The organism is Morganella psychrotolerans (assembly GCF_001676055.1).
Taxonomy (GTDB): domain Bacteria; phylum Pseudomonadota; class Gammaproteobacteria; order Enterobacterales; family Enterobacteriaceae; genus Morganella; species Morganella psychrotolerans_B.
In genome coordinates this window covers 1-115,343 of sequence record NZ_LZEX01000043.1, presented here as the reverse complement: position 1 = coordinate 115,343, position 115,343 = coordinate 1, and the positions used below count along the sequence as shown (strand labels likewise).

Below are 115,343 nucleotides of genomic sequence, written 5' to 3'. Positions count from 1 at the left end.
AAAAGCGTAATACGTCCCGTCCTGCCCGTAATGATACCCCTGCCGGTAACAGTATGATGGGCGACGCCCTGTCTGCTGCATTTGGCAAACGTAAGTAATTATCCGCAACAACCGCACGCGGCAGCTCAGGCTGCCCGTGCCGGTGCCGCTTTAGCCATAAATTGCGTTAACCGGACGTAAAAAATGTTACTAACGTAAATCCATACGTAAAATATCTGCTCTCAATTCTTTCATACGCTGAAAATCTTGACGTACATCAAACTTTACTGGTCACTTTTCGGGCTAAATAGATAAAATATTGTTGGTTATGATTCGCATTTGCAGTATCAATTAAATTTGTAAGGGATATTTTCCTGACTCATAGTTCATGCGATAATTATTCTCAATATCATTTCAGTTTGTATGGTTAACGGGAGCCCTTATGACACTTTTGCCACAACACAGTTATAAAATCCTGGGCTTTTCCAACCAAATCAGCCCGGCCTACCGTCAAAAATTATTGTCACTGGGCATGCTGCCCGGTTCTGTTTTCCGGGTGATACGCAGCGCACCGCTGGGTGATCCGATCCAAATCGAAACCCGGCACGTCAACCTGATGCTCAGGAAAAAAGATCTGGCTCTGCTCACGCTTGATAATGTACCGGCATAATCAGCCGCACGATTATCACTGACGCAGTCTTTTCCCTCCGCCCCCGGAGGGTCTGTTTTTTATTGATTGGCATACGACACTATGAAAGCACTCACCCTGGGACTTATCGGTAATCCCAATTCAGGGAAGACCACGCTGTTTAATCAGCTGACCGGTTCAAAACAGCGCGTCGGCAACTGGGCCGGCGTGACGGTAGAACGGAAAATTGGTTACTTCACCACGCCGGAACATAAAATTGAGTTGGTGGATTTACCCGGAACTTACTCGCTGACCACGATTTCTGAACAGACTTCTCTGGACGAACAGATTGCCTGCCACTTTATCCTCAGTGGTGAAGCGGACATGCTGATTAATGTTGTCGATGCCTCAAATCTTGAGCGAAATCTTTACCTTACGCTTCAGTTATTAGAGCTGGGCGTGCCGTGCATCGTCGCACTCAATATGCTGGATATTGCCGAAAAATCAAATATCAAAATTGATATCAATGCACTGTCTGAGCGCCTCGGCTGCCCGGTTATTCCGCTGGTCTCCACCCGCGCCACCGGCGTCAGTGAACTGAAAGCGGCTATCGATAAACACAATATGAAGCCGCATGTGGCGCTGGTCAGTTACCCGGCGGCACTGCTGGACAGTGTCAAAACACTGGCAGAATCTATCTCCACCCATGATTTCAGCGCCACCCAGCGCCGCTGGCTCGCATTACAGAGCCTGGAGGGGGATATCTACAGCCAGGCGCGTGCCGGTTTTACCCCGGAGCATGTTCAGTCTGTCCGTGATGCCATGCAAGCGCAGCAACAGGAAGAGCCGGAGCTGGTGATCGCCGATGCCCGTTATCAGACTATTGCCGGTATTTGTGAGCAGACAATTGATAATTCACACTCTGAACCAAACCAACTCACCGCGTCGATGGATAAAATTGTCCTCAACCGCTGGCTGGGCGTGCCGGTTTTCCTGTTTGTGATGTATCTGATGTTTGTGCTCGCTATCAATATCGGCGGGGCATTGCAGCCGCTGTTTGAAGGCGCCTCCGAAGCAATATTTATCCACGGAACACAATGGCTGGGGATCACCCTCGGCTTCCCTGACTGGCTGACTATTTTCCTCGCCCAGGGTGTCGGCGGCGGTATCAATACTGTTCTGCCGCTCGTACCGCAAATCGGGATGATGTATCTGTTCCTCTCTTTCCTGGAAGATTCCGGCTATATGGCGCGCGCCGCCTTTGTGATGGACAGACTGATGCAGGCGCTCGGGTTACCGGGCAAATCCTTTGTACCGCTGATCGTCGGCTTCGGCTGTAATGTACCGTCCATTATGGGTGCAAGAACCCTGGATGCGCCGCGTGAACGCCTGATCACGGTTCTGATGGCACCGTTTATGTCCTGCGGGGCACGGCTGGCTATCTTTGCGGTCTTTGCCGCTGCCTTCTTCGGCAAAAACGGCGCAAGCATTGTATTCTCTCTATATATCCTCGGCATTGTGGTTGCTATTCTTACCGGGCTGTTACTCAAGCACACCATCATGCGCGGCGAAGCCTCTCCGTTTGTGATGGAGCTGCCGGTCTATCATGTTCCGCACATGAAAACCCTGTTTATGCAAACCTGGCAGCGCCTGAAAGGCTTTGTCGTGCGTGCGGGCAAAGTGATTATTGTCGCCAGTATGTTTATCGGCGCACTCAACAGCTTCAGTTTCTCCGGTAAACCGGCGGACAGTATCAATGACTCTGCGCTGGCATCTGTCAGTAAAGTGATCACCCCGCTGCTCAGTCCTATCGGCGTGCATGATGATAACTGGCAGGCGACTGTCGGACTTATCACCGGCGCGATGGCAAAAGAAGTGGTTGTCGGGACACTGAATACACTGTATACCGCTGAAAGTATTGTCAATGATCCGTTTAATGCTGATGAATTTGACCTGTGGGGTGAACTGGGTGATGCGGTTGGTGAAACGGTGGATTCCCTGAAAGAAACCTTCACATTAGCGGCATTATCTAACCCGATTGAAGCCAGTAAAGGTCCCGGTGATATGGATGGCGGTACCATGGGAACCATGGCGGCGAAATTCGGTTCCGGTATCTCAGCTTACAGCTATCTGATTTTTGTTCTGCTGTATGTGCCTTGTGTCTCTGTTATGGGGGCGATTGCCCGTGAAACCAGCCGTGCCTGGATGACCTTCTCCATCCTGTGGGGACTGAATGTCGCCTATTCTCTCGCTGCCCTGTTCTACCAGACAGCAACCTTCAGTGCGCATCCGGGCAGCAGCGCCCTGATTATCGGTATTGTGCTGGTATTCAACCTGATATTGTTCGCCGTACTGCGCCGGACACGCAGCCGCGTGAATCTTAACTTCCGCCGGGATATGCGCGGCCAGTGTGGTGGCTGCTCCGGCGGTGAATGTCACTAACTGAGAGAGTGCAAAAATGATAAGCCTGATCGCCGTGCGTGATGCTATCGCCCTCAATGGCCGGGCTGACGCCCGGCTTCTCAGCCACCAGCTGAATGCACCGGAAGCTCTGGTGAAAGCCATCATGGAAAAGCTGGCGGCAATGGGAAAAATTGAAGCCGTGAATGTCAGTGACTGCCTGAGCAGCAGTTGTAAGCAGTGCCCTGAAAGTCAGGGCTGCGATACCAGGGTGTATCAGATTCATTCCTGAATTCAGCAAGTTCCCGTCAGATACCGCCTTCCGGCGGTATTTTTTTATGTATTTTCTTCCGCAAACCCCAGCAACACATCACAAAATTCATCCGGATGAGAAATAAACGGCGCATGTCCGCTGTTACGCATAATCTCCGATGGGGATAACGGCAGTTGTTCATCCAGCAGTTGTGCCACTTTTCGCGGCACCAACCCGTCCAGATACCCGTAGATACGCAGGAACGGCATTGTCAGTGATGTGAGCTGCGGACGCAGGTCGGCTGTCCGCAGAATCTCCAGACCGGCATTCAGTACCGTCACATCCGGCAATGGCTGTGCCAGTACCACGGATTTCAGTATCCGCGCATCCCGGCGGGCACTCGCGGTACCCAGGGTCTGCAACGCAAGAAAACGTTCGACTGTGCGCTGAAAATCAGTCGCCAGCTGATGCTGAAACCCGCTCAGAACCGTGGGTTTGATCCCGGGCCAGCCCTCTTCTTCCCGCGCACCAAAACAGGGCGAGGAACTGATAGTCACCAGATGACTCACCGCCTGCGGCTGTGTCAGTGCAATCTGTGTTGCCACCAGTCCGCCCAGCGACCAGCCTGCCAGCACTGAATTCTCCGGCATCTGTGCATACACAACATCTGCCATCTCACTCAATGACATCTCACCAAATTCCTGACTGCGCCCGTAGCCCGGTAAATCAACCTTATGAATACAAAAATGCGGCGCGAGTCGCGTTTCAATGCTGTTCCATACCTCGCCGTTCAGTCCCCAGCCGTGCAGCAGCACAAGATTGCGTTTGCCCTGCCCGCTTTGCTGCCAAAAAAGAGTCGCCATCGCTATTGTTTCCTTATTTATCCGGAGGGAAGACGGATGGTTATTATTGAGAATTACTGCCTGCTATGCAAACAACCTCTTGCTATCGCCGCACACGGGATCTGCGGATTCTGTGAACGGGGGCTGCCGGTGATGCCACGCGTTTGTCTGCGCTGCGGGCATCAACTGATTACACCGGAGCCGGAGTGCGGGCGCTGTCTGCATTCCCCTCCCCCCTGGCAGCGCCTGCTGGCCGTGACCGGATATCAGCCGCCGCTGACGACACTCATCCACCGGCTGAAATACGCCGGGCAACCTTTTATCGCCCGTGCACTGGCCCGTTTGCTGCTGTGCCGGTTTTTACAGGGCTATCGTGACGGACATTATCTGAAGCCGGATTTACTGCTCAGTTCTCCGTTGCACCGGCACAAACAGTGGCTGCGCGGCTTTAATCAGAGCGACCTTATCACCCGTCCGCTGGCAAAATGGCTGCGCCGCCCTTATGACAGTTCCGGCGTTATCCGGACTCGTGCTACACTGAGTCAACGGACGCTGTCCCGTGCTCATCGCCTGACAAACCTGAAATCAGCGTTTGTCTTAACCCGTGAAATACGCGGGCTGAATATCGCTGTAACAGATGATGTCATCACCACGGGAGCGACCATGACAGCGCTGTCTGAATTGCTCATTCGTGCGGGTGCTGCGACAGTCCAGGTCTGGTGTCTCTGTCGCACCTTGTAGTGAACACATGAATGGGCGTATTATAACCAACCAGAACAGTCAACTATTTTCGGGCAATGTTATGATTACTATTACTGACACTGCGCAGGCACATTTTTCCAAACTGCTTGCCAACCAGGAACCCGGTACACAAATCCGTGTTTTTGTTATTAATCCCGGTACACCAAATGCAGAATGTGGTGTGTCTTATTGTCCGCCGGATGCCGTTGAAGCCACGGATACCGCGCTGCCGTTTGAGCAACTGACCGCCTATGTCGATGAACTGAGTGCCCCGTTCCTTGAAGAAGCCGTTATTGACTTCATCACTGACCAGCTCGGCTCTCAGCTCACCCTGAAAGCGCCGAATGCAAAAATGCGCAAAGTGGATGACGATGCTCCGCTTATCGAGCGCGTCGAGTATGTCCTGCAATCTCAGATTAACCCGCAGCTGGCAGGTCACGGCGGCCGTGTTTCCCTGATGGAAATCACGGATGACGGGTTTGCTATCCTCCAGTTCGGCGGCGGATGTAACGGCTGCTCAATGGTCGATGTAACCCTGAAAGAAGGGATCGAAAAAGAGTTATTAAATATGTTCCCCGATGAGCTGAAAGGCGTTAAAGACCTGACTGAACATCAGCCCGGCGAACATTCTTATTACTGATCCGATCAAACTTACAATATTTATACTCTAAATAATTCGGGATGCATGTAGGCGACAAGCGAAGATTGCCGGGGAGCATACATTAGTATGTGACCCGACTAGCTGAGCGTAGTTAACGACCAGGCATCCTGAAGTATGACGAGTATTCGGTGGCCATTATCGCGTGGCCTGTTATATATTGCCCGGTCTGTTTCCGGGCAGTACTCCGGTGGTGCTCTGTCACCACTGATATTCACCTGCATACGAAAAATAATTATGGAACAAATCCGGTTGATCTCTCCTGATGCCGCCTACGGGCTGTGGCAGCAGCGTATTATGTTAGTTGATATCCGTGATCCGCAAAGCTTTCGCGCCGGTCACGCTGATGGTGCTTTTCATCTGACAAATGACTCCGTAAATACCTTTATGGATCAGACAGATTTTGAACAGCCGATTCTGGTGATGTGTTACCATGGACACAGCAGTCAGGGCGCAGCTCAGTATCTGCTTAATGTCGGCTATGAAACGGTGTACAGCATCAACGGCGGCTTTGAAAGCTGGTCGCGTCTCTACCCGGACACAGTCAGGTCTCTCGCGTAAAAACGAACAGTTAAACGGACAGTTATATGGTTTATTTGATCACCATTGCCAACCCGAGGATAGCTCAGTCATTCATTGATTACATGGCATCCCGTGATATTCATCTCGTCATGCGTGCAACCCGTGAAGGGAGTGGTGTCGAATTATGGCTGGACGACGAAAGCAAACTGACCGAAACACAGGCAGAATTAGAGAGCTTCATGCGTGACCCGATGAACAAACGCTATCTCGCTGCCAGTTGGGCGTCCGGCGAAACAGATTCCCCGTTTCGCTATCCCGCCTCTTACTCCGCCAAAAACCTGATAACCCCCGCAGGTCCGCTGACTATCACTATTACCGTGCTGTGTGCGCTTGTTTATCTGTGGATGCAGATAAGCGGTACTGACGCGGTAATGGATTATCTGGCATGGCCGGATGCAGGTCAGCAGGGTGAACTCTGGCGTTGGGTAAGCCCGGTATTTCTGCATTTTTCCCTGACACATATTTTAATGAATCTTGCCCTGTGGTGGTATCTTGCGGGTCAGGTGGAAAAGCAGATGGGCAGCGGGCGGCTGTTTGTCATTACCATCGTTTCCGCACTCTTCAGCTGTTGGGCACAATCCTTGTTCAGCGGCTCCTCATTCGGCGGGCTGTCCGGCGTGGTTTTTGCGCTGATAGCCTATGCCTGGTATACCGGCGTGCGCAATCCGTCAGCCGGGATTTACCTGCCCGGCGCTATGATGGCTTTCTCCGTATTATGGTTGGTTATCGGTTATTTTGATTTATTTGGTACAATGCCGATTGCCAATATGGCACACGCCGCGGGGCTGGCTATCGGTCTGTTGATGGCTGTGTGGGATAACCGCCGTCCGGCGGCCTGAATAATAATGTAATAATGATCTGCTGCTTTATTCACGCCGCACCTGTGCGGCGATATTGATTTGACCGGGGGATTTTGTGAAACAAACACAGCGCCACGATGCTATCGTCGAATTAGTCAATAAACAGGGCTATGTCAGCACAGAAGAGCTGGTAGAGTTCTTTAATGTCAGCCCGCAAACTATCCGGCGTGATCTCAATGAACTGGCAGAGCTGAATAAAATTCACCGCCACCACGGTGGTGCGGCTCAGCCATCCAGTTCAGTCAATGCCGCCTATCATGAACGCAAAAGCATGTGGTCAGATGAAAAGCGCCGCATTGCCCGCCGCGTTGCCTCACAGATCCCTGATGGCGCAACACTGTTTATTGATATCGGTACTACGCCGGAAGCCGTGGCTCATGAATTACTGAACCATAAAAATCTGCGCATCGTCACCAATAACCTGAATGTCGCCACTCTTCTGATGGCAAAAGAGGATTTCCGGCTGATCCTCGCCGGTGGAGAAGTCCGCTCACGGGATGGTGGTATTGTCGGCGAAGCCACACTCGATTTTATCTCTCAGTTCCGTCTGGATTTCGGCATACTCGGGATAAGCGGCATTGATACTGACGGCTCGCTGCTGGAGTTTGATTATCACGAAGTGCGCACAAAACGCGCAATTATCGAAAATTCCCGCTGTGTAATGCTTGTCACTGATCACTCCAAATTTGGCCGCAATGCCATGGTAAACCTCGGCAATATGGGGCTTATCGACTGTCTGTTTACGGATAAACGCCCGCCTGACAGCATTATCAAAATTCTTGCTGAGCAAAACGTCCAGCTCGATATCTGCGACTAAACCTGTCTTTCTTCCGCGTCACAGCACCTGTGACGCGGTCGCGATATCTTTAGCTTCTGCTGCTCTCTCCTTCCCGTTATTTTCCGCTGTTTCCCGTTGCCGCTCTAACACTTAATATCATTACATTTAGCATGGATATGCTAATGAATTGTTACCCTTGTCACGGGAAACGTTTTTTTATGTACAAAATGTTGGATTATCGATCGCATTGAATTATCATGAGCGATAACGAACATAAAAGAATGTATGCGCGCATCACGGGAGTCAGGATGGAAACCAAAGATTTGATCGTCATCGGGGGCGGAATAAACGGAGCAGGTATTGCCGCTGATGCCGCAGGGCGCGGGCTTTCCGTTCTGATGCTGGAAGCACGGGATCTGGCCTGTGCCACCTCGTCTGCCAGCTCAAAACTGATCCACGGCGGGCTGCGCTATCTCGAACATTATGAGTTTCGTTTAGTGAGCGAAGCACTGGCTGAGCGCGAAGTATTGTTAAAAATGGCACCGCACATTGCATTCCCGATGCGCTTTCGTCTGCCGCATCAGCCACATCTGCGCCCGGCCTGGATGATCCGCGCAGGATTATTCCTTTACGACCACCTGGGTAAACGCACGACGCTTCCCGCCAGCCGCGGTTTGACGTTCAACAGCGCATCCCCGCTGAAACCGGAATTCAAAAAAGGCTTCGAATACTCGGATTGCTGGGTCGATGATGCCCGCCTTGTGGTGCTTAACGCACAGGAAATTGTGCGCAAAGGCGGCGAAGTCCGCACCCGGACAAAAGTTACCCGTGCATGGCGCGAAAACGGGCTCTGGCAGGTCGAAGCTGAAAATACACTGACCGGTGAAAAATTGCACTGGCAGGCAAAAGGATTAGTTAATGCCGCCGGTCCGTGGGTAAAAGCGCTCTTTGATGACGGGCTGCACCTTAAGTCACCTTACGGCATCCGTCTCATTAAAGGCAGTCATATTGTTGTGCCGCGCGCTCATGACGAGCCGCAGGCGTATATTCTGCAAAATGAAGATCACCGTATCGTGTTTGTTATCCCGTGGATGGATGAGTTTTCGATTATTGGTACGACTGATGTGGAATACCATGGCGATCCTGCTGATGTAAAAATTGATGATTCTGAAATTAATTATCTGCTGGGTGTTTATAACGATCACTTTAAAAGAACCCTGACCCGTGATGACGTGCGCTGGAGCTATTCAGGTGTGCGCCCGCTGTGTGACGATGAGTCCGATTCTCCGCAGGCCATTACCCGGGATTACACGCTGGATCTGCATGATGAAAACGGGCTGGCACCTCTGCTGTCGGTATTTGGCGGAAAACTCACCACATACCGCAAACTGGGTGAACATGCACTGGATAAACTTGCGGCCTATTATCCCCGGGCCGGAAAAGCATGGACAAAGCAGGCGGTTCTGACCGGCGGTGAACTCAATGGTCATTCACGGGATGAATATGCACGGGTACTGAGTGAAAATTATCCCTGGTTACCGAACGGGCTGGCGCTGCGCTTTGCCCGCACATACGGCAGTCAGACGGCAAAAATTCTGGACGGTGCACAGTCACTGAGCGACCTCGGGCAGGCATTTGGTCACAATCTGTATGAAGCCGAGTTACGCTATCTGGTGAAAAATGAGTGGGTTATCAGTGCAGAAGACGCGCTGTGGCGCAGAACCAAACTGGGAATGTGGCTCAGTCATGATGAGCAGCAGCAGGTTGCACAGTGGCTGGAAAGCAATCAGCTTTAAAAGCAATCCGCACTGATCAGAATAATACAGACCGGGGAAATCTACCGGTCTGCTTATTGATTACCGCCGGGATTCCAGCGCCATTTTCACCGCCAGACCGGCCAGCACAGTTCCCATCAGCCAGCGTTGTACCACCTGCCATAGCGGGCGTCCGGTCATAAATCCGGCAACCGTTCCCGCCGTAAAAATGATCAGTGCATTGCCTGCAATACTGATGAACATCTGCATGCTGCCGAAGATCAGAGATTGTGTCAGCACGCTGCCGTGTCCCGGTACAATAAACTGCGGCAGCAGAGAAAGATACATCACCGCCACTTTCGGGTTTGCCAGACTGGTCAGAAATCCCATAGTAAATAGTTTTTTGGGTTTATCTGCCGGCAGATCCCGCACAGAAAATGCAGAGCGTCCGCCCGGTTTCACTGCCTGCCAGGCAAGATACAAAAGGTATAATGCCCCGGCAATACGCAATGCGTCATAAGCATAAGGAACCGCAAAAAATAGCGCGGTGATCCCGAATGCGGCACTGAGCATATAAAATACAAACGCCAACCCGACACCGGCAAGCGAAACATATCCGGCCTTCTTTCCCTGACAGAGTGAACGGGAGATCAGATAAATCATATTGGGGCCGGGCGTTAATACCATTCCCAGAGCAACCAACGCAAATGCGAGCAATGATGTAAGATCAGGCATAACACACTCCCTGACAGATAATGTATAACAGATTATAAGATAAAACCGCCCTTTTTAAGAATATATTACCGCCAACAACATGCGGTCATTGATTATAGTCAGAACAGAAAAAAAAGCAGCAATAACATAATTCAGTATGTATTAATAACGTGGATTACTGCACAAAACCGCAGGCATAAAAAAAAGCGCTGAATAGCGCTTTTGTAAGAATTGACAGATATCAGTGAACCTGTGCCGGACTGAGAAGCTGGTAAATAGTATCCGGTGTGTATTTATCGCCGGAAAAATAGATATTCCAGTCAGTCAGCATTGAAGTATCCAGTTGATATACGCCGCCCTCTTCCATTTCTTTCACATAGAATGGCTGGTTAATCAGTTTGCCGGTAAAGGTATCATTTTCCAGACGCTCCGGAACAAACCACATGTGTTCCAGGTCATCAGTATCCCCGTATGGAATACCGCATTTGACCATAAACGCCCGTGGCGTTTCCTCTTCTTCCACTTCTTTACGATTTTTTTTTACTGAAAAATCCCGCCAGCAGACCTTTTTTCTCTTTGACTTCCGGCTGACCGTATTCTGTAAACATCTGAGCAAAATAGTGCCAGCGTAACCGGGCTTTGGTCGCCATCTCATATGTTTCAGTATTCGGCCGGTAAAACATAATTGCCGCATCATCATCAAACCCTTTGAAAAAGGTTTGCAATACCGGGGTACTCTCATTGGTACGGAATAACATGCAGGAAGGATGATCATGCTGATCGTCCCGATCGCTGCGATCCCCCAGAAATTGATTTTCAGGCATATTATCGTGAGAGTAATCAATATCTTCCAGTGATTTCAATTGCTCAATCGGGGTTTCTTTATTCACCTGACGAATACCTTCCTGATAAGGAAGCGCCACAATATACTCTAATTGTTTCTCTGTCTGACCACACAGCATCGGCTCATTAAACAGAACTTTACCTTCATTCAGGCTCTGTCCGACAAAACTGCGCAGTAAATCAGGAATACCGTAGTACGAATTAATCGTATGCGGTAACAGCAGTTCCACCTCCGGGATCCCACAACGCAGCAATCCGTGAGTATGGAACCAATACATGGTCGGCGGAGTATTCTCAGTGTCATAAATCGCATGAATGGTGTACAGCGATTCAATATTCAGCTGCACATCATTTTCAAGCTGAAAATTGAGCCACTCACGGGTAAATCCGCGACCGGCCGCGGAAATATCGATCCCCAGCAGTAAGTCCGGAACTAATATCTGCACCATTTTAAGCTGATGGCGATAGCTGAGCAGCACATCATTCTTTAAAAGACATTCAACATAGATATCCTGCTCCGTCTGGTTTACTGCTGCGAGTAATTCCGGCGACAATGTATCTGTTGAATAATAAGGATTAATTTCCAGTTCCGGCGCTCTTGGTGCCAGCGAAATCAGGAATAATAATTCGTCATCTCCATAGTGGCACGTATAGTAAAAACTGTGTTCATCGGCATCCCCGTATTCAATATCACCCTGTGTGAAAAAGGTTTGTGATGCTAACCGCTCTTCTAACTCAGCCAGGTTCAGCCGCGAAGGAGAGAATGTCACAATCTCCGACGTCATTTTCTTTCCTTTACCTTCAGCGACCTCAAGGTAATATTGTTTTATATCCATCGGTAATGCCTTTATCCGCTCTGGTTATACTACTGTACTGTAACAATCTCGGACTAAACGCTAAGCTTTCCCCCCCGGGGAAGGTGAGATCTTCGAGCGTCAATTATATTCATTGTTACAACAATAACCTCTGATTTCGTCCCGGAGGAACCGGTGAGGTAGCTTAAAAAAAATGAATATGCTAAAAATAAACTAATTTGTTCATGCATATAAGTATCACATTTGGTAAGCAGAATTCACTCAGAATAATCCACCTGTCACGACATGAATTTACATTTTTACATAGCCGGTACCGGCAATTGATGAAACAACCCCGGCCCGATTTTCTGTCTGAACCGTAACAAGGTACAATAATGTGAGTAAAAACAATAAATTAGTTATTACAGTTTTGTTACCACCCCACTATCATACCGTGGATTTCCTTGCTTTTCATTTACGGGATACGCACAACGTCGCTGAACAGGTTACTGAGAACCGGGTGATGAAAGGGATCTGCCTGCACGGGCATCCTGCCCTGCTGACACTGGAAACTGACGCCGGACAGGTGCGGGTGACATTGCATACCGATGGCCCGACGCTGCCCGGCGACGAAGCAGCACTGCACCATCTCGCCCGGCATATGCTGGGATTATTACAGCCGGTACAGGAATTTGAGTCCCTGTATCAGGAACATCCGCAGGTCGGGCAGTTAATCCGCCATCAACAGGGGCTGCGTATCTATCAGTCCGCCACACCATTTGAAGCGATTAACTGGGCGATTATCGGGCAGCAAATCAGTGTTCATGCCGCTATATCTATCCGCCGCCGCCTGATTCAGCACATCAATCTGCGCCACTCCGGCGGGTTGTGGTGCTACCCGGATGCCACGCATATTCTGAAAACAGATTTTGACGGGCTGCGCAGTTGTGGTTTTTCTGTCGGCAAAGCCAATGCATTGCTGACATTGAGTGAACAGCTGGAAAGCGGTGAACTGGTGCTGCCCGATGTGGTCACACCGGACAATGCAGATGCGGTTTCTGCGTCACTGACTGCCATTAAAGGCATAGGCACCTGGACGGTCAGCTATGCATTACTGCGCGGATTTAATTACCTTAACGGCTCACTTCACGGTGATGTGGCAGTGCGGCGCAATTTACAGCGCCTGCTCGAACGGGAAGAAAAACTGACCGCAGAGGAAACGCAGGTATGGCTGGCAGAGTTTGCCCCGCACCGGGCATTAATGGCGGCACATCTTTGGCGGCTGGAATCTGCCGCCGGATATTAAGTGGTATAAAGTGCCGCAGATACACTGCGGCAACTTCAGATAGTATCAGCGCAACCAGTTGGTTTTTGCCAAATCAACAATCTCATCACCCCGCCCGTTAATAATCGCGCGCAGCATATAAAGACTGAATCCTTTAGCTTGTTCAAATTTAATGTCCGGCGGCATCGCCAGTTCCTGTTTGGCTGTGACCACATCCACCAGAACCGGGCCGTCATGCGCAAATGCTGTTTTCAGGGCATCATCCAGTGACTCACTGTCTTCAACCCGTATCCCTTTGATACCCATGGCATTTGCCATCGCCGCAAAATCCGGATTATGCAGATCAGTGCCATCGGTTAAATAACCGCCGGCTTTCATCTCCATCGCGACAAAACCCAGGACACTGTTGTTAAAGATGATAATTTTCACCGGTAGTTTCATTTGTGCCAGCGAAATAAAATCCCCCATCAGCATACTGAATCCGCCGTCACCGCACATGGCTACCACCTGGCGTTTGCGATCAATTGCCTGTGCGCCGATAGCCTGCGCCATCGCATTTGCCATCGATCCGTGATTAAAGGAGCCGATAAGCCGCCGCTTCCCGTTCATGGTGAGATAACGTGCCGCCCAGACAGTCGGCGTGCCGACATCACAGGTGAAAACAGTATCCTCATTTGCCAGCTCACTGATTTTTTTCGCCAGATACTGCGGGTGGATAAGCTCCCGTTTACTTGCTGTTGCCAGCGCATCCAGGTCACTGCGGGCCGTCTGATAGTGCTTCAGGGCATTATCAAGGTGCGTCCGGTCTTCTTTGGCGTGTAACCGGGGCTGAATCGCATTAAGAGTGGCTTTGATATCCCCGATGACCGCCATATCCACAGCACAGTGCGCACCGAGACTGCCCGGGTTGATATCCACCTGAATAATTTTTGCTTTTGCCGGATAAAAGGCACGATACGGAAAATGCGTGCCGAGCAGCACCAGGGTATCTGCGTTTTCCATAGCATAGTAGCCGGACGAAAACCCGATAAGCCCGGTCATTCCCACACTGTACGGGTTATCGTATTCCAGATACTCTTTACCGCGCAGCGCATGCACCACCGGGGCTTTCAGTGTTTCTGCCAGTTTAAGCACTTCATCATGTGCACCGGCACATCCTGCCCCGCACATCAGTGTGATGTTTTTCGCACCATTAAGTGCATCCGCCAGCTTCATCAGTTCATCCCGCTGCGGCATCACCAATGGCAGAGACGGTTCATACCAGACATTGCGGGCAGATTCCGGTGCGGGTTTTAACGCCACATCTCCCGGAATAACCACAACCGCCACACCCCGCTCAAGAATAGCTTTGCGCATGGCAATTCCCAGCACCTGCTGAATCTGTTCCGGGTTTGACACCAGTTCACAGTAAACACTGCATTCGCGGAATAATTCCTGCGGATGCGTTTCCTGAAAATAATGACTGCCAATCTCACCGGAAGGAATATGCGCAGCGATCGCCAATACCGGTACGCGGTTACGCTGACAATCAAATAACCCATTAATTAAATGGAGATTTCCGGGGCCACAGGAGCCTGCACATACTGCCAGTCTGCCGGTCAGATGCGCTTCTGCACCTGCGGCAAATGCAGCAACCTCTTCATGCCGTGTTCCCATCCATTCAATCGTACCCAATTTGCGTAAACTGTCACTCAACCCGTTCAGCGAGTCTCCGGTGACACCCCAGATACGGTTGATTCCTGCATCCGCTAACATTTTTGCGATATAACCCGCGACTGTCTGCTTCATCGTAAACCTTCCCTCTTACTGGTTATCAAATCTGATTAGGAAAATGGTGTGACACGGAGCAATCCAAACCTTGCCCGATATCGTTATCCCGTAACCTGAGTGTAGTCCACACCAGACGCAGATAAAACAACCGGCAATAAGGTAAATCAGCAGAATCAATCTATGGTGTATTCTGAAGCAGGGCGGGATAATCTAAAAAAGACTTGCTGATATATAAATAAGCCTGTTTAAATTAAGGTAAATAATATTAATATTACTTTTACCACCACGATATTTATATTTACATTACTTTTCACCGCGAAATAAGATGATAATTTAAATATCTTTAATATACTGATAAATCTGTATTTTTTTATTTATTTTGAATGGCTTTATTTTTTATTTTGCAGTCATCATCATTATTATTCATACCCCATGCAATACTGATATGATATAAACCCGATCTCCGTCACGCTCACTTTTTTATATCTGACGTTAAAATCCCTCCTGCAAATAAATAACGACTATTCACTGATGACAGAATCCCGCCGGTTCTGTCAGAAGGTGTCAGCGTAAAAATAAAATGTACTCATGTTGCGCCAGCGTTGTGGTGTGACCGGTCATTTCCGGTCATGCCCGCGCTTATACTCAACGTCATTCAAGATGCAGGCAGGCGGCAAGCTCCGACCGCCGGGGAGCATACATTAGTATGTGACCCAGCGGGCTGTGCGTAGCCAACAAACCTGCAGTTTGAATGAATAAGAGTATACACCAGGGCTTCTTTCACCAGCACATAAACCGGTTTCAGTAAACGGGGTATAATGTAATGACTAATAAATATAATATCAGTGAGAAACTTTTTGCTCTTGAGGAGTTCAGCAAGAAAACCCGCCAGGACTTACATAAGATCCCTGAGCTGTCCGGTGAAGAGTATAAAACCTCAGAATATTGTCGCAAACTGATGGAAAGCTTCGGTTATACCATTCGTCCGTTTGAAGGGTATACCGGGTTTACCGCAGAGTTAATGATCGACCCCGCAAAACGTCTGATTGCTTACCGCACTGATATTGATGGTCTGGAAATGCCGGACATGACCTGTAACGAGCACAGCTCGGTGCATGAAGGCTGCGCACACAACTGTGGCCACGATACCCACATGACCATCGCGCTGACTGCGGCAAAATACCTGAGTGAGCACCGCGACGAACTCCGTTGTAACATCCGCTTCATCTTCCAGATGGCAGAAGAGGATATGCGTATTCCGGGTGCGGATAAAATGGTCGAAATGGGCTGTATGGACGGTGTTGATGAAGTCTACGGGCTGCACAATGACGGGGCAATTGAGACCGGGCTTATCCGCTTTAATGCAGGTGTTATGTCTTCCTACGGCTCGGCGTGGACGCTGGATGTTTACGGGATTTCCGCACACGGCTCCACCCCGCACAAAGGCCTGGATGCTATCCGCGAAGCCACCCGTATAATCGATTATATGGATTACATTGTCGCCAAAAAAACCGATCCTTTCAGTCCGGCGGTTTTTGGTTGCGGAATGTTCAATGGCGGTACTATTCCTAATGCGCTGGCGGATTACGTTCAGGCACGCGGAACCATCCGTTCAATGGATGAAGAAACCAATAATATCTTAAAAGCCAGTTTTAAAGAGATTGTTGCCCGCAGCGAAGCCGGTGGTTTTAAAACCACACTGGATGCCTGCGGCTACCCTGCGGTTATTAACCATCCACAGGCTGCTGCTGCAATTTATAAAGCCGCTGCCGCGTTCTTACCGGCAGAAAATATTGACGCAAACGGCAAACCAATGACCGGAAGCGAAGACTTCAGTTATATGGTAAATGCCACCAAAGATAAATTCGGCGCCATGTATTTCTTAGGCAGCGGAAACAAAGCCAAAGGTATTGATAACTATCTGCACGCCAACCCTTATTTTGTAGACGATGATTGTCTGCTGATCGGCGCACAAATTTTTATTAACATCGCCACACATTAATAATAAAAACACACAGCAATATCAGGCCCGGTAACAGATGTTACCGGGCTTTTTTTTATCATAAATATTGCGTTTATATTCTGAATAATTCGGGATGCAGGGAACTAGCCTGCAGTTTGAATGAATAAGGGTATACTCTAAATAATTCGGGATGCCTGTAGGCGGCAAGCGAAGACAGACGGGGAGCATACATCAGTATGTGACCCGGTTAGCTGAGCACAGCCAACACACCTGCAGTTTGAATCAGTAAGAGTAGTATACCCGACGTCATTCAAGATGCAGGCAGGCGGCAAGGGAAGATAAACGGGGAGCATACATCAGTATGTGACCCGGTTAGCTGAGCGCAGCCAACACACCTGCAGTTTGAATGAATAAGGGTATATCAGAGTTCGGGTAATGCGCGGTACAGCACATCCCTCTCACCTTGCTCAGCAGGCAACCACTGTTCCGGCTGATGAATATAATTCAGGTCAAGATGCGGGGCATAACAGGAAATAAAGTCATACATATAATCTTTCAGATGTGTATGGCGACTGATGCAAATATGGGTATAACTCGGTTTCACCAAATTTCCGATATTAATACAACGCAATGTTTCACTGTCTTCCTGTGAATCAAACGCGACAGAGGAAATAACCCCCACACCTGCCCCCCGTTTTACATAAAATTTAATAATCTCTGTATCGACTGCCGTTAATACCACATTGGGTGTTAAATGATTCTGATAAAAGACCTGATCCAGCTTGGAACGCCCGGTAAATCCGAATACATAGGTTATCAGCGGATAATTCGCCAGCTCTTCAATCGTCAGTTGCTCATGCTGCGCCAACGGGTGATCATGCGGCACAATAGCACTGCGTGACCACTGATAACACGGCAGGGTCAGTAAATCGTCATACAGGTGCAGTGACTCTGTTGCGATAGCGAAATCCACATCCCCGTTCTTAACCATTTCAGCGAGTTGTGCCGGCGCGCCTGATGAAAATGCAGGGAAATATTCGGATAACGGGCATTAAAGCGCTCAATGACTTTCGGTAATTTATAGCGGATCTGAGTATGGGTCGTGGCAATACGGAGATTCTGTTTAATTGTGCTGTCTTCGTTAGATACCAGGCTTTTAATTTTATCAAACTGCGCAAGGATGTCGCAGGCAACGCGATGAACTTCTTCGCCAATCGGACTAAGTGATAATAAGTTATTATTTTTCCGGTTAAATAAAGAAACGTTCAGTTCATCTTCAAGAATTTTAAGCTGTTTACTCACCGTTGGCTGCGATGTATACAGTTTTTCGGCAGCATTCGTGATATTAAAATCACTTCGGACCACCTCAACAAAACTTTTGAGCTGATTAATATTCATTGCTTAATTATCCAGTTATAAAACGGATTAAAAATATTAAAATTATTAATAAATAGGACTATAGGAGTAATACGACTGCTGTGTACCCTGAATGATAGCACAAGGCGGATGATGAAGAAATAAACACACAAAACGCAATAGAGGCAATGATAAATGTATTGATCCGTTTAAATAAAAACAGAGAAAAAACAGATTTTCTACAAAAAACGGTATCCGTTATTAGCACGCTAATAACGGATTTTTGAGATAATATTGAGCGTTACTCAGTTATCACGAAATCACATCAGTTCGGATTCAACAGGCAAAATAACAGTTTCCGCTTTCCAGGATTCCCGTTCATTTGCTCCGTCGCGCCTGCTTCGTCCTTCAATATCAGTAAAGAACCAACCAACCGGCACTTCAAAGATATCTGCAATACGGACTAAACAATCAACATCCACACGGTTTACACCACGTTCATAACGTGACATTTGCTGTTGACTGATTTCAATCATTTCAGCCAGTCTTGCAGCAGTAATACCGTGATCTTTTCGTAACACCTGAATTTTTTGCCCAACAGCACGGGCTATTGAGTTTTTTGCTTTGGTCATGTCGCTATCCCTCACATATAGCTGCGGTCATTATCAGGGATGACCCTGATAACTAACAAAATATGCGTTAATTAAAGAAAGTGGACCAATTGATATTCACAAAGTTTTGCTCTTTGTTGTTTTTTTAACTACTACATGAAGGTACTTATGCATACCAGTACCATACACATGTTGAAACACATATTACATATTCGTTTACCAAATTGAAACCTACGCACCCAAGCCTTAACGAATTGTAAAAAAAGAATTATTCTGTGAGAGAAAGAGTGATAACCCTATGTATTATCGTATATTTACCATTCAATTCACAAGTAGACTAGGTATAAACCACTAAGGCAAAAAGGGTTAATTATCGACATATAATGCTAAATATTTTTCTTTTAATGCTTATTAACACTTAATTAAATAGAAAAAAACCGATATATCTTGAAACAACTTACACTTTCTAAAATACACATTGACACTTATAACTGTAAATTACTATTACACAGGATATAAATCCAAAGATTATCTTATTATTACATAAAGAAATTATTCAAACCCGTCATCGTGAGTTAATTAAAAATGCCGTAATTATCAGAAAAGGTCATAGAGAAAATTCAGAAAATTGAGAAATAAAATGAAACATCTTCATAACATACCATCATGTAATATATCCACTGTTAACACTGTTTTTCTCCCTTTCTTTTTTTGGTTATTAAATTAAATATGGAATTAGTGGCAGTTTTAACGGCGTTATCGCCAAAATAACTGATAAAAACTTTTATATTTATGTTTTGGTGCATTATTCTGTCCGACGTTAAAATTACCGTTTTTCAGAAAAATTTAAAACGAGAAATCTGTAAATACCTATAAAAATACACCACATAAATGAGATAAATCAGCATAAAAAACCGGTAATTTTACAAATTTTGTTATTTATGCTAGATTAGATGACCTCGATTCAAAATACAGGTACTTTTTTTGGTTATTACAACGTCATACTTTCCTATTCTTCCTGTCCTGCCATCAGCTCACCACACAATACGGCGTTAGCTGGGTCATACCTGATCAACCGATATATTTAACAAGATAAGCAAATGCGAAAAAATCTACGCATTTATGCTTACCGCTTTAGCGTTAGATATCTCCTGTTACCGATTAATCCACTATTATAAATAAAATCGTTGTGGGTTTTGGTGAATAACCATCACGTTAATCCACCCGGAACGGAGTAAAAGGATACAACGATGAGACGCAAGAAAACAAAACAAAAGCCCCTAAATATCAATGACATTACCATTATTGATGACGGTAAATTAAAGAAAGCAATTACGGCCGCATCACTCGGCAATGCAATGGAATGGTTTGACTTCGGGGTCTATGGCTTCTTAGCCTATGTACTGGGTCAGGTTTTTTTCCCGGCAGTATCACCCGGCGTTCAGATGATCGCCGCACTCGCTACCTTCTCAGTGCCTTTCCTGATCCGCCCTCTGGGGGGACTGTTTTTCGGTATTATGGGCGATAAGTTTGGTCGCCAGAAAGTCCTTTCCATCACCATAATCATTATGGCTGTCAGTACCTTCTGTATCGGTTTGATCCCGTCTTATGCCACTATCGGTATCTGGGCGCCGGTCTTATTGTTACTGGCAAAACTGGCGCAGGGATTCTCCGTCGGAGGTGAATATTCCGGTGCCGCTATCTTTGTTGCGGAATACTCCCCGGATCGTAAACGCGGGTTTATGGGAAGCTGGCTGGATTTCGGCTCTATCGCAGGTTTCGTCTGTGGTGCGGGTGTTGTGGTTCTGCTTTCGAGTATTCTCGGAGAAGAGAGCTTCCATGAGTGGGGCTGGCGTATTCCGTTCTTCCTGGCACTGCCGCTGGGTGTGATTGGTCTCTATCTGCGTCATGCTCTGGAAGAAACTCCGGCGTTTCAGCAACATGTTGCTGATATGGAAAACGCAAATCCGGGTACCGGTGAAAATAAACCACGGGTTACTTTACGCGAGATTGCCTCAAAATACGGCAGAAGCCTGCTGGTGTGTGTCGGGTTGGTGATTGCCACCAACGTCACCTACTATATGTTGCTGACATATATGCCTAGCTATCTGTCTCATAACCTGAATTACAGCGCAGACCACGGTGTGCTGATTATTATCGCGATTATGATTGGTATGTTGTTTGTGCAACCCTTAATCGGAATGATGAGTGACCGTATCGGACGTAAACCCTTTGTTCTTGCAGGCAGTATCGGATTATTTTTTCTGTCGGTACCGGCCTTTATGTTGATTAACAGTGACATTATCGGACTGATTTTCTTAGGATTATTAATCCTCGCTATCTTACTGAACTGTTTCACCGGCGTGATGGCCTCCATTTTACCGGCTATCTTCCCGACCAAAATCCGCTACAGCGCCCTGGCGATTTCATTCAATATCTCTGTTCTTATCGCGGGAGCCACACCAACCGCAGCAGCATGGCTGGTTGAGGCCACACAAAATCTTTATATGCCTGCGTATTATCTGATGGTGATTGCCGTCATCGGTCTGGCCACGGGTATCATAATGAAAGAAACAGCAAATAAGCCGTTACGCGGAGCAACACCTGCCGCATCTGACCGGGCAGAAGCCAAAGAGATCCTGCTTGAGCATTACGATAATATTGAGCACAAAATTGAAGAGATTGATGACGAAATTGAGACACTGCAAAAACGCAGACAATCATTGATTGATCAACATCCTAAATTAGATTAGTTTTTCATTGCGGCCCGCCTCTTATGACGCGGGCTTTTTTATAATGTGAACAGGGGAAAGGCTATGACGGACTCAGTACCGGCTGTTGTCTGGCTGCGTCAGGATCTGCGACTGACAGACAATACGGCGCTGCACACCGCCTGTCAGGCGCACCGCAATGTGACACTGGTGTTTACCGCCACACCGCAGCAATGGGAGCAACATGCGATGTCCGCATCGCAGCAGGCGCTGATTATTTGTCAGTTGCGTGCGCTCAATATTGCCGCAGCCGAATTGGGTATCTCCCTGCATGTTCAATTATGCAGTACCTATGCAGATGCCGCAGACTGGCTGGCACAATGGTGCCGGAAACACAAAACACCTGCCGTCTATGCCAATAATCAGTACGGACTGAATGAACAGCGCCGTGACCGGCGATTTGCCGCCATTCTCCCGGATACCTGCCGTTTTTATACCTTTGATGACAGTGTACTGCTGCCTCCGGGCGGCGTGAGTACCCAACAGGGCGGGATCTATAAAGTCTTCACGCCTTTTCGCCGCGCATTTCTGAATATACTGATGCAAACGGCTGTCCGCGTTCTGCCCGCGCCAAAAGCACAAGGTGCGCCGGTGACACCGGCAGATACCGGATTGGCCGCACAAGAGCATCCGCTTTTTCCGTCCGGGGAAGATGCGGCACTGCAACGGCTGGCTGATTTCTGTCAGCGGGATGCAGCTGACTACCGTGAGCAACGGGACTTTCCGGCACTCCGCGGCACCAGTCTGATCTCTGCGTATCTGGCAACCGGCATTATCTCTGTACGCCAGTGTCTGAGCACGCTTCGCCTGAATTTCCCGATGGTGGCAGATGAACCGGAGAGTGGCGCTTATACCTGGCTCTGCGAACTTATCTGGCGTGAGTTTTATATTCACCAGTTGGCTCTGAATCCGGACCTGAGCCGCCACCGCCCTATGCAGCGTTGGACTGAATCTATTATCTGGTCACCGGACAGTGACGCACTCACTGCCTGGCAGCAGGGGAAAACCGGGTTCCCGATTGTGGATGCGGCAATGCACCAGCTTAATGAAACCGGCTGGATGCATAACCGCCTGCGGATGATCACCGCAAGCTTTCTGGTAAAAGATTTATTAATCGACTGGCGGCGCGGAGAACATTATTTTATGTCGCGCTTAGTCGATGGTGAATTTGCCGCCAATAACGGCGGCTGGCAGTGGGCGGCATCAACAGGGCATGATTCTGTGCCGTATTTCCGGATTTTTAACCCGGTAACTCAGGGAAAGCGCTTTGATCCTGACGGCAGTTTTATCCGCCACTGGTTACCGGAACTCGCCGCAGTCCCGGCAAAATATATTCATACGCCGCATGAATGGGCTGACAAAAACCAGTATGCACTTAACTACCCACATCCGATGGTTGATCACAGTATGGCGCGGATCAGAGCTATTGAAGCCTATGAAACAGCCCGCCACACTGCCATAAAAGATGACGGGCAGTAATCGCCTATTTATGTTCCTGCCGCCGGACAGAGCGGTAGGTAAGTAAATGTTCCAGATCGTAAAACCGGGCTTTGTTCAGTACTGTGGTATGAGACATTCCGATTTCCCGTGACACTTTGCGGGCAGAGCCGTAACGACGCAAATAATCTTCCAGCAGACTTTTTTCCTGCCGGGCAATAGATTCTTTCAGGCTATATTCCTCCTGCGGTAAGTCCTGCGCAGACGGACTCTCAGCCCGGTTTACCGGCTGCTGACGATGCACCGGTGCTGCCATCACTTCTTCATGAGGCAGCCATAAGTCTTTGACTGTAATTTCGGCCCCGGATGCCAGATGAATAGCGCGCAGGATAACATTCTGTAATTCACGGACATTACCCGGCCATGAGTAGGCCATTAACTGATGATAAGCATCCTGAGACAAACTGAGCCGCTTATTCAGTTCCTCGGTGTACTTACTGATAAAACGCTGTAATAACAAAGGAATATCTGTTTTACGCTCTTTTAGTGGCGGGATGTTTATCGGGATCACGTTAATCCGGTAGTAGAGATCTTCACGGAACGATTTATTCTCGATCATCTCTTCCAGGTTCCGGTTCGTCGCCACGATAATCCGCACATCCACAGGCACCTCTTTGTGCCCGCCGACCCGGCGGATCACGCCCTCCTGCAATACACGCAGTAATTTACTTTGCAGAATAAGAGAGAGCTCACCGAACTCATCCAGAAAAACAGTCCCGTGATTGGCGGATTCAAATAACCCCATTTTTCCGCCTTTACTTGCTCCGCTGAAGGCACCGCCTTCATAGCCGAACAGCTCACTTTCAATCAGGTTTTCCGGCAATGCCGCACAGTTTATCGGCGCAAACGGGTGACCATTACGGTCGCTGGCATTATGGATCGCACGGGCAAACAGCTCTTTACCAGTTCCTGTTTCACCCCGGATTAGCACCGTGTACGGGCTTATTGATATTTTTTTAGCAAAATCAATCAAATTGATCATGATTTCACTTTCACAAATGATATCGTCAAAACTGAATGGCAGACTTTTATTTACCGATGATGCCATCTGCTGAACAGAACGCAGGCTTTTAAAGGTAATCACCGCGCCCATCACCTGAGACTCTTCACTGAGAATAGGCCGGCCCGAACAAATATAGTAAAGCTCACCTTTTGCTGTGCCGGTGACCATCTGATAATGATCAAAACTGTTACCGCCAAGAAGTTTGGTGATAACCTCCTGGTTTTTATTACTGAGAATTTTACTGATATTTATCCCGACAATATTTTCCCGTGATACTGAGAAAAATTCTTCCGCCACTTTATTAAAGTAGCTGATATTGCCCTGATTATTGATCCCGATGATACCGTCAGTGGTGGATTCAAGTATCGCCTGAAGCTCTTTTTCTTTGCGTTCGTAGGGTTGCAGTTTAGAGCGGGTGATGCTGATAACATCGGGATTAAGAAGGAGTTTACTCAGCAGAAGTTTGACGTCGCGCTCACATTCAGCATTGAATTTGACATAAATTTTGCACGGAAATACTTCCATGGAATTAATGCTGATTTCAGACACGGAAAACTCATTGATGACCTCTTCCACCATGGCGACGCGGTCAATGGTATTAATCAACCATCTATATGCAGACATGTGTTTAGCCACTCCCGGTTAATGATGTGTAGTGCATACACTTTTGCTCACTCACCAGAGTTAACCCGAAAGATACATACCTGGTGTAGTAAACAAAGTATCAAAATAAAAACAAAATAAAGCGGAATAAAAAAACCGTACGATAAGCGTACTTATCATACAGGATATATACCCAACGTCATTCGAGATGCAGGCAGGCGACAAGGGAAGATAGACTGGGAGCATACACAAGTATGTGACCTGGTTATCTGAGTGCGGCCAACGAACCTGCAGTTTGAATGAATAAGGGTATAATTATTATTTTAGGTTCTATTACATTACTTACTATAAACAAGATTGACGAACCTGTATCAGGCAGATATCTCAATTCTATGAAAAAATCACATGCAATACCTGAGCTGGCTCACAAAGTAGTGACGCGATAAATAATTGGAAACATAGCAATTAAAACAACTGCGCACACTAAGTGTTGATCACTATCAACTGCCGGACATATCGGTTCAGGAAAAAATTTAAAAAGAGATCTGGATCACTCTTCGTTTTTGGGGCTATAATGTGACGCACATCTGGTTTTACCCCTCGATGTGATTAACTCCTCTGTCAGGTCTATCAGAAAGTGGCAACCTACTGTCAACTTTCTTTCCACTTTGTCATCATTTCTTACAGTTTACTTTCCACTTTGTCTTTAGCTGACTTCATCTAAGTTATGCGTTAAAGTTATTTATTCATTTTAATTCAATGTGTTATAAAAATTCTTCCGGAGTTGGCACGCATGTTGCTTTTATTACTGCAACAACACATGTTGGCAAAATAAAAATTTTTATCCTGGAGGATATATGCACGATTATTCGAATAAAGGTTATGAAACTAAGATTGTTCACGCTGGTCAGCAACCTGATCCACTGACAGGTGCTTTATCAACCCCAATCTATCAGACCTCTACATTCGTTTTTGACAGCGCAGAGCAAGGGGCAGCACGTTTCGCATTAGAAGAAGAAGGTTATATCTACTCACGTTTAGGTAACCCGACTAACGCAGCATTAGAAGAAAAAATGCGTGTTCTGGAAAACGGCGAAGCCGCTCTGGTAACTTCTTCAGGTATCGCTGCCATCTCCACCACTATTCTGACCATGTGCGGCCAGGGCGACCACATTGTTGCTTCTGACACACTGTACGGTTGTACTTATGCACTGCTGTCTCACACACTGCCTAAGTTCGGTATCGAAGTCACTTTCGTTCGTGCTGATAATCCTGAAAATATCAAAGCAGCAATGAAACCAAACACCAAAATGGTGTATGTCGAAACTCCTGCTAACCCGACTCTGGCAATGATCGACCTCGAAGCGGCTGCAAATGTTGCTCACGATGGCGGCGCTATGCTGGTTGTGGATAACACCTTTATGTCTCCGTACTGCCAGCGTCCGCTGGAATTAGGTGCAGACATCGTGGTTCACAGTGTCACTAAATACATCAATGGTCACGGCGACGTTATCGGTGGTGTGATTGTCGGTCCTGCTGACTTCCTGGTTCCTGCACGTCTGGTTGGTGTTAAAGACATCACCGGTGGCGTAATGAGCCCGTTCAACGCATGGTTAACTCTGCGCGGTCTGAAAACTCTGCATGTGCGCATGGAGCGTCACTGCTCTAACGCAATGAAAGTTGCTGAATATTTAGAAACTAACCCGAATATCACAGCGGTATTCTATCCGGGTCTGCCATCTCACCCGCAGCACGAATTAGCGAAAAAACAGATGAGCGGCTTCGGCGGTATGATCAGCTTCGAAATTAAAGGTGGTATTGAAGCCGGTCGTAAAGTAATGAACTCCGTTGAATTATGTCTGCTGGCAGTAAGCCTCGGCGATACTGAAACTCTGATCCAACACCCTGCGTCAATGACTCACTCACCGATTCCGGCTGAAGAGCGTCTGAAAGCAGGTATCACTGACGGTCTGATTCGTATCTCCGTCGGTCTGGAAACAGCTGAAGACATCATTGCCGACCTGGAACAAGCAATCGCGAAAGCTGTTGCTTAATACCGGAACGAAAAATTAAGTCATCAGTAATGTACTCATCACGTCGTCGTTTAATAACGCAGCGGGATGAGTACACGGAGCACGCGGGAAAATTCATTGGAGCCACTCTGAATTCATCTGCGTGCTCTTTAAGTATCTGAAAAATACTTTTAGCAGTAACAAAAAAATAAAACTGTGCTGATTTTTTTTAAAAACCATAATCATAATAAATTATAATGAAAACTAAGGGGGCTTAGTATGGCGGATATGACCTCAACCGAGAATCCCGCGAAAGCGCTGGGCAAAATACCGTTTACAATGTATGACGCCGGGTGGGTAGTACTTTGTATTGGTATGGCGATTGGTGCAGGTACGGTTGTAATGCCAATCCAGATTGGCTTAAAAGGTATTTGGGTATTTATTTTAGCGTTCATGATCGCGTATCCGGCAACGTATATGTTGCAGAAGTTATATATGAATACGCTGTCTGAAAGTGAAGAGTGTGAAGACTACACAAACATTATTACACAGTATCTCGGCAGTAACTGGGGTGTCGCACTGGGGATTATTTACTTCCTGATGCTTATCCACGGCATATTTATTTATTCCCTTTCCGTTATTTTCGACAGTGCCTCTTACCTCCATACTTTCGGCGTTACAGAAGGTGTTCTCTCTGACTCACTGATATATCGCGTCCTTGTCTTCTCCGCGCTGATTTTCGTTGCGTCTAAAGGCGAGAAACTGCTGTTCAAAATCTCCGGGCCAATGGTTATTGTTAAAGTTGGTATTATTATTTCCCTGGGTCTGGTGATGATCCCGCACTGGGATTTCAATAATATTACTGCATTCCCGGCATTAGGTGATTTTACCCGCGACGTACTGTTAACTGTTCCGTTTGCTTTCTTCTCTGCGGTTTTCGTTCAGATTCTGAACCCGATGAATATCGCGTACCGTAAGCTGGAATCTGACAAACGTGTGGCGACCTACCGTGCTATCCGCGCTCACCGCGTGGCATACATCACACTGGTCACTATTATCCTGTTCTTCTCATTCTCTTTTACATTCTCTATCAGTCATGAGCAGGCTGTATCAGCGTTTGAACAGAACATCTCTGCACTGGCAATTGCCGCTCAGGTTATTCCGGGCGCAGTAGTCAGCGTGATGACAACAGTACTGAATATCTTTGCGGTTCTGACAGCATTCTTCGGTATCTACCTGGGCTTCCAGGAATCAGTCAAAGGTCTTGCTGTTAACCTGCTCTCCCGTTTCATGGACAAAGAGAAAATTAACTACACCGTGTTAAACATCTTTATTTCTGTCTTTATCGTTGCATTACTGACAGCATGGGTGTCTACCGGTTTCTCCGTAGTTGTATTCTTCCAGATCGGTAGTCCGTTATATGCCATCGTGTCCTGCTTAATCCCTGTTTACCTGGTATTCCGTGTTGCGAAACTGAAAAAATTCAAAGACTGGAAAGCCTGGTGTGTTATGGGATTCGGTATCCTGCTGCTCATTGCACCATTCTTTAAATACCTTGAGTAACCGGACTGAATAAAAACAGACCGATGTAAGTACCACACAAAGCCGGTATCTGATACCGGTTTTGTGACGTTAAAAAGCTCAGCACTGTTATATGAATAAAGAACCTCTGTCCTTGTGACCTTGTTCCGTTCAGAAGGCAGACAGACGGGGCGCACAGATAAACTATGTAACCCGGTGCGCCTGCGGTCTGAAGGAATAAGAGTATAAAAGCCTGTTGCGGGAGATTATGTCTCCCGCTTTTTACCTGAGAAAAGGATCCTGATGGTTACCATTGTACTCATCTGTTTTCACGTATTACTGCCTATAGAAAACCCGGTCAGATAATCAGCAAATCAGTCATGCTATTCTGTTTGTTATATAAAAATTAAAATAGGTAATAATTAAAAATCACGGGGTGAAATTATACTATCCGCGATAAGGCTCATACGAATCTCCTGTATGTCCCCTTCCCCGTCATCATAGGCAGACTGCTCAGATCCGGTATAGGATTCATTCATTTCGTCAAAGAAACGCCCGGGAGTGATTTTAAACGCCAGACTGACACGTAATAGCGTATCGACATCAATACGATTTACACCCCGCTCATAACGGGACAGTTGCTGCTGACTAATCCCTATTCTGTGCGCCAGTTGTTTTGTTGTTAAGCCCGCGTTGCTCCGGTATTGCCTGATAACTTGTCCGATAGCTTCGGATACAGCATATTTTTTTATCATTGATCAATAACCCTATACAGACCATCACTAAAATTCCTTATTTAGTTTACGGATCATAGAATAAACACTTAAAACTATAAGTAGTTTATCGTAGATAGGGGCATTTTTGAAAAACCAAAGGATATGCTGTTTGTGAGTAAAAGACAGGGTCATAATGACTGAATGTAACGGTATATTTCACCTTAGAAATCATGATGTAAGAATATAATAGTTAAAAATATAAATCGATTAAAAGTGCAATGGATTAGTATATTAGGTGTTATATACCAAATAATCAGAAAATAAACATGCATTCCCTTAAATACCGTCTAAATACCGAGTTTTTACAGGATGTAAGCAATTGTGTTTAGCCCACCCACCCCGTTTTCAGAATAATAACACTGCGTGTAACCACATTAAGACGAGTAAACAAAAGGTAATAAATTAAATTAATGTAAATATTTTACACGAAAAATTAACTTATCTGCATTTTTGTTAATAAGCACAAAAAACAAGCAAACCACCCGGCCTCGGCCGGGTGGGGTAATAACAAAAACAGACTGCCCGATACTGCTATTGCAGGCGCTCAATAATCATCGAAATTCCCTGGCCGCCACCGATACACAGCGTCGCCAGCCCAAGGGTCTTATTCTGTGCCTGTAATGCATGCAGCAACGTGACCAGAACCCGTGCACCACTTGCTCCGATTGGATGACCTAATGCAATGGCACCACCGTTAATATTCACCTTCTCCGGATCAAAACCAAGCTCACGCCCGACAGCAAGGAACTGCGCAGCAAAGGCCTCATTCGCTTCAATTAAATCAATATCACTGAGAGATAAACCTGTTTTTTCCAGTACTTTCCGCGTTGCAGGCACAGGGCCGAGTCCCATCAGTGCCGGTGCAACACCACCGGATGCATAGCCACGAACCCGGGCAAGCGGAACCAGCCCGAGAGATTTAGCCCGTGTTTCTGTCATCAGCATCAGTGCCGCTGCGCCATCATTGATACCGGATGCATTACCGGCTGTCACTGTTCCTTCGTTATCAAATGCCGGACGTAACTTCATCAGCCCTTCCGCCGTTGAGCCGGCTTTCGGGAACTCATCAGTATCGACAATCACATCACCTTTACGACCTTTAATTGTGACCGGCACAATTTCTGCTTTGAATGCTCCGCGTGTAATAGCGCTTTCCGCTTTCAATTGTGATGCCAGCGCAATCGCATCCTGATCTTCACGGCTGAGATTATATGCTTTTGCTATATTTTCTGCGGTAACCCCCATGTGGTAGCCATGGATAGAACACATCAAACCATCTTTCAGCAATGAATCCTGAACCACACCGTCGCCAAGACGTAAACCTTTACGTGCGCGGCTGTCCAGAAGGTAAGGAGCCTGACTCATATTTTCCGTACCACCGGCAATAATGATATCAGCATCCCCGTTACTGATAGCCTGAACACCCAGAGCAACACTTTTAAGTCCGGAGCCACATAATTTATTAACAGTGTAAGAACAAACCTCATCCGGAATACCACTGTTTATTTGTATTTGCCGTGCGGGATTCTGCCCTGTGCCTGCCTGCAGCACATTGCCCATAATGACTTCATCAACAAGACCCGGCTCAAGTTCTGTTTTTCTCAGTAATGCACTCACAACGGTGGTGCCGAGTTCAACAGCACTGACATCCGCCAGGGCGCCATTAAAACTTCCGATAGCGGTACGTAATGCACCAACAATAACAATATTATTCATTTTCTTTCTTTATCCTTTTGTTATTAAAGAAAAACAAGACCAATGATAAAAATCGGACAAGAGAAGAGCAGTGCGGTAATGCAATACCCCATAATGTCCCGGACACCCAGGCCGGCAATGGCCAGTGCCGGCAGCGCCCAGAATGGCTGAACCATGTTCATCCACTGCTCACCGTAGGCGATGGCCATAACGGATTTACCAAGGTCGGCACCCAGAGCCTGGGCCGCAGGCATAACAAACGGCCCCTGAATAACCCAGTGTCCGCCACCGGACGGCACAGCAAAGTTAATCAGTGCGGAACTGAAGAAGGTCATCAGCGGGAAGGAGTCTTTATCTGCAACATTGATAAAGAACTCAGTGATAAGGCCGCCTAATCCGGAACCTTCCATCATGAGCTGAATACCGGCATAGAACGGAAACTGCACCAGGATCCCGGCGGTACTTTTCGTTGCGGAACTGACTGCGCGCATATAGGCCATCGGCGTTTTATGCAGCAGCAGACCGGTCAGGAGGAACAGCATGTTGACGGTGTTAATGGTGATATTGAAACCATTCTTGATGAAATACATCGCGAGGAAACTAAATCCGAGCAGACAGATAATCCATGTGATAATCCGGCTTTCCTCCATACGCTCTGATACGGGAGCGTCCGGAGGCAGCTTTTTCTGGAAATCCGGCTCTTCTTCCAGCAGTGCCGGGTCGACCATCACCACATCCCCCTTACCCGGCATCATCAGACGGGTAACAAAAGGCAGGATGGCGATCAGCGACAGAGTAATGAAAATATTGTAGCGGGTGAAAATAGTGTCACTGACAGGGATAAGCCCGGCGATATGCTCAACCGGATTACCCGGTGTTGCCGCCAGTAACGGCATGGAGCCGGAAAAACCGCCGCCCCATGTCATAAACCCGATATAGGCGCAGGCAATCAGCAGCGGATAGTCGGAGCCACGAACACGGCGGGCCACTTCACGCGCAAACATTGCACCGACAACTAATCCGAAGCCCCAGTTAATCACACTGGCGATCGCACCGAAGAAGGTGACTAACATCACCCCCTGGACAGGAGTTTTTGCCAGTGACGCGGTCATCCGTAAAATACGTTTAACCGGCGGAGAGCTTGCCAGGGCATGACCGGTAACAATGATCAATGCCATCTGCATACCAAATGCCAGCAGATTCCAGAATCCGTTCCCCCACATATTCACCAGATCCATCGGTGTACTTGGTGTCAGTGAAAGTGCGATGATAAATGTCAGCATCGTGAGCAGCATTGCAAAGATCAACGGATCCGGCAGATAACGGCTCACCACACGGGTCATCACACGGGAGATGCTTCGGATCATACAACCCCCTCAGCAACACCTGACGGCATCTCACAGAGATCGGGTGAAACAATAAACTGCGCGCCTGTTTTCTCACGGATAGTGTCAATATCCACACCGGGCGCAAACTCACACAGCACCATCTGTTTATTTTCAAAACGGAATAACGCCAGTTCAGTCACCAGTACATCAACCGCATTAACAGCAGTCAGCGGCATCGTACAATCAGCCAAAATCTTGGCTGTACCATCTTTTGCACAGTGCTCCATCGCAATAATAACTTTGCGTGCACCGGTCACGAGATCCATCGCGCCACCCATGCCCGGTACCATCTTGCCCGGCACAACCCAGTTCGCGAGATTCGCATGCTGATCCACCTGCAGGCCGCCCAGGACACTCGCATCCACATGACCGCCACGGATAAGCGCAAAGGAGAACGCACTGTCAAACATCGCCGCACCCGGCAAAATACCGCAGGGCTGTCCGCCCGCATTGACCAGGTTTTTGTGTGGCGTTGTCACCGGACCCAGCCCCAGAAAACCATTTTCCGATTGCAGCGTAATATGCACACCTTCCGGTAAATAGTTCGCGACCTGCGTCGGCAGACCAATCCCGAGATTAACAACATCACCGTCATTCAGTTCCAGCGCCACGCGGCGGGCAATCAGTTCTTTTGCATTCATCATTGTTTTCCTTATTCCACAATCAGCCAGTCAATAATCGCCCCTGGTGTGGCGACACAATCCGGGTCAATATCACCGACAGCGACCATTTCATCCGGCTCTGCGATAGTGATATCCGCAGCCAGTGCCATCAGTGGATTAAAATTGCGGGAGCTGAGTTCATAGGTGAGGTTGCCGAGGGAATCGGCTTTGTGAGCCTGGATTAGTGCCAGATCGGCACGCAGCGGGAGCTCCAGAAGATAATCACGACCATCGAGGGTTATTTTTTGTTTACCCTCTTCAACAATGGTGCCGACCCCGGTAGGTGTTAAAAATCCCCCCAGCCCGGCACCACCACAGCGGATTTGCTCCGCCAGTGTGCCCTGAGGAACAAGCTGAACCTCCATTTCACCGGCGATCATGCGGCGTCCGGTTTCCGGGTTGGTTCCGATATGAGATGCAATGACTTTTTTCACCCGTCCGTTCACCACCAGCGGACCTAAGCCGGTATCAACAAACGCGGTATCATTCGCAATAATCGTTAAATCTTTTACGCCGGATTCTAATAATTCGGTAATTAAGCGCGGGGGTGTTCCTATACCCATAAAACCACCGACCATAATAGTCATTCCGTCATGAAAAAACTCGCCGGCTTTCTTTGTTGTTATTTGTTTATTTTTCATTTTCCTTCCCTTTGAAATAAAATATTCTCAGAAAGGTAATAGCAAGTGGCATGCCAATAATAATGTCGTTTTTTTGTTACAACGACCAAGACTCAACATACTGATATTCAATCATAATTGAATTAAAAAATAAATAAATTAACAAGGTGAATTAATAGATATATAAAATATAAGTGCAATAAAATGCACAGTGTGCAAAATTATTCATAGCAAAAAACAAAAAAAAACACGGGATATATTATTTATATCTCCGTGCTTTTTACAATTACATTATATATTATTCGATGCTGTATTCTTGTAATTTATACATTAATGCCCGTCGACTGATACCTAATGCAGATGCAGTGTGTGTCTTATTATTTTGATATTCTGCCAGTGCAGAAATAATCAGCTCTTTTTCATAGGCTTTAATGTTTTCTTTTAAATTCAATCCCTGCTCCTGCATGACCGGCAGCAACGGTATCTCCTGATCCCTCACCTGTGACAACAATTGCTCCGGCAGATCTTCCGGGAAAATCACAAAGCCCGTGCTCATAATAACTGCCCGCTCAATTACATTGGAAATTTCCCGCACATTCCCGGGCCACGAATATCCCGTCAGCAGAGCCAGTGTTTCCGGCGCCAGTTCGATAATATCCCGGTTATTCTCCTGACTGAATTTCTGTAAGAAATGGGAAGCCAATAAGCTGATATCCTCCGGGCGCTCACGCAGAGGAGGTAAGTTCAGATGGATAACATTCAGACGGTAGAAAAGATCCCGCCGGAAATGCCCTTCCCGCACGCGTTCATCCATATCCCGGTTTGTCGCGGCGACAATGCGGAGATCCACCCGGATAGTGTTACTGCCACCGACCCGCTCAAATTCTTTTTCCTGCACAACCCGCAGTAATTTTACCTGCAAATCCGATGGCATCTCACCAACTTCATCAAGCAATAATGTACCGCCACTTGCCCGTTCAAACAGCCCCTGCCGCTGAACCTGAGCACCGGTAAATGCACCTTTTTCATGACCGAACAATTCACTTTCCAGCAATGAACCGGGCAATGCCCCGCAGTTTACTTTAATAAAAGGTCCGTTTGCCCGTTCACTGTTGTAATGAATCGCCCGCGCCACCACTTCTTTGCCTGTCCCGCTTTCCCCTGTAATTAATACACTGGCCTGGCTGCGGGACACTTTGGCGATATCACGGCAGATTTCCATCATTTTCGGGTTGCGGGTCAGCATTCTTCCCCATTGATAACTGGTACTCAGCTCACGGTGCAACAGGTTAATTTCCTGTTTCATCTCCTGTAATTGCAGCGCGCGGGAGATAAGTAGTTTAAGCTCAGTTAAATCAAAGGGTTTTATCACATAATCAAATGCGCCGAGGCGCAGCGCCTCGACGGCGGTTTCCACCGCGGCATAAGCCGTCATCAGGATAACGGGTATGGCTGAGTTAATATCCCGCATTTGCTGGAGAGCCTCAATGCCATCGAGTTTCGGCATACGGATGTCCATCAGCACCACATCAGGCTGTTCTTGTTTAAAACACGCCACAGCAGCTTCGCCGTCTGCGGCGGTCAGGATGTCGTGCCCGTCAATCCGGAAAGCCGTCTGTAGCATCTGACTCAGGTTTTTTTCATCATCAACAATCAGAATACGGTAAGATTTAGTTGTTATCATTGTACTTACTCTGCGTTACCGGCAACATTATTGTGAACGTTGTGCCATGATGTTCCTGACTTTTCAGAAAGATATCCCCGCCATGGCCTGTAATAATCCGCTGACTGATAGCCAGTCCCAGCCCCGTTCCGGATGCTTTTGTGGTAAAAAACGGATCAAATATTTTTTTCTGTAATTCCGGTCTGATGCCGCATCCGTTATCACGGATAACCACCATGACCCGGTTATCTTCACTGTAATGCGTCGAAATAAACATCTCACCCCGCGCGGGAATAGACTGGACAGCATTAATAATAATATTGAGTAATACCTGTCTGAGCAGCTCACTGTTTGCTTCAATCAGCGGCAGCGTTTCATCGGGTTCATAATGGAAAGAGACCCTCGCTTCGACACCTTTGGTCTTTACCAGAACCAGCGCTTCCTCAATCAACCGGTTTATACTGACCGGACGGAATATTTCTGTCTGCGGACGGGAGAAATCCAGCAACTGGCGGATAATACGGTCGATTGAATCCACTTCTTTCAGAACAATGTCGATATAACTCAGCTTATCCGGATTATTTTCCAATTCTTTGAGGATCTGCACGAACCCGCTGATCGCCGTGAGAGGATTACGGACCTCATGCGCTACACCTGCCATCATCTCTCCCAGCGTGGCGAGTTTTTCTGCCTGCTGCATCCGCCGCTGTACTTCTTTTTGCGCAGTGAGATCTTTAAATATCACCAGCGCGCCGATAAGCTCCCCGGCCGCATTACGGATCTGGCTGGTACTGACGTTAATCTGAATCATGCGATCTTTTGCCGGGTAATCAATTTCCAGGCTGACATGCTCAATTCCCTGGTTGAGGGTATCCAGCACCGGGCTGGAAAAATCGCGCCCGGAAAAGATATCGCCATAATATTTGCCGTACATATCCCGCTGCAGATAGCCGGTAATACCCTCTGCCGCCGGGTTTATCATCGTCACACAACCATTAATATCCACGGCAATCACCCCGTCAGCTGCACTCTCAATGATTAATTCATTCAGCGTTTTCATTTCCCGCAGCGCCTGCGCTAATGTATTCACACTGTCACTGATTTCACCCATTTCACCTTTCATCATAGGCAGATGAGTATTGAGATTACGGGAAAGATCACTCAGTCCGTTTTTAATCGCGTTAATATCCCGGCTGAAATGACGGGAAAACCAGACAATAATCAGCAGACTGAAAACAATTCCGAGTGAAATCACCGAAAGGATTTTGACATCCATCGCCAGTGCCTGGCGGTCAATATCATCAGTCAGCTCATTCGCCCACACATAGCCGATAACCTTTCCGTCGCGCTTTATCGGGATCATAGCGTTCATGATATTGCCGCGGACCTGGCTTCCCCAGCCAATTTCCGGCTCTCCTGTTGCCAGCACCCTTTTTCCCGGGTGTTCGTCAGTGATCGTGGTGCCGATTTTGTTGCCGTAAAGTGCGCGCGGGGAGTAAGTCACAATACCGTCCAGCTCACGGTGGTAATACCCGGCACCGACGCCCGGGAATGTCGCGGTAATCACTTCGGCTTCCGGATACAATTTTTCACTGATTAATGCCAGCCGCTTATCCCGGGGAAGCAACACGCCCAGTTCATACTCTTTATCCAGTGACTGCTCCAGCAACCGTGCCACAGAGTAAAGTTTGTTGCGTTTTTCCTGTAACAGCGCAGCGCGCCCCTCAGTTTCAACAAAATAGCCGATAATTAATGTCGGGACAGTCACCAATATAATGGCCATCAGGATTAATTTGTCCCGCAGGCTGAACGGACAGTATTTATGCAACACGGCAGTCCCATTTAGAAAGAATATCGACGATTTATCATAATCAAGTGGTTAAAAAATATCTTTGCGAGCGGTCATACTTCCGTAATATCAATAAAAACAATAAGATATTAGAAATATCAATATATTGAACACATTATGATAATCCGCTGATAAGACTGAAAATGAAGTGACTAAATCGAAAAAAACGGTCGGCGGGGGAGAGGGAAAAAAGAAAGAACAGTGGCAGGAGACACACTCCCGCCACCGGATAACACAGGGCGATTACTTCACAAACTCACTGGCTTCGCGGGCAAGTCTGCCGATTTCCGCCCAGTTTTTTGCTTTGATCAGTGAAGCCGGCACCATCCAGGAGCCACCGCATGCGACAATCTGTGGGATAGCCAGATAGTCGCGGATGTTATTCAGTCCGATACCACCGGTAGGCATTACCTGTAACTGGTGATACGGCGCCAGCATGGCTTTGATCATCGGAATGCCGCCTGACGGCTCCGCCGGGAAGAACTTCACAAAATCAATGCCGAGCTCCAGCGCCTGCTCAACCGCGCTCGGGTTATTAATGCCCGGGACAATCGGGATATCCATCTGCTGACACGCCTGCACAGTATTAGGGTTCAGTCCCGGAGAGACAACAAACTGCGCTCCGGCAGCTTTTGCCTGACGCACCTGCTCGCGGTTGATTACTGTACCCGCACCCACCAGCATATCCGGACGTGCTTCGCGCAGCAGTTTAATCGCTTCTGCCGCACACTCGGTACGGAAGGTAATTTCTGCCACCGGCAGACCATTATCTGCCAGTGCCTGACCTAACGGGATAATATCTTCGGCGTTATCCACCGCAATAACCGGTACAATTTTCAGCTGACGGAAACGGGCTATCATTGCCTGTAATTCGGACATCATATTCTCCTGCTTTTCCCGTTAAAGAGAGTGAGTAAATAAAGTATCAGTGACCGGGCGGGTCGCCGCCTGCGGGATAATCGCGCCTTTGTGCTGAATGACCACGCCGGCAAGCCGGTGTCCCATACGCGCGGCCGTTTCAATATCCGCCCCGGTAAGCCAGCCCGCCAGAAAACCGGCATTGAATGCATCACCGGCAGAAGTGGTATCCACCACCTGCTCAACCGGTGTGGTGGCAATATTCACCACCGGCGCATCAGTGCGCAGATCACGGTAATCACAGCCCTGCGCCCCGGCTTTTATAATCGCCTGTTTTACACCGGCTGCCGCGAGCCGCTCAAATGTGGCATTACGGGAGCGGTCTCCCCACAGACGTGCTTCGTCATCATCTGTTACCAGCGCCATATCGGTCAGGGCATACATTGCCTGATAACAGGCACGGGTTTCGTTTTCATCCGCCCACAGTGCCGGGCGGTAATTACTGTCAAACAGGATTGTTTTACCCTGCTGTGACAGTGTTTTTAAATCATCCAGCAGCCGCAGCCGGTCTTCCGGCGGTAAAATCGCCAGGCTGATGCCGCTGAGATACACCGCATCCATTTGTGCCAGTTGTGCAAGCAGCGCGGGATACTGCGGGTGGCGGACAAGATAGCGCGCCGCTGAATCATTGCGCCAGTACAGGAATGTCCGCTCGCCCTGTTCATCGAGCTGGATAAGATACAGTCCCGGCTGATGGTTTGAGTCGATAAGCACGAGTTGTGTATTGATCCCTTCCGCCTGCCAGCGGCTGATCATGCCTTTACTGAGCGGATCGGTGCCCATCGCTGAGACAAAATTGACCTCAACTTTATCACCGGCGGCGCGTGCCAGATATAACGCACTGTTAAGCGCATCACCACCGTAACGCTGAACCATCTCCCCGAACGGCACGCCGTTCAGTTCGATCATGCATTCACCAATCAGGCCTATCCGTTTGACTGTCATTATTCACCTTTCGCAGCTGAAAAATAACCCTGTGCATTATTAAAGCAGATATCACGCACCATCTGTCCCAGCATATCTTCATCAGCCGGAATTTCGCCGTTAACCGCCAGATTACCCAGCATATTACACAGAATGCGGCGGAAGTATTCATGACGAGTATAGGACAGGAAACTGCGCGAATCTGTCAGCATACCGACAAACTGACTTAACAGCCCGAGTTGTGATAATTGCTCTAACTGACGCTGCATACCGTCTTTCTGGTCATTAAACCACCAGCCGGAGCCGAACTGAATTTTCCCGGCGATACCACCGCCCTGGAAGTTGCCGATCATGGTCGCCAGCACTTCATTGTCACGCGGATTCAGGCAATAAAGAATAGTGCGCGGCAGTTCATCAGTTTTATCCATCTCATCAAGCAGACGCGAGAGCGGATAGGCCACCGGCGCATCACCAATAGAATCAAAACCACAATCTGCACCAAGCAGATTAAACATGCGCGTATTATTATTACGCAGCGCACCAATATGTAACTGCATGACCCAGTTGCGTTTTGCATACTGTTTACCGAGCCAGACCAGCACCGCTGTTGCAAACTGCGCTGTTGCCGTTTCATCCGGGATCTCCCCGCTGAGACGTTTTTGCAAAATATTGTCGAGCACAGATTCATCAGGTACCGGCGCATAGCGCAGAATTTCGATACCGTGATCGGATGCCACGCAGCCGTGCTGCTCAAAGTGATCGAGGCGGCGCTCAAGTGCGGTCAGTAAATCGCTGAACCGGGAGATATCCACATCGGCGCTCTGCCCCAGTTTCACCATATAATCCGTAAAGCCGTCCAGCTCGATTTTAAATGCACGATCCGGGCGCCAGCTCGGGCGCACTTCAATAGTAAAACTCTTATCCTGTGCAATCTGATGGTGATAAGTCAGTGAGTCCGCAGGGTCATCGGTTGTGCCCACCATCTTCACATTCATTTGCTGCATAATGCCGCGCGCGGAAAATTCAGGCTGCGCCAGTTTTTCATTGGCTTCATCCCAGATACTCTGTGCCGTTTGCGGACCAAACAGTTTGCCGGTGATCCCGAACGGGCGGCGTAATTCCAGATGTGTCCAGTGATACAGCGGATTACCCAATGTCATCGGCACGGTTTTTGCCCATGCCTGATATTTTTCATAATCACTGCTGTCGCGTCCGGTGATCAGCCGCTCAGGGATCCCTGCGGAACGCATACCACGCCATTTGTAGTGATCGCCTTCCAGCCAGATCTGTCCTAGGTTATCAAACCGGCGGTTTTCCGCGATTTCGCGCGGATTCAGATGACAGTGATAGTCATAGATTGGCATGTCTGCCGCATAGCCATGATACAAACGGCGGGCAATCTCACTGTGTAATAAAAAATCGTCGCAAAGAAATGGTTTCATCATGATCTCCGGGATTACAGTGCGGCAACCGCCTGACGGGCACCGACATCCAGTAACTGCTGATAGGCACGTTTTACGGCATCAACAAACGCCTGCTGCTTCGCTAATGTCTCACCAAAAACAGACTCAATTGCCAGCAGTTCATCCACGACCGCAACAGAAAGTCCGTGTTTTGCATAAATCGCCGCAAAGGTTTCTGCCAGCGGGTCGCGCACATCAATCGGATTGCCCTGCTCATCAGTGCCGCTGATATAACGCATCCAGCCCGCCACACCCAGCGCCAGACGGCGGTAATCACTGCCGTTTGCAATATGCCACGCGACCGGATCCAGCAGGCGCTGTGGTAATTTCTGGCTGCCGTCCATCGCAATCTGCCATGTCTGGTGTTTCAGGGACGGATTGGTAAACCGGTCGATGAGATTATCCGCATACGCAACTAAATCAGTTTCTTCCGGCATAATCAGTGTCGGCGCTTGTTCATCAAGCATCAGCGCCCGCGCAGCTTTGCGGTAATCCGGGTTGGTCATGGTATCGGAAATGTGCGCATATCCGCCTAAGTAACCGAGGTACGCAAGGAATGAGTGGCTGCCGTTAAGCATACGCAGCTTCATTAATTCAAACGGCACCACATCCTGTACAAACTGCGCACCCGCGCAATCCCATTCAGGGCGGCCGTTAACAAAATTATCTTCAATTACCCACTGACGGAACGGCTCACAGGCGATAGCACAGTTATCTTCTGTGCCCAGCAGTTGTGCGATTTCAGCCAGTGTTTCCGGTGTGGCAGCCGGAACAATACGGTCAACCATAGTGCACGGGAAAGTAACATCGGTTTCAATCCGCGCAGCCAGCGCCGCATCCTGCAACCGCGCCAGTCCGAGCACCGCTTCACGGGCAACATGACCATTTTCACGGACATTATCACAGGAGAGCACCGTAAACGGCGGCAGCCCGCGTGCAAAACGGCGCTTAAGTGCCGCAGTGATATAGCCGATTGCTGATTTCGGGGTGTCCGGTGTGGCTAAATCCTGTTTAATCAGTGCATTATCAGGATCGAGTTTGCCGGTTGCGGGGTCAGTGCAATAGCCTTTTTCTGTCACCGTCAGTGAAACAATGCTGACATCCGGTGACGCCATTTTCTCAATGACAGCATCAATACCATCAATCAACGGGTGCATGGCCTCTTTCATTGACCCGATGATTTTCAGTTCGGTTTTTTCCGCACCTTTTTCTGCCACGGTGTACAACATGGACTGTGACTGTAAGCCTTCAATCAATGCAGCATCCGCAGCAGACATCAGATTGACTTCGCAATATCCCCAGTCGCTGTCTGTTTTTTCTAATACGTGATGCGTGTACAGCGCCTGGTGTGCGCGGTGAAATGCGCCGCAGCCGAGATGAACAATACGGGTGGTAAGGCGGTCAGTCGTCCAGGCCGGACGCTTGGCGGTGATAACGGCGGTGACAAGATTTTTTTCCATTACAGGCTCCCGGAGAGCAGGCCGCAGAGAGTGTCTCACGACCTGCCGGAACAAAAGACAGGGTAAAATTATTTTGTATAAAATGCGCGGTGAATGCCCATCTCCAGACCACGGATTTCCGCCAGCCCTTTCAGGCGACCGATTGCCGAATATCCCGGATTGGTTTTCTTTTTCAGGTCATCCAGCATCTGGTGACCATGATCCGGACGCATCGGAATAAGTGCTTCCCCGCCATTTTCGCGGCGACGGTTCTCTTCGGCAGCAACGGCGCTTATCACACTATACATATCCACATCACCATACAGATGCGCGGCTTCGTGGAACGTGTTCGGGTTCTCTTCACGCAGTGTGGAACGCAGGTGAAGGAAGTAAATCCGCGGACCAAACGTCTCTATCATATTAACCAGGTCATTGTCAGCGCGTACGCCGTAAGAGCCGGTACACATGGTATAACCATTAGCGTCACTGTTAACGGTATCTGCCATCCACTGCATATCTTCAATCGTGGAAACAATGCGTGGCAATCCCAGGATAGGACGCGGAGGATCATCCGGATGCACCGCCATTTTCAGACCGGACGCTTCGGCAACCGGGATGATTTTTTTCAGGAAATACGCAAAGTGTTCACGTAATTTTGCTTTATCGATACCAGTATAACGCCCCAGGTGTTGGCGAAATTGTTCAAGTGTATAGCCCTCTTCCGCACCCGGAAGACCGGCAATAATATTATTGATTAGTTTTTGTTTTTCATCGTCCCGCATGGTTTCAAAGCGGATTTTCGCCTGAGCCCGTTCTGCGGCAGTATAGTCTTGCTCTGCCCCTTCGCGCTGTAAGAGGTAAATTTCAAATACCGCGAATTCAATCTGATCAAAGCGCAGGGCTTTGGAGCCGTCCGGCAGTTCATATTCAAGATCTGTCCGTGTCCAGTCGAGAACAGGCATAAAGTTATAACAGACGGTATAAATACCACAGGCCGCGAGGTTGCGCAGAGACTGCTGATAGTTTGCGATCCATTTTTCATAGTCGCCGGTTTGTGTTTTGATATCTTCATGGATAGGCACGCTTTCCACAACCGTCCATTCCAGATGGTTCGCTTCAATCAGCGCTTTGCGTGTCTTAATCTCTTCAACAGTCCAGATGTCACCATTCGGAATATGGTGCAGCGCGGTCACAATACCGGTAGCACCCGCCTGACGGATATCAGATAAAGTAACCGGATCAGCCGGTCCGTACCAACGCCAAGTTTGTTTCATACTAAACCTCGTTTATGCTCCGCAGATATCATCATATTTCGTTATAATATTGATTGGTTGACCAATTATTTCCCCGGTGTGGCGAATATTGCTGTCAAATCCTGCCGTATCCTCTGTATCTTCCTATCCGTACAAAGAAACGTCAAGTCTGAAATCAAAATTGGTCAACCAATACCGCATTTAAAAACAACAATAACTATTTGTTTTAAAATAAATATTAAGGACAAGCTAAAAATGACAAATACCGTTTTATTGTTTTGGTCACCCGGTGACGGGTGCATTATTATCCGGCGCACATCCCTGAGACAGAAATGAGCACCGGAGAACAACTTATGATGGTGAATAGTTTAAAACTAACTCAGGTAACCACAGGCTGAGCTGAGGGAAGTAGGTTACAACTGCCAGCGCTGCGATTAATGCCACGTACATAGGGATCAATGGCTTCAGCACCTTATCAATACTGACGCCACCCACAGAGCACCCGACAAACAATGCACTACCAACCGGCGGTGTACAGATACCAATAGCCAGGTTGAATGTCATGATTATCCCGAAGTGAACCGGGTCAATGCCCAGATCCATTGCAACAGGCAGGAAAATCGGGGTGAAAATCAGAACCGCTGGTGTCATATCCATAAAGATCCCGACAATCAGCAGGATGATGTTAATCACCAGCAGAATAGTCAGTGCATTATCTGAAATCGCCATTAACCCGTCAGCAATCAGATACGGCAGGTCAGCGTTTGCCATTGCCCAGGACATGCCCATAGATGCACCAATCAATAACAAAACAATTGATGTGGTAACGGCAGATTCCAGGATAATTTGCGGCAAACGGCTGAAACTGACTTCACGGTAAATAATCACCGCCAGTACAAAACTGTAGATAACGGCTATCGCAGAGGCTTCTGTGGCGGTAAAAATACCGGCGATAATCCCGCCCATAATAACCACAATCAGCATCAGGGAAGGAACCGCTTTCCAGACTGTAACTAAAAACTCATTCCAGGTCGGGCGCGGTGCAACCGGATATCCCCGTTTCTTCGCAATGATCCCGGAGACAATCATCAGTGACAGCCCCATCAGGATGCCGGGGATATATCCCGCCAGAAACAGCGCGGCAATAGAAGTTCCGCCTGATACCAGGGAATACACAATCAGTGTATTACTCGGCGGGATAAGCAACCCTGACGGGCAGGATGCAATATTTACCGCAGCGGACAGCTCCGGGTCATAGCCCTCTTTCTTCTGCATCGGTGACATAGTGCCACCGACGGCGGCGGCAGAAGCAACCGCTGAGCCTGAAATTGCACCGAATAACATGTTTGCCATGATATTCACATGCAGCAGCGACCCCGGTAAACGCCCGCCAATCACCTTCGCGACATTAATTAACCGCGCGGCAATACCGCCCTGGTTCATAATGTTACCCGCAAGGATAAAGAACGGAATTGCCAGCAGAGAAAAGTTATCCACCCCTGCAGCCATGCGCTGCGCTACAACGGTAATAGCCGCGTCCAGCGGCAGAGTCATCGCTATCGCGACTAAAGATGACAAACCGATAGCAAAAGAAACCGGTACACTGAGTACCAACAGAAATGCAAAGGTGCCGAAGAGCGCGGCAATAACATACCAATCCATAATTAACCTCTCATCGCACCATTATTGGCTATCAGTCAGTTCAGCAGATGCTGAGCCAGGCTGAAAGAGTGAAAAGATATCAACCAGTGCATACATGATCATCAGTAACCCGCTGACAGGTAAGCAAAGATAGATATAACCCATCTGCCAGCCCAGAGCCGGCGTGATTTGCCCGCTTGCCAGCGTGGATAACACCAGCGTGCCCCCGCCATACACCAGTACGACACCGGCGAATGTAATAATCGCCAACTGAATAACGACACTAATAAATTGTTTTCTTGCTCCCGTCAGTTTCATGACGAGAAGATCGATAGCGAGATGCCTGTGCTGTCCGGTTGTGTATGCCGCACCAATCATCGCGACCCACATAAAAAGATAACGGGCAAGCTCATCTGTCACTGTGCTCGGTGAGCTGAGGATATAGCGGGATAACACCTGCCATGTCACACAGAGCACCAGAAATGCAGATAAACAGATCGTAAAAACAGCCAGCCCTTTATTAATCAACGCTACAAGGTTTTTCATCGGCCTTGTCCTTGTTCTTCTTCTGGTTAACCAATTTGGCAAATGTCACACCAAATACAGATTTTGCTGTTCGAGAATAGTCTATCCGGCTGAAAACAGTGAGTGACGGCGATCACAAAATGATTTGGTTAACCAAAGTGCGGGGTATTTTTGTGATAGTGGTCAACCAATGCAAGTTTGCCTTTTGACCAACAGCTCACTTCTGACTAAGGTACAAAGACATAAAAAGACATAATAAGAAACTTATCCCCCCTCCGGAGATCCCTAACGTGAAAAACAGCAAACGTATCATCAGTACTGTTATCGGCGCTTTATTTGCTCTCAGCGCTTCCCAGGCTTTTGCCGCCACCACACTGAAGCTCAGCCATAACCACAACCGCGATCACGCTGTTCATAAAGCAATGGTAAAATTCGCCGATGACGTAAAAGAAAAAACACAAGGTGAAGTCCGTATCCGACTTTACCCGGATGCACAGTTAGGTAATCAGCGCGAATCCATGGAATTGATGCAAAACGGTGCGCTGGATATTGTGAAATCCAACGCAGCTGAACTGGAAGCGTTCTCTCCGGCGTATTCCGTCTTTAACCTGCCGTACCTGTTCCGTGATAAACCGCATTATGAAAAAATTATTTATGGCGATATCGGGCAGGAGATTCTGGATTCCAGCCAAAAAAGCGGCTTTATCGGTTTAACTTACTATGATGCGGGTGCACGCAGTTTCTATGCTAAGAAACCCATCCGTACCCCGGCTGATCTGAAAGGTCTGAAAATCCGTGTTCAGCCAAGCCCGACCGCTATTGCAATGGTAAATGCGCTGGGCGGAAATCCGACTCCGCTGGCATACGGTGAGCTTTACACTGCCCTGCAACAAGGAGTGGTGGATGCGGCAGAAAATAATATTCCGTCCTATACTCTGAGCCGCCACAATGAAGTCACCAAGTTCTTCTCACTCGATGAACACACAATGGTACCGGATGTATTGGTGATGTCGACAAAATCACTGGATAAACTAACTCCGGAACAGCAGGCAATCGTAAAGCAGGCGGCAAAAGATTCTGCACAGGTCATGGCAAAACTGTGGGCAACGGCTGAGAAAGAAGAACGCGCGAAAGTTGAAAAACTGGGTGTTGAATTTATCACAGTGGATAAAGTCACATTCCAGGATGCGGTAAAACCTATGTATGACGAGATCGCGAAAAGCAATCCGGCTCTGTCTTCAATGGCTGATCGTATCCGCGACGTAAAATAATCTGAGTTGTATTTCTCATATACCCAACGTCATTCAGAATGCAGGCAGGCGGCAAGCTCCGATTGCCGGGGAGCATAGATAAACTATGTGACCCGGCCAGCTGAGCGTAGCCAACGAACCTGCAGTTTGAATGAATAGGGGTATAAGCCACCCTGTATTATCAATATTGGGTGGTTTGTTTTATATTATGGCTGTCAAAATCATTTTTGGTTGACCAATATCTGGTAAACTAGCGTTGTTTTCTTTTTATTTATGGCACCGCAGATGACTCAATTTATCGAATCAAAACGTCCTTATCAGGAAGTCGGCCACGCATTGCGTCAGATGATCATCAACATGGACTTTGCTGTGGGTGACAAACTTCCGCCGGAGCGTGAAATAGCAGACATGCTCAGCGTGTCGCGCACGGTTGTACGCGAAGCATTAATTATGCTGGAACTGGAGAACCTGATTGAGGTTCGTAAAGGGTCCGGTATCTATATTGTTGCGCTTCCCCATCAGAGGGAAAATGTGGCAACGGAGCCTTGCGCGCTGAATGCCGCAGGTCCTTTTGAGCTTCTCCAGGCACGCCAGTTGCTGGAAAGTAATATTGCTGAATTCGCCGCCACCCAGGCAACCCCGCTGGATATTGCTAATATGCGCAGTGCGCTGCAACGGGAGCGCGATGAGCTGAAAACCGGTGAAGATGAAACCGGTGACCGTCAGTTCCACCTGGCGATTGCCGAGGCGACACATAACAGTATGCTGGTTGAATTGCTCAGGCAATCCTGGGCATGGCGGGAAAATAACCCTATGTGGTTAAAACTGCATACCAGGATCGCGGATAAAGAGTATCGCAAAGAGTGGATGACGGATCATCAGGTGATCCTTGCCGCTATGATTAAAAAAGACCCTGCCGCTGCCAAAGAAGCGATGTGGCAGCATCTGGAAAATGTTAAACAGCGTCTGCTGGAACTTTCCGATGTCGACGACCCTAATTTTGATGGTTATTTGTTCAATTCATATCCGGTCGATCTGGTCCGTAATTAATCCGGATTGATAATCCGTCTCTGAACTACGTAGAAAACCGGGCATATTTTGTCCGGTTTTTTATTTTAACGGCCAAAAATAACGACGAAAAAATAAAAAAATACCCTTATTATTCATAATGTGATTAGTATCTCATTTATAAAATCAGCATAATCATCTGATAGATAAGCATTATTTTTTCGCAGAGAAATTTATTCTCTGTCCTCTCCGGCGACATAATCTTTTTAGAAAATTTTTTCTGGTTACCTGTGCCAATATCCGTCCATTACAATAACAATTAACTGACTATTCATCGTATATTTCACAGGACACCTAACATGAGTAAAAAAAATTGCCACAGTGCTTATCCATGGCGGACAACAGCAGGATAATGTTAATCATGCTATTTTCCCGGCGATTACCACCGCAAGCACCTTTGTTCAGACCAGCCTGAGTGAACACGGAGAATACGCTTATTCACGCGTCAGTAACCCGACCCGCCACGCATATGAAACTCTGCTGGCAGATGTAGAAGAAGGCACTTATGCGACCGCTACCGCATCTGGTGTTGCCGCCGCCGCACTGGTCCTGAATATGTTCCCGCAGATCGCACATTATTGCAATGAAAGGCGTTTATGGCGGAACCTTCCGCTTATTTGAACGGGTCGCCAAAGAGAACTGCGGGCATGAATTTGATTATGTTGATCTCAATGATTTAAGCGCTGTACGCAGTAAAATCAAAGATAATACCCGCATGATCTGGATAGAAAGCCCGACTAATCCGTTACTGGAACTGGTGGATATTCAGGCGATTTGCGCACTGGCAAAAGAGCATAATATTGTTACCTGTATCGATAACACCTTTGCTACACCATGGAACCAGAAACCGCTGACCATGGGCGCGGATCTGATTATGGTGTCGTCCAGTAAATATATCGGCGGGCACTCTGATCTTATCGGCGGCGCGGTAATCACCAACCGTGATGACCTGGCAGAAAAACTGAATTTCCTGAAAACCACAACCGGCGCTGTCGCATCTCCGTTTGATGCCTATCTTGCGCTGCGCGGGCTGAAAACCCTGGCACTGCGCATGGCAGCACAGTGCAGTAATGCGCAGGCCGTCGCAGAATATCTCTGTGGTCATGAAAAAATCGAAAAAATATTCTATCCGGGCCTGAAAACTCACCCTCACTATGCACTGTGTCAAAAACAGATGCGTACCGGCGGTGCGGTCGTCACCATACAGCTGAAAGGCGGTCTGGCAGAGACAGAAGAGTTTGTCCGCAAGCTGCGTTACTTCGTTCTCGCGGAATCTCTGGGCGGTGTGGAAAGTATGGTAAACCACTCAGCGACCATGTCCCACGGCTCAATGACCCGCGAAGAACGTGAAGAAATTGGTGTTTTTGACAGCACACTGCGTCTGTCTGTCGGTATTGAAGATATCGGCGATTTACTGGCTGACTTAGAGCAGGCATTAGCCTGAGTCTCCGCATTTCATTACAATAATAAATAACAGCAGAGAAAGCGTATGCAGGACTATGGAATCTGGACGATCATCACCCCGGTCGTCACTATCATTTTAGCAATTTGTACCCGTCAGGTGATTTTATCGCTGCTGATCGGGATACTTGTCGGGTTTACCGTCATTCATGATCACAACATTCTTCTGGGGATCCGCGGCACGCTTGAAGGCATAATTGATGTCTTTAAGTCATCAGGTAACGCCAAAACCATCATCTTTATGCTGATGATTGGCGGGATTATGCGCCTGGTTGTCGTTACCGGCGGTGTGCGGGCACTTGTACGCCTGCTCACCAATAAAACACAGATAATCAAAGGCAGAAAAGGTGTACAACTGCTGGCGATGATTATTACCTCACTGATTTTTATTGAAAGCTCAATCAATCAGCTGGTTTCCGGTGCATCCACCAAAGCACTGGCGAAAAAATACGGCGTACCGCCTGAGAAGATGTCATACATCATCCAGACCGCCTGTGTCTCTGTTTGTTCTTCCGCCATGATTAACGGCTGGGGTGCGGCAATGATGGGAGTGATTGGTGTTCAGATCTCACAGGGACTGATTACCGGCGAACCGTTTGATATTCTTGCTCATTCTATGGTGTACAACATCATGGCATGGTTCTCGCTCGCCAGTATTCTGTTCTACATTTTCAGTAATGTGTCCTGGGGACCGATGCGCAAAGCAGAAATGCGTGCGCAGGCTATCAACTATTCCGCTGATGCCATTACTGCTACAGAAGAATCAGAAGAGCCGGAAGAAGATGATAAAGATATTATCAATCATCCGAACTGCCATACTTCACTGAACTTCTTTATCCCTATTCTCTCCACCATTCTGATGGTGCCGGTGGCACTGTATATCACAGGTGACGGCGAATTCAGCAAAGGCAGCGGCTCCACATCTGTTTACTGGGGCGTGATGTTCGGCACCGCGGTATCCTTTATCTGGTTCCTTCTCCGCCGCGTGATGAATGTGGATACTTTCTTTAAAGAGCTGTATATCGGCTACGCGAGCATGATTAAAATCAGCTCCGTGATGATCCTGGCTTTCCTGATGGGACACGTTTCCTCTGACCTGAACACCGGTGCCTATATTGCCCAGGTGACGTCCGGGGTGATAGCACCGGGCTTCTCTGTCGGCTTTATCTTCCTTATCAGTGCTGTAATGTCACTGGCAACCGGAACCTCGTGGGGCACATTCGCGATTATGATCCCGATTGGTGTACAACTGGGTATTTCTGTCGGCATGCCGCCGGAATATATGATTGGTGCGGCAATTGCCGGCTCTATCTTCGGTGATATGACATCGCCTATCTCCAGCGATGCAATTGTCGCCTCAATGGCAACAGATTGTGATCATATTGAGCATATCCGCACCCAGATGCCGTACGCCGTATTAACAGCAAGTTTTGCACTGGCCGTCTATCTCTGGTTAGGATTCACTTACTGAGACTGACAGGAAACATTCAAGGAAACGCTATGTCATCTTCTGTACTCTCAGCCGGGGAAACCCGGCTGCATCAAACGCTGGCACTGTTCAGCAAGATTGATTTACTCGGCGGTGTGATGCCGCTGAATAAACTGAATCATCTCTCCCGCCTGCTGGGACGTGATATTTACATCAAGCGCGATGATTTAACGCCTCTCGCCGCCGGGGGTAATAAACTGCGTAAGCTGGAATTTCTGATGGCTGAGGCTCTGGAAAAAGGGGCAAAAACCATTGTGACCGCAGGTGCTATCCAGTCAAATCACGTTCGCCAGACAGCGGCAGTCGCCGCGATGTACGGGCTGAAATGTGTGGCGTTACTGGAAAATCCAATCGGCAGTCAGGAAACAAACTTTCTGAACAACGGCAATAAACTGCTGAGCGATTTATTCGGCGCTCAATGTGTTATGTGTGATGCGCTGACCGATCCCGATGCACAGATGCAGACTCTGGTTGATGAAATGCAGCTGAAAGATGCCTGTATCATCCCGGTTGGCGGCTCAAATCTGCTGGGTTCTCTCGGGTATGTACAGTGCGCTCTGGAAATTGCACAGCAACAACCGGAAGGTGTTGAATTCGGCGCCGTCGTTGTTGCTTCCGGCAGTGCGGGAACACATGCAGGGCTTTCAATTGGCTTGCAGCTCGTCATGCCGCAAACCCCGGTGATTGGTGTCACGGTATCGCGCACTTATGCTGACCAGGCTCCGAAAGTCATTAAACTGCAAAATGAACTGGCACCGCTGTTTGCTATTGAAACACCGGCACCGGTCATCCTGTGGGATGATTACTTTGCACCCGAATACGGAATGCCGAATGCCGGCGGGCTGGAAGCGATTGAACTGCTGGCACGCTGCGAAGGTATCCTTCTGGATCCTGTTTATACCGGCAAAGCAATGGCCGGGTTGATTGACCAGGTACGCCGTAATCCGCAGGATACATCACCATTGCTGTTTGTTCATACCGGTGGTGCAACCGGCTTATTTGCTTATCCGGAAGTGAGTGCTCCGATAAAATAATAATTCGGTAACATGCTGCTAAAATCCAACAGATACGGGTAACATATTATTTATCCGTATCTGTCACTTCCTTTCCTGAATCATAATTTACCAATCAGTCTCATTTATCACGAATATATCTTATTTCGCTTTCTAACAAACGCACAACAATATAATAAAAATTAAACTATATTTATAAAAAACATTGATATCTCCCGCATAATAGCGCTCTGCTATATGTAAGGAAATAATACGCTTATTATGCGTTTCCCTTTCATTTAGATTTCACCAACCCACTGATAAATAATGGATTTATTCTGGGTTATTATTATTTTCCATGAACATAATTCGCGTAATATGAAACCGGATAAAATAAAAATCAATGATAATCAACAGGTAACAATAGATTATCACTCTGAAATATAACGAAACACCAAACAACACTCCGATACACCAGACTATTCCGGAAATAAACGATTAAGGTATACTTATATTGTGAGTGACTTAGTCATCACTTATTTATCACTAAAATAAACGTACATAATAATGTCAATGCAGCATCATTTTATATCTGACTCATGCCGGAAAGCATCTGCTTCCTATAAGCCAGACCAGTAAACAGGACACAGATGAACTGATATACAGACAATATTTATTTCAGGATAAATAAATTTATTAAGTCGGGTGTAAAGACTCACATCCTTTACCAAATACAATTATTTATAGCTATTTTGACCGTTATTTTTAATCAGATTAATATCTGACGATAAATGGTGCGTATTAGTTTTATTTAGCTACCCAGAATACTATCTATATTAATTCAAACAAGGTTTTTTAATGAAAACGTTTTTAACAGGTAAAACTGTATTATCTATTTTATTGGCAGGTTCAGTAATGAGTGCATCCGCTGTTGAACAGGAAGGCATAATTTCATTCAGAGGTTTTATTTATAACGCAACCTGTTCAATCGACATTAATAACTCCAATTCACCAAATGCAGATGTTGCAATGGGACGTTACCCGACCAGTGCATTTGAAAGTAAAGGTGATGAAGTTGGCGGAGAAGGAAAGAATGGTTCGCTGGATATTTCATTAATTGATTGCCCGGATCAGGGCACTGTAAAATTACAGCTGCATGGTACCAGGAAAGATGGTTACGCATCTGTTCTGGAATTAGATAATCCGAATGATGATAACACAGCTAAAAATATCGGTATTATTATTTATAACCGTGACAATATGGATGACCCTATTACTATTGATGGCGAGTCTGAAGAGTATGATGTTGTTTCCAGTACAGAGTGGCATGCAAGCTATGTCGCAAAATATACCAGTACTGCTGACGATGTTGAAGCCGGCCAGGCTGATGCAACATTAAATTATACGCTTTCCTATAATTAATTTTAGTGCGCAGATTATTTAATCTGCGCATTCCTTTTATATTATGATGAAATCAGGCAATATTATGTTTACTAAAAAAATCACTATCTCTGTTTTAACATGCCTTTTATTTACTGTAAAAAGTTATGCAGGGTTCGGTCTGGAAACTACCCGCCTTGTTTATAATGAAAAAAATAATAGTGAAGGTGTCGTTGCTTTTAATACCGACAAAAACAGAAACTATCTGCTGCAATCCTGGGTTGAAGATAAAGCCGGAAAGGTCAGTCCTGACTTTGTTTCCACTCCCCCTTTATTAAAATTGCGGGCAGAACAAAAAAATACATTACAGGTAACAAAAGTGGTTAATTTGCCCTCAGACAAAGAATCGCTTTATTGGCTGAATGTTAAGTTTGTTGCGCCAAGCAGTGAAGGTCAGGAAAACGTTTTACGTTATTCCATGACAAACAGAATAAAAATAATTTACCGTCCGGCATCATTAGATAATAAAGATATTGAAACCTATGTTGATAAGTTAACCTGGAATGTATCCGGAAACTCTCTCACCGTAAAAAACCCGACACCTTATTATGTTAATGTCTCAAAATTAGTCATTAATAATCAGGAAATAAAACTACCTGATGGTTATCTGACGCCAAAATCCGAAGAAAAACTGATATTATCCGGTACAAAAAATTCACCCGCACATATCAGGCTGATATATATAAATGACTATGGTAAAGCGATTGAGAAAAACGTTTCTGTTAAATAAATCATGATGACCACTATGAAAAATACGTATAATAAAAATCACTTCATATCATTGTCTGTAATGTCATTTCTGCTTGCAGGGACATCCTGCTCAGCGATTGCCGGTGACTATTACCCGCCTGGTTTATTCAGCATTGCCGGTGTTGAATCGCAGTTAACTAATGAAGAACTTGATGTCTTCAAAGAAAATGATATAGCGCCGGGGAAATATAAAGTTAACTTATTCATTAATAATAATAAGGTATCTAATCAGGATATTGATTTTATTCTGATGAAAAATAGTACCGGAAATAAAAAACTGGCGCCTTGCTTTTCAAAAGCAGACTGGGATAATTTTGGTATTGAATTTCCTGTATCATCTGATGAAAATCAAAATACAGATAACTGCCTTAATATTAATAACATTGAGTTTGTACAAGGCTATTTGGATCTCAATACTAAAGTTTATTCCCTTACCGTCCCTCAATCTTATCTTAATAAAGATAAGCTATCACAGATAGAAGAAAAAAAACTGGGATAATGGCATCCCTGTATTATTTGTTGATTACTTATTCTCTGCTTTCAATCGCCAACATAATGGCAATTCTGATGATAACTATTACGGTAACATTCGAACCCGCGTAAATATGGGTGCATGGCGCTACAAAAATTACTCGACCTGGATGAATGATACCAATGGAAAAAAGAAATGGAATAATATAAGCAATACTCTTTCACGAAATATTAATAAAATAAAAAGTGAATTCACTATCGGGGATTTATACTCCTCATCACAGTTGTTTGACTCCGTTAAATACCGTGGTGTTCGTCTGACAACAGACAGAACAATGGAACCAACAAATAAAACGAATTATGTTCCGACTATTTCCGGACTGGCCAACTCAGAAGCGACTGTCACTATTGTTCAAAATGGTGAAACAATATTTAAACAAAGTGTGCCCGCAGGTCCATTTAATCTGACCAACTATTTCCCTATGAGCAATGGCGGAAATCTCTACGTTAATATTACAGAAACAGATGGTAGTGAAAAAAAACTTCATTGTGCCTTTTTCGTCAATCTCAACATTGGAAAGGAAAGGTAACATACGCTACAGCCTGTCCAGCGGAAAATATGACAGCCGCAATGATGGTGATGGGAAATACATCAATCAGGCAGACGTTTTTTATGGTTTTACCGATTTTATTACACTTTACGGTGGTGCATTTATCGCACCACGTTACCAATCCGGCGGGATAGGAGCGGCATTTAATTTAGGTGTTTTTGGTGCTATAACGACCGATATGTTACATGCAAAAACAACTATGGCAGATGATAAAAAATTCAGTGGTAATGCATTCCGTGTTAACTACTCAAAGCGTCTCGAGGCAACAAATACAAGTCTCACCTTAGTTGGCTACCGGCATTTTGACACTAACTTTTATCGTTTTGATGATGCAATGGCCTATCAGGATACTGACAATAATCATAATAAACTGAAAAATGAATATACATTATCCCTGAGCCAACCAATATTATCCGGGAATTCATCGTTGAACATTTCCTCTGTTATCTATGAATATACAAACGGGAAAAAACAAAAATCGTATAATGCCGGATTTAACAGCTCATTTAATAAAATGAACTATGGTATTTATTATAACTATTATCAGGGAGGCAAATCCCATGATAATAATAAAAACACCTATAATATCAGTATGAACCTCAGTGTTCCGTTGAGTATTAATGATTATCCTGTCTGGGCAAATTACAGCGCGTCTGTCGATAATGATCGCCAGTCATTACAAACTGCGGGGATAAGCGGTAATTATGGTGATAAACAACAAGGCAGCTGGGATATTTATCAAAGTCATGGCAATAAGGGTGTCGATTATTCAGGCGGATTGAGCAGTTCATACCGTTCACAATATTCAACCGTTCATGCCGGTTATTCATACAGTAAAGATAATAAAAACCTCAGTTATGGCATGAACGGTTCGCTGGTTGCCACACAGTATGGTGTTCTGGCAACCCCCGCGTTACAGGAAACCAATGCTCTGGTACTGACAAAAGATGCCGCAGGTATCGGTGTCGTTAATGGCCATTCACTGAAAACCAATAATTCAGGTCTGGCAATTGTCTCCGGAATGACCCCTTACCGGAAAAATAACATTACGATAGATACACAGACACTACCTGGTAATGTTGAGATTGAAAATAATATTATTAATAACATTGTTCCGACAAAAGGCGCACTAATTCTTGCCGACTTTGATGCAAAGAAAGGATATAAATTATTAATAAAACTCACATCGAAAGACAATACTGAAATACCACTGGGCGCAAAAGCAGCATGGAAGGATCACCTGACTATCTTGTCTCTAATTTCAGCTCACTTTATTTTGTTGCTAATAAAGAAAAAGGCAACATCCTTATTGAGTGGAAATATAACGGTGTCACACAAAACTGCCGGATGAATTACAATATTAACAATACTATTCCGACAAATGGTCTTTATATTATGACCTCAGATTGTCAGCAGGAGGTATTATGAATCGCTATAATATAATGAAAAAAACCAAACACCTGGCACTGACTTTACTGGTTACACTTGCCGGTCTGGGGACTATAAATAATGCCTATGCTCTACAGGATTGTGTTGAAAAAGGTAATCAGCGACACTCAACAATGACCTCGCAAATATCCCTCAAGCTGACCGGGAGCATAAAACAGCATCAGGAAGTCGGCCGGTTCAGCTTTGTTCGTGAGGGCGGCGTCGGTGGTGTTGCTGAATGTGGTCCGGATGCCGGTGTTCATGGCTATACCAGTTACAGCGAAGGAAGTGGTATTACTGCCAAGTATTATGCCGATATTGATGGTCGTCCTGCCTACCATATTTATCCTGGCGGGGATCGTAATTTTGTTTATGTTTTACTCGACAGCAGAACAGGAGTTCCTTTTCAGAACCACCCGGGGGCTGATGTTCCTGTTCCGGAAGGTAGCCTGTTACCGCTTGATTTAACCGTTATTATCTATGCCGCAAAAGATAATCCGGATACCCTCAATCTCTCAGGTGGTGCTTATATCGGTACCGTTTTAATTCAGGCCTTTAATCCCGGAGGAGGCACGACATCTGTCGGGTATAGTTACCGGCTGAAAGGTAAAATTGAAAACGCACCTTCCTCATGTAACCTGGAAAATTCAAATCTGGAATTTACATTACCACGGGCACCAACCAGTGCATTCTCTTCTGTTGGTTTTCCTGACGGAACATATACTGCAGAAGATGAATTATTCATTTCATGCAATGACAATGTTTCGGCAAACATGAAATTAATTGCGACGGATACTGAAAGTTATAATGGCAAAGACTCTGTTATTAAAATAGATAATGAAGGTCAGGGTAATAATGCTGCCGGAATTGGCTTTACCATAAAATCGCCGATGAACAATAACGAAATGCTGGTTAATCAGGAATTTATTAAAATTTCCGATCTTCAGGAAGGAAGAACCAGGGTTCCTCTTACCGCTGAATATTATCGCTATGGTGATTCAATAAAAGCAGGGAAAGCAGAAGCAACGGCACAGTTCGTTTTGCAATTCGATTAACCACTGCACACTGAATAATCTATGATTATCAATCAGATCAATACCCAACATAATTCAAGATACAGGAAGGCGGCAAGGGAGGACAGACGGGGAGCATACATTAGTATGTGACCAGGCTGTCCTCGTTCCGCCAACTGACCTGCAGTTTGAATGAATAAGGGTATGTTCAGGCATTACAGCGCCGTGCCATACTAACAGATGAGAGATTATACAACGGAGTTCCCAGAAGATAGTGGTCATATACCGTCAGACCCGGTGTCTTATCTTTTTCCATCGCATAATATTCAACCGGCAAAATAAAAGACAATAATAATAACGAAAGCCCTGCATTACGGATAACACGGCGGGGGAATACACTGCTTAACAGATGAACAACACCGAAATAAGCCACTGACACAATAATAAAAAAGCTGGTAATACCGATATTGCCGGCCAGTGCATCTCCGGCAGGCAATGTATATTCCTGACTGAGCAGAGCAGGAAGATCCGCAATATATTGTGATCCCGCCTCCCGGCGGAAAAAAGCAGATGCCGATAAATTCAGTCCCCACAGTAATGTCAGTACGCCGACAAGCACTTTTCCCCAGCGGTAGCGGTAAAGATACATATTTGCCAACAGTAACAATGCGCCCATTACCGCAATTTTGACACTGTACTCCGCGCCCAGCCCGCCGGTTAATACCGCGGGTGCCAGTGCAATAATCACAATCAGCAAAACAGAAAAAAACAGATGCATAAATTAACTTTTAAGTAACATAAATAAGCGAAACGCAGTTAATCATTAACAACCGGATAAAACAAGTAAAAGGAGGAAAGAAAATGCGATCCCCTGACCGGAGACCGCGCTCTGTACTCTGAATAATCCGGGATGCCTGTAGGCGACAAGCGTAGTACAGCCAACGACCGGGCATCCTGCAGTATGACAGGTATAGTTTGTCAGTGTGACTTACCCTGCTCTATACCAAGACCAATTTGTGACCGGATAAACTGCGCTTCAAAGCGGCTCCGCTCTCCCTGCGCCTGCGCTGAGTTGTCAGTTACAGAGACCAGCCAGGAGGCAAGAAAGGCAACCGTCATAGAAAAAAGTGCAGGATATTCATATGGATAAATGGCTTTTTCATGCCCCAGAATACCGACCCAAATTGTCGGTCCCAGGATCATCAGAACCACCGCTGTTAATAATCCCAGCCAGCCTCCCGCCAGTGCACCACGGGTTGTCAGGCGTTTCCAGTACATGGACAATAGGATGATCGGGAAATTACAGCTTGCGGCAATCGAGAAAGCCAGTCCCACCATAAAGGCAATATTTTGTTTTTCAAACAAAATACCCAGCCCGATAGCCACTATTCCCAGAATAATCACGGTAATTTTTGAGACTTTCAGTTCATCCCGCTCATTCGCTTTACCATCTTTGATTGCACAGGCATACAGGTCATGAGAAACCGCTGAGGCGCCCGCCAGTGTCAGTCCGGCGACCACTGCCAGTATTGTGGCAAACGCAACGGCTGAAATAAAGCCGAGGAACAGGTTTCCGCCGACAGCATCCGCCAGATGAACTGCCGCCATATTTGTGCCGCCAATCAGCGCACCGGCCGCATCTTTAAATGCGGGGTTCGGGCTGACCAGCAAAATAGCGCCGAAGCCGATAATAAAGGTAAGAATATAGAAGTAGCCGATAAACCCGGTGGCGTAAAACACACTTTTACGCGCCTCTTTGGCATCACTTACCGTGAAGAAACGCATGATAATATGCGGCAAACCCGCGGTTCCAAACATCAGTGCCAGTCCGAGAGAAAGTGCTGAAATAGGATCAGAAACCAGTCCGCCCGGGCTCATGATAGCCAGCCCGTTCTTATGTACCGCCACAGCATCTTTAAACAAGGTATTAAAATTGAAATTGACCGCTTTCATCACCATCAGCGCCATAAAACTGGCACCGGCCAGTAACAGAACCGCCTTGATGATTTGTACCCATGTCGTTGCCAGCATGCCACCGAACAGGACATAGAACACCATCAGGATCCCGACAAGCACAACGGCAATCATGTAATCCAGCCCGAACAGCAGCTCAATCAATTTACCCGCACCCACCATCTGCGCAATCAGATAAAGCGCCACCACCACCAGCGATCCGCTGGCAGACAATACCCTGATAGGGCGGGCTTTCAGCCGGTAAGACACCACATCTGCAAAGGTATACCGCCCGAGGTTACGCAACCGCTCGGCGATCAGGAACAGGATAATCGGCCAGCCTATCAGAAAGCCGATAGAGTAAATCAATCCGTCATAGCCGGAGGTATAGACCAGCGCGGAGATCCCGAGAAAAGAGGCCGCAGACATAAAGTCCCCGGCAATAGCCAGCGCATTCTGAAACCCGGTAATTTTCCCGCCTGCGGTGTAATAATCCGCCCGTGAACGGGTGCGTTTTGATGCCCAGTAAGTGATGTAAAGTGTCAGACCGACAAATGCCACAAACATCATAATTGCCTGATAATTAACAGGCTGGCGTTCAACCGGCCCGCTTATCACATCGGCATAACTGAAAAACGGAAGTGAAGCCAGCAGAGCAGAGATGCGCTTGATCATGACTTCACCTCATTTAAAATTTCCGCTGTCAGGCGATCAAATTCGCCATTTGCCCGGAACGTATAAATTCCTGTCAGAACAAAGGCACTGACAATCAGCCCGACCCCGACCGGTATTCCGCGGGTAATCGTCAGACCGTCACTAATTGGCGTACCCAGCCATTGCGGATCAAACGCAATCAGAAAAATAAAACTGACATACAGTACGAGAGTAATGATGGACAGCGTCCATGAGAAACGACTGCGCTTTCTGATCAGTTCCTGAAAGCGAGGGTCATTCTCCACCTTTTGATAAATGGATTCACTCATTGAGGATACTCCTCTTTTATTGTTATCTGAGTTGTGTCAGTGCCATACGACACTGACTGAGGGCAGGTATTAACTCATTTTGATGGCCTGCTTTTCTTCGAGCAGTTTTTCGACCACACCCGGGTCAGCGAGTGTTGATACATCGCCTAAGTTACCGGTGTCCCCGGTGGCGATTTTACGAAGGATACGGCGCATAATTTTACCGGAGCGCGTTTTAGGCAGAGAATCTGTCCAGTGAAGAATATCCGGAGTCGCAATCGGGCCTATTTCTTTACGCACCCAGTTACGCACCTCAGCGTACAGCTCCGGTGTCGGCTCCTCACCGTGATTGAGAGTGACATAGGCATAAATCGCCTGCCCTTTAATATTGTGCGGAACACCGACAACAGCGGCCTCAGCAATTTTCGGGTGTGAAACCAGTGCCGATTCCACTTCTGCGGTTCCCAGACGGTGACCGGAGATATTCAGTACGTCATCGACACGCCCTGTTATCCAGTAATAACCGTCTTCATCACGGCGTGTGCCGTCTCCGGCAAAATACATTCCCTTAAACGCAGAGAAATAAGTTTGCTCAAACCGTTCGTGATCACCAAACAGTGTCCGCGCCTGGCCCGGCCAGGAATCAAGGATAACCAGGTTGCCTTCCGTTTCACCGGTCAGAATCTCGCCCTGGTTATCCACCAGCGCGGGCTGAACACCAAAGAACGGCACAGTTGCCGAACCGGGTTTCAGTGCAATAGCACCGGGCATTGCGCCAATCATGCAGGCACCGGTTTCAGTCTGCCACCAGGTATCGACTATCGGGCAGCGGCTGTCACCGATAGTTTTGTAATACCATTCCCAGGCTTCCGGGTTAATCGGCTCGCCCACCGAGCCCATAATGCGCAGTGACTTGCGGGATGTACCTTCAATGGCTTTAACACCTTCCGCCATCAGAGCACGGATAGCGGTCGGGGCGGTATACAGAATATTAACCTGATGTTTATCAACAATCTGGCACATCCGGTTCACTTCCGGGTAGTTCGGTACACCTTCAAACATCAGCGTGATAGCCCCGTTGGAAAGCGGCCCGTAAACCAGATAAGTATGTCCGGTAACCCAGCCTACATCGGCGGTACACCAGAAGACTTCATCACCATGATAATCAAAGATATATTTAAATGTCAGCGTCGCATACACCAGATAACCGCCGGTGGTATGTAATACCCCTTTCGGCTTGCCGGTAGACCCGGAGGTATAAAGGATAAACAACGGATCTTCCGCATTCATCTCTTGTGGCGGGCACTCTGCACTGACACCGTCGATTGCCTCATGCCACCAGATATCACGGCCTTTTTTCCATTCCACCGGGTTACCGGTACGACGGAAAACAATGACATTGCCGACCGTTGTCACGCCCGGGTTTTTCAGCCCGTCGTCGACATTTTGCTTAAGCGGTATCGCCCGCCCGGCACGCAGACCTTCATCAGCGGTGATCACCATTTTTGCCCCGGAATCAATCACCCGTCCGGAAACAGCCTCCGGCGAGAATCCGGCAAAAATAACCGAGTGAACTGCGCCAATACGCGCACAAGCCAGCATTGCAACAGCGGCCTCCGGCACCATCGGCATATAAATCGCAACCACATCGCCTTTGCCGATCCCGTTTTGTTTCAGCACATTGGCGAACTGACAGACATCATGGTGCAGCTCGCGGTATGTGATGTGACGGGATTCATCCGGGCTATCTCCTTCCCAGATAATAGCGGTTTTATCGCCCCGCTCCGCCAGATGACGATCAAGGCAGTTAACACTCAGATTCAATGTGCCGTCTTCAAACCATTTGATACTCACATGTCCGGGATCAAAGGAGGTATTTTTAACCCGCGTATAGGGTTTTATCCAGTCAACAACCTGTCCTTTCTCACGCCAGAAGCCGTCAGGATCCTGAACCGACCGCTGATACTCTGCCAGATACTGCTGATGATTGATGAGCGCATTTTTTTCAATTTCTTCGGGTACAGGATATTTCATTATTTTTGTCATGGTGAGTCTCCTTTCAATTGTTAATGCTATGTCAAAATCACGTTAAATAAAGTTGCCTGTTCACTTTTGTTTCTTTTTTGCGCGAAAGATCACGAATTAAACGGACTGAGAATTGCAGCGTTATCATTTGATGCGGAAACCTGTACCGGTACAAAATGTCAGATAGAAACAAAGACATAGTTTTTAACATTATAATGTTGAAATTTATCAACAGCTTTAACTAATATACGACAGTAAACTAACGAATTAAAAGAGTCCGCACAGATCGCACGGGTTTGATAATCATTTTCATTACCATCTGATCCATTATACTGTTCATCTTGTTCACACATGATGTGGACGGTTCGGTCAATTACTGGAGTTATAATTATGAGCTATGTATTACCTGCATTACCGTATGCTTACGACGCGTTAGAGCCTCATTTCGACAAAATGACAATGGAAATTCACCATACCAAACATCATCAGACGTATGTGAATAACACCAATACCGCACTCGAAGCATTCCCTGACATGACCGGTCTTGATATCGATGATCTGATCACACAGCTCGATAAATTCCCTGCAGATAAGCGTACCTTTATCCGTAATAACGCCGGTGGTCATTCAAACCACAGCATGTTCTGGAAAGGTCTGAAAACCGGCACAATGTTACAGGGTGACCTGAAAGCCGCTATTGAACGCGATTTCGGCAGCATCGACGCGTTTCAGGCTGAGTTTGAAAAAGCAGCCGCAACCCGTTTCGGCTCCGGCTGGGCATGGCTGGTACTGAAAGACGGTAAACTGGCAGTGGTCTCCACGGCAAACCAGGACAGCCCGCTGATGGGCGAAGCCATCTCCGGTACATCCGGTTATCCGATTGTGGGTCTGGATGTGTGGGAGCACGCTTACTATCTTAAATTCCAGAACCGCCGTCCTGACTACATTAAAGCCTTCTGGTCTGTGGTTAACTGGGACGAAGCAGCAGCGCGTTTTGCCTCTGCAAAATAAGTCCTGCTGATAATTAGTGTTTCTGTGTGCCGGCGCCCGCCGGCACATATTTTTCTTCCCCGCTTTCGATTATGATAACTGCCTTACTGAATACGGAGGCGGCATGGCATACACACCTTTAGTTTTTACCGGCGCTATCAGAGAAACCGCCCGTTGCGGGCTCAGCGCCATCGAAAAACGTCAGACAGACGGTATTATTGCACTGAACTCAACCGGACTTGCCGGTGATGAACAGGCAGAAAAAGCCTTTCACGGCGGACCTGATCGCGCACTGTGCCATTATCCGCGGGAGCATTACGATTACTGGAAAATGATGTATCCGGAGATCGAAGAACGCTTTGTCGCGCCCTTTTTCGGTGAAAATATATCCACGGTGGGTATGACTGAAGAAACCGTATTCATCGGTGATATTTATCAGTGGGGCAGTGCTTTTATCCAGGTCACACAGCCGCGCTCCCCGTGCTACAAACTGAATCCGCTGACAGATGTGGCTGATTTTGCACAGGTCATGCAGGATACCGGTCGCACCGGCTGGCTGTACCGCGTTATCGGAAAAGGGGATGTGAGCAGCCAGAAACCGCTGAGCCTGCTGACCCGCACCAGTGCTGTTTCTGTCAGAGAGGCGGTGGCTATCGCATTTCACCTGCCGTTTGATGAAACAGAATACCGCCATCTGCTGCATTCGCCCGGTTTATCCGCCAGTTGGACACTGACGATGCAGCGCCGCCTGGCGACCGGCAAAATTGAAGATTTTAACCGCCGGTTATTTGGTTTCGCCGGACCGTTCGGCTGAGAGAGTGCATTGATTACTAATCAATTTTCACTGTTTTCTGTCTTCCCGGTACAAAAACGGGCAAACCAGTCAGATTGTGCCTCCACATCTGCCGGGGCGCCCTGTGCGCAGAGATGCCCTTCTGCCATCACAATAACGTGATCAGCCCGGCGTGCCAGTTCCGGGCTGTGGGTGACGATAATCCGTGTTCCCGGCCATTCAGTCAGTGTATCAATCACACGTTTACGGCTTAATACATCCAGGCTGGCTGTCGGTTCATCCAGCAGCAGCACGGATGGCTGCGCCAGTAAGGCTCTTGCCAGACACAGGCGCTGCTTCTGCCCGCCGGAGAAACAATCCCCCTGCTCCCCGGTATCCTCATCCAACTGAGCGGGCGTAACAGTCAGACCGAGTGAATGCAGTTGCGCAAGCACGATCTCATCATCCGGCTGCGCTGCTCCCTGAAGCAGTGACCAGCGCAGTGTGCCGCGCAACAGATGCGAAGATTGTGTGACTAACTGACGAACAGATGCCAGCACGGTTTCAGACAGCATGGTCACCGGCATGTCGCCGTAATTCACCACGCCGCTTTGCGGATCAGCGGTTCGTGCCAGCAGATGCAGTAATGTGGTTTTACCGGCCCCTGATGAGCCGGTAATAACCGTCAGCCGGTTTTCCGGACAGATAAAAGAGACATCATGCAGCAGCGGTTTTCCTTCATCCGATACCACATTCAAAGCATCTGCCCTAATGGTCAGTGAAGAAGGGTTCCGGCTCTGTGCCGGGGAGTGGCGGGTCTTGCCGCTGAGCTCCCGGTGGATAGCATTCAGGGCAGTTCCCGCCTGGCGCAGTGCCTGGTCAATATGAGAAAGCTGATGCAGCGGTTCAATAAACCGGGCAATTAATATCATCACTGCCAGCCAGCCACTCAGTGCCACCGTACCGCCGGAAACCTGTAATGCCCCCCACACCAGAACCACAATAAACAGCAGTTGGATCAACAGGCTGAATAACAGATGGTACGGCAGACTGCGGCGCAGAACCTGTTCCTGTGATTGCTGTTGCGCAGACAGGGTTTGCTCAAGCTGCTGCGCGGCATCACTCATCTGCCCGCTTTTGCGCAATAACGCCTGATGACGGGCAAAATCGCCCAGCGCCTGCGCAGCATCATTGCGTGCACTGATAAGCTGCGTTTCAGCCCGGTTCAGGCGCACCGCACTCAAACGCAATGCTGCAATGAGGATAAGTGCGGTTGCGGTAAACAGCGCCGCCAGACCCGGATGATAAAACAGTAAACCGATGATAATCGTCAGCGGCATCACGATGGTGCCTACCAGTGGTGCAAGCAGATGTGCGGGAATGCCCATCGCCTGCATAACCGCACCTGATAACAGTCCGTCCGCATGATTATCACGTGATAAGCGGCGGGGAATATGGCTGACCAGCGCTTTCGTCAGCCGGTGCATCAGATGGCTTCCGGCAAAAAATCCGCGTTGCAGAGCGATATACTGCACCAACAGGGTAATAACTGTCGCGATCCCCAGTTGCCACAGCGCCGGAGCCGGATCATGCTGCCAGGTCAGGATCACCGGGATCAGTAATAGTCCGCAAATTCCATCCAGTACGGCACTCAGTATCATCAGTAACACTGTGCCTTTCATGGAAAAAATCAGATTTATCAGCAGATTGGTTTTAAGCAGATTAGCCTTCATGAGGAATCTCCTGCTGCCGCGCAAAGTGCCGGTAAGCCGGGCATTGCGCCAGCAGTTCATCATGTGTGCCGGTTGCCGCAACAGTACCTTCTGCCATAAATACCAGCCGGTCCGCACAGCGCGCCAGCGCAAGATCATGAGTAACAATCACCCGGGTACCTGTGCCACCGGTCAGTGCGGCAAAAATATGGGCAGCATTATCCGGATCCAGTGCCGATGTCGGTTCATCTGCCAGCAGCAGCGGGCTTTGCGCAATCAGCGCCCGCGCAATTGCCAGGCGCTGAGCTTCACCGCCGGAAAGGTGAACATCCGTGCCTGTCACTGCATCCATCCCTTTTTCCTGCGCGGCAATTACACTGTCAAAGCGGGCGGCCGCCAGCGCCTGCTCTACCTGCTGAGGAGATGCCTGAGGATTAAACAGCATCAGGTTATCGCGCAGTGTGCCGGGCAGAGGTTCACTGTTTTGCACCACAACCGTCACTAATTGATTCAGTCCGTGCCGCGACCAGACAGACAGCGGCTGTCCCGCCAGGGTGATCATACCGCCTGACGGGTCCATAAACCGGGCAATCAGGCGCAGCAGAGAGCTTTTCCCGGCACCCGACGGGCCGACAATGGCAATGCATTCACCCGCCGCAACCGTCAGGCTGACATTTTTCAGGATCGACACACTGTTTTCTTCCCGGTCCGGGTACAGAGTCAGGTTCTGTACTGTCAGCGGTACCGCCTCCGGCAAAGGTGTGTCGTCATCATATTGCCGCTCTCCGTACTGCATCTGCGGGTGTGTCAGTAACTGACGGATACGTCCGGACGCAGATAACGCGGCCTGTAATGCATCAGCTCCATGTCCCATGGCCGTTACCGGTTCAGCAATATTGCGCAACAGCAGGATAAACAGCACCAGATCAGCAAGAGACAGCGTTTGCCCGGTCAGCACAATGCACAGCAGCAGCCAGCCGGTCAGTAACACAGAGCTGAGAAACACCTGTGCCATCGCGCCGGGACGCCCGATTTTAGTGACCCATTGATGAAAAACTGAGGTGAAGTGCAACAGAGCCAGTTCTGTTTTGCGCAAAATTCCGCGTCCGGGAAATTGCTGCGCAACAAGCGGGTTTTCCGCAAGGGTACGGTAATCTTCAAATAATGTGCGCAACGAGCTGTCGCGCTCTGAAAAAATCTCACGATAGCGCGCTGAGCGCATCAGCCGGAAACACAAAAACGCGCCGACGGGCGGCAGAAGTGATAAGACAAGAAGAAGAGGATTAATCATCAGCAACAGCAATGCCGCCAGTAACGGAACCAGGATCAGGCGGACAAGATCAGCAGGCGCATGTGCCACCAACTGATGCAATGCATTGATATCCTGCTGAACATAGTGCTCCACACCAGCGCGACCCTGTTGCACAAACCAGTTCAGCGGCAGATTGCGCATCTTGTCTGAGAGTTGCAGGCGCAGGCCGTGACTGCACCGGGCATCCATAATGTGGGTGATGTGAAACGCCAGTGTCTGAGCTGCCAGCCAGATCACGCCGCCCGCCGCAGCGACGGCCAGCCAGCCGTTATAACTGTCCGGATAAACGCGTACCCATTGATGAAGCGCCAGCCAGGGAAGTAATGATGCGATACCGGCAATAGCCTGAAAGATAAGCGCGGTAATCAGTAAAGAGTGAAAAGGACGCAACAGCGCCCGCAGATCCTGATACATAATATTCTCCGCAGTTCTCTGCGGAGAGTATCGGAGTGCCGGTTATACCACCAGCGGAAATACTTTCGTCTGCGCGGCTATTTCTTTCGGTTTCCGGACAACCTCAGCAATTGAAACGGTATTTGCGCAAGTCACTCAGGGAAGAGTTGTAAGAGTGTGTAATACCGTGTGTCCCCGCTTTAAACCGGCTCTGTAATGTGTAATTATCTCTGCCCGCTGCAATAATTACAGTTGGTGAATCAATCGTCTTAAACAGGAGGCAAGGATGAAATACCTGATAATGCTGCTGGCGCTTTCTGCCATGGCAGGCACCGTATCTGCCGCAGAAAAACCGCAGGAAGATCGGCTTGAAGTGTATATGGATAATGCAGAGACCTGCATACATTTCGCCGGTGAATGGGACAATACCCTGCCGGAGGATCATAAAAAAGAGATCCGCAAAGCAATGGATGAAACCTGTCCGGCAGCCAAAAAAGACCAGACAATGTTGCGGGAAGAATACCGGAACGACCCGGACATGCTGGCAAAAATTAACGAATTTGACCTCGGGCAGTGATCCGGTCAGATAAAAAAGAAAACCCTTCGGATTCACATCTGAAGGGTTTTTTTATACGTGCGGTAATTTATTCAGGCAAAAATCGTTTTTTCCGCCGGTATTATCAGGCGGGTTTCCTGCCAGGCATTCAGTGTCAGCGCAGTCAGGGCAGACAATCCCTCATAGTACGGGCTTGCGCAGGTTTCCTGCATTTTTGCCAGATAGTAACGCGCCCAGGGCAGAAGGTGCTCCGCCAGCAGTGCATTTACCGCATCCGGATTATTTTCTTCCGTCCACGCCACCATCATCAGTAACAAACCTATGTGGTCTTCCGGCTCATTCTGCGTCAGAGCGATATCCACATTGTGGTCGCGCATCCACTGACGGAGTGCGACGGTCGATTCACCAAACAACACCTGTTCTTTATCGAGCCAGACTGAGCCCCAGGGTGATGCCGGTAATGCCTGCGGACCAATAAATAAACGCTGATAAGCCTGCGCATGCGTTTCATCACCGGCTGTTGCGGTATGCAGTTTTTCTGCTGCCGCCTGCTTTTGTGCATCAGTACCGTACGGCCATTCCGCCACCCAGTCACCGGAGGAGAGCAGCTCTGTTATCTGCCCTGTTTCTTCCGGCGGATAATAAAATGCCGCGCCGAGAATACGGGCGGTTAATGCGATATCACTGACAGCTTGCTGACTCATAACACACTCTGTTATCAGAATAGAACGATTGGCGTATCCTGCCACGGTTTACGACCGGGTAACAGTAACAGGATACGCATTCACTGTATCAGGCGAGATAAGCCATCCCGACCGTCATGTGCAGACCATAGAAAATACCGCGCCCGATGATCTCACCACCCAGCACCAACACAAAACCGGCAAGCATCATAATAACCGGCGGGTTAGTGCGCTTAATCAGCGGCAGAACCCAGCATGCCAGACCCAGCGCCAGTAACACCATACGCCAGCCCATAAACATACCGAACTCCGGCACCAGCGCAGAGGCATTCTGAACAGAACTGCGGATACCGCCCAGATCAAAGCCCTGAGCCGTTGCCGCAATCACACTCACCACCAGCGCAATAATGCTCACCACCGGCAGCCAGCTGACGCAGCGCAGATCAAACCCCGCCATGCGCAACAACAGTGCTGCAAGCAGCGGACCGCCCAGCAATGCCGTCAGTACAAAGTGGATAGTGGTGTAAGGCGTGTTCCAGGTCGGCACTGTGGCAATCTGATACACCTGCGGAATGGCATAAATAAATACCACCGCCAGTATCATCACCACCACCAGCCAGAGCTTACCGAGAGCAGCAGGCATCTTGTTCAGTACCGCCAGCAACCAGTAAAATCCGCCTGCCGCAAAAAAGACCGAACCTGCGGCAATTTCATTACTGAGCGATGAACTGCCCAGGCGGTTAAAGGCATTAAATGCACGCATCGGCGTGCCCATGTGCATCATGGAGAGCAGGAAACCAATCCCCATCAATACCCAGAGCCCGAACATACTGTAATGCACTTTCCGGTTCATCTCAGGGGTGAGCTTCCCGGACAGCAGCACTGCCGCCATGATGATAAACGCACCCGCCACACTCTGGCCCAGGGTAGTAAAGAACATCAGCGGCCATTCATGAATTCCCGATCCCATGTTATACCTCCTCCGGGTTCGCCAGATGGCCTGTGGTATCCCCGACAGGACGGCTGTTGGCATTGAGTTTTAAAACAATATTCGGATGTGTGTATTCTGCGGACGGCAGCGGCGCGATTTCAGCCAGTGTGCCGTATTTGGCACGCAACTCTTCAATCGGTGCCATATCCAGCGCGCGCAGCGGGCAGGATTCAACACAAATCGGCTTTTTCCCTTCTGCAACGCGCTCATAGCAGCCGTCACATTTAGTCATGTGCCCTTTGACTTCATCAAACTGTGGCGCGCCATACGGGCATGCCATGTGGCAGTAACGACAGCCGATGCAAATATCTTCATTTACCACGACAAAACCATCTTCGCGCTTGTGCATAGCACCGCTCGGGCAGACTTTGGCGCACGCCGGGTCATCACAGTGGTTACAGGAGACAGAAAGATAGTAAGCGAACACATTCTGATTGTAGACGCCATCCTGCTCAGTCCAGTCGCCGCCCGCATATTCATAAATGCGGCGGAAATTCACTTCCGGTGATAAGTTTTTAAAGTCCTTACAGGCCAGCTCGCAGGTTTTGCAGCCGGTGCAGCGACTTGAATCAATGTAGAAACCATATTGCGTTGACATAATTCGCTTCCTCAGGCCTTAACGACTTCAACAAGGTTGGAGTGGGACGGGTTCCCTTTCGCCAGCGGCGACGGGCGCTGAGTGGTTAACACGTTAATGCTGCCCGCGTGGTCAATACGATTACCATCCGGGCTGTACCAAGCGCCTTCACCCAATCCGACGACACCCGGCAGAATGCGCGGCGTAACCTTCACATTGACGCGGACTTCGCCACGGTCGTTAAAGATCCGGACGTTGTCACCCTGCACAATTCCGCGTTTCGCAGCATCGGCCGGATTTATCCACAATTCCTGCGGGCAGGCAGCCTGCAGGACATCCACGTTGCCGTAAGTTGAGTGCGTGCGGGATTTGTAATGGAAACCGGTCATCTGTAACGGGTATTTTTCCATTAACGGATCACCGCCATGTTCAAACCCGGCGGCATATACCGGCAACGGATGAATTTCATCACCTTCATTCAGTTCCCAGGTTTTCTGAATCTCTGCCAGCTGTGCGGAATAGATCTCGATTTTTCCGGACGGCGTGGTCAGCGGATTAGCCTGCGGATCTTCACGGAAAGCGCGGTACGCCACATGGTGCCCCTGCGGATCGCGTTTTTTAAACATGCCTTGTTTACGGAACTCATCAAACTCCGGCAGTTCCGGCAATGCCGCTCTGGATTGCTCATAGAGATGGCGCAACCATTCTTCCTGGGTACGGTTTTCTGTGAATTCGTCACCGACTCCCATTCGTTTGGCTATTTCACTGGTCATCTCATAGATATTGCGGCTTTCAAAACGCGGCGCGATCGCCTGGTCTGCAAAAATCACATATCCCATATTGCCCGCAGATGCGTCCATACAGAAATCCATCTGCTCAGATGCGGTGCAGTCCGGCAGAATAATATCGGCATATTTCGCGGAAGAGGTCAGGTGATTATCGATCACCACAATCATCTCGCACTTGCTGTCATCCTGAAGAATGTCATGAGTGCGGTTAATATCAGAGTGCTGATTAACCAGGCAGTTACCGGCATAGTTCCAGACCATTTTGATCGGCACATCCAGCTTGTCTTTGCCGCGTACACCATCACGGGTCGCGGTCATTTCTTTGCCGCGCAGGATAGCGTCAGTCCACATAAACATGGAGATACTGGTTTTCACCGGGTTGGTCAGTGTCGGCATACGGACAAACGGGATGGCATAAGAACCTTCACGCGCGCCGCTGTTACCGCCATTAATGCCCACATTGCCGGTCAGAATAGACAGCATTGAGATTGCCCGCGATGCGGTTTCACCATTTGAGCGGCGCTGCGGACCCCAGCCTTGTGTAATATAAGCCGGTTTTGCTGTTCCGATTTCACGCGCCAGTTTTACAATTCTGGCTGCCGGAATACCGGTGATTTTTGCTGCCCATTCAGGTGTTTTCGCCACACCATCCGCGCCCTGACCTAAAATATAGGCTTTATAGTGCCCGTTTTCCGGCGCACCCGCAGGCATGGTGGTTTCGTCATAACCCACGCAATATTTATCAAGGAACGGTTTATCCACCAGATCTTCATTGATCATCACATAAGCGAGCGCACTGATCAGTGCCGCATCGGTTCCCGGACGGATCGGGATCCACTCATCTTCACGACCGGCACCGGTATCGGTGTAACGCGGGTCAATGATAATCATGCGGGCATTTGATTTTTCGCGTGCCTGCTCAACATAATAGGTCACACCGCCGCCGCTCATACGGGTTTCGCCCGGGTTGTTCCCGAACATCACCACCAGCTTGCTGTTTTCGATATCTGACGGGCTGTTACCATCTGCCCAGCCGCCGTAGGTATAATTCAGACCCGCCGCTATCTGCGCGGTACTGTAGTCGCCGTAATGGTTAAGATAACCGCCACAACAGTTCATCAGACGGGCGATCAGCGTTGCTCCCGGCGGCCAGGATTTAGTCATGGTGCCGCCGAGTGTCCCGGTACCATAGTTCAGATAAATAGATTCGTTGCCATAATCACTGATCAAGCGTTTCATGGTGCCGGCGATAGTATCAAACGCCTCTTCCCAGCTGATCCGTTCGAATTTATTTTCACCGCGTTTACCCACGCGTTTCATCGGGTATTTCAGGCGATCAGGATTATACACACGGCGGCGCATTGAGCGCCCGCGCAGGCAGGCGCGAACCTGATGAAGTTCTTCATAAACATCATCGCCGGTGTTATCGGTTTCGACATATCTGATTTCGCCGTCAGTCACATGCATCCGCAGCGGACAACGGCTGCCGCAGTTGACTGTACAGGCGCTCCAGACAATTTTTTCCTGTGGCGCTGCTGCTGGTGTGTTATCTGCTGCAGTGGCTGCATGACTGAAAGGAAGTGATAATCCACCGGCTGCGACGGCTAATCCGCCGGCAGCCCCGGTGGCTTTGACAAACCCCCGTCGTGTCAGCGGTGCAGTGAACAATCGCTGCGTCAGGAAGAAACTCAAAAACAGCACCTGTAACAGCTGTGCGGCACACTGTCCCGCAAATGCCGTCTCATTCGGGTATCTTGATGTCCGGATCGATAATGAGCGCTGTTTTCAGTGCGGAAACTGCCTGTTTGTCTGCCCGTCTGATGCTATTGAAAATATCCCTGTGCGCGAACGTCTGTTTAACGACAATGCACAACTGGTTATCAATCAGAAAGAAGCACCTGCACAGATTGAGGAACTGCTGGTCTGGCACCGGCAATATCATATCCGCGGCATGCAGATAACCGAACCGGAAGTGGATAGCTGGCTGCCGGTACTGGCAGAGCTGAATCTGCGCCTGAAAGCCTTGCAGGAGCCGGTCTGGCAACTGACGATTGCACCGCCTGCGCCAATAGATACCGGAAAACGCTTTGCACTGTTCCGCCAGAAAGCGGGCGCCGCAGAACTAAACCGGGGACGGGCGAAAACCGGTCTGAATGAGCGCAAAAAACTCTGGCCGGATGACAGCTGGTTTGATGTCCGCCCGGACACAGAGAAGTGTATTTTATGTTCCGCCTGCGCGGCAGTCTGTCAGGAAAGCGCTATCCTGATTGAAAACAATCAGTTTACCGTGGATAAAACCAAATGCAGCGGCTGTATGAGCTGCAAAGATGTCTGTTTCCCGAAAGCAATTGACGTTGTACCGATGGCAGAAAAAAACAGTTTACCGGTTCACTATTCTTATTTTGATGCGCACTGTAAAAGCTGCCATCTGCCTTTTATGAGCTGGCAACCGGAACAAACATTGTGTCCGATATGCCAGTCCCGTAAAGAGAAAGGCTGGTTGTAATTATTTATTTATTTAGTTTTTTTTAATTAATCCTTTTATGACTACATCGTCATGATACAGTCATTTTTTTAAAAAATAACATCTCAACTATAATATTAAATAAACGATAAACATATTTTAAGTATTACTTTATGTATTAGATATTAATTCATATATTTCTACTTTAATGCCTGTCTCAGCCGCTCTGTACTTGGTGTTTTCCGGTATATTTGCGCCATTCGTTTATCAAATATTGATGTAATAAAGATTAAAATGTCGCTGTAAATATAATGATATTTACATTGAAAATACAACAGAATAATATAAACTTTATGCTAAATATTATTCATTACCAGAACATTGTTGCACTTTATCTCATATCAACAGCCAACCCCTTATATGCCCTGTGAAAATAACAGCGCATCCTTGTTTATATTATTGAGAAATTACGTATGAATACCAAGTGTAAGATATTAATTATCGCTATGCTTTCTTTAGGCGCATCTGCCTCATTTGCTGCAGACTCATTCAATGACGCTGTTGCCAAAAGCAAAGCTTATACAGATAGCGAGTTATCTAGAAAAGCTCTTGATATACAAAATACTGCCAGAAGAGAAACTATGGATCTGATGCAGACAACTACTAGTATACTGACAACGGGTATTACTAACGCCAAAACTGAAGCAATAGAGTCCAGTAAAAGGTATACCGACCAAAAACTCCGTACGGTTAATACCAATATTGATAATGCAAAAACTGACGCGGTCAGCAGCAGCAAAGGATATACAGATACAAAAATCACTGAAGTAAATACAGCGATTACCGATTCCAAAACAGCTGCAGTAAAAAGCAGTAACGACTACACTGACCAGAAAACCAGTGATGCCAAAACGGCTGCAGTAAAAAGCAGTAATGATTACACTGACCAGAAAACCAGTGATGCCAAAACGGCTGCGGTAAAAAGCAGTAACGACTACACTGACCAGAAAACCAGTGATGCCAAAACGGCTGCGGTAAAAAGCAGTAACGACTACACTGACCAAAAAACCAGTGATGCCAAAACGGCTGCGGTAAAAAGCAGTAACAGCTACACCGACAACAAAGTCAGTAATATTCATTCCGCAATTGATGATTCCCGTAAACAAGCGGTTTCATCCGGACAACAATATACCAATGCCCGTTTTACGGAGCTTGAAGCGTCCATGAACGGCCGGTTTAACTCTGTTGAGCAGCAGATGAATAAGAATGCTGACCGCGCTAACGCCGGTATTGCTTCTGTTGCGGCAATGGCCAACATTCCGTATACCGATAACACCCGCTTCAGCGTGGGCCTGGGTGCCGGTAATTACCATAACGGCAACGCCGTGGCCTTCGGTGGACAGCTGCGTATGGAAAATAACGTGAATCTGCGCACTTCAGTCAGCTGGAACAGCGAAGACAGTGCCGTTTATGGCGCCGGTGTTGCGTTCGGGTTCTGATCTCCGTCGTTCTCCGTCAGATATAAAAAAAGCGCCGCAAGGCGCTTTTTTCTTCTTATTAATCAATACCATTACAGCGGACGGCGGACAAAACCGATAGCGTCATACACCTTATCCAGTGTTACCTGTGCGCGGGCAGAGGCTTTCTCTGCACCCTCTTTCATCACACTGTTCAGTAACACATCATCATTACGGATGTCGTGATAACGGGTCTGTAGCGTCGTCAGCATACCGGAAACGGCATCTGCCACCGCACCTTTCAGGTGACCGTACATCTGTCCTTCAAATTCCGCTTCCAGTGCAGCAACCGGTTTGCCGGTAACACCGGAGAGAATATCCAGCAGGTTTGATACACCCGGTTTGTTGGCTGAATCATAAATCACACGAGGCGGCTCTTCGGAGTCAGTCATAGCGCGTTTGATTTTTTTCGCTGCCGCTTTCGGGTCTTCCAGCAGGGCGATCAGGTTGTTGCGGTTATCATCGGATTTCGACATTTTTTTCGTCGGATCCTGCAACGCCATCACACGGGAACCACCGGATGAAATAAACGGATCAGGGACAACAAACACATCGCCGTAAATAGCATTAAAACGCTGCGCGATATCACGACTCAGTTCCAGATGCTGTTTCTGGTCGATCCCGACCGGCACCTGGTTTGTCTGATACAGCAGAATATCGGCCGCCATCAGAACAGGATAGTCAAACAGCCCGGCGTTGATATTCTCTGCATGACGGGCAGATTTATCTTTAAACTGCGTCATACGGCTGAGTTCGCCGAAATAGGTATAGCAGTTCAGTGCCCAGCCTAATTGAGCATGCTGCGGGACATGTGACTGAACAAACAGGGTATTTTTTTCCGGTTCCAGACCACAGGCCATGTACAGGGATAAGGTGTCCAGCGTGCGTTTGCGCAGCTCAGCCGGATCCTGACGCACCGTGATCGCGTGCTGGTCAACGATACAGTAAATGCAGTCGTAATCATCCTGCATTTTAACCCACTGGCGCAGCGCACCCATGTAGTTACCGATAGTCAGCTCGCCGGAAGGCTGTGCGCCACTGAAAACAACGGGTTTGTGATTTTTTGTAGCAGCGGATCCGCTCATGATTATCCTTCCTGATGAGTTAACGGAGACAGTCCGAGTGCCGGCAGCAAGCCCGCAAAGTCAGACAATACACAGTCCGGATGACTGTCAGCAATAGGGATGCCGTAGTTATAGCCGTAGGTCAGACCCACGCTCGGGCACTCTGCCGCCTGAGCCGCCAGAATGTCATTACGGGAATCCCCGACAAATAACATCTCTTCCCTGCGCAGCCCGAACTCACCGAGTGTCAGATAAAGCGGTGATGGATGCGGTTTTTTATTTTTCACATCATCGCCGCCCAGTACAACGGAGAAAAAGTCAGTAATGCCTAATTCAGCCAGCAGTGGTGCAATAAACGGAGTCGGTTTATTGGTGACAATCGCCAGATCCATTCCCGCATCAGCCAGCGCCTGCAATGTTGGTTTCACATTTGCAAACAGCGGGCTGCCGGTTTTAACGGCTTCGGCATAAAATTCATCAAATAACTGACGACATTTTGCGTGCAGTGCGGCATCCGGTGCGGATCCTGTTGCCCACGTAAGCGCGCGCTCTAATAAAATATCAACGCCATTACCAATCCAGACGGTGACATTTTCTTTGCCGGCCTGCGGATAACCCAGTTCATTCAGTGCGCTGTCTGTTGCATCAGCCAGGCCGTGAATACTGTCAACCAATGTGCCGTCGAGATCAAATGCAACGGCTTTAATTCCTGTAAATTGCGGTACTGCTGTCTTATCTGTCATGCTGAAACCTTTGTTAATTCTTTACGCATATCATCAATAACGGTTTTGTAATCCGGCTGACCAAAAATCGCCGATCCTGCCACAAACATATCGGCACCGGCTTGTGCGATTGCGGCAATATTATGAGTGTTCACGCCGCCATCCACTTCCAGACGGATATCGCGCCCGCTGGCATCAATGCGGCGGCGGACTTCGGCGACTTTATTCAGTGTTTCCGGGATAAATGACTGACCGCCAAAGCCCGGGTTTACTGACATCAGCAGGATCATATCCAGTTTATCAATGACATAATCGAGGTAACTGAGCGGTGTCGCCGGGTTAAAAACTAATCCCGGTTTACAGCCGCATTCGCGGATAAGCTGAATAGTGCGATCAACATGCTCGCTCGCTTCCGCGTGAAATGAAATGTAGGTTGCGCCTGCTTTGGCAAAATCCGGCACAATGCGATCAACGGGTTTCACCATCAGATGTACGTCAATCGGGGCAGTAATACCATAGTCACGCAGAGCCTTACACACCATCGGACCGATGGTCAGGTTCGGGACATAATGGTTATCCATAACATCAAAGTGAACCACATCGCCGCCCGCAGCGAGTACTTTTGCGGTGTCTTCCCCCAGGCGGGCAAAGTCAGCAGATAAAATGGACGGAGCAATCAAAAACTCTTTCATTCCTGTTTCCTCTTAATAAGACGCCGCCGGGTTCAACGGCTCACTGTCCGCGAAAGAGCGCCAGTAATTCATTCACTTTTTCGCGATTGAGTGTATTGCGGCTGATAGTGCGCCGCACCTTGACGATATGCAGTTGTGCCTGATGATACCACTCCCGGGTCAGGGGGGTATCGTGATTTGAAATCAATACCGGAATGTTGCGATCAGATGAGAGCATTTCTGCCAGCTGCGCCAGGTTTACCTGCTCCGGGAATCCGAATCCGCTGCTGTGATAAGCAGTAAAATTAGCGGTCAGTGATAATGGCGCATAAGGCGGATCACAATATACCGTGTCGCCGGGACGGGACTCTTGCATACTGGTCACATAGGACTGGCACACAAACGTCGCTTTCAGGGATTTTTCCGCAAACCACAGTAATTCCGCTTCCGGGAAATACGGCTTGCGATAGCGCCCGAAGGCACATTAAAACGCCCTTTTAAATTATACCGGCACAATCCGTTATAACAATGGCGGTTCAGATACAGAAACAGGACACTGCGCTCGAAAGGGTCCGTGCTCAGATTAAACCGTTCCCGCATGGCGTAATACTGAATTTCATCATTAAATTCTGGTGTGAACAGCTTGCGGGACTCATCGATAAATTCCTGAGTCCGCAATTTCACCATATTATACAGATGGATAAGGTCACTGTTGATATCCGCCAGTATATAGTGCGGATAATCCGTATTCAGAAAAACAGATCCCGCGCCGACAAAAGGCTCTATCAGGCAATTTCCTTCCGGCAGATGCCGCTTTATCTCATCTGCCAGAGGATATTTTCCGCCAGCCCATTTTAAAAATGCGCGTTGTTTTTTCATGCTGCCTGTAATCATTGCTCAAAAAAGGCCAGAGCCGCCGATCCTGCTCTGTTTCAGACAGTCAATCAGCACCTGACGGAATGCGTGTTTATTTTTTCATGTCCTGATGCACATCCTGCATCTTTCTGACCCACGGTTTTTTCCCCTGAATTTCAGCAGGCAGACGCTCAACTTCCCGTTTTGCATCCCCGACTGTCGGGAAGTTACCGTAAACCAGGACAAACCACGACTTTCCGTTACGTGACGTTTCATATACCTGATAATTCGACAAACTGTGCTTTTGTGCAAACGCTTTCAGTGTATCCGCACGGCTCGCACCACTCAGTTGCAGGGTGTAACCACCGGCAGCCGCTTTCGCAATCGCCGGACTGTTTTTTGCCGGTGCTGCGGTAACAGGCTTGGTTGCTTCACGCGGTTTAACCGGCTGAGCGGTCGTTGTTTTCACCGGCTGCGGTTTCACCTGAACCGGTTTTTTCGGTTCTGCCGGTACAGATGGCTGAGTATTGGTTACCGGCGGCAGATTATTCATGTTCTGCTGCGCAACATTATTAATGCCGCTCTGCGTGCTGCCCTGATTCAGTGCATCATTAATATCACCCGGGATATCCACCCGCTGACCGGTGCCGGTCGTCTGTGACGGCTGAGCCTGAGTCGGCAGATTATTGATAGCGGGTAAATTTACCCCGTTCTGCCCGGCTTGTGTCGTGACCGGCTGAGACGGCTGTAACGTTGTTGCTCCGCCATCATTAGTATTGCTGTCGCTGTTATTGTAGCTGCCCAGGTTTATCTGGCGCTCACCGCTCTGCGGCTGTTGCGGTGTTTCCGGTTCTGACGGTGATTTTAATGCAGAACTGATCGCAATAATCAGCAGAACCAATACCACAACCGCCACACCAATCATCATCTGCTGGCGGGATACGGCAAACTTAGGACGGGACTGCTGCGGGCGCGGACGAGTAGTGCGGCGCTCCGGGCGATCGGGTCTGTCTGAAGCATCCGGACGGATTACTTCGTCATCCGGCTCGCTGAAAATTTGTGGTTCTTGCTTTTCGGGTTTAAAGCCGTCCATTTTGCCCTCCCATCAGAGCAGAAACTTGTCTTTAGATATAACAGAAGAGAACTGACCCGCACTAAGTACGTCACAATGGTGCGTCATAATGCGTAGTGTAACCATTTTCCGGACACTCAGCGAGACAGATATAAAAAAACATTCTGCCGGGCTGACCCGCGTTACACTGACTGAATAGCCGTCAGCACGGTTTCATGCGTAATATCCGCACGAACAACCGACTGTCCGAGCGAGGTCGGAATAATCAGGTGCAATTTACCGCCCTGCACTTTTTTATCCCGCATCATGTGCGGAAGATACATATCCGCCGTCATGGATTCAGGTCCGCGAACCGGTAATCCGGTGCGTTGCAGCAGTGCGATAATCCGGGATGTTTCCTGCGGGCGCAATACACCCAGTAATTCAGCTGTGCGGGCAGCCATCACCATCCCCGCAGCAACGGCTTCACCATGTAACCAGACACCGTAGCCCATTTCAGCTTCAATCGCATGTCCGTAGGTGTGTCCCAGATTCAGCAAAGCACGCAGCCCGCTGGTCTCTTTTTCATCTGCCGCCACAACCTCTGCTTTCAGCTCGCAGCAGCGGCGGATACAATATGCCATCGCCTGCGGCTCAAGTGCCAGCAGACGGTCGATATTCTCTTCCAGCCAGACAAAGAACCCGTTATCCAGAATAATGCCGTATTTGATAACTTCTGCCAGTCCGGAGGCCAGCTCACGGCGCGGCAGCGTCTTCAGGCAGTCAAGATCAACCACCACTTTCGCCGGCTGCCAGAATGCGCCGATCATATTTTTACCCAGCGGATGATTTACGCCGGTTTTACCCCCGACAGAGGAATCCACCTGGGATAATAATGTCGTTGGTACCTGAATAAAGCGGACACCGCGCTGATAACTTGCAGCCGCAAACCCGGTCAGATCACCAATTACCCCGCCGCCCAGCGCAATCAGCGTGGTATCACGCCCGTGATTGTGCTCAAGCAATGCGGTAAAAATCAGATCAAGGGTTGTCAGGGATTTATACTGTTCGCCATCCGGCAGGATCACCGAATCCACCTGAATGCCTTCGCGCTGAAGATTTTCGGTGAGAGTCGTGAGATACAGCGGGGCAAGGGTGGTGTTTGTGACAATCATTGCACGCTGACCGGAAGTCAGCGGCGCAAAGGTGCCGGGAAGGGAAAAGAGACCGGGAGCAATCGAAACTGAATAAGCACGCTCACCTAATGTCACAGTCACATTTTCCATGGCACCTCCGCATGTTGCCGGTAATGTAAAATCAGCTGTTGGTTTCTAACAGCTCAATGATTTGATTTGCAACCACTTTTGCACTCTGATCATCGGTATGGATAGTGATATCCGCGATCTCTTCATACAACGGATTGCGCTCTTCTGCCAGTTTAACCAGAACTTCCCGGACCGGCTCATCAACCTGTAACAACGGGCGTTTTTTATCACGCTGTGTACGGGCCAGTTGTTTTTCAATATTGGTCTCAAGGTAGACAACCACACCCCGCGCTGAAAGGCGGTTGCGGGTTTCCCGTGACTTGACGGAACCTCCGCCGGTAGCCAGTACGATACCTTGTTTTTCAGTCAGTTCATTGATGATTTTTTCTTCACGCAGGCGAAAACCTTCTTCACCTTCGACATCAAATACCCAGCCCACATCAGCACCGGTGCGATGTTCAATTTCCTGGTCGGAATCAAAAAATTCCATATTTAATTGCTGAGCCAGCTGACGACCAATAGTACTTTTGCCGGCACCCATCGGGCCGACAAGAAAGATATTGCGTTTCTCTGCCATGTTTTTGGTATAACTAAGAATATTCGTTAATGATAACCCGCCCCGCTCACCCGATCAGCGGCGGAACCTCAAATGAAACCTCATGAGTGAATATGTGAGAGTAGCCTGAAACTATCTCAGCATATTCTGCCTGACTGCAACCATACCCTTATCCATTCAAACTACAGGTTCGTTGGCGGTACTCAACCAGCCGGGTCACATACTGATGTATGCTCCCCATCTGTTTTCCTTTGCCGCCTGCCTGAATCTTGAATGGCGTTGGGTATATACCCGAGTATAAAACGAGAAAAGAACCTCAGGTACTGCTGTGTGATGCCTGTTGCAATCCGGCCTCTGAACATCTGCACATACTATCATAACGCCTGTAAAAAACCGCGCCTTATATTTCTGTGGATCCTTCTGATAACGGGAGCCGCGCAGAGATATAAGGCGTAGTCTGATAAATTAGGGCGTTATCCGTCAACGGATTAACAGCATGTTTTGATGCGGCAAGGATTTCATACCTACTAAATTAGGTAACTCTTGTATGCTAAATCGTTGCAGTCGTCAAATGTATAACACCGCAAAATCAATAAAAAAAATGCTTTATCCTGCGTATAATTCCCGTAAATTATCATATAACAGACTGATATTTTTGCAGTTACTAAATATCAATCAGTTGTGGTGTAATGAAAATCACCAATTCACGGCGGCTGAGTTTATCGTATTGGTGAGTAAAAAGCTTTCCCATCAGTGGGATTGCGGACAAATACGGCACTCCGGTGACTTGTTTTCCCCTGTCCTGCTGGAAAATACCGCCGAGGATCAATGTCTCGCCGTTACGTACAACCACTTGCGTTGTAATTTCCTGTTTATCGATAGCATATTGCTCACTGCCGTTCTGTACCAGTGCAACCCCGGGCGCATTGCGGCTGATATGCAGCGTCAGCCGGACTTTATTTTCCCGTAAAATTTGCGGCGTAACTTCCATTCCCAGTACCGCTTCACGGAACTGAACCTGTGATCCGGACTCATGGCTCTGTGTGGTATACGGAATTTCCGAGCCCTGTTTAATGCTGGCCGGGTGTTCATGCGCCGTGGTCAGCCGCGGGCTGGCAACGATATCCAGTTGCTGCTCCTGCTCCAGCGCGGTGAGCTCCATCTCCAGTAAATGTCCGCTGATGCGGGCAATATTAAAGGTAAAGGTGTTATTGCCCCGCGCCTGATGCAATTGCAGCCGGTTTCCTTTATCAGGCGACGGCAGCACCGTTCCCCATTGCAGTCCCAGTTCATGCAGCGCCTCGCGGGAGCCGGACACAATGTGCGCGGTTATCTGTACCTGCTGCTGTGGCTTGTCCATCAGTGTCAGCCAGGCTTCTGTGCGGGTCAGGACCTGCGCACCCGCATCTATAAAGAGGGAATTAGTCAGCGGATCCGCCTGTAATACATCTCCCTCACTGAACAGCGCGCCATGATGATGGCGGAGCGTTTCCAGAACCGAAGACGCATCGGCGTGCTGCAAGGTAAATGTGCGGCTCTGCCTGCTGTCCGCGGTATCAGCCGCCGGTGCGGATAAAACCGGCGGGATCATCACCGCAGCCTGTTGTGTACTGATTTCCGCCGGCAGAAAGAGATCTCTAGGGTGCATTTCACTGTGTGCCGCCACCCCTGTCAGAACATAACTCCCTATAATCAGCCCGGCTGACCATCCCTGTCTTTTAGTTGTCATGCTCTTCCTTATTAATGTCCGGTAAATCAGTCTCAGATGCTGACGGGCTCTCCGCTTCCGGTAATGCCAGGTGCAGGGTCATCTGTAACAGCACAGGAGATGTCTGAGGGCCGGTAGTGACCGGATGTAGTGAGAGCCGGGTGATGTTCAGCTCTGTCAGTTGCGCGGTCAGCGTATCCAGTAAACCGGCGAGTTCCGGGTAATATGCCTCAAAGGTCAGTATCCAGCGCGACGGGGTATCCTGTGGCTCCTGCTGCCAGCCCGCCAGCACCGGCAGAGCTGTTTCCGGCAGCAGAGCCAGTAACGCCGGAGCCGCAGGGCGGGATGGATATTCAATCTCCGGGAGAAATGTTTCTGCCTGCCGGGTGAGTATCTGCAACGTCTGCTGCCGCACGTTTATGTCACTGAATGCCGGGAGCAGATAAAAATACCAGAAGGTGCAACCCACCGGCAGACAGACCATCACCGCAATTCCCCATTGCATGATGCGATACTGTAAACAACGCCATAATGCATCCATGTTCATGGAGCCGCCTCTGCATGCCTGTCACCGGCATCTGTCACCAGCGTGAATTGCCGGACCCGTGATACTTTATGATGATGCAGACGGATCAGCCGGAGCGCAGGCAACCCCGGCGGAGCCTGGTGCAATAAAGGATGAGTTGCCGCAATCATCTGATAGCGGTTTACCGCCAGAACATGGCGTACCGTATTTTCTGTTTCCTGCTTCTGCTGTTCTGCCTGATAGCGCACCAGCCAGGCATCTGCCGGAAATTGCTGCTGAAGAAAATGAAGCAGTTCACGATACCGGCGGTTTTCCCGCCCTGTGCGCGCCAGGCGGCGCTGTGTATCTTCCGTCTGCTGCTGTGCGGCGATATCCTGCGCCAGCGTAATCAACCGGGGCTTCCAGCGGGTTTCACGCGCTGCTTCTGCCATTTCCGTCACACCAAGCAGCTCTTCATTCAGCCCTGCTTGCAGGCGAAACATCATCAAACCCGAGAATATAATGCCGCCTGTAAAAATAAGCCGGATAACTATTCCGCGACAGATTTTCCGGTGCAACCGGACACGCCATGCGGTCAGATTGACATGATATCCGCTCATAGCCTGTCTTCCCCGCGCAATACCATTCCGGCAGCCGCCGCATAACCCGCAGGCACTGTATCCGGTTTTGTCACGCTATATTGCTCACACTCATGCTGCCAGGCGACCGGTAATAGCGCGGTATCATGCAGACAACACAGAGACGCCTGCGCGTTATCAAACCCCTGTAATGTCAGTGCGTCTGATAATGAGGGCAAATCCGGCTCTGCCTGGCCGCTGAGTGCCGGATGCGACGTTCCCGCCTGCCAGCAGACAAAATTTCCCTGACTGAACAGCAGCCAGTCCTGTGCAGGAACGCCCCGGGCATGTGCAAAACAGCGCATTGCACAAGGGATGAGATCAAGCACGGTCAATCGCGCACTCATTTTTGCCGCCAGCGTTTCCCACACCTCACGGACAGAACGATGTACCGTGGTCAGCACAATTTCCCCCGGCAGAATACAGTAGTCATATATCAGATCCTGACAACGCCCCGGAAAAGTGCGTGCCAGGTAGGTGTCGATCAGAGGAACAACAGATGCCTGCACCATCCGGTTTTCCGGCAGACGGATACGTTGTTGCAGATACAGCGGGGCGGGCAGTGCCACGCGTAACTGTAAACGCCCGCGAAAATGACGGCGCCAGCGGGTCAGTGCCGCCGACACGGCCGCAGGATCCTGAACCCGGCCATCTGCCAGTTCTCCGTCAGGAAAATGCAGTGTGGTAAAGTCATCAAAAGAGCAGTGATGGCGGTCTTTATAGCCGGGAGCGATCATTATCGCGCCATCCTGAAGGGAGATCCCTGCCACCCGCGAAGTTATCCACATTAATAATTCCTTTTATTATTGGTGTGCGAAATAGTTATTTCTTCTTTATTTTCCGCCAGTTATAAAATACGTATTCAAGAAAGGCATGAACCTTTATACTACAGGGTCGCTGTTTATTAACTGTCCACCACACGGCTAACGGAATCTTTCAGGTGAAGTTCTTAAAGTATTTATTGATCTTTGTTGTCTGTTGCATTTTTCTTGGAGCAGCTTCGATATATGGCATGTACAAATATGTCGAGCCGGACTTGCCCGATGTGGCAACGCTGAAAGATGTCAAATTACAGACACCTATGCAGGTCTACAGCGCCGATGGCGAATTGATCGCACAGTTCGGCGAAAAACGCCGTATTCCGCTGACTCTCAGCCAGATCCCGCCATTGATGAAAAAAGCGTTCATCGCGACAGAGGACAGTCGTTTTTATGAGCACCATGGTGTCGATCCTATCGGGATTTTCCGTGCTGCCTCTGTTGCAATGACGTCAGGCCGGGCATCCCAGGGTGCCAGTACCATCACTCAGCAGCTTGCCCGTAACTTCTTCCTCAGTCCGGAAAAAACGGTCATCCGTAAAGTAAAAGAAGCCTTTCTGGCTATCCGTATTGAGCAACTGCTCTCCAAGGATGAAATTCTTGAGCTTTATCTGAACAAAATTTACCTCGGCCAGCGTGCCTATGGTGTCGGCGCTGCCGCTTATGTCTATTTCGGCAAAACGCCTGACCAGCTGACACTGAGTGAAACCGCTGTTATTGCCGGACTGCCGAAAGCGCCGTCCACATTTAACCCGCTATACTCAAAATCCCGCGCGCTGGCACGCCGCAATGTTGTACTGACCCGGATGCTGGAAGAAAATTACATCACCCGTGCACAGTATGATGAAGCCCGCCTGGAGCCGATTAACGCGAGCTACCATGCCCCGGAGATTGATTTCTCCGCGCCGTACCTGGCTGAAATGGCACGCATGTCGATGCTCGAAAAGTATGGTGAAAATGCCTATACCGACGGTTATAAGGTCTACACCACCGTAAAACGCAAAGATCAGCTCAGTGCCGAAACAGCCGTACATAATGGCATCATTGATTATGATATCCGCCACGGATACCGGGGTGCGCAGCAGGTGTTATGGCAGCAGAACGCCACGCCGTGGGATACAGAACAAATCCTGAGTAAACTGAAATCATTACCGGTCTACGGTCCGCTGCATCCGGCGGTTGTTCTCAGTGCAGATGCCTCCCGCGCACAGGTGATGCTCAAAGACGGCAGCACGATCGATTTAACCATGGACGGCATGCGCTGGGCGCGGAAATTTATTTCTGACCGCGCTATGGGTCCTGCACCCCGTGCGGTTAACGGTGTGATCCACACCGGCGAACAAATTTGGGTGCGCCAGAGCAAAGATCGCTGGGTACTGTCACAGTTACCGGATGTTAACTCTGCCTTTGTTGCACTGAATCCGGGCGATGGTGCAATTATCGCGCTGGTCGGCGGATTTGATTTTGAACTGAGCAAATTTAACCGGGTGACCCAATCACTGCGCCAGGTCGGATCCAGCATCAAACCATTGCTGTATACCGCAGCGCTGGATAAAGGTCTGACTCTTTCCTCTCTGCTCAATGACCTGCCGATTGTCCGTGCAGATGGTTCAGGCACAGACTGGCGTCCTAAAAACTCCCCGCCGCGTTATGACGGCCCTATCCGTCTGCGTCAGGGACTCGGTCAATCCAAAAACGTGGTTATGGTGCGCGCAATGCGGGCAATGGGTGTGAACTATGCAGCGGACTACCTGCTGCGCTTTGGTTTCCCGGACAGCAACATTGTCAGAACGGAATCCATGGCTCTCGGTTCTTCATCCTTTACCCCGATGCAAATGGTGCGCGGCTATGCGGTGATGACAAACGGCGGATACCTTATTGATCCGTACTTTATCAGCCGTATTGATGATATGGACGGCAAAACGCTGTTTACCGCAAAACCCCGGATTGCCTGCCCGCAATGCACCAATATTCCGGTTATCTACGGTGAAGGTGCCCATGATTTGAGCACCCGGCTGAACAGTGATGCTCTGGAAACGGATGTGGCCAAATCGGACAATCAGCCGCAGGAAAATGACCAACCCGCAGCCCCGGAAACAGACCTGGAAAAAGCACCGCAGGCAGGTAATAACTCTCCGTATGCTCCGCACGTCGTCAGTACCGATGTGGCATTTCTTATCAAAGACGCTATGAATTCAAATATTTATGGCGAACCGGGCTGGAGTGGTACAGGCTGGCGGGCGATGAGAGATATCAAACGCCGCGACCTCGGCGGGAAAACCGGTACAACCAACAGCTCAAAAGACGCCTGGTTTGTCGGATACGGCCCTGACATTGTCGCAGCGGTCTGGATTGGTTTTGATGAAAATATCCGTGACCTGGGTCGTGGTGAAGCGGGAGCAAAAAGTGCTCAGCCCATCTGGAATGACTTTATGAAAGTTGCACTGGAAGGCGTACCGGAGCGTAAAGATCCGCCACCGCCGGGTATTATCTCTGTACAGATTGACCGCAGCACCGGGAAACTGGCCTCCGGTGGTAATTCACGTTCAGAGTATTTTATCAAAGGCACGGAGCCGACCGATTACGGTGTCTCTGAAGTGGGTACAACCATTATTCACCAGGATGGTGCGGCAGAAGAACTTTTCTGATCCGACACTTTTTTATCCGACACTTATGTGTAATCGCAAAGGGCTGCCATCCGGCAGCCCTTTGTTTTTTCAATCGACCGCACTTAACACAAATTGATACCTTTCTTTAATGATTGGCGTTTATTTATTTGTGTTAAAAATAGGTAATTCCCCACTCTGCGACATCTGCGACAAATAATGTTGCGCCAGGAACAGAGCGGTAATATTGCGGGCCTCGTTAAAATCAGGATGTGTCAGCAGATCCATCATATCACTGACCGGCCAGCGCACCTGAATCAGCGGCTCAGGTTCATCGCCCTCCAGTTTTTCGGGATACAGACCGGTGGCTATCAAAATGTTCATCCGCCCTGAAAAATAAGACGGTGACATAGTGACTTTACGCAAAGGAGTCAGTATCTGTGCACCAAAACCGATTTCTTCTTTCAGTTCCCGGTTAGCGGCAGTCAGCATGTCTTCACCGGGATCGATTGCACCTTTAGGAAAGCCCAGCTCGTATTTTTCAATACCGGCGGCATATTCCTGAATTAAAATAAGTTCGTTGCCGATAACCGGAACGATTAAAACAGATTCGCGGTTAGCCGGGCGCATTCGTTCATAGACGCGCTCCGCGCCGTTACTGAATTCCAGTGCAACAGACTGAATGCTGAACAAACGGGATTGGGCAATATTGTCTGTACGGATAATTTTTGGTTTTTGTAATGCTGTCATGTATGCCCCGGTGCGTTTTGTAAAAACGCGGATTAATATATCGCGCTGTGAATAAGTATATACTCCGGATAAACACATCGCACCGCTCCATATTACCTGTTCCTGAAACAAAGAAAAGTACCACCGATCATGAACAAATTACGATAACCTACTGAATAATTTGCAGGAAACAGAAAAACAGTCCGTTATAACAGGCTGTTATTTAAAATGATTTTTTGCATAATAAGAAAAGGCTGATTTTTCAGCGATGTTATTCACTGTTATGCTACACAGGCAATTACCAATGGGGAAAAAATGAATATCACCGTCATTATAGCCGCTGGTCTGGTGATCAGTTGTCTTATAATGGCTTCCGTTGTCAGTCGCAGACGGAAGCGGCACAGGGCCGGTCATGTGTTACCTTCGCTTGCAAGTCCGACACACCACCAGCTTGGCCCGGAAGAAATTCAGGCTATTGAATATCACCTGACCCATGCAGCCCGGCATGCGGTCAGTCATGAGCAACATTTTGTATTACCGGCTATCCCCGGAAAAAGTGATCACGTTTATCGTCTCTGTAACAGTATCACCCGTTTTGCAGTCCCGGGAAAAAATAAACAGAAATGGCATTATTATATTGAAGGCAATGAAGTTTACCTTCCGCTTGTTCTGGAAAGATATATTCAGAACAAAAATGTTATTGATGTCGTTTTTACCGGTCAGTTACCAATGATAACAGGGCTGAATGGTCATGACTTACGTGAATTTACTGATGATTATCCGCTGGCAACACCTATGACAAAAAATAATGATGTACCGGTACAAGCCGCAATACTGAAAAACAGCAGTGCTGATATTGAGTTTCTCGGTACCCGCAGGGAAAGTCCGCAGGAATATCATCTGCAACACACACACGGATTTGTCAGCAGCGCACTGATTATCTGCGGCGTGCTGACAGCGATCACCTCCGTATTTATGCCGCCGTTTCTGTTTTACTGGATGCTTATACTCGGCAGCAGCCTGTTGCTGTCAGGTTTGGTACTGACGCTGATCCGGATGCCAATCCGCCGCAAACTCAGAGATATTCAGTGCTATCGTGGTGCACCCAAGCGCTGGGGACTGTTCGGTGATTTTGACCACAGCCAGAAACACAGCATCTCTCTCGGTGGTATCGATCTTATCTATCCGCCGCACTGGGATGCCTGGCTGCACCATGATCTGGGCTCCGTTGTGCAGATTGAAATGTATGAAGATCAGCAGGTGGTGCGCCAGGGTAAGTACCTGTCCTTACAGGAAGAAGCTATCCGCTTCCCATATCACCGCTACAGTAAAAACCTGCTGATTGCCCTGACCAGTGCGGTCGCTCTTCTGGTGCTTGCGGTTAATCAGCCCGTCAATTTACCCGTTAAACTGGCACTGAACTGGCTTACCGGCACAGAAACAAAAGTATCGACAAATTTTAATGAGCTGCAAAATATGCCGCTCTATGTCGGTGATTTTCTTGAAGCAAAAGGCGTGGGTATGTGTTACATGCCACCAAACCTTTCTCCACAGGATAAACCCTATTTTCTGCCGTTTGACTGCTCCGGTATTTACTGGAATAACACCTCTCCGCTCCCGGTACCAGAATCAGAGCAGGTTGAACGGGCAGCGGCGCTGCTGACTGCACTCAACAGTCAGTTGCACCCGGATACCGGCTCCCGCAAAGTCAATGACAGCCTGCGGGATATGATAACCAAGTCAGGAATGAGCCTGCTGGATAATTTTTCCTCACTGGTTTTAAAAACACAGGCACTGTGTGAATTTGAAAACAGCGACTGCATACGCCTGAAAAATGCGCTGGTTAACCTGGGTAATTCACCGAACTGGGAAAATTTATTAGCCCGCGCAGAGGCCGGTAAACTGGAACAATCAAATGTTTTATTACGTCCAGCCAGTGCAGAGGCCTTGGAAAAGCTGGTTATCGTCACCACATCTACAGCAATCAGTAAAGAAGTTGAAAATGCCGCCATGCGGCTGAACAGCCCGCCGCCGGGAGGTGTCCTGCTGATCAGCGATGAAGGTAAGTCACTGGTGGAAAATGCACCGGTCAATGAACGGACGGGCGATATCACACCGCTTGAACATTGGCGGGCTCTGCAACGGCTCTCAGATATGCTGCTGCATACCCCATTTGAGGTTCAGGGGATTGTCACCGGTGTGTCTGTCGATGCGAACGGCACCCGCCATATCCTGCTGCATTATCAGCCGGATAATGTGATGCTCGCACGGTTTCTCGCCAGTTGCAGTTTACTGGTGATATTAACTCTGCTGACCATTATTAATGGTGTATATGTTATTGTCCGCTTTCATCAGCGCCGCCGCCGGATGACGAACATCCGCAACTATTACGACAGCTGCTTCCGCCACGATTTTCCGACTGAAGCGCAGTCGTAACAGACTGCGCTATCTACCTGTAACGGAGTAACCATGCAACAGGCACCACAGGCTCTTGCACCTGTCCGCCTTGATAAATGGCTTTGGGCGGCACGGTTTTACAAAACCCGCTCAGTCGCCAGAACAATGATTGATGGCGGAAAGGTTCATTATAACGGGCAGCGCAGCAAGCCCGGAAAATTAGTTGAGAACGGAGCAACTCTCGTCCTGCGTCAGGGAAATGATGAACGGACGATCCGCATTCTCGGTATAACAGACAAACGTCTGAGTGCACCGCTGGCACAGCAACTCTGGGAAGAAACACCGGAGAGTATTGAAAAACGTGAAAAAACAGCACTTGCACGTAAAATGAATGCCCTGACAATGCCGCATCCGGAACGACGTCCTGATAAAAAGGAACGACGGACATTATTGAAATTTAAACACAGCAATTCAGATACCGCGGAGTAAAGCGGTCAACACGAGAGAAAATTATGTCTGTACAACACGATGCATTACACCGCTTCCTGTTTAACAAAAGTGACATCCGCGGAGAGCTGGTTTCCGCTTCCGACACATTGCAGCAGATTTTAGGCGATCATAACTATCCTGAGCCTGTCCGTCATTTACTGGGCGAACTGCTGGTCTGTACCAGCCTGCTGACTGCCACACTTAAATTTGAAGGGGATATTACCGTTCAGATTCAGGGCGATGGTCCGGTTCATCTGGCGGTCATTAACGGCAACCATAACCAGCAGATGCGCGGTGTTGCCCGGATGAACAGTGATATTCCGGCCGATGCAGGTTTGCATGAACTTATCGGCAAAGGCGTTATGGTCATCACGATAACACCTGAGAAAGGTGAACGTTATCAGGGCATTGTAGCTCTTGAAGGTGAAACACTCGAAGCCTGCCTGGATAACTACTTCCGCCAGTCAGAACAGTTACCCACCAGCCTGTTTGTCCGTGTGGCAGAACATAACGGGAAACTGCAGGCCGCCGGAATGCTGTTACAGGCGCTGCCGGCATCTGCCGAGGCCCGGACACCGGAAGAAACAAAGGCCATATTCAGCCACCTGCTGCAACTCACGGCGACAATTTCCCCTGATGAGCTGTTCACGCTGGATGCGGAAACTATCCTGTACCGCCTCTATCATGAAGAAGAGGTTGTGCTCTACGAACCGGCTGCCATACGTTTTCACTGTGGCTGTTCCCGTGAACGCTGCGCGGATACCCTGGTGACACTGCCGCAGGAAGATGTTGCCCATATTTTACAGGAAGATGGCAATATTGATATGGAGTGTGAATATTGCGGTACTCACCATATCTTTAATGAACAGGATATCCGTGATATCCGTCATCAGAAAGAACAGTCACTGCACTGATTCGTTTAAGCTGTCCTGACACCAGGCCGCGCCGGTCTTTCCCGGCGCGGCCTTTTTGTTGAATTTTTCTTATGGTATCGAGTCAGCTCACAAAATAAGCTCAAAAAAAATCCGGATTTTCATTTATTTGATAGCTATCGCTGTTAACCAGTCGTAAACAATTATGATATCAGAAGATAATTCGATGACCAGGAGGCTTTGGATGAGCGCAAAAACGATGGCTGTAAACGAACTGGAGCAGTACGGCATTACTGATGTCACGCAGGTAATCTACAATCCGAGTTATGATTTACTCTTCGACGAAGAAACCAACCCCGGCCTGACCGGCTATGAACACGGCGTTGTCACCACCAGCGGCGCAGTCGCCGTTGATACCGGTATTTTTACCGGTCGTTCGCCGAAGGATAAATATCTGGTCAGAGATGACATCACCCGCGATACCGTCTGGTGGGCCGATCAGGGAAAAGGTAAGAATGATAATAAACCGCTGTCGCAAGAGACCTGGCTGTCACTGAAAAAACTCGTCACCACACAACTCTCCGGCAAGCGCCTGTTTATTGTTGATGCCTTCTGCGGTGCCAATGCGGATACCCGCCTGAAAGTCCGTTTTATTACGGAAGTCGCCTGGCAGGCACACTTTGTGAAAAACATGTTTATCCGGCCGGATGAAGGTGAACTTCATGGCTTTGAACCGGATTTTATTGTTATGAACGGCGCGAAGTGCACCAATCCGGACTGGCAGGCACAAGGACTGAATTCAGAAAACTTTGTCGCGTTTAACCTGACGGAGCGCATCCAGCTCATCGGCGGCACCTGGTACGGCGGAGAAATGAAGAAAGGCATGTTCTCCATCATGAATTATTTACTGCCTTTACAGGGAATTGCAGCAATGCACTGCTCGGCAAACGTCGGGGAAAAGGGCGATGTGGCTATTTTCTTCGGGTTGTCCGGCACCGGGAAAACCACGCTTTCCACTGATCCGAAACGCAAACTTATCGGCGACGACGAACATGGCTGGGATGACGACGGCGTCTTTAACTTTGAAGGCGGCTGTTATGCCAAAACCATTAATTTATCCGCTGAGGCAGAGCCGGATATCTATAACGCCATCAGCCGGGATGCATTACTGGAAAACGTGGTTGTACGCCCGGATGGCAGCGTTGATTTCGATGACGGCAGCAAAACAGAAAATACCCGGGTGTCTTATCCTATCTATCATATTGAAAATATTGTTAAACCTGTCTCAAAGGCAGGACATGCAAACAATGTGATTTTCCTGACGGCAGACGCATTCGGTGTATTGCCGCCGGTCGCGGAGCTGACCCCGGAACAGATGCAGTATCACTTCCTGTCCGGATTTACCGCCAAACTTGCCGGAACTGAGCGGGGCGTGACAGAACCGACGCCAACCTTCTCTGCCTGTTTCGGTGCGGCATTCCTGACACTGCACCCGACACAATACGCCGATGTTCTGGTGAAACGCATGAAAGCGGCGGGCGCAAAAGCGTACCTGGTTAACACAGGATGGAACGGTACAGGAAAACGTATTTCAATTAAGAATACGCGTGCTATCATAGACGCCATTCTCAGCGGGGATATTGATAAAGCGGAAAAACATACGCTGCCAATCTTTAATCTGGCCATTCCTCATGAGCTGCCGGGTGTCGAGAGTCATATACTCGACCCGCGCAATACGTATGATAACGTGGCGCAATGGCAGGAAAAAGCAAAAGACCTGGCGGAACGGTTTATAAATAACTTTGATAAGTACACCGATACTCCGACCGGTCAGGCTCTCGTCAGTGCAGGGCCTTTGCTGTAACCGAATAACAAAAAAAGCAGTGTGAGCAAAACAGCAGCCCCGGATCAAAAGTCCGGGGCTTTCTGTTTTAATCAACAGCAGGAAGGTCAAACAGCAGTATTTCACTGTCTTCTGTAGCCCGCAGACTGAGCAGGTCTTCATCGCGTATCGCCACACCATCACTGGTTACCACTGCGTGGCCATTAATGGTCAGCGCGCCTTTCACTACCTGTATCCAGATAACCCGCCCGCTCTGTGGCTGATATACCTCTTCCTCACCCCCCGCCAGCGCCCAGCGCCACAGCGTCATATCCTGAAAGATTTTAAGCGACCCGTCGCGGGCATCCGGTGACAACACCAGCTGGCGTCCGTTTACGGCATCAAACCGGCGCTGCTCATAGCGCGGTGTCAGCCCTGTCGCCTGAGGAATTATCCAAATCTGATATAAATGCAGCGCAGTCGTATCATCAGGGTTATATTCCGAATGGCGGATCCCGGTACCGGCGCTCATTATCTGGAATTCACCGGCAGGCACCTGCTCTTTATTTCCCATACTGTCCCGGTGCTCAACCGCCCCTTCCAGAACATAGGTCAGGATCTCCATATCTTTATGCGGATGTGTGCCGAACCCTTTGCCTGCTTCAATAAAGTCTTCATTAATCACCCGCAGGGCAGAAAACCCCATAAAGTCCCGGTCATAATAATCAGCAAACGAAAAAGTGTGCCAGCTTTCAAGCCAGCCGTGAGTTGCATGACCGCGTTCATTTGCAGAGCGTACATAAATCATAATTTGTCTCCTTAATCTGATAAGAAACAGTTTACGTCCGCCACAGAAATAGACCAGCAGGGCTGATTAACGTAAGGATCCAAAAAATTTGAATGAGTATGAGGACGAGTGATTACATTCACACCGGGACCGCGGGAATAGCCGGTAAAACGGAAAGACGCTGACACATCCCTGTCCGCTCGGATCGCGCCATCCATGGCGCTTTACGCTTTCCTCTTCTTTACCGGCTACTCCCAGATGAACTTTAGTACTGTCAAAACCAAAAAACTAATCTGCTAAATCACCCCGTTTGTGGCACGAAATATACTTTCTGGTTTTAGCTCACTCACACTTTCCCCGACGCCATTCGTTCTGCAGCAAGGCGGCAAGGGAAGGAAGACGGGGAGCATACATGAGTATGTGACCCGGCTGCCTGAGTGCAGCCAACACAGCGGCAGAGCGAATGGATAAGGGGAAAAAAGGGGAAAAAAAAAGCCGGCGCAAGGCCGGCTAAATAAACACTGGAAGCAATGTGAGCAATGTCGTTCTTTCATCTGAACCCTGAAGGTGGTCGTCTGAAAGTGAATTAATGATAATGGTTCTCAGTATCATTTGTAAAGCACTTTTTGCTTAGTTCTATGTACAATTACTGTCTCTTTCCGTTAACTCACTGATCCGTTGGTTTATTTTAACGTAATTTAATAATTCCATAGGGTTATTATGGGTATTACCCAAAATCCTTATTCTCTATAGCGCATAATTCATGCCCCCGGAAATTGTGACACAGCGCAGAAAAAATATGAATATAATCAATAGCATTACGATAAAATACTCCAGGCTTGTGCTGTATAGCACAGGCATACGCGCTGCCCGGGCAAGCACAGGCAGTCAAATTCATTAGCTAAGAGACAAATCTTATGCTCAATACAAAATACATGAACGCTCAAGGGGAATTTGATAGTGAAATCAAAATCAGAGGGAAACCTAAACAATGACGTAAATCAGTCTGAAAACACGGCAATGAACGAACAAGACGAAGCGGTACTGTCAAAAATTGAGAAATTGCCGGAAACACTTTTCAATAAGTGTGAGAAATTAGTTGGTAAAGGCACGGAAACGTATCGGCTCCAGCACGGATCACACAATGGAAATAGTATCTTTTTCAATCAAAACGGACAGGATTATCGTTACAGTGTAGTCGATGGGAAAACAGGCTCAATGTACCTTGCCAAAGCACCGGAACTGCGTTGAAAGAAGTGTTCCAGAACAAGAAAGGACTAAAAGAGTCAGACCTTGACGGGTACTATATGGGTGTCATTGTCCTGGATAAAGATGTAACTGTTATTCAGGTTGATGAGCTGATTAAAAACTCCGGATTGACTGTTAATAATGTCACAACATCAACGCGCTCAGTCACCCAAAGATTAGCGGGAAGAGTACATAGCGCGGGGTTCGGTGGTATGGAATACAGATCAAACGTTACCAATGAGCTATGTTTGGTCGTCTGGCACAACGAACCTTCAGGGGAAGGCTTTGCTACAACATCTAAGCAAACCTGTCTGAGTGAATTTGATTGGGATGGCCGGGAAACTGCCGACATCCTTGTCAATAATTTGGGAATTCCCGTAGAGGAAGGGTAAGACTAAATGGGAGGGTTGCCCCTCTCCCATTTATTACGCCGGATCTTGCGTGCCAAAAAGTCTGGCCAGACGAAGCAATTCATCCATCACAATCCCATCGGAATTACTTTTCAGAACCTCTGCAACAGTGAACGTGTTTCTTTTCGGCTTAAAACCATTCAGTACAGTATTGCGTTCTTCCATAAAGAAGGAATACTGCATACGATCGCTGAATTTCCTCAAATGATCCAGCAGCGCTTTCAGGCCTTTCAGTACACCGCCATCAGAGTTTTTCTCATCATCAGTGAACTGGAAAATGGGATAGTAAAATTCGCCATCCAGATCAATAGCCAGAAGCTTGCGATTTTTTCGCCAGGTATTAACCGTTGTCTTTGTTTTACCCAGAGCATCGGCAGCCTCTGCTGTTGAAAGAACACCGCCATCGGCTTCAAGTGTTTGAGCAAACATAATCTTGCTCTTCACTCGCCTCAGTAAGCGGTTTTTTTCTTTACTCTGGCTTTGAATCGCATGTTCGGTACTGTTTTTAACAAGCATATCAAATACAAAAAGCATATCTGTTTGTGACATACTTTCAGTGCTGACATTGGTTTTGCCTGCACGAATATTATCTGCGATTTCACCGATAATATTTTGCAGACGGTCGGCTGATATCACAGAAAAAGAATTACCGGAGGAGCGATCATGCACATTTCGTTTTTGTGTTGTCGTAGTCATAACTGCCACCTTTTCGATTTCAATTAAACAATAATACATCAAATCGAAAAGGTGTACAACATTCACCCGGTTTGTCCGTGCTGCAATCCCATTTATTATTAGCACTCAACCATAGCATTTATTGTCACTTTCCGGGCAACGCCTGCGCACATGCCCACGCCGAACTCCATGCCCACTGGAAATTATATCCCCCGAGCCAGCCGGTCACATCTGTCACTTCACCGATAAAATACAGCCCCTGTACATCCCGGGCTTCCATGGTTTTTGATGAAAGCGCCAGGGTATCCACGCCGCCCAGTGTCACCTCAGCTGTCCGGTAGCCCTCCGTGCCGTTAGGCTGTACCTGCCAGTTCTGTAATTTATCCGTAATATCCTGCTGTGCCGCTTTTGACAGCTGATTCAGCGCCACATCGGGTAAATCACCCATTGCCTGTAAACACTCCACCAACCGCTTAGGAAGCAGTTTTGCCAGCGCGTTGCGCAGGCTCAGGTTAGGATGTTTTTCCCGCTGGACAGCAAAGAACTCCGCCAGGTCAGCCACGGGAAGTAAGTTAATGCTCACATACTCGCCGGCTTGCCAGTAACTGGAAATTTGCAGAATGGCAGGACCGGACAGCCCGCGGTGAGTGAATAAAATATTTTCGGCGAAGTGCGTTCCGTCCTGTGCCGTAACGGTTGCAGGCACGGCCACGCCGGAAAGCGCCTGAAGCTCTGTCAGTAAAGGCTTATGCAAGGTAAACGGCACCAATGCCGCACGGGTCGGTAATACCGGCAGACCAAACTGTTCTGCCAGACGATAACCAAACGGTGTTGCTCCCAGGCCCGGCATTGATAGCCCGCCACAGGCAACAATAAGTGAGTGTGTACTCACTTGCTTTCCGTTGACCGTCACAACAAATTCCTCCCCCTGCTTTTCCACCGCGGTCACTTCACTGCGCAACCGGACCATCACAGCACCCAGTTCACACTCCGCCAGCAGTAAATCAATAATCTGCTGCGCCGAATCATCACAAAAGAGCTGACCGAGCGTTTTCTCGTGATACGCAATCTGATATTTCTGCACCAGCGCAATAAAATCCCACTGTGTAAAGCGGGCAAGCGCTGACTTACAAAAATGCGGATTGTGGCTCAGATACGCGGCCGGTTCTGTATACAGGTTAGTAAAATTACAGCGCCCGCCCCCGGACATCAAAATTTTTCGTCCGGCTTTTTTGCCATTATCGAGAACCAGCACACGCAGGCCGCGCTGCCCTGCCTGTGCGGCACAAAACAATCCTGCGGCGCCGGCGCCGATAACTATTGCATCAAACTTTTCCAAAATTATGTTCTCTATGGCTAAAAATGTGGCGAAATTCCGATAAATGTCTTAAATTTGTCATAGTGATTAAATCAAGCTATAAATTTGTCATTTTTTATTTAGGAGCCTAACCCGATGATATATAAGCGCTAACTATTTTTACGACTGATTTTCTGAAGGTCTCAAATCAAAAAAAGGCTATATTTCACTTCCCCGGGACGCATTTGTCGCTGATAATGCGCCGCGTTCATGTCCAACAACTGGCTTAACGTCTATGCTACATCTATTTGCAGGCCTGGAATTCCATACCGGCCTTTTGTTAGTACTGGCACTGGTTTTTGTGCTTTTCTACGAAGCTATTAATGGCTTCCATGATACCGCAAATGCGGTAGCAACTGTTATCTATACCCGGGCGATGCGGGCTCAGCTTGCCGTTGTCATGGCGGGTGTTTTTAACTTCCTCGGGGTACTGCTCGGCGGTCTGAGTGTGGCGTATGCGATTGTGCATCTTCTGCCCACAGACTTACTGCTGAATGTCAGTTCGGCCCATGGTCTTGCCATGGTCTTTTCCCTGCTTCTCGCCGCCATCATCTGGAACCTGGGCACCTGGTACTTCGGTATTCCGGCCTCAAGTTCTCATACTCTGATCGGCGCCATTATCGGGATCGGCTTAACCAACGCAGTTGTCACTGACAGTTCTGTGGTGGATGCGCTTAATATTCCGAAAATGGTCAGCATCTTCCTCTCACTGATTCTGTCACCGTTAATCGGTCTGGTCATCGCCGGGTTAATGATCTGGTGTTTGCGCCGGTACTGGAGTGGTACAAAAAAACGTCGCCGCATTCACTTAACACCGGCAGAACGTGAGAAAAAAGACGGCAAACGTAAACCGCCATTCTGGACGCGTACAGCTCTTATCCTCTCCGCAGTCGGCGTCAGCTTCTCGCATGGCGCAAATGACGGGCAGAAAGGCATTGGTCTGATTATGCTGGTTCTGATTGGTGTCGCACCTGCCGGCTTTATGGTGAATATGAACTCCAGCGATTACGATATCGCCCGTACGCGGGATGCGGTTGTGAATCTGGATCAGTATTACACCACGCACAGGGAAGCATTAGCACACGCTATTGAGCTGACACCTGCGGTTAACGCAGAAAATGCCGTTCCTGATGAGCAGTTCCATTGTGACAGCTCACGCACCGGCATTGTATTACAACAGGCACAAGGGCTGCTCAGTAATATTCATACTTACAGTGATTTATTACCGGAGCAACGTAGTCAGATGCGCCGTCTGCTGATGTGTATTTCGGATACTGCCGCAGAAGTTGCGAAGTTACCGGAAACCAAACCAGAAGATGCCCGCTTCCTGAAACGTCTCTCTAATGACCTGCTGAGTACTGTTGAGTACGCACCAATCTGGATCATCATGTCTGTCGCACTGGCCCTGTCACTGGGGACTATGTTCGGCTGGAAACGTGTTGCGGTGACCATTGGTGAGAAAATCGGTAAGAAAGGTATGACGTACGCACAAGGTGTATCTGCGCAGGTTACTGCGGCAGTCTCTATCGGTGTGGCAAGTTATACCGGCATGCCGGTTTCAACCACTCAGGTGCTCTCCTCCGCCGTTGCAGGGACTATGATTGTTGATGGCGGGGGCGTTCAGTCCAAAACCATCAAAAACATCCTGCTGGCGTGGGTACTGACTTTACCGGTCTCTATTTTCCTGTCCGGTTCGCTTTACTGGATTTCCCTGCAAATTATCTGACCGCAGGTTGTTATCCTCAGAAACTGAAAAGCCTGACGGCTGTTGCCGTCAGGCTTTTTTTTTATCTTTTTATTTTTTCCGCTTTACTGCCAGATAAGCATCATCAGTAATGAGGCAATCACAATACCGCATATCGCACTGATCATCGTAAACTGGCGGTGAATACGCCCGCAGCGTAAAACGACCTCAGGATCATGATGAGTGAGATATTCCCGCTGATTAATATAGCGGATAAGGCGCAATTGTTTCTGCCACTGAGTATGATCAGTAAAAGCATTATTACCGCCGACTGCGTGGTAGAGCAGAGGATCACACTCACGCAAAACAGAGAACAAGGCCCGGATTGAAGAATAAAACCGGATCATGTTAATCAGACAAAGAAAACATAACGCCCAGAACAGTGTAACGATGCTGAACATAATCCACCCCTCAGACTATCCGCGGAGAAGAAACCGGTGATATCAGTGTTAATCACAGCGTACTGACAACATTCTATGTATTCAGTATGGACAAAGCTGTGAAGTTCCACAAACTATCACATTCTTTCACACTGTAGTTTACTGAAAATATTAGTTTTGCCACACACAGCCTTGTTAGAAGTACATAGATTGTTATACCCTTATTCATTCAAACTGCAGGTTCGTTGGCCGCACTCAGCCTGCCTGCATCTTGAATGACGTTGGGTACATATCTTATGAATCAGATATTCCGCGTAATATAATAAAAGCGTTGAGTTGTGATCGGCATTACACTCTTTAATGATATGAAGCAGTTATAGTATTCATCAAGGATAGCGGCGTAAGCCCTGCCAACCCTTTAACACTTTGAACGAAAGGAACTTCTTTATGGCATATAAACATATTTTGGTCGCAGTCGATCTCTCGCCTGAAAGTGAAGTGTTAGTGAGTAAAGCGGTTTCCATGGCGAAGCCTTACGATGCAAAAGTGTCGTTGATCCACGTTGATGTCAATTACTCTGACTTATACACCGGGCTTATCGATGTTAACCTGGGCGACATGCAGCAGCGTATTACTGAAGAAACCAGTAACTCACTGAAAAATTTAGCCAAAAATTCCGGTTATGAGATTCAGGAAATGCTCAGCGGCAGCGGTGACCTTGGTCAGGTATTAGTCGATGCTATCAGAAAATATGATATGGACCTGGTTGTCTGCGGGCACCATCAGGATTTCTGGAGCAAACTGATGTCTTCTGCACGTCAGCTGATTAACACCGTTCATGTCGATATGTTGATTGTTCCGCTACGTGACGATGATACCGCATAATCTTCTGTTGCAATATTATTCATATAAAATGCCTGCTTATGCAGGCATTTTTTTTAGCTGAAAATAAAGCGGCAGATTCGGCGCAAAGTGCCGTCAATGAATTTTTTTTTGTCATATATGTAAAAAACAACTTGAAAACCAGGTATAAACAAGAGATAAATTCAAGTGGTAAATGCAAATACATCTCACATTATCAGAAAAATAAAATAAAAAATGTCCGGGATACCTCACAATGTAACGTAACCCGACATCATTCGTGTCACAGATATGTCGTTCGCAGGAATGTTCCGGAGAACCTGCTCCCGGGAGACAAGTGCGGCCTGCATATTCTGCATATGAATGCATAAGGGTAAGACAGACAGGAAAATAAACATGAGTAACTTTATCTCTTTGGAAACGTTTCTGGAAAGTGTTCAGCGCCGTGATCCGTCACAACCTGAATTCCTCCAGGCAGTACGTGAAGTGTTCTCCACACTATGGCCATTCCTTGGCAACAACCCGCAATACCGCGATCAAAACCTGCTCGCGCGCCTTGTTGAACCGGAACGTGTTATTCAGTTTCGTGTCACCTGGGTGGATGATCAGAATCAGGTACAGGTTAACCGTGCGTGGCGCGTGCAGTTCAGCTCCGCTATCGGCCCGTACAAAGGCGGTATGCGCTTTCATCCGTCAGTAAACCTCTCAATCCTCAAGTTCCTGGGCTTTGAGCAGACACTGAAAAACGCACTGACCACACTGCCGATGGGCGGCGGGAAAGGCGGTTCTGATTTTGATCCGAAAGGAAAAAGCCAGAGCGAAGTGATGCGCTTCTGCCAGGCACTGATGACCGAACTATATCGTCATCTGGGGCCGGATACCGATGTCCCTGCCGGTGATATCGGCGTGGGTGGTCGTGAAGTCGGTTACATGGCCGGCATGATGAAAAAACTCTCCAATAACACATCTTGTGTATTCACCGGTAAAGGGCTCTCTTTCGGCGGCAGTCTGATCCGTCCGGAAGCCACGGGTTACGGACTGGTTTACTTCACACAGGCCATGCTGGAGCGCCACGGAATGAGTTTTGAGGGTATGCAGGTTTCTGTTTCCGGCTCCGGTAACGTAGCACTGTTTACTATCGAAAAATGCCTGTCGCTCGGTGCAAAAGTCATTACTGCATCAGACTCCGGCGGTACTGTTGTCGATAAAGACGGTTTCACCACAGAGAAACTGGCACGTCTGACAGAAATCAAAAACCGTTACGGTCGTGTGGAAGAGTATGCCAGAGAGTTCGGGCTGGTTTATCTGAAAGATCAGACTCCGTGGGCGGTTCCGGTTGATATCGCACTGCCGTGTGCCACTCAGAACGAGTTGGATCTGGCGGATGCACAGGTGCTTATCAAAAACGGCGTGAAAGCAGTTGCTGAAGGTGCCAATATGCCGACAACCATTCCGGCAACGGATGCATTCCTGGCCGCCAATGTGCTGTTTGCACCGGGTAAAGCAGCAAATGCCGGTGGTGTGGCAACATCCGGTCTGGAAATGTCACAAAACTCAGTGCGCCTGAGCTGGAAAACAGAAGAAGTGGATGCGCGTCTGCATCACATCATGCTGGATATCCACAACGCCTGTGTGCAGTACGGCAGCGAAGAGAAACAGACTAATTATGTACAGGGTGCGAATATTGCCGGGTTTGTGAAAGTGGCTGACGCAATGCTGGCACAAGGCGTTCTGTAAGTTTTAATTTGTTGCAGCAGTAAGTGTCTGTCGTGTCAGTTACACGGTAAACACAGTGTCGAAGGGGGTATAACAAGCGGTACGGAAGTCTCACTTGTTGCCCCTTCGCGAAACGGGAACTGCCCTGTCCCCCTTTCACACTGACCGTATCAGTTATTCAGCCTCTGCTTTTATGCAGGGATAGATATCAAAACGATGGCTTTTGGTCTCCAGCGCAGCCGGTGCTTTCTGCCCCGCCAGCGGCTCTGCGTAATCCGGACGCTTCACCACTACCCGCCGGGTAGCAAGTGCCAGAGCAGGCGCCAGTAGTTTATCTGCATCCTCATCCGCCCCCACCAGCGACTGAAATACCCGCATCTCTTTTTTGACCAGCGCACTTTTCTGCCGGTGCGGATACATCGGGTCGAGATACACCACTTCCGGCGGCGGCGAAATATCCGCAAGCGCATCAATACCGGACGCGTGGATCAATACCATCCGCTCACGCATCCAGCTGCCGATTTCACTATCCAGATACGCACGCTGCAAGCCGTCATCCAGCAAGGCAGCGACAACCGGATGGCGCTCTATCATGCGTACCCGGCAGCCCAGAGACGCCAGCACAAACGCATCACGCCCCAGACCGGCAGTTGCATCCACCACAGACGGCACATAGGATTTTTTTATCCCGACCGCTTTCGCAACCGCTTCCCCGCGCCCGCCGCCAAAACGCCGCCGGTGTGCCATGGTGCCACCCGCAAAATCCACGCGGATCCCACCGAGTTTCGGTTCATCGCACTTGCGTAGTTCCAGCCCTTCCGGTGTCAGTACCAATGCCATCGGTGCCGTTTCATCATGCACCAGACCCCATCGCGCAGCTAACGCGTTAAGGGCGCAGTTATCTGCACCCTCCTCACACTGTAAACGAATATTCACTTATTACCCGTTGATTCCGTAGCCTTTTAACATCGCATCCAGCTCTGGTTTACGTCCGCGGAAGCGCTCAAACAGAACCATCGGCTCTTCTGAACCACCACGGCTGAGGATGTTGTCCAGGAAAGACTGCCCGGTGACCGGGTTGAAAATCCCTTCCTCACTAAAACGTGAGAAAGCATCAGCTGCCAGCACATCCGCCCACAGATAACTGTAATAACCAGCTGCATAGCCACCTGCAAAAATATGACTGAACGCATGCGGGAAACGGCTCCACGGCGCACTTGGCACAACAGAGACTTTCGCTTTCACCGCAGACAATACCGGCATAATCTGCGCACCAATTGCCGGGTCATATTCTGCATGTAAGGTGAAATCAAACAAACCGAACTCAAGCTGGCGCAGGATAAACATCGCAGACTGATAATTCTTAGCCGCCAGCATGCTGTCGAGCAGCGACTGAGGCAATGGCTCACCGGTTTCATAATGACCGGAGATAAACGCCAGCGCGTCCGGCTCCCAGCACCAGTTTTCCATAAACTGGCTCGGCAGTTCGACCGCATCCCACGGCACACCATTGATACCGGAGACATCCGCCACCTCAATCTGAGTCAGCATATGATGCAGACCATGGCCAAATTCGTGGAATAATGTCAGCACTTCGTCATGGGTAAACAGCGCCGGTTTGTCACCGACCGGTTTATTAAAGTTACAGGTAAGATACGCCACCGGTTTTTGCAGGGAATTATCAGCATGGCGCATACGTCCGATGCAATCATCCATCCAGGCACCGCCGCGTTTGTGTTCGCGGGCATATAAATCCAGATAGAAGCTGCCGCGCAGTTCGCCGGTGTTATCAAATAAATCAAAGAAACGGACATCCGGATGCCAAGTTTCAACACCAAAACGCTCTTTGGCGGTGATCCCGTAGATCCGGCGGATCACTTCAAACAACCCGCTAATCGCTTTTTCTTCCGGGAAGTAAGGACGCAGTTGCTCGTCACTTATCGCAAACAGATGCTGTTTTTGTTTATCGGCAAAATACGCCATATCCCACGGCTCGAGTTTATCGACACCATATTGTTCTTTAGCAAAAGCAGCCAGTTGTGCAACTTCCTGTTCGCCCTGATGATGCGCACGCTCAGCGAGATCATTGAGGAACGCCAGCACCTGTGCCGGGTTTTCTGCCATCTTGGTGGCGAGAGATTTTTCCGCATAATTTTTAAAGCCGAGTAACTGAGCCAGCTCATAGCGCAGCGCCAGAATCTCAGCCATCACATCGCTGTTATCCCATTTCCCGCCATTCGGCCCCAGCTCTGATGCACGGGTGCCGTAGGCTTCACTCATCTCTTTGCGCAGCTCACGGTTGTCTGCATAGGTCATTACCGGCAGATAACTCGGCATATCCAGGGTGAATAACCAGCCCTTATCGCCTTTTGACTCCGCCAGTGCTTTCGCCCCGGCAACAGCACTTTCCGGCAGCCCTGCCAGCATTGCTTCGTCGGTAATCAGCTTGCTCCAGCCCATCGTGGCATCCAGCACATTATTGCTGTACAGCGAACCAAGCTCTGACAGGCGGGCAGAAATCTCGCCGTAACGCTTTTGTTTTTCGGCCGGTAGACCAATGCCGGATAATTCAAAATCACGCAGTGAATTTTCAATCGATTTGCGCTGTGCCTGAGATAAAGATGCAAATTCAGGGCTTGCTTTCAATGCTTTATACGCATTGTATAGCCCTTCATGCTGTCCCATCCAGGTACTGAATTCTGACAGCAGCGGCAGACATTGCTCATAAGCTTCACGCAATTCCGGACTGTTTTTCACCGAATTCAGATGACCGACCGGCGACCAGACGCGGGATAATTTATCACCGGCCTCCGCCAGCGGAACACAGACATTTTCCCATGTAAAATCAGGAGCATGACTCATCACCTGCTCAACCGTCTGACGATAGTTATCCAGCGTTTCTTTTACCGCAGGCACAATACATTCGGGATTAATGGCAGAAAATGCCGGTAACTGATTCTTAGTCGGAGAAAGCAAAGGGTTCATCATAAAAAACATCCTGTTAGCTGTCTGGTGTACATCCGCCTGACGGCGCATATACAAATGAAAAGTAAAAACCGAAACTCCTTATAACATGGGGACATTATCCGGCAAGTTCAATGATTTTTCGTGTTATTGCGCTGAGTAAAAATCATTCGCGCAAATAATCACACTATTCTGATACATCTCAAAAGAAAAGCCGTAAGAGAACTTTTGAATCGCCCCCGGAAAGCGTATAATATGCAACCTCGAAACGGAAGATCATCGTCCCCGGTGGGGCGGCCGGATTTCAAATCCGGTTGGGGCCGCCAGCGGTCCCGGGCAGGTTCGACTCCTGTGATCTTCCGCCACTCAAGTTCAATACAACTCCATCAATTCTATTAAATTCAAATCATTACTCAACCAATCAACGGCAAACAACTAATCTGTCGGGCTATTTTAATGTTTATTTTTCAGGGTATATTGGTAGGATTGGGTTTTATTTAGTTGAGATAATCGTCAGTAAAACGGAGGCCATTTGATGAGTGATAATCTTCCTGAGGCACCACAGGGCGAATTTGTTTTGTTCCGAAGTGAAGATGGTCAGACTCGCGTCGAATGCCGCTTTGAATCCGATACGCTGTGGTTATCTCAGGCATCCATTGCTGAACTGTATGGAAAAGATGTTCGTACAATTAACGAACATCTTGTTAATATTTTTTCTGAAGCGGAACTTGCTCAAAACGCAACCATCCGGAAATTCCGGATAGTTCGATTAGAGGGAAATCGTCAGGTCTCCAGAGAGATCGACCACTATAGTTTACCTGCCATTCTTGCTGTTGGTTACCGTGTCCGTTCGGTTCGCGGCACACAGTTTCGTCAGTGGGCAACTCAAACGCTGGAGCAGTATCTGATCAAAGGGTTTGTGATGGACGATGAGCGGCTGAAGAATCCGCCTATCGGTCAGTCAGTCGTACCTGATTACTTTGATGAGATGCTTGAACGCATCCGCGATATCCGTGCCAGTGAGCGGCGGGTGTATTTACGCGTAAAAGAGATCTTCACCATGGCCGCAGACTATGAGCCTTCAAATAAAGAAACCACACATTTCTTCCAAACCATCCAAAACAAACTGCATTTTGCTTGTACGGGCATGACTGCCGCTGAGCTTATTGCTAATCGTGCAGATGCCAGTCAGCCGGATATGGGCTTAACCAGTTATAAGTCCGATGAAATTCGCAAAACTGATGTCACTACTGCAAAAAACTATCTACGTGAGAATGAACTGAAAGAATTAAATCGTATCGTCAATATGTGGCTCGACTTTGCCGAAGACCAGGCACTGCGCCGTAAGCAGGTTTTTTTACAGGATTGGGATATAAAGCTGGATCAGTTTTTAAGTTTCAATGACCGTGAAGTTTTGCAAGGTGCTGGTGGGATTAGTAAGAAATCAGCTGACGAGAAAGCCAAAGAGATATTTGATGTTTTTGCTCAAAAATATCGTCAACTGAAAGAGGCTGAAGGAGCGAGAGCGAATATTGCGGCACTGAAAGATTTGCTGAAAACAAGTAAACAAAAGAAGTGATGTGGTGAATACAAGTAAACTGTTTACAGACAAAGATCTCTGCGCGGCATTATCCGACATGTTTGTGGACAATTGGGTGGATTATCAATATATCGCCTCGGTCGCAAGAAATTTTTCCGTTGAGTATGTTCAAGTCATGCTGTATCGATATGTTGCCCCTATCTGTTACTGTAATCTGTTATCTCCTGTACCTCCGGTATGGACTTATTTTGATGCAGATGAATTATGGGAAGATATTGGTATATTGAAAAATAAAGAGCAACGCATATTTGGTAAATTTAAAAGAGATCTCTGTGCTTTATATTTCAAAAATAGACTTAAGCAAGAGTGGCAAGAATTAATGTGTTTTTTGCAAAATTAACAGATAGTTATCCAACTTGATTCAATGGTTGAAAGAATAGGAATAGAACATGCAATCAATACGACTCATGGGGAATGGTTATGAACGAGCCTGTAATTTAAATCACTTAGCTGCTTGATTTTTGCTCAAAAAACCATTCTGGTGGCACTGCTATTTATCTAACTCAGTAAATTCATTAAATATCATGATCCATCAAATACAACTCCTGTGCTCCCAATTAAGTTTAATGAAATTAAACTAATTACATTAAATTCAAATCATTACTCAACTAATTTTCAGAAAACAATTAATCTCTCTGGCTATTTTAACGGGAAATCCCCCTTGGATTCAGAACAAAATTACCCAATCGTCGTTATTGCTATAGTTTTAATAACATGGATTAATTAAGCCCAGTTTATACATGTAAGGATAATTATGGCTGATTCAATCTACCTCACTCTCAAAGGAAATAAACAGGGGCTTATATCTGCAGGGTGTTCCACTTATAACTCTATTGGCAATAGATATCAGAAAGACCATACTCATAAAATTATGGTTTATGCTACTGATTATGAGATATCCAGAAGACAAAACGTATCTCATGCAAACTTTATTTTTATCAAGGCTGATGATAAATCATCACCTTTACTGCTTTCCAGTATAGCTAATAACGAGTTATTAGAATGTGAATTTGAATATTACCGCATTGATCAGTGTGGTGGCTTATTGCACTACAAAACGATAAAACTAACTAAGGCATCTATCGTTAAAATTGGAAATATTCATCCTGACTCGCTAATTGAAAATGAAATGTACCCAAAAGAAACTATTTCATTGAAATACGAGAGTATTACATTAAATCACCATGCCGCCAGTACTTCAGGCTATAGCATCAGCAATAATATCTGAATGGGCTGACCTGAATGAGAAATGATGTATTTAATAACCGGCAACAGTTGCCAGTCATCAGGGATAATGATTCCAAACTTCAAACAGCAATATCAAATAAACAAGATGATTATGCGAGAGTTTTTATCATGATCAATAATGTATTTATCGGTCATGCCGGACTTGTTCTTGATGAAGGCGAGGAATCCTTTTTATATGATCCGGCTGGTAGTTATACCGGGTGCAAAAATAATAAATGTGATGGTTCGATACGAAGTTACAGAGGCTCCGGCGATTTTTTTGAATACCCGGACTTTGATTGGGATGATTATCTTCAGTACCAATTAGATGATGGCGAAGACGTTGTTGTGTTTGAATTTATTGTTCCGCGTATTCAGTTAAAAAAAATGAAAGATAATATTATCCATAATTCTGAAATAGCATCTAACTTTACTTGCGCGAAAAATGTAGCCAGGGTTTTACGTGAAAGCGGGGGTGTATTTGCTGATTTTGAAGATGGTTTTTTCTCACCATGGGGTCTGAAGGACGCATTGCTCGATATTCAATTAAAAAAAGGAGGTGTGCCGCATGTTGTTCCGAAAAATTAATAAAAACTCAGCACTAACATCTTATATATCCCTGTGCTTAGGAGTTATCTTTTATTACCTCCAAGGTGTGCATCAGATTTTTTTTTACGATAATAAAAGAAGGTTCATTCAACGCTTCTGTTTCTTTCGCTTATCATCATTCTCTAAGCCTTGGTCTATTTACCTATGCCATAATGCTGGCTCCGATATATTACTATCATCTTAAAATACACATAACTCTGCTTTATCGTATGTTATTATACGTTATTCTACCTACTCTTATAGCGTTTGTTTTTTGGTATTTTTATATATATCTTTCCTATTCCGCATCACATTGGATGGAAGACTCCATATATAAAACCATAAAATACATATTGATAATTAGCTACTTACAGAGCTTAATCATTCTCATGACACTAGTTTCTGTGATTTCAGATATTATGTTTAATCTAATTCGTGTAATTATTTTCTTAATGAAAAATATCATCATTCGGGATGCAGGCAGGCTATAAAAACTCACCTGCCAGACTATCTTAATATTTATTTTGCCGGATTAATTTTCTGACTAAAAATCAGTCTTAGAAAAACCGGTCATATCATTCAGTCCCATTTCGCGGCCTAATGCCGTCATTGGATGAACAATTGTCAGGCCCCGCACAGCTTTCTTCAGTTTGCCAATATCAGCTTGTTCTTTCTTCGTGATGGCGCGTTTGAATGGCATATCCACTAACTTCTGCGCTTCTTTGCTTAGTTTCGTGCTACGTACCGCCTTCAGACGAACAATTTCAATTTCCAGTGCCGCTTTTTCTTTCTCAAGCTCCGCGTATTTTTCCGTATTGTTTGTCAGCTGCATACTTGTCATCTGGTGACGGATAAGGTCTAAACGGTCGCTGAGAAGTTTGATTTGTGCTTTTTCGATTTCTTTCATTATTAATTAACCGTGAATAAATTTCTGTCGGCAAGTATACACCATTCAGCTATGAGGATGAAAAGGGATACTGGTTGGCTGCTATTATCCATCAAATACGACACCCGTTACCGCAAAAACACCCTGTTTTATTATCGGTAAGTCAGCCGGTAAAAAACCCCGCGCCCGGCGTACTGACTGTCTGATACATCAATATTCCGGCAATGATAAATATTCCCCCGGCAATCAGGCGTAAATATTCGCCATAGCGCAGATTCATACCTTTTCCCTGAGTATGTGTCAGGCGCAGTGCCAGAAAACGCATGCTGTGAACAAACAAAGCGATGGCACACAGTGTGATCCCTGTGCCCAGCGCCATGGCAAATGTGGCTATAACACCCCAGTGAAAAACATCAATGACCGCTGAAAACAGTAAAACCAGCAATGCACCTGAACAAGGACGGCAGCCCATCGCAAGGATCATACCGGCCTGTGTCCGCCAGTGCCCGGTTAATGCATCGTCAGCCACAACATGCTGATGCCCGCAACCACAAGCCGGTATCTGACCGCCCCGGTGAATCGGAGACGCCTGTAAAACTGCCGGTGATTTGAGTGGCAGCGGCGTGGCTTTTTTAATAGTGGGTAATTTAACAGGTGTAGCGACCACTAACCGGCGGAGCGCTCGGATAATAATAAATCCGCCCAGCGCGATGATAAACACATAGCTCATTTTTTCAGTTAACTGACTGATATGATTAAGCTGTCGTGTTGAAAGCTGCAATATAAATAATACAACCGAAACTAATACGACCGCGACCGTTCCCTGAAGCAGAGAAGCCAGAAAACTGAGTAATGCACTGTGGCGTAATTTAGCGGGGTGTGTGGCAATATAAGCAGATAAGATCACTTTGCCGTGACCCGGCCCCAGTGCATGCAGCAGACCATACAAAAAACTGAACAATACCAGCAGCCCGCCGGCCCGCAGCGGATCCGCCGTTGCCAGCCCGATAAGCGTTGCCAGCTCAGTATTCAGGCTTCTTTGTAGTCCGGTACTGATATGCAGTAAGGATGGCCATGCACTGTGCAGTAAGTAGCTTCCCGGTAAAATAATGATCAGGAACAGAATCCACAGCATAATATGACCGCGCTTTATTGTCTGTGTCTTTATTAATGGCATTGCAGTGAGACCCGCTGTGCAAACTGGCGACCGAGTGTAAGGTCATCATCCGGGGTTTCCCCGGTATCTAATGATAAGGCATAGTTTTTGAGTTCATCCGACGGCTGAGCCTCAACTAAGGTCAGTTTACATGCGGATTCTGACGGCTTTGAAAGATGTAACATCCCGCTGTCGGTATACGCCATACTGACAAAAAAGGTCGGTTCATACGTCAGTAAGTCAATCGTGCTGCCCGCCAGCGGGATCGGGTGTAATAGTGACACACGGAACGACATCACAATCTGTAATCCCTGCCGGGTCATCCTGTATTCATCGGGAAATAATTTCAGCGGTTGTTTTTTGTTCTGATAATAGAGTTCTGAAAAATAGGATTGTCCGATAATATTCGCCATGACAGATGCCGCCTGCTTTTTCCATTGCGGGCTGTCTTCCTGCGTTTTCAGTAAATCATACAAAATATCTGCGGATGTCATCGGATCCATCACCCACACATAGTTCAGTCCGGTAAGATGATGATTATCAGTGACTAATGTGGTATCCATCTCAATAAAACTGTGCGGGTGCGCCATGAGCCGGGGACTGAAAAAAAAATAGTAAAATCAAAAAAACAGATAACAGCGGATATCTGATTACCTTCGTATGTTCCATGCCGGATCCCATTACAGCGCTACGCATTGATATAATATAACATAACAATACATTCACAGAAACCGGCTCAGTAACGGATACAATTGTATTATTATTAATCGCACCTGTTTTTATACAGAAACTGAATCAGTACAACTGCGTAATAATACCGTCCCCTGGTGCAATATTATTCTGCTTGTCCGGACAAAACTAATCATAAAAAGACTGAAGTGCATTCTCTGCCACAGATCTACCCGAATCATTCATTCGCTCAATAAAACATCATAAAGATATCACTCAAAGCGCCGATAACGTAAATATACGCTTATCTGTTCCCGGGAGATTTATATGTCGTTGTATCCGTCCCGCATTTCAACCCGCCTGACCATCGGGGGCATACTGCTCCTTGCCATCACCACTGCAATTATTATTGTTATCATGCTCTGGCGGGGACAGCCGCGTGTTGTCGAAATAAATACAGCATTAATCGAAGAAACCGGACATGGACTGACCGCCAGGGTGAGCACGATTTTATCCCATATCGACGGAAAAACAGTCAGTCTGGCACGGCTGTCAGAAGTACTGCCGAATGACGAAGCGTTGTATCAACATATTCCGCCAAACCTTATCGGCGGACAAAATAATGCCATTATCACCGGCGGCGGGATCTGGCCGGAACCGGGCGCATTTCTGCCGAATGTGGCAAAACGCAGCTTCTTCTGGGCGCGTAACAGTACGGGAGAATTAATTTTCTCTGATGAATACAATGCGGAAAACGCAAGCGACTATCATAACGAGAGCTGGTACAAAAATGCCCGCGAACACGCGACAGATACCTGTCTGTGGTCTGATGTATATCAGGATGCTGTTTCCGGTGTGAATATGGTGACCTGTAGTGTGCCTTACCGCGTTGGCGGTCAGTTTTCGGGTGTCGCAACAACGGATATCCGCCTGAATAATATTGCCGCCATTATGCAGCAATATGGTGACAGAACCGGCGGCTATGCATTTGTGACAGACCGGCAGGGGCAATTAATTTACTTTCCCGGCGACGATAATAAGAAATTTAAAACATTTGATGAGCTTGCCGCCCAATCCGCATGGCTGGTACCCGTTGCTGAAAGTCTGAAGCAGCAGCATTCTCCGCAATCCGGTATCGACATAATAAAACTCGATGATGACAAATTGCTGAACAGCCCATCACAAGTCATGCTTTTTCCGATGGAAGATACAGGATGGGTTATCGGCCTTGTCACACCGGAAAGCCGGATCACCGGTTTGGCAAAAGTCATGATGCAGGATGTACTGGAAGCCCTGCTGCCTATAATGGCACTGTTGTTGCTGGGATCCTGGCTGGTTGTACGCCGGTTAATCACACGGTTGGATGATACCCGCAAGGCACTGGATGATATTGCACAGGGAGAAGGTGACCTGACACGCCGTATGGATGTACGGGGCAAAGATGAAATTTCTGCCATTGCGCAGGCGTTTAACCTATTCGCGGATAAAATATCCACCATGTTACTGACCGTTCGCAACAGCAGCGCCGTTGTCGCAGGGAATACCGTTAGCCTGGCAGATAACAATACAGAGTTGTCTGCGCGGGTAACACAGCAGGCAGCGGCGCTGGAACAGAGTGCCTCTGCGATGGAAGAGCTGAATGTTACTGTCCATCAGAATAGCGAAAATACACTTCAGGCAGATAACCTGGCGGAAAGTACCGCGCAAACAGCCAGCCGCTGCGGTGATATGATGCAAAATGTTATTTCAACCATGAATAATGTAAGTGCATCATCAGGCAAGATGGTTGAGATAGTCTCTGTCATCGACAGCATTGCATTCCAGACCAATATCCTGGCATTGAATGCGGCGGTAGAAGCCGCTCGTGCAGGGGACTCCGGTCGCGGGTTTGCGGTTGTGGCATCAGAGGTCAGAACACTGGCGCAGCGCAGTGCGCAGGCCGCACAGGAAATTAAAGTTCTGATTGATCAGTCTGTATTGAATGTGGGAACCGGCAGCCGCCAGGTCAGTGAGGCAGGTGAAACACTGGCAGATTTGGTAATGGATGTGCTTCAGGTAAGACAATTAATGAATGATATCCGCATCGCCGGCGAAGAGCAGAGCAAAGGCCTTGCTGAGGTCACAATGGCCGTATCTGAAATGGATACAACAGTTCAGCAAAATGCGACATTAATTGATGATGCAGCATCACGCACTCAGATCCTGAGAAAAGAAGCTGAGCAACTTGCAGAGATGGTTTCAGCCTTTAAATTGCCGGAAACACATTGATCAGTAATGCAGTCAAATACCGGGTTGATACTTTATCAGCCCGGTATTCATTCTGGTGATTATTCAAAATCCGCCGCATCATGGCGTTCACGCAGTAGTTTCTCTGACGGATCCCCGGTGCGATTGACTCTGTATCCTCTCTGTACACCCGGACGGGCTGCCACCTGGTTTGCCCAACGGATCACATGAGGGTAATCACTCACAGATAAGAATGTTGCCGCACCATATAATTTCCCCAGTACCAATGCACCATACCATGGCCAGATGGCGATATCCGCGATGCTGTAGTGCTCACCGGCGATAAACTCATTGTCAGCCAGTTGATGATTCAACACATCCAGTTGCCGCTTGGTTTCCATTGCATAGCGATTAATTGGGTACTCATATTTTTCTGGTGCGTACGCATAAAAGTGACCAAATCCCCCGCCGACAAATGGCGCTGATCCCATTTGCCAGAATAGCCATGACAATGTTTCAGCCCGTTCAGGTTGATTTTCCGGTAAGAATACTGAAAATTTTTCAGCCAGGTACATCAGAATAGAGCCTGATTCAAATACCCGTACCGGTGCGGTACCACTGAGATCAACCAATGCGGGGATCTTTGAGTTCGGATTAACGCCGACAAATCCGGAACCAAATTGGTCGCCTTTGCCAATATCAATAAACCAGGCGTCATACTCCGCCTCTTTAATGCCTGACTCCAGTAATTCCTCAAGCATGATCGATACTTTCTGGCCATTAGGCGTTCCCAGAGAGTAAAGCTGAAACGGATGCTTACCCACCGGCAGTACTTTCTCGTGTGTTGCCCCGGAAACGGGACGGTTAATATTGGCAAATTTTCCGCCGTTGCCTTGCGTCCATTCCCATACATCCGGCGGGGTATACGTTGAATCAGCCATCAGTTATCTCCTCAGCATTGGTTACCCCGGTGATATAACCGGGAATGCAGCACTATACGGTTTTTATTACGGACATTTAATTTACCGTCAGCAGCGCAAAATAGAAACCGTTGTTTCATTCACGGAAATTTATTCATAAAAGTATCGGGATTTACTGAATCAGGTCAGGATTACAATGGCAGAGAGTTATCAGAGCAGGTGAAAAATAGCGATGGTGTTGTTTATTCAGGGGTTTTTATAACATTCAGGCGGAGTATTGATTTTTTTCGCCCAAACGCAAAAAAGCCACCCAAAGGGTGGCTTCTCGGCTTAAATAATAACCTGGCGGTTCCCTACTCTCACATGGGGAGACCCCACACTACCATCGGCGCTACGGCGTTTCACTTCTGAGTTCGGCATGGGGTCAGGTGGGACCACCGCGCTAGTGCCGCCAGGCAA

The 115,343-nt window shown here is 48.0% G+C and carries 95 protein-coding genes, 1 tRNA gene, 1 rRNA gene and 5 pseudogenes (1 of these 102 running past the window's edge); 48 read left to right on the top strand and 54 right to left on the bottom strand.

The window, feature by feature from the left end:
* The 4 genes from AYY17_RS17555 to AYY17_RS17540 form a co-directional block, all read left to right on the top strand.
* Positions 1-98: the final stretch of a Tex family protein gene (locus AYY17_RS17555; protein ID WP_067425926.1), read on the top strand. 2,233 nt of this gene lie to the left of the window's left edge; the window shows 98 of its 2,331 coding nt (coding positions 2,234-2,331); its start codon lies off the left edge, out of view; it ends in the stop codon at positions 96-98.
* A gap of 323 nt (positions 99-421) precedes the next feature.
* Positions 422-649 carry a ferrous iron transporter A gene (gene feoA, locus AYY17_RS17550; RefSeq protein ID WP_067368668.1) on the top strand — a complete coding sequence of 76 codons (228 nt, stop codon included), beginning with the start codon at positions 422-424 and terminating at the stop codon, positions 647-649.
* An 81-nt stretch (positions 650-730) separates the two neighbouring features.
* The gene (gene feoB / locus AYY17_RS17545; RefSeq protein ID WP_067425922.1) at positions 731-3,049 is read left to right on the top strand and encodes a Fe(2+) transporter permease subunit FeoB; all 2,319 of its coding nucleotides are present in this window, start codon (positions 731-733) and stop codon (positions 3,047-3,049) included.
* 16 nt (positions 3,050-3,065) lie between these two features.
* Positions 3,066-3,299 carry a FeoC-like transcriptional regulator gene (locus AYY17_RS17540; protein WP_067368664.1) on the top strand — a complete coding sequence of 78 codons (234 nt, stop codon included), beginning with the start codon at positions 3,066-3,068 and terminating at the stop codon, positions 3,297-3,299.
* A 44-nt stretch (positions 3,300-3,343) separates the two neighbouring features.
* Here the strand turns inward: AYY17_RS17540 and bioH are convergent, their stop codons facing one another.
* Positions 3,344-4,123 carry a pimeloyl-ACP methyl ester esterase BioH gene (gene bioH / locus AYY17_RS17535; protein WP_067425919.1) on the bottom strand — a complete coding sequence of 260 codons (780 nt, stop codon included), beginning with the start codon at positions 4,121-4,123 and terminating at the stop codon, positions 3,344-3,346.
* A 36-nt stretch (positions 4,124-4,159) separates the two neighbouring features.
* On the opposite strand from bioH, the gene AYY17_RS17530 reads away from it, so the two are divergent.
* From AYY17_RS17530 to glpD, 6 genes are all read left to right on the top strand, one after another.
* Positions 4,160-4,843, top strand: a complete 684-nt coding sequence (locus AYY17_RS17530; protein ID WP_067425916.1) for a DNA utilization protein GntX — start codon at positions 4,160-4,162, stop codon at positions 4,841-4,843.
* 61 nt (positions 4,844-4,904) lie between these two features.
* Positions 4,905-5,483, top strand: a complete 579-nt coding sequence (nfuA, locus tag AYY17_RS17525; protein ID WP_067426089.1) for a Fe-S biogenesis protein NfuA — start codon at positions 4,905-4,907, stop codon at positions 5,481-5,483.
* Positions 5,484-5,738: 255 nt separating this feature from the next.
* Positions 5,739-6,062, top strand: a complete 324-nt coding sequence (glpE, locus tag AYY17_RS17520; RefSeq protein WP_067406054.1) for a thiosulfate sulfurtransferase GlpE — start codon at positions 5,739-5,741, stop codon at positions 6,060-6,062.
* A 26-nt stretch (positions 6,063-6,088) separates the two neighbouring features.
* Positions 6,089-6,922: a rhomboid family intramembrane serine protease GlpG gene (gene glpG / locus AYY17_RS17515; protein WP_067425913.1), complete on the top strand. Its 834-nt coding sequence runs from the start codon at positions 6,089-6,091 to the stop codon at positions 6,920-6,922.
* 76 nt (positions 6,923-6,998) lie between these two features.
* The gene (locus AYY17_RS17510; protein ID WP_067425910.1) at positions 6,999-7,760 is read left to right on the top strand and encodes a DeoR/GlpR family transcriptional regulator; all 762 of its coding nucleotides are present in this window, start codon (positions 6,999-7,001) and stop codon (positions 7,758-7,760) included.
* 269 nt (positions 7,761-8,029) lie between these two features.
* Positions 8,030-9,517 carry a glycerol-3-phosphate dehydrogenase gene (glpD, locus tag AYY17_RS17505; RefSeq protein WP_067425906.1) on the top strand — a complete coding sequence of 496 codons (1,488 nt, stop codon included), beginning with the start codon at positions 8,030-8,032 and terminating at the stop codon, positions 9,515-9,517.
* Between the two features lie 60 nt (positions 9,518-9,577).
* Here the strand turns inward: glpD and AYY17_RS17500 are convergent, their stop codons facing one another.
* Both AYY17_RS17500 and AYY17_RS17495 read right to left on the bottom strand, forming a co-directional pair.
* Positions 9,578-10,210, bottom strand: a complete 633-nt coding sequence (locus AYY17_RS17500) for a LysE family translocator (protein WP_067425903.1) — start codon at positions 10,208-10,210, stop codon at positions 9,578-9,580.
* A gap of 220 nt (positions 10,211-10,430) precedes the next feature.
* A pseudogene (locus AYY17_RS17495) lies at positions 10,431-11,868 on the bottom strand (DUF4026 domain-containing protein).
* Positions 11,869-12,223: 355 nt separating this feature from the next.
* Between AYY17_RS17495 and AYY17_RS17490 the strand changes: the two are divergent.
* Positions 12,224-13,132, top strand: a complete 909-nt coding sequence (locus AYY17_RS17490) for a DNA-3-methyladenine glycosylase family protein (RefSeq protein ID WP_067425901.1) — start codon at positions 12,224-12,226, stop codon at positions 13,130-13,132.
* A gap of 45 nt (positions 13,133-13,177) precedes the next feature.
* On the opposite strand, the gene poxB is transcribed toward AYY17_RS17490, so the two are convergent.
* On the bottom strand, positions 13,178-14,899 hold the full coding sequence (gene poxB, locus AYY17_RS17485; protein WP_067425898.1) for a ubiquinone-dependent pyruvate dehydrogenase: 1,722 nt from the start codon (positions 14,897-14,899) through the stop codon (positions 13,178-13,180).
* An 805-nt stretch (positions 14,900-15,704) separates the two neighbouring features.
* On the opposite strand from poxB, the gene AYY17_RS17480 reads away from it, so the two are divergent.
* Complete coding sequence (locus AYY17_RS17480; protein WP_067425895.1) at positions 15,705-16,883, top strand: M20 metallopeptidase family protein; 1,179 nt, start codon at positions 15,705-15,707, stop codon at positions 16,881-16,883.
* A gap of 382 nt (positions 16,884-17,265) precedes the next feature.
* On the opposite strand, the pseudogene AYY17_RS17475 reads toward AYY17_RS17480, so the two are convergent.
* Together AYY17_RS17475 and AYY17_RS17470 are read right to left on the bottom strand one after the other, a co-directional pair.
* Positions 17,266-18,242: pseudogene (locus AYY17_RS17475) on the bottom strand (LysR substrate-binding domain-containing protein).
* A gap of 278 nt (positions 18,243-18,520) precedes the next feature.
* Positions 18,521-18,832 carry a helix-turn-helix domain-containing protein gene (locus AYY17_RS17470; protein ID WP_067405797.1) on the bottom strand — a complete coding sequence of 104 codons (312 nt, stop codon included), beginning with the start codon at positions 18,830-18,832 and terminating at the stop codon, positions 18,521-18,523.
* A gap of 1,229 nt (positions 18,833-20,061) precedes the next feature.
* Between AYY17_RS17470 and proP the strand changes: the two genes are divergently transcribed.
* The gene (proP, locus tag AYY17_RS17465; protein ID WP_067425892.1) at positions 20,062-21,564 is read left to right on the top strand and encodes a glycine betaine/L-proline transporter ProP; all 1,503 of its coding nucleotides are present in this window, start codon (positions 20,062-20,064) and stop codon (positions 21,562-21,564) included.
* A gap of 63 nt (positions 21,565-21,627) precedes the next feature.
* Positions 21,628-23,061 carry a deoxyribodipyrimidine photo-lyase gene (gene phrB / locus AYY17_RS17460; RefSeq protein ID WP_067425888.1) on the top strand — a complete coding sequence of 478 codons (1,434 nt, stop codon included), beginning with the start codon at positions 21,628-21,630 and terminating at the stop codon, positions 23,059-23,061.
* A 4-nt stretch (positions 23,062-23,065) separates the two neighbouring features.
* Here the strand turns inward: phrB and AYY17_RS17455 are convergent, their stop codons facing one another.
* On the bottom strand, positions 23,066-24,706 hold the full coding sequence (locus tag AYY17_RS17455; protein ID WP_067425885.1) for a sigma-54 interaction domain-containing protein: 1,641 nt from the start codon (positions 24,704-24,706) through the stop codon (positions 23,066-23,068).
* 836 nt (positions 24,707-25,542) lie between these two features.
* Between AYY17_RS17455 and megL the strand changes: the two genes are divergently transcribed.
* Entirely contained in the window at positions 25,543-26,739 is a 1,197-nt protein-coding gene (megL, locus tag AYY17_RS17450) for a methionine gamma-lyase (protein ID WP_067425882.1), read from the top strand.
* A gap of 237 nt (positions 26,740-26,976) precedes the next feature.
* The gene (locus AYY17_RS17445; RefSeq protein WP_067425879.1) at positions 26,977-28,260 is read left to right on the top strand and encodes an SLC5/6 family protein; all 1,284 of its coding nucleotides are present in this window, start codon (positions 26,977-26,979) and stop codon (positions 28,258-28,260) included.
* Between the two features lie 380 nt (positions 28,261-28,640).
* Here AYY17_RS17445 and AYY17_RS17440 read toward each other — a convergent pair whose 3' ends face one another.
* The 14 genes from AYY17_RS17440 to AYY17_RS17375 all read right to left on the bottom strand — a co-directional run bounded on the left by AYY17_RS17440 (position 28,641) and on the right by AYY17_RS17375 (position 45,055).
* Positions 28,641-28,973 (bottom strand): helix-turn-helix domain-containing protein, encoded by a 333-nt coding sequence (locus tag AYY17_RS17440; protein WP_067425876.1) that lies wholly within the window; start codon positions 28,971-28,973, stop codon positions 28,641-28,643.
* Between the two features lie 552 nt (positions 28,974-29,525).
* Positions 29,526-30,710, bottom strand: a complete 1,185-nt coding sequence (locus AYY17_RS17435) for an acetyl-CoA C-acetyltransferase (protein WP_067425873.1) — start codon at positions 30,708-30,710, stop codon at positions 29,526-29,528.
* Positions 30,711-30,733: 23 nt separating this feature from the next.
* Positions 30,734-32,056, bottom strand: coding sequence for a TIGR00366 family protein (locus AYY17_RS17430; RefSeq protein ID WP_067425870.1), 1,323 nt, complete (start codon positions 32,054-32,056; stop codon positions 30,734-30,736).
* Positions 32,053-32,718: a 3-oxoacid CoA-transferase subunit B gene (locus AYY17_RS17425; protein WP_067425867.1), complete on the bottom strand. Its 666-nt coding sequence runs from the start codon at positions 32,716-32,718 to the stop codon at positions 32,053-32,055. The genes AYY17_RS17430 and AYY17_RS17425 overlap by 4 nt, the downstream gene beginning before the upstream one ends.
* An 11-nt stretch (positions 32,719-32,729) precedes the next feature.
* On the bottom strand, positions 32,730-33,380 hold the full coding sequence (gene atoD / locus AYY17_RS17420; protein ID WP_067425864.1) for an acetate CoA-transferase subunit alpha: 651 nt from the start codon (positions 33,378-33,380) through the stop codon (positions 32,730-32,732).
* Positions 33,381-33,657: 277 nt separating this feature from the next.
* Positions 33,658-35,043, bottom strand: a complete 1,386-nt coding sequence (gene atoC, locus AYY17_RS17415) for an acetoacetate metabolism transcriptional regulator AtoC (RefSeq protein ID WP_067425861.1) — start codon at positions 35,041-35,043, stop codon at positions 33,658-33,660.
* Positions 35,030-36,850, bottom strand: coding sequence for a two-component system sensor histidine kinase AtoS (gene atoS / locus AYY17_RS17410; protein WP_067426088.1), 1,821 nt, complete (start codon positions 36,848-36,850; stop codon positions 35,030-35,032). The genes atoC and atoS overlap by 14 nt, the downstream gene beginning before the upstream one ends.
* Positions 36,851-37,114: 264 nt before the next feature.
* Positions 37,115-37,750, bottom strand: coding sequence for a bifunctional 4-hydroxy-2-oxoglutarate aldolase/2-dehydro-3-deoxy-phosphogluconate aldolase (locus tag AYY17_RS17405; RefSeq protein WP_067425858.1), 636 nt, complete (start codon positions 37,748-37,750; stop codon positions 37,115-37,117).
* A 21-nt stretch (positions 37,751-37,771) separates the two neighbouring features.
* Positions 37,772-38,734, bottom strand: coding sequence for a sugar kinase (locus AYY17_RS17400; RefSeq protein WP_067425855.1), 963 nt, complete (start codon positions 38,732-38,734; stop codon positions 37,772-37,774).
* Entirely contained in the window at positions 38,734-40,155 is a 1,422-nt protein-coding gene (gene uxaC / locus AYY17_RS17395) for a glucuronate isomerase (protein WP_067425852.1), read from the bottom strand. The genes AYY17_RS17400 and uxaC overlap by 1 nt, the downstream gene beginning before the upstream one ends.
* A 14-nt stretch (positions 40,156-40,169) precedes the next feature.
* Entirely contained in the window at positions 40,170-41,636 is a 1,467-nt protein-coding gene (locus tag AYY17_RS17390) for a fructuronate reductase (RefSeq protein WP_067425849.1), read from the bottom strand.
* A gap of 68 nt (positions 41,637-41,704) precedes the next feature.
* On the bottom strand, positions 41,705-42,889 hold the full coding sequence (gene uxuA / locus AYY17_RS17385; RefSeq protein ID WP_067425846.1) for a mannonate dehydratase: 1,185 nt from the start codon (positions 42,887-42,889) through the stop codon (positions 41,705-41,707).
* A 330-nt stretch (positions 42,890-43,219) separates the two neighbouring features.
* A complete protein-coding gene (locus tag AYY17_RS17380; RefSeq protein ID WP_067425843.1) occupies positions 43,220-44,530 on the bottom strand; it encodes a TRAP transporter large permease in 1,311 nt (436 codons plus the stop codon).
* Between the two features lie 21 nt (positions 44,531-44,551).
* The gene (locus AYY17_RS17375; protein ID WP_067425840.1) at positions 44,552-45,055 is read right to left on the bottom strand and encodes a TRAP transporter small permease; all 504 of its coding nucleotides are present in this window, start codon (positions 45,053-45,055) and stop codon (positions 44,552-44,554) included.
* A gap of 269 nt (positions 45,056-45,324) precedes the next feature.
* Here AYY17_RS17375 and AYY17_RS17370 point away from each other — a divergent pair, with 269 nt between their 5' ends.
* From AYY17_RS17370 to AYY17_RS17330, 11 genes and pseudogenes are all read left to right on the top strand, one after another.
* Positions 45,325-46,305, top strand: a complete 981-nt coding sequence (locus AYY17_RS17370; protein ID WP_067425837.1) for a TRAP transporter substrate-binding protein — start codon at positions 45,325-45,327, stop codon at positions 46,303-46,305.
* 264 nt (positions 46,306-46,569) lie between these two features.
* On the top strand, positions 46,570-47,334 hold the full coding sequence (locus tag AYY17_RS17365) for an FCD domain-containing protein (RefSeq protein ID WP_235845424.1): 765 nt from the start codon (positions 46,570-46,572) through the stop codon (positions 47,332-47,334).
* Positions 47,335-47,673: 339 nt separating this feature from the next.
* A pseudogene (locus AYY17_RS17360) lies at positions 47,674-48,796 on the top strand (trans-sulfuration enzyme family protein).
* A 45-nt stretch (positions 48,797-48,841) separates the two neighbouring features.
* The gene (locus AYY17_RS17355) at positions 48,842-50,284 is read left to right on the top strand and encodes a Na+/H+ antiporter NhaC family protein (RefSeq protein ID WP_067425831.1); all 1,443 of its coding nucleotides are present in this window, start codon (positions 48,842-48,844) and stop codon (positions 50,282-50,284) included.
* A 29-nt stretch (positions 50,285-50,313) separates the two neighbouring features.
* On the top strand, positions 50,314-51,336 hold the full coding sequence (locus tag AYY17_RS17350) for a D-cysteine desulfhydrase (protein WP_067425827.1): 1,023 nt from the start codon (positions 50,314-50,316) through the stop codon (positions 51,334-51,336).
* 816 nt (positions 51,337-52,152) lie between these two features.
* Positions 52,153-52,716, top strand: a complete 564-nt coding sequence (locus tag AYY17_RS17345) for a fimbrial protein (protein ID WP_067425824.1) — start codon at positions 52,153-52,155, stop codon at positions 52,714-52,716.
* A gap of 64 nt (positions 52,717-52,780) precedes the next feature.
* Positions 52,781-53,464 carry a fimbrial biogenesis chaperone gene (locus AYY17_RS17340; protein WP_067425821.1) on the top strand — a complete coding sequence of 228 codons (684 nt, stop codon included), beginning with the start codon at positions 52,781-52,783 and terminating at the stop codon, positions 53,462-53,464.
* A gap of 15 nt (positions 53,465-53,479) precedes the next feature.
* A complete protein-coding gene (locus tag AYY17_RS22445) occupies positions 53,480-53,983 on the top strand; it encodes a FimD/PapC N-terminal domain-containing protein (RefSeq protein ID WP_235845421.1) in 504 nt (167 codons plus the stop codon).
* Positions 53,984-54,089: 106 nt separating this feature from the next.
* A complete protein-coding gene (locus AYY17_RS22440; protein WP_235845420.1) occupies positions 54,090-54,545 on the top strand; it encodes a fimbria/pilus outer membrane usher protein in 456 nt (151 codons plus the stop codon).
* On the top strand, positions 54,487-55,917 hold the full coding sequence (locus AYY17_RS22435; RefSeq protein ID WP_235845419.1) for a fimbria/pilus outer membrane usher protein: 1,431 nt from the start codon (positions 54,487-54,489) through the stop codon (positions 55,915-55,917). The genes AYY17_RS22440 and AYY17_RS22435 overlap by 59 nt, the downstream gene beginning before the upstream one ends.
* Positions 55,918-55,990: 73 nt before the next feature.
* Positions 55,991-57,049 (top strand): fimbrial protein, encoded by a 1,059-nt coding sequence (locus AYY17_RS17330; protein WP_067425818.1) that lies wholly within the window; start codon positions 55,991-55,993, stop codon positions 57,047-57,049.
* Positions 57,050-57,215: 166 nt separating this feature from the next.
* Here AYY17_RS17330 and AYY17_RS17325 read toward each other — a convergent pair whose 3' ends face one another.
* The 4 genes from AYY17_RS17325 to acs form a co-directional block, all read right to left on the bottom strand.
* A complete protein-coding gene (locus AYY17_RS17325; RefSeq protein WP_067425815.1) occupies positions 57,216-57,785 on the bottom strand; it encodes a hypothetical protein in 570 nt (189 codons plus the stop codon).
* A gap of 200 nt (positions 57,786-57,985) precedes the next feature.
* Positions 57,986-59,635 (bottom strand): cation acetate symporter, encoded by a 1,650-nt coding sequence (locus AYY17_RS17320; protein WP_067425812.1) that lies wholly within the window; start codon positions 59,633-59,635, stop codon positions 57,986-57,988.
* Positions 59,632-59,943 (bottom strand): DUF485 domain-containing protein, encoded by a 312-nt coding sequence (locus AYY17_RS17315; protein WP_067405867.1) that lies wholly within the window; start codon positions 59,941-59,943, stop codon positions 59,632-59,634. The genes AYY17_RS17320 and AYY17_RS17315 overlap by 4 nt, the downstream gene beginning before the upstream one ends.
* Positions 59,944-60,012: 69 nt before the next feature.
* Positions 60,013-61,968: an acetate--CoA ligase gene (acs, locus tag AYY17_RS17310; RefSeq protein ID WP_067425809.1), complete on the bottom strand. Its 1,956-nt coding sequence runs from the start codon at positions 61,966-61,968 to the stop codon at positions 60,013-60,015.
* 369 nt (positions 61,969-62,337) lie between these two features.
* On the opposite strand from acs, the gene sodA reads away from it, so the two are divergent.
* A complete protein-coding gene (sodA, locus tag AYY17_RS17305) occupies positions 62,338-62,958 on the top strand; it encodes a superoxide dismutase [Mn] (RefSeq protein ID WP_067425807.1) in 621 nt (206 codons plus the stop codon).
* A 103-nt stretch (positions 62,959-63,061) separates the two neighbouring features.
* Positions 63,062-63,751 carry a 6-hydroxyaminopurine reductase gene (yiiM, locus tag AYY17_RS17300; protein WP_067425804.1) on the top strand — a complete coding sequence of 230 codons (690 nt, stop codon included), beginning with the start codon at positions 63,062-63,064 and terminating at the stop codon, positions 63,749-63,751.
* A 20-nt stretch (positions 63,752-63,771) separates the two neighbouring features.
* Here yiiM and AYY17_RS17295 read toward each other — a convergent pair whose 3' ends face one another.
* Both AYY17_RS17295 and AYY17_RS17290 read right to left on the bottom strand, forming a co-directional pair.
* Complete coding sequence (locus AYY17_RS17295) at positions 63,772-65,442, bottom strand: ATP-binding cassette domain-containing protein (RefSeq protein ID WP_067425801.1); 1,671 nt, start codon at positions 65,440-65,442, stop codon at positions 63,772-63,774.
* Complete coding sequence (locus AYY17_RS17290) at positions 65,432-67,147, bottom strand: ABC transporter ATP-binding protein (protein WP_067425798.1); 1,716 nt, start codon at positions 67,145-67,147, stop codon at positions 65,432-65,434. Before AYY17_RS17290 ends, AYY17_RS17295 begins: the two co-directional genes overlap by 11 nt.
* Positions 67,148-67,412: 265 nt before the next feature.
* Here AYY17_RS17290 and AYY17_RS17285 point away from each other — a divergent pair, with 265 nt between their 5' ends.
* The gene (locus AYY17_RS17285; protein WP_067425795.1) at positions 67,413-67,703 is read left to right on the top strand and encodes a hypothetical protein; all 291 of its coding nucleotides are present in this window, start codon (positions 67,413-67,415) and stop codon (positions 67,701-67,703) included.
* A 71-nt stretch (positions 67,704-67,774) separates the two neighbouring features.
* On the opposite strand, the gene dmsD is transcribed toward AYY17_RS17285, so the two are convergent.
* From dmsD to dmsA, 4 genes are all read right to left on the bottom strand, one after another.
* Positions 67,775-68,386, bottom strand: a complete 612-nt coding sequence (gene dmsD / locus AYY17_RS17280) for a Tat proofreading chaperone DmsD (protein ID WP_067425792.1) — start codon at positions 68,384-68,386, stop codon at positions 67,775-67,777.
* Positions 68,387-68,474: 88 nt separating this feature from the next.
* On the bottom strand, positions 68,475-69,335 hold the full coding sequence (locus AYY17_RS17275; RefSeq protein WP_067425789.1) for a DmsC/YnfH family molybdoenzyme membrane anchor subunit: 861 nt from the start codon (positions 69,333-69,335) through the stop codon (positions 68,475-68,477).
* A 1-nt stretch (position 69,336) separates the two neighbouring features.
* Positions 69,337-69,954, bottom strand: a complete 618-nt coding sequence (locus AYY17_RS17270) for a DMSO/selenate family reductase complex B subunit (RefSeq protein WP_067425786.1) — start codon at positions 69,952-69,954, stop codon at positions 69,337-69,339.
* Positions 69,955-69,965: 11 nt separating this feature from the next.
* Positions 69,966-72,413, bottom strand: coding sequence for a dimethylsulfoxide reductase subunit A (gene dmsA / locus AYY17_RS17265; RefSeq protein WP_156656739.1), 2,448 nt, complete (start codon positions 72,411-72,413; stop codon positions 69,966-69,968).
* Between dmsA and AYY17_RS17260 the strand changes: the two genes are divergently transcribed.
* Both AYY17_RS17260 and AYY17_RS21370 read left to right on the top strand, forming a co-directional pair.
* Entirely contained in the window at positions 72,382-73,227 is an 846-nt protein-coding gene (locus tag AYY17_RS17260) for an ATP-binding protein (protein WP_082981449.1), read from the top strand. The two genes, dmsA and AYY17_RS17260, sit on opposite strands and share 32 nt — an antisense overlap.
* A gap of 608 nt (positions 73,228-73,835) precedes the next feature.
* Positions 73,836-74,684 carry a YadA-like family protein gene (locus AYY17_RS21370; protein ID WP_162271125.1) on the top strand — a complete coding sequence of 283 codons (849 nt, stop codon included), beginning with the start codon at positions 73,836-73,838 and terminating at the stop codon, positions 74,682-74,684.
* Between the two features lie 71 nt (positions 74,685-74,755).
* On the opposite strand, the gene trpS is transcribed toward AYY17_RS21370, so the two are convergent.
* The 11 genes and pseudogenes from trpS to AYY17_RS17200 all read right to left on the bottom strand — a co-directional run bounded on the left by trpS (position 74,756) and on the right by AYY17_RS17200 (position 84,525).
* Entirely contained in the window at positions 74,756-75,787 is a 1,032-nt protein-coding gene (trpS, locus tag AYY17_RS17250; RefSeq protein ID WP_067425783.1) for a tryptophan--tRNA ligase, read from the bottom strand.
* A 2-nt stretch (positions 75,788-75,789) separates the two neighbouring features.
* Positions 75,790-76,509 (bottom strand): phosphoglycolate phosphatase, encoded by a 720-nt coding sequence (locus AYY17_RS17245; RefSeq protein ID WP_067425780.1) that lies wholly within the window; start codon positions 76,507-76,509, stop codon positions 75,790-75,792.
* The gene (rpe, locus tag AYY17_RS17240; protein WP_067405901.1) at positions 76,506-77,180 is read right to left on the bottom strand and encodes a ribulose-phosphate 3-epimerase; all 675 of its coding nucleotides are present in this window, start codon (positions 77,178-77,180) and stop codon (positions 76,506-76,508) included. The genes AYY17_RS17245 and rpe overlap by 4 nt, the downstream gene beginning before the upstream one ends.
* A 40-nt stretch (positions 77,181-77,220) precedes the next feature.
* Positions 77,221-78,038, bottom strand: a pseudogene (gene dam / locus AYY17_RS17235) (adenine-specific DNA-methyltransferase).
* An 88-nt stretch (positions 78,039-78,126) separates the two neighbouring features.
* On the bottom strand, positions 78,127-79,107 hold the full coding sequence (locus AYY17_RS17230; protein ID WP_067425778.1) for an SPOR domain-containing protein: 981 nt from the start codon (positions 79,105-79,107) through the stop codon (positions 78,127-78,129).
* Positions 79,108-79,268: 161 nt separating this feature from the next.
* Positions 79,269-80,351 (bottom strand): 3-dehydroquinate synthase, encoded by a 1,083-nt coding sequence (gene aroB, locus AYY17_RS17225; RefSeq protein ID WP_067425775.1) that lies wholly within the window; start codon positions 80,349-80,351, stop codon positions 79,269-79,271.
* Between the two features lie 31 nt (positions 80,352-80,382).
* Positions 80,383-80,907 carry a shikimate kinase AroK gene (aroK, locus tag AYY17_RS17220; protein WP_067368481.1) on the bottom strand — a complete coding sequence of 175 codons (525 nt, stop codon included), beginning with the start codon at positions 80,905-80,907 and terminating at the stop codon, positions 80,383-80,385.
* A gap of 643 nt (positions 80,908-81,550) precedes the next feature.
* Positions 81,551-82,615 carry a secretin N-terminal domain-containing protein gene (locus AYY17_RS17215; RefSeq protein WP_235845418.1) on the bottom strand — a complete coding sequence of 355 codons (1,065 nt, stop codon included), beginning with the start codon at positions 82,613-82,615 and terminating at the stop codon, positions 81,551-81,553.
* The gene (locus tag AYY17_RS17210; protein WP_067425772.1) at positions 82,605-83,141 is read right to left on the bottom strand and encodes a hypothetical protein; all 537 of its coding nucleotides are present in this window, start codon (positions 83,139-83,141) and stop codon (positions 82,605-82,607) included. Before AYY17_RS17210 ends, AYY17_RS17215 begins: the two co-directional genes overlap by 11 nt.
* Positions 83,138-83,719, bottom strand: coding sequence for a hypothetical protein (locus tag AYY17_RS17205; RefSeq protein WP_067425769.1), 582 nt, complete (start codon positions 83,717-83,719; stop codon positions 83,138-83,140). Before AYY17_RS17205 ends, AYY17_RS17210 begins: the two co-directional genes overlap by 4 nt.
* Positions 83,716-84,525: a hypothetical protein gene (locus tag AYY17_RS17200; RefSeq protein WP_156656738.1), complete on the bottom strand. Its 810-nt coding sequence runs from the start codon at positions 84,523-84,525 to the stop codon at positions 83,716-83,718. Before AYY17_RS17200 ends, AYY17_RS17205 begins: the two co-directional genes overlap by 4 nt.
* A gap of 152 nt (positions 84,526-84,677) precedes the next feature.
* On the opposite strand from AYY17_RS17200, the gene mrcA reads away from it, so the two are divergent.
* A complete protein-coding gene (gene mrcA, locus AYY17_RS17195) occupies positions 84,678-87,203 on the top strand; it encodes a peptidoglycan glycosyltransferase/peptidoglycan DD-transpeptidase MrcA (RefSeq protein ID WP_067425763.1) in 2,526 nt (841 codons plus the stop codon).
* Positions 87,204-87,323: 120 nt separating this feature from the next.
* Here mrcA and nudE read toward each other — a convergent pair whose 3' ends face one another.
* A complete protein-coding gene (nudE, locus tag AYY17_RS17190; RefSeq protein ID WP_067426081.1) occupies positions 87,324-87,911 on the bottom strand; it encodes an ADP compounds hydrolase NudE in 588 nt (195 codons plus the stop codon).
* Positions 87,912-88,205: 294 nt separating this feature from the next.
* Between nudE and AYY17_RS17185 the strand changes: the two genes are divergently transcribed.
* The 4 genes from AYY17_RS17185 (at position 88,206) to pckA (ending at position 93,512) form a co-directional block, all read left to right on the top strand.
* The gene (locus tag AYY17_RS17185) at positions 88,206-90,326 is read left to right on the top strand and encodes an IgaA/UmoB family intracellular growth attenuator (protein WP_067425760.1); all 2,121 of its coding nucleotides are present in this window, start codon (positions 88,206-88,208) and stop codon (positions 90,324-90,326) included.
* A gap of 33 nt (positions 90,327-90,359) precedes the next feature.
* Positions 90,360-90,776, top strand: coding sequence for a ribosome-associated heat shock protein Hsp15 (gene hslR / locus AYY17_RS17180; protein ID WP_067425758.1), 417 nt, complete (start codon positions 90,360-90,362; stop codon positions 90,774-90,776).
* Positions 90,777-90,799: 23 nt separating this feature from the next.
* Complete coding sequence (hslO, locus tag AYY17_RS17175) at positions 90,800-91,690, top strand: Hsp33 family molecular chaperone HslO (protein WP_067425756.1); 891 nt, start codon at positions 90,800-90,802, stop codon at positions 91,688-91,690.
* A gap of 202 nt (positions 91,691-91,892) precedes the next feature.
* Complete coding sequence (pckA, locus tag AYY17_RS17170; protein ID WP_067425753.1) at positions 91,893-93,512, top strand: phosphoenolpyruvate carboxykinase (ATP); 1,620 nt, start codon at positions 91,893-91,895, stop codon at positions 93,510-93,512.
* Positions 93,513-93,579: 67 nt separating this feature from the next.
* Here pckA and AYY17_RS17165 read toward each other — a convergent pair whose 3' ends face one another.
* The gene (locus AYY17_RS17165) at positions 93,580-94,278 is read right to left on the bottom strand and encodes a pirin family protein (RefSeq protein WP_067425749.1); all 699 of its coding nucleotides are present in this window, start codon (positions 94,276-94,278) and stop codon (positions 93,580-93,582) included.
* Between the two features lie 939 nt (positions 94,279-95,217).
* On the opposite strand from AYY17_RS17165, the gene AYY17_RS22430 reads away from it, so the two are divergent.
* Both AYY17_RS22430 and AYY17_RS22425 read left to right on the top strand, forming a co-directional pair.
* Entirely contained in the window at positions 95,218-95,508 is a 291-nt protein-coding gene (locus AYY17_RS22430) for a hypothetical protein (RefSeq protein WP_067425746.1), read from the top strand.
* A 5-nt stretch (positions 95,509-95,513) separates the two neighbouring features.
* On the top strand, positions 95,514-95,897 hold the full coding sequence (locus AYY17_RS22425; protein ID WP_235845427.1) for an RES family NAD+ phosphorylase: 384 nt from the start codon (positions 95,514-95,516) through the stop codon (positions 95,895-95,897).
* Between the two features lie 33 nt (positions 95,898-95,930).
* Here AYY17_RS22425 and AYY17_RS17150 read toward each other — a convergent pair whose 3' ends face one another.
* Positions 95,931-96,611, bottom strand: a complete 681-nt coding sequence (locus AYY17_RS17150) for a helix-turn-helix domain-containing protein (protein ID WP_067426078.1) — start codon at positions 96,609-96,611, stop codon at positions 95,931-95,933.
* Between the two features lie 124 nt (positions 96,612-96,735).
* Positions 96,736-97,929 (bottom strand): BaiN/RdsA family NAD(P)/FAD-dependent oxidoreductase, encoded by a 1,194-nt coding sequence (locus AYY17_RS17145; RefSeq protein WP_067425743.1) that lies wholly within the window; start codon positions 97,927-97,929, stop codon positions 96,736-96,738.
* Positions 97,930-98,182: 253 nt separating this feature from the next.
* Between AYY17_RS17145 and pitA the strand changes: the two genes are divergently transcribed.
* Positions 98,183-99,673: an inorganic phosphate transporter PitA gene (gene pitA / locus AYY17_RS17140; RefSeq protein WP_067405941.1), complete on the top strand. Its 1,491-nt coding sequence runs from the start codon at positions 98,183-98,185 to the stop codon at positions 99,671-99,673.
* Between the two features lie 83 nt (positions 99,674-99,756).
* Here pitA and uspB read toward each other — a convergent pair whose 3' ends face one another.
* Complete coding sequence (uspB, locus tag AYY17_RS17135; protein ID WP_067425740.1) at positions 99,757-100,092, bottom strand: universal stress protein UspB; 336 nt, start codon at positions 100,090-100,092, stop codon at positions 99,757-99,759.
* 426 nt (positions 100,093-100,518) lie between these two features.
* On the opposite strand from uspB, the gene uspA reads away from it, so the two are divergent.
* Both uspA and gdhA read left to right on the top strand, forming a co-directional pair.
* Entirely contained in the window at positions 100,519-100,956 is a 438-nt protein-coding gene (gene uspA / locus AYY17_RS17130; RefSeq protein ID WP_067425736.1) for a universal stress protein UspA, read from the top strand.
* 372 nt (positions 100,957-101,328) lie between these two features.
* A complete protein-coding gene (gdhA, locus tag AYY17_RS17120; RefSeq protein ID WP_067425731.1) occupies positions 101,329-102,669 on the top strand; it encodes an NADP-specific glutamate dehydrogenase in 1,341 nt (446 codons plus the stop codon).
* A gap of 153 nt (positions 102,670-102,822) precedes the next feature.
* Here gdhA and rsmJ read toward each other — a convergent pair whose 3' ends face one another.
* A complete protein-coding gene (rsmJ, locus tag AYY17_RS17115) occupies positions 102,823-103,584 on the bottom strand; it encodes a 16S rRNA (guanine(1516)-N(2))-methyltransferase RsmJ (protein WP_067425728.1) in 762 nt (253 codons plus the stop codon).
* Between the two features lie 3 nt (positions 103,585-103,587).
* Positions 103,588-105,636, bottom strand: a complete 2,049-nt coding sequence (gene prlC, locus AYY17_RS17110; protein WP_067426076.1) for an oligopeptidase A — start codon at positions 105,634-105,636, stop codon at positions 103,588-103,590.
* 246 nt (positions 105,637-105,882) lie between these two features.
* On the opposite strand from prlC, the gene AYY17_RS17105 reads away from it, so the two are divergent.
* From AYY17_RS17105 to AYY17_RS17085, 5 genes are all read left to right on the top strand, one after another.
* A tRNA-Sec gene (locus AYY17_RS17105) sits at positions 105,883-105,977 on the top strand.
* 170 nt (positions 105,978-106,147) lie between these two features.
* On the top strand, positions 106,148-107,191 hold the full coding sequence (locus AYY17_RS17100) for a virulence RhuM family protein (protein WP_067425726.1): 1,044 nt from the start codon (positions 106,148-106,150) through the stop codon (positions 107,189-107,191).
* A 4-nt stretch (positions 107,192-107,195) separates the two neighbouring features.
* Positions 107,196-107,552 (top strand): DUF7079 family protein, encoded by a 357-nt coding sequence (locus AYY17_RS17095; protein WP_156656737.1) that lies wholly within the window; start codon positions 107,196-107,198, stop codon positions 107,550-107,552.
* Positions 107,553-107,966: 414 nt separating this feature from the next.
* Positions 107,967-108,440, top strand: a complete 474-nt coding sequence (locus AYY17_RS17090) for an Hcp family type VI secretion system effector (RefSeq protein WP_067425723.1) — start codon at positions 107,967-107,969, stop codon at positions 108,438-108,440.
* Between the two features lie 14 nt (positions 108,441-108,454).
* Positions 108,455-109,027, top strand: coding sequence for a hypothetical protein (locus tag AYY17_RS17085; protein ID WP_067425720.1), 573 nt, complete (start codon positions 108,455-108,457; stop codon positions 109,025-109,027).
* A 544-nt stretch (positions 109,028-109,571) separates the two neighbouring features.
* On the opposite strand, the gene AYY17_RS17080 is transcribed toward AYY17_RS17085, so the two are convergent.
* The 3 genes and pseudogenes from AYY17_RS17080 to AYY17_RS17070 all read right to left on the bottom strand — a co-directional run.
* Positions 109,572-109,934: a YibL family ribosome-associated protein gene (locus AYY17_RS17080; RefSeq protein ID WP_067425718.1), complete on the bottom strand. Its 363-nt coding sequence runs from the start codon at positions 109,932-109,934 to the stop codon at positions 109,572-109,574.
* Positions 109,935-110,076: 142 nt separating this feature from the next.
* Positions 110,077-111,048 (bottom strand): nickel/cobalt transporter, encoded by a 972-nt coding sequence (locus AYY17_RS17075; RefSeq protein WP_235845417.1) that lies wholly within the window; start codon positions 111,046-111,048, stop codon positions 110,077-110,079.
* A 32-nt stretch (positions 111,049-111,080) separates the two neighbouring features.
* Positions 111,081-111,665 (bottom strand): annotated as a pseudogene (locus AYY17_RS17070) (DUF1007 family protein); the annotation flags it as partial.
* Positions 111,666-112,065: 400 nt separating this feature from the next.
* Between AYY17_RS17070 and AYY17_RS17065 the strand changes: the two are divergent.
* On the top strand, positions 112,066-114,006 hold the full coding sequence (locus AYY17_RS17065; protein ID WP_067425709.1) for a methyl-accepting chemotaxis protein: 1,941 nt from the start codon (positions 112,066-112,068) through the stop codon (positions 114,004-114,006).
* A 59-nt stretch (positions 114,007-114,065) separates the two neighbouring features.
* On the opposite strand, the gene yghU is transcribed toward AYY17_RS17065, so the two are convergent.
* Positions 114,066-114,905, bottom strand: a complete 840-nt coding sequence (gene yghU, locus AYY17_RS17060; protein ID WP_067425705.1) for a glutathione-dependent disulfide-bond oxidoreductase — start codon at positions 114,903-114,905, stop codon at positions 114,066-114,068.
* 319 nt (positions 114,906-115,224) lie between these two features.
* Positions 115,225-115,340: ribosomal RNA gene (gene rrf, locus AYY17_RS17055) — 5S ribosomal RNA — on the bottom strand.
* Between the last annotated feature and the right edge of the window lie 3 nt (positions 115,341-115,343).

Bases quoted from the DNA above. Each gene is read 5' to 3' on its own strand.
- poxB (WP_067425898.1), bottom strand. From the start codon at position 14,899: ATGAAGCAGACAGTCGCGGGTTATATCGCAAAAATGTTAGCGGATGCA.
- AYY17_RS17165 (WP_067425749.1), bottom strand. From the start codon at position 94,278: ATGATTTATGTACGCTCTGCAAATGAACGCGGTCATGCAACTCACGGC.
- AYY17_RS17065 (WP_067425709.1), top strand. From the start codon at position 112,066: ATGTCGTTGTATCCGTCCCGCATTTCAACCCGCCTGACCATCGGGGGC.
- nudE (WP_067426081.1), bottom strand. From the start codon at position 87,911: ATGACAGCATTACAAAAACCAAAAATTATCCGTACAGACAATATTGCC.
- AYY17_RS22440 (WP_235845420.1), top strand. From the start codon at position 54,090: ATGGGTGCATGGCGCTACAAAAATTACTCGACCTGGATGAATGATACC.
- pitA (WP_067405941.1), top strand. From the start codon at position 98,183: ATGCTACATCTATTTGCAGGCCTGGAATTCCATACCGGCCTTTTGTTA.
- aroB (WP_067425775.1), bottom strand. From the start codon at position 80,351: ATGGAAAATGTGACTGTGACATTAGGTGAGCGTGCTTATTCAGTTTCG.
- yghU (WP_067425705.1), bottom strand. From the start codon at position 114,905: ATGGCTGATTCAACGTATACCCCGCCGGATGTATGGGAATGGACGCAA.
- AYY17_RS17355 (WP_067425831.1), top strand. From the start codon at position 48,842: ATGCAGGACTATGGAATCTGGACGATCATCACCCCGGTCGTCACTATC.
- AYY17_RS17290 (WP_067425798.1), bottom strand. From the start codon at position 67,147: ATGTATCAGGATCTGCGGGCGCTGTTGCGTCCTTTTCACTCTTTACTG.
- AYY17_RS17245 (WP_067425780.1), bottom strand. From the start codon at position 76,509: ATGACAGATAAGACAGCAGTACCGCAATTTACAGGAATTAAAGCCGTT.
- AYY17_RS17150 (WP_067426078.1), bottom strand. From the start codon at position 96,611: ATGACTACGACAACACAAAAACGAAATGTGCATGATCGCTCCTCCGGT.
- sodA (WP_067425807.1), top strand. From the start codon at position 62,338: ATGAGCTATGTATTACCTGCATTACCGTATGCTTACGACGCGTTAGAG.
- AYY17_RS17425 (WP_067425867.1), bottom strand. From the start codon at position 32,718: ATGAATGCAAAAGAACTGATTGCCCGCCGCGTGGCGCTGGAACTGAAT.
- AYY17_RS17200 (WP_156656738.1), bottom strand. From the start codon at position 84,525: ATGTGGATAACTTCGCGGGTGGCAGGGATCTCCCTTCAGGATGGCGCG.
- AYY17_RS21370 (WP_162271125.1), top strand. From the start codon at position 73,836: ATGCAGACAACTACTAGTATACTGACAACGGGTATTACTAACGCCAAA.
- AYY17_RS17405 (WP_067425858.1), bottom strand. From the start codon at position 37,750: ATGTCCGAATTACAGGCAATGATAGCCCGTTTCCGTCAGCTGAAAATT.
- feoB (WP_067425922.1), top strand. From the start codon at position 731: ATGAAAGCACTCACCCTGGGACTTATCGGTAATCCCAATTCAGGGAAG.
- AYY17_RS17230 (WP_067425778.1), bottom strand. From the start codon at position 79,107: ATGGACGGCTTTAAACCCGAAAAGCAAGAACCACAAATTTTCAGCGAG.
- AYY17_RS17380 (WP_067425843.1), bottom strand. From the start codon at position 44,530: ATGGATTGGTATGTTATTGCCGCGCTCTTCGGCACCTTTGCATTTCTG.
- AYY17_RS17430 (WP_067425870.1), bottom strand. From the start codon at position 32,056: ATGATCCGAAGCATCTCCCGTGTGATGACCCGTGTGGTGAGCCGTTAT.
- AYY17_RS17345 (WP_067425824.1), top strand. From the start codon at position 52,153: ATGAAAACGTTTTTAACAGGTAAAACTGTATTATCTATTTTATTGGCA.
- uspA (WP_067425736.1), top strand. From the start codon at position 100,519: ATGGCATATAAACATATTTTGGTCGCAGTCGATCTCTCGCCTGAAAGT.
- trpS (WP_067425783.1), bottom strand. From the start codon at position 75,787: ATGAGCGGATCCGCTGCTACAAAAAATCACAAACCCGTTGTTTTCAGT.
- AYY17_RS22445 (WP_235845421.1), top strand. From the start codon at position 53,480: ATGAAAAATACGTATAATAAAAATCACTTCATATCATTGTCTGTAATG.
- AYY17_RS17440 (WP_067425876.1), bottom strand. From the start codon at position 28,973: ATGATAAAAAAATATGCTGTATCCGAAGCTATCGGACAAGTTATCAGG.
- aroK (WP_067368481.1), bottom strand. From the start codon at position 80,907: ATGGCAGAGAAACGCAATATCTTTCTTGTCGGCCCGATGGGTGCCGGC.
- uxaC (WP_067425852.1), bottom strand. From the start codon at position 40,155: ATGAAACCATTTCTTTGCGACGATTTTTTATTACACAGTGAGATTGCC.
- pckA (WP_067425753.1), top strand. From the start codon at position 91,893: ATGAGCGCAAAAACGATGGCTGTAAACGAACTGGAGCAGTACGGCATT.
- hslR (WP_067425758.1), top strand. From the start codon at position 90,360: ATGCAACAGGCACCACAGGCTCTTGCACCTGTCCGCCTTGATAAATGG.
- glpG (WP_067425913.1), top strand. From the start codon at position 6,089: ATGGTTTATTTGATCACCATTGCCAACCCGAGGATAGCTCAGTCATTC.
- gdhA (WP_067425731.1), top strand. From the start codon at position 101,329: ATGAGTAACTTTATCTCTTTGGAAACGTTTCTGGAAAGTGTTCAGCGC.
- yiiM (WP_067425804.1), top strand. From the start codon at position 63,062: ATGGCATACACACCTTTAGTTTTTACCGGCGCTATCAGAGAAACCGCC.
- AYY17_RS17540 (WP_067368664.1), top strand. From the start codon at position 3,066: ATGATAAGCCTGATCGCCGTGCGTGATGCTATCGCCCTCAATGGCCGG.
- AYY17_RS17085 (WP_067425720.1), top strand. From the start codon at position 108,455: ATGAGAAATGATGTATTTAATAACCGGCAACAGTTGCCAGTCATCAGG.
- rpe (WP_067405901.1), bottom strand. From the start codon at position 77,180: ATGAAAGAGTTTTTGATTGCTCCGTCCATTTTATCTGCTGACTTTGCC.
- AYY17_RS17400 (WP_067425855.1), bottom strand. From the start codon at position 38,734: ATGACAGTCAAACGGATAGGCCTGATTGGTGAATGCATGATCGAACTG.
- AYY17_RS17350 (WP_067425827.1), top strand. From the start codon at position 50,314: ATGTCATCTTCTGTACTCTCAGCCGGGGAAACCCGGCTGCATCAAACG.
- AYY17_RS17205 (WP_067425769.1), bottom strand. From the start codon at position 83,719: ATGAGCGGATATCATGTCAATCTGACCGCATGGCGTGTCCGGTTGCAC.
- nfuA (WP_067426089.1), top strand. From the start codon at position 4,905: ATGATTACTATTACTGACACTGCGCAGGCACATTTTTCCAAACTGCTT.
- atoD (WP_067425864.1), bottom strand. From the start codon at position 33,380: ATGAAAAATAAACAAATAACAACAAAGAAAGCCGGCGAGTTTTTTCAT.
- AYY17_RS17295 (WP_067425801.1), bottom strand. From the start codon at position 65,442: ATGAAGGCTAATCTGCTTAAAACCAATCTGCTGATAAATCTGATTTTT.
- AYY17_RS17480 (WP_067425895.1), top strand. From the start codon at position 15,705: ATGACTAATAAATATAATATCAGTGAGAAACTTTTTGCTCTTGAGGAG.
- uspB (WP_067425740.1), bottom strand. From the start codon at position 100,092: ATGTTCAGCATCGTTACACTGTTCTGGGCGTTATGTTTTCTTTGTCTG.
- AYY17_RS17365 (WP_235845424.1), top strand. From the start codon at position 46,570: ATGACTCAATTTATCGAATCAAAACGTCCTTATCAGGAAGTCGGCCAC.
- AYY17_RS17320 (WP_067425812.1), bottom strand. From the start codon at position 59,635: ATGATCAAGCGCATCTCTGCTCTGCTGGCTTCACTTCCGTTTTTCAGT.
- AYY17_RS17285 (WP_067425795.1), top strand. From the start codon at position 67,413: ATGAAATACCTGATAATGCTGCTGGCGCTTTCTGCCATGGCAGGCACC.
- AYY17_RS17330 (WP_067425818.1), top strand. From the start codon at position 55,991: ATGAATCGCTATAATATAATGAAAAAAACCAAACACCTGGCACTGACT.
- AYY17_RS17090 (WP_067425723.1), top strand. From the start codon at position 107,967: ATGGCTGATTCAATCTACCTCACTCTCAAAGGAAATAAACAGGGGCTT.
- AYY17_RS17325 (WP_067425815.1), bottom strand. From the start codon at position 57,785: ATGCATCTGTTTTTTTCTGTTTTGCTGATTGTGATTATTGCACTGGCA.
- proP (WP_067425892.1), top strand. From the start codon at position 20,062: ATGAGACGCAAGAAAACAAAACAAAAGCCCCTAAATATCAATGACATT.
- bioH (WP_067425919.1), bottom strand. From the start codon at position 4,123: ATGGCGACTCTTTTTTGGCAGCAAAGCGGGCAGGGCAAACGCAATCTT.
- acs (WP_067425809.1), bottom strand. From the start codon at position 61,968: ATGACAAAAATAATGAAATATCCTGTACCCGAAGAAATTGAAAAAAAT.
- glpD (WP_067425906.1), top strand. From the start codon at position 8,030: ATGGAAACCAAAGATTTGATCGTCATCGGGGGCGGAATAAACGGAGCA.
- AYY17_RS17340 (WP_067425821.1), top strand. From the start codon at position 52,781: ATGTTTACTAAAAAAATCACTATCTCTGTTTTAACATGCCTTTTATTT.
- atoC (WP_067425861.1), bottom strand. From the start codon at position 35,043: ATGATAACAACTAAATCTTACCGTATTCTGATTGTTGATGATGAAAAA.
- AYY17_RS17530 (WP_067425916.1), top strand. From the start codon at position 4,160: ATGGTTATTATTGAGAATTACTGCCTGCTATGCAAACAACCTCTTGCT.
- AYY17_RS17445 (WP_067425879.1), top strand. From the start codon at position 26,977: ATGGCGGATATGACCTCAACCGAGAATCCCGCGAAAGCGCTGGGCAAA.
- uxuA (WP_067425846.1), bottom strand. From the start codon at position 42,889: ATGAAACAAACTTGGCGTTGGTACGGACCGGCTGATCCGGTTACTTTA.
- AYY17_RS17080 (WP_067425718.1), bottom strand. From the start codon at position 109,934: ATGAAAGAAATCGAAAAAGCACAAATCAAACTTCTCAGCGACCGTTTA.
- AYY17_RS17075 (WP_235845417.1), bottom strand. From the start codon at position 111,048: ATGCTGTGGATTCTGTTCCTGATCATTATTTTACCGGGAAGCTACTTA.
- AYY17_RS17390 (WP_067425849.1), bottom strand. From the start codon at position 41,636: ATGGAAAAAAATCTTGTCACCGCCGTTATCACCGCCAAGCGTCCGGCC.
- AYY17_RS17500 (WP_067425903.1), bottom strand. From the start codon at position 10,210: ATGCCTGATCTTACATCATTGCTCGCATTTGCGTTGGTTGCTCTGGGA.
- AYY17_RS17215 (WP_235845418.1), bottom strand. From the start codon at position 82,615: ATGACAACTAAAAGACAGGGATGGTCAGCCGGGCTGATTATAGGGAGT.
- AYY17_RS17270 (WP_067425786.1), bottom strand. From the start codon at position 69,954: ATGTCAACGCAATATGGTTTCTACATTGATTCAAGTCGCTGCACCGGC.
- megL (WP_067425882.1), top strand. From the start codon at position 25,543: ATGCACGATTATTCGAATAAAGGTTATGAAACTAAGATTGTTCACGCT.
- AYY17_RS17275 (WP_067425789.1), bottom strand. From the start codon at position 69,335: ATGGGATCGGGAATTCATGAATGGCCGCTGATGTTCTTTACTACCCTG.
- dmsD (WP_067425792.1), bottom strand. From the start codon at position 68,386: ATGAGTCAGCAAGCTGTCAGTGATATCGCATTAACCGCCCGTATTCTC.
- glpE (WP_067406054.1), top strand. From the start codon at position 5,739: ATGGAACAAATCCGGTTGATCTCTCCTGATGCCGCCTACGGGCTGTGG.
- AYY17_RS17185 (WP_067425760.1), top strand. From the start codon at position 88,206: ATGAATATCACCGTCATTATAGCCGCTGGTCTGGTGATCAGTTGTCTT.
- AYY17_RS17315 (WP_067405867.1), bottom strand. From the start codon at position 59,943: ATGAGTGAATCCATTTATCAAAAGGTGGAGAATGACCCTCGCTTTCAG.
- AYY17_RS17375 (WP_067425840.1), bottom strand. From the start codon at position 45,055: ATGAAAAACCTTGTAGCGTTGATTAATAAAGGGCTGGCTGTTTTTACG.
- AYY17_RS17435 (WP_067425873.1), bottom strand. From the start codon at position 30,710: ATGAATAATATTGTTATTGTTGGTGCATTACGTACCGCTATCGGAAGT.
- AYY17_RS17455 (WP_067425885.1), bottom strand. From the start codon at position 24,706: ATGTCTGCATATAGATGGTTGATTAATACCATTGACCGCGTCGCCATG.
- hslO (WP_067425756.1), top strand. From the start codon at position 90,800: ATGTCTGTACAACACGATGCATTACACCGCTTCCTGTTTAACAAAAGT.
- AYY17_RS17470 (WP_067405797.1), bottom strand. From the start codon at position 18,832: ATGACCAAAGCAAAAAACTCAATAGCCCGTGCTGTTGGGCAAAAAATT.
- prlC (WP_067426076.1), bottom strand. From the start codon at position 105,636: ATGATGAACCCTTTGCTTTCTCCGACTAAGAATCAGTTACCGGCATTT.
- phrB (WP_067425888.1), top strand. From the start codon at position 21,628: ATGACGGACTCAGTACCGGCTGTTGTCTGGCTGCGTCAGGATCTGCGA.
- feoA (WP_067368668.1), top strand. From the start codon at position 422: ATGACACTTTTGCCACAACACAGTTATAAAATCCTGGGCTTTTCCAAC.
- AYY17_RS17210 (WP_067425772.1), bottom strand. From the start codon at position 83,141: ATGAACATGGATGCATTATGGCGTTGTTTACAGTATCGCATCATGCAA.
- AYY17_RS17100 (WP_067425726.1), top strand. From the start codon at position 106,148: ATGAGTGATAATCTTCCTGAGGCACCACAGGGCGAATTTGTTTTGTTC.